Below are 115,343 nucleotides of genomic sequence, written 5' to 3' on the forward strand. Positions count from 1 at the left end.
GCGGCCGACTCGTTGTGGGCGCTGATGTTGGCGACGTGCTTGGTCACGTTGGTGGTGCGGCCGAAGCTGAACTTCAGGCGTCCGAGGGCCTCGCGGCCGGGGAGCAGCTCGGCGGACTCGGACTGCAGCTCGTTCATGTCCATGCTCATGGGATGTCCTTTCGGGACGTGGTTCGTTGATGTGGTCGTGGTGGTGACGCATAGGCGGACGCGGGCGTGGCGTCCGGTGTCGCGAAGGTGCGGAGGGACGCGGGCGAGCGTCCCGTTCCGGACTACTGCGAGACGTTGATGGCCTGGGCGGCGCTGGACGACGCGTCCGACCAGCTGGAGTGGTCGTTGAGCGCGGCCGACTCGTTGTGGGCGCTGATGTTGGCGACGTGCTTGGTCACGTTGGTGGTGCGGCCGAAGCTGAACTTCAGGCGTCCGAGGGCCTCGCGACCGGGCAGCAGCTCGGCGGACTCGGTGTCGAGTTCACGGTTGTCCATCATGATCGGTTCCCCCTCAGGGATAGACATTTCCGATCGAACGAAGGCAGGTTCCCCCCAAACTTCGTCCAATCTTGTCGGACGTGCTGTCCAACGAGATTGGACAGTAGTAGCCCCGGAGCTCGCCGCGCAAGCGGTTCGGGAAAAGACTTCTGGGGCCTGAGCGAAGCCCCACGTAGAATCGATCCCGCTTGGAAGAGTTCCGCCCGGCGGCGAGCAGGAAGTGACCATCGGTGGCCAACGCACTGCAGCAGATCATCAGAGATCGCCTCGACCGTGAGGGCTGGTCCTACGGAGAGGTGGCACGTCGGGGCGGCATTCCGCGCTCCACGGTCCATCACCTGGCGACGGCCGAGCGCGTGGTGCGTATGCCACAGCCCAGCACGCTGGAAGGGCTGTCCAAGGGACTTGGACTGTCGTTGGACACGGTGCGCCGTGCCGCGGCGGAGGCCTGCGGCATTCACGTGTACGCGGCTGATCCGGCGGCGGCGGTGGTGGACGCCAGTGCCTCGGCCGACCCCGAGGTCGACCTGCTCATCGCGAGCGTCCAGCAGCTCTCCGTCGACGACCGGCGCCATGTCGCGGCGCTCGTGGAATCACTCCTGGGGCGCGACGCCCACCGGGGCTGACCATCGGCCTGACGCCTGACGCCTGACGCCTGACGCCTGACGCCTGACGCCTGACGCCTGACGCCTGACGCCTGACGCCCGGGTCGGGGGCCGGCATCTCGCGTCGGGTGGGTCGGGGCCGTCGGGACCGGTGCGGTCCGGGCGCGGTGGGTGTCAGGCTGTCGGGCCGGTCGAGGGCGTACGGCGTAGACGCGCGAGCGCCCGCTCCGGTTCCTCTTCCCGGGGATCCCGGTAAAAGAATCCAGAACCGCCGAAACCGGCAAGATCCACAGCTAGTCTCTCATTCTGCTCGGGGCACGTGAGCCGCACGACCCCTGTGTCACCCAGGGGGACATGTGCTGTTCGTGCACGGAGGACCCACCACCGCCGTGGTCCGGGGCAGTACTGGCGAGTCCGTCGTCCTGCTCTCCGGCGAACTGCCCGACATACTGACCGAGAGCGCGCTCGCCGAACTGCTCGACCTCGCCGCCGCCGTCCTCAGTGAGCAGGAGCTGAAGCTCTTCCGCCGCTGCCTGGACGCCCTGGTGCGCGGGGAGGGCGGGACGCCGCGCCGCATCGAGCTGGACGGCGTCGTCCTGACCGTCTACGAGGACTGATCCGAGCCGCGTCCGCGCATCACGCCGAACCCCGAAGTGGCCCCCTCGCGCAGTTCTCCGCGGCCTCCGTGAAACCCTGACCGCCGGACGGTCGCGAAACGTGCGGCGGGTCCGGTTCGGGCCGCTATGTCCACGCATGGCGTCCTGGCCCGGCGCCGCGTCGCCGCGTAGCGTGGCCCGACATGGAGACTGCCGCTGACCTGTGCGAAGAGGGTGTGTCGTGAAGATCCTCATCAGCGCCGACATGGAGGGCGCCACCGGGGTGACCTGGCCGGCCGACGTGCTCCCGGGGACACCCCAGTGGGAGCGGTGCCGCTCGATGTTCACCTCGGACGTGAACGCCGCCGTGCTCGGTTTCCTCGACGGCGGCGCGGACGAGGTGCTGATCAACGAGGCGCACTGGTCCATGCGGAATCTGCTGCTCGAACGGCTCGACGAGAGAGCCGAGATGCTCACCGGCCGGCACAAGTCGCTGTCCATGGTGGAGGGCGTGCAGCACGGCGACGTGGACGGCATCGCGTTCGTCGGGTACCACACGGGCGCCGGCATGGAGGGCGTCCTCGCGCACACCTACCTGGCGAACTCGATCACCGGGGTGTGGGTGAACGGCGTACGGGCCAGCGAGGGGCTGCTCAACTCGCGTGTCGTCGCCGAGTACGGCGTCCCCGTCGTCCTCGTCACGGGGGACGACCTGGCCTGCGAGGACGCGCTCGGATACGCGCCGGGGGCGCTCAAGGTCGCCGTCAAGGACCATGTGTCGCGGTACGCCGCGGTGTGCCGTACGCCGTCCCGGACCGCCGCCGACATCCGGGCCGCCGCCAAGGAAGCGGCGGCGCTGGCCGTGCGGCACGAACCGGTGGTGGGCGGCCCGTTCACGGTGGCGCTGGAGTTCGACGCGGAGCACCTGTCCATGGCGGCCACCGTCGTGCCGGGTGTGGAACGCACCGGAGAGCGCAGAGTTGCCTACACCAGCGACACCATGTACGAGGGAATCCGTACCTTCAAGGCGGTCACCACGATCGTCTCGGCCGCGGTGGAGGAGCAGTATGGCTGACGGACAGGCACTGGACGAGGTCGTACGTTTCACCTCCGACCTCATCCGTATCGACACCACGAACCGGGGCGGCGGCGACTGCCAGGAACGGCCGGCCGCCGAGTACGCCGCCGCGCTGCTGGCCGAAACGGGCCTGGAACCCGTCCTCGTGGAGCGCACCAAAGGCCGTACGAACGTCGTCGCGCGGCTGGAGGGCACCGATCCCTCCGCCGACGCGCTGCTCGTCCACGGTCATCTCGACGTGGTGCCCGCGCAGGCCGAGGACTGGAGCGTGCACCCGTTCTCCGGGGAGATCCGCGACGGTGTCGTCTGGGGGCGCGGCGCGGTCGACATGAAGAACATGGACGCGATGATCCTCGCGGTCGTACGCGGCTGGGCACGCCTCGGTGTACGGCCCCGGCGCGACCTCGTGATCGCGTTCACCGCCGACGAGGAGGCGAGCGCGGAGGACGGGTCCGGATTCCTCGCCGACCGGCATCCGGAGCTGTTCGAGGGCTGTACCGAGGGCATCAGCGAGTCCGGGGCGTTCACCTTCCACGACGGCAGTGGCCGGGAGCTCTACCCGATCGCGGCGGGGGAGCGCGGCACCGGGTGGCTCAAGCTCACGGCGCGCGGGCGGGCAGGACACGGCTCCAAGGTGAACCGGAACAACGCCGTGACACACCTCGCGGCCGCGATCGCCAGGATCGGCGCGCACGAGTGGCCCATCAGACTCACGCCGACCGTCCGCGCGGCCCTCACCGAACTCGCCGCGCTGTACGGGATCGACGCGGACCTCGACGACCTCGACGGCGTGGACGAACTGCTGCGCAAGCTCGGCCCGGCCGCCGCGCTCGTCGACGCCACCGTGCGCAACAGCGCCAACCCGACCATGCTCAGCGCCGGTTACAAGGTCAACGTGATTCCCGGGGAAGCGGTCGCGTTCGTGGACGGCCGCCATCTCCCGGGCACCGAGGACGAGTTCCGCGCCACCCTCGACCACCTGACGGGACCGGACGTGGAGTGGGAGTTCCACCACCGCGAGGTCGCCCTGCAGGCGCCGCTCGATTCGGTGACGTACCACCGGATGCGTGCGGCGGTCGAGGAGTTCGCGCCCGAGGGGCACGTGGTGCCGTACTGCATGTCGGGCGGCACGGACGCCAAGCAGTTCTCGCGCCTCGGTATCACCGGTTACGGATTCGCGCCGCTGAAACTGCCCGAGGGTTTCGACTACCAGGCGCTCTTCCACGGTGTCGACGAACGCGTCCCCGTCGAGGCACTGCACTTCGGCGTCCACGTTCTCGACCGCTTTCTGCGCACGGCCTGAGGGGGACGGAATGCGGACACTGCCATACGGATCATGGCCTTCGCCCATCGACGCGGCGCTCGCCGCGGCACACGACGGGCATCCCGAATTCGCCGGTTTCGTCGGCGACGAGGCGTGGTGGACCGAACCCAGGCCCACCGAGGGCGGCCGGCGTACCCTCGTGCGGCGACGCGCCGACGGCACGCAGGAGTCGGTGCTGCCCGCCCCGTGGAACGTCCGCAGCCGCGTCATCGAGTACGGCGGACAGCCCTGGGCGGGGGAGATGCGCCCCGAGGGGCCGTTCGTGGTGTTCGTGAACTTCGCCGACCAGCGGCTGTACGCGTACGAGCCCGGCGCCGAGCCCCGCCCCCTCACGCCCGTGTCCCGCGTCGGTGGCGGACTGCGCTGGGTGGACCCGCAGTTGCGCCCCGAACGGGGTGAAGTGTGGTGTGTGATGGAGGAGTTCACCGGCGACGGACCGACCGACGTACGACGGGTGGCCGTGGCGGTGCCGCTCGACGGGTCGGCGGCACAGGACCGGGGCGCCGTGCGTGAACTCATCGACGCACGCCACCGGTTCGTCACCGGACCGCGGCTGTCCCCTGACGGCGGGCAGGCGGCCTGGCTCGCCTGGGACCACCCGCGGATGCCCTGGGACGGCACGGAACTCATCCTCGCGGACGTCACCGAGGACGGCACCCTGCACGCCCCGCGGGTGGTCGCGGGCGGCCCCGAGGAGTCGATCGCCCAGGCGGACTGGGCCGCCGACGGCACTCTGCTGTACGCGGGGGACCGCACCGGCTGGTGGAACCTGTACCGGCTCGGACGGGAGACGCCCGTCTGCACCCGGGAGGAGGAGTTCGGCGGCCCGCTGTGGAAGATCGGGTACCGCTGGTTCGCGCCCCTGCCGGGCGGGCTCGTCGCCGTCGTGCACGGACGGGGCGCCACCGCGCTCGGGATACTGGACCCGGAGACCGGCGAGGTCGTCGACGCGGCGGGCCCCTGGACCGAGTTCACCCCGACGCTCGCCGTGCACGGCAGCCGTGTCCTGGGCGTCGGCGCCAGTCCGCGCAGCGCGTACGAGGTGGTCGAGCTGGACTTCCGTACCGGACGCGCCCGGGTGGTCGGCGCCGCCCACGACGACCCGGTGGATCCCGCGCACTACCCGGAGCCGCAGATCCGCACCTTCACCGGCCCCGCCGGCCGGGAGATCCACGCCCACGTCTATCCGCCGCACCACCCCGATCACGTCGCCCCCGGCGACGAACTGCCGCCCTACGTCGTCTGGGCGCACGGTGGCCCCACCGGCCGGGCCCCCCTCGTCCTCGACCTGGAGATCGCCTACTTCACCTCGCGCGGCATCGGTGTCGCCGAGGTCAACTACGGCGGATCGGCGGGACACGGCAGGGAGTACCGCAACCGGCTGCGCGAACAGTGGGGCGTCGTCGACGTCGAGGACTGCGCGGCCGTCGCCGTCGCCCTCGCGGAGGAGGGCACCGCCGACCGGCGGCGGCTCGCCATCCGCGGCGGCAGCGCGGGCGGCTGGACCAGCGCCGCGTCCCTCACGGCCACCGACGTGTACGCCTGCGGCACGATCCTGTACCCGATCCTCGACCTCACCAGCTGGGGTTCGGGGGAGACCCACGACTTCGAGTCCCAGTACCTGGAGTCGCTGATCGGTCCGCTCGCCGAGGTGCCCGGCCGCTATGTGGAGCGTTCACCCGCCGAGCACGCCGACCGGATCACCGCGCCCTTCCTGCTCCTCCAAGGGCTCGACGACCCCATCTGTCCGCCCACGCAGTGCGAACGGTTCCTGTCCAGGATGGCGGGGCGAAACGTCCCGCACGCCTACATCGCCTTCGAGGGCGAGGGGCACGGATTCCGCCGGGCCGAGACCATGGTGCGCGCCCTGGAGTCCGAACTCTCCCTGTACGCACAGGTATTCGGTCTGAACCCGTCCGGCATTCCCACTCTGGAGCTCCTCAAGTGAAGTCCCTGACCCGTCCCGCCCGGCTCGCACCAGGGGCCCGCGTCGCCGTCGTCTCGCCGAGCGGTCCCGTGCCCGAGGAGCGGCTGGAGGCGGGCCTCGACCTGCTGCGCGGCTGGGATCTCGATCCCGTGGTGGCGCCCCATGTCCTGGACCGGCACGCCGAGTTCAACTACCTCGCGGGCGCCGACGCCGACCGGGCCGCCGACTTCCAGGCAGCCTGGTGCGACCCGGAGGTGTCCGCGGTGTTCTGCGCCCGCGGCGGCTACGGCGCGCAGCGCATGGTCGACCTCCTCGACTGGGACGCGATCCGCTCCGCGGGCCCCAAGGTGTTCCTCGGCTTCAGCGACATCACCGCACTGCACGAGGCGTTCGCGACCCGCGTCGGGCTGGTCACCCTGCACGGACCGATGATCGCGGCCGTCGACTTCCTGAAGAACGCGCGGACGCAGGAACACCTGCGGGCGACGCTCTTCGAGCCGGAGACCGTACGAACCCTCACGTCCGACACGGCAGGCGCGCTGGTTCCCGGGCGGGCCCGGGGCGTCACCCTCGGCGGCTGCGTCAGCCTGCTGGCCTGCGACCTCGGAACACCGCACGCCCGTGCGTCCGCCCGGGGCGGGCTGCTGCTGATCGAGGACATCGGCGAGGAGGCCTACCGGCTGGACCGGATCCTCACCCAGCTCCTGCGGGCCGGGTGGCTCGACCCGGTCGCCGGGATCGCGCTCGGTTCCTGGGTGGACTGCGGTCCGTACGAGGGCCTGCGGGCCGTCTTCGCCGACCGGCTGGGCGGCCTCGGCGTGCCGGTCGTCGAGCACTTCGGGTTCGGCCACTGCGAGGGGGCCCTCACGATTCCGTTCGGCGTCGGGGCGGAACTGGACGCGGACGAGGGAACGCTGACGCTGGACGAGCCCGCACTCGCGTAGGTCCAGCCGTGGCCGGCGCGTAGGCCCAACCGTGGCCGGTGGCCGGTGGCCGGTGGCCGGTGGCCCGTGGCCCGTGGCTCGTGCCCCGGGGCCCGTCCCGTCGCCGGCGGGGCGCCGTGGTGTCACGGGCGGGGTCGGGGCGCCGCCTTTCAGGACGAGCCGGGGTCCGGGTGCGCGCCGGTGACCTGCCGGGGCGGCCGGGGAGGTGAGGACGAGGGTCCCGCCGGTCACCCGGAGGAACCTCCCACCGCGCGGGTCGCCGACCCGCGACCCATGCTGGGCGCATGAGTCCGAAGTCCCCCGACGCATCCGGCACGAGCGGCGCGAAGAGCCGCGCCGGGCTGATGACACCGGGCAGGACCACCGTCGTGGCGCTGGTTCTCCTCGCCCTGGTCTTCGTCTTCGAGAACACCCGGAGCACGAAGATCCGGCTGCTGATCCCGGAAGTGACCACGCCCCTGTGGATGGCGCTGCTGGGCACCGGCGCGATCGGCGCGCTGTGCGGGGCGTACTCCTCGAGGCGACGGCCGTGAGAACGTGTAGACCACGGGGCCGCAGAGCCGTGGCGGCGTACTGTGGCCGGATGCCTGAGAACGACTCCCCCTATCTCGCCCAGGGCCCCCGCGCGGGCATACGGCACTTCACGTACGAGGACGCGGCCGAGTTCACCGCGCGGGTCCGCGAGAGCAAGGCCCTGCATCAGCCCTGGCTCTTCCCGCCGGGAAGCCCCGACGCCTACGCGGCGTACGCGGGACGGCTCATCAAGGACCCCACGAAGGCCGGTTTCCTCGTCTGCGCGCGGGACGGCGGGGCCATCGCCGGCTTCATCAACATCAACAACATCGTCGAGGGCGGCTTTCTGAGCGGGGCGCTCGGATACGGCGCCTTCGCGCACGCCGCGGGGCGGGGACTCATGTCCGAGGGGCTCGGGCTCGTGGTCCGGTACGCCTTCACGACGATGGGGCTGCACCGGCTGGAGATCAACGTCCAGCCCGGGAACGCCGCCTCCATCGCGCTCGCCCGGCGCTGCGGATTCCGGCTGGAGGGGTTCTCGCCGGACTTCATCCACATCGACGGCGCCTGGCGCGACCACGAACGCTGGGCGATCACGTCGGAGATGACCTCTTCCCCGTGACCCGCCCGCGCCCGGCACGGTCCCCGGCCGTCGCGGGCCCGCCGGCGTCCCGGGGCCGGGCCGCACCGCCGCCTTTGCGTAATCCTGACCGTATCCTGACGAGCGGAACCCCTGGTCAGGTCGGCGATGTCGCTGTTCCATGGTCGTCGTGACGACGATCCGACGTGACGTAATGACGCTGCCGTCAGCGGAGCTGGGCCCCAGCAACCCCCTGCCGCCCCTGCGGCCGCTCGACGAGGCGCATCGCATCGACGACCGGGACCGCGAAGGACTGCCCCGGGACATGGCCCGGCAGATCGGCTACGAACCCCTCCGCGACGTCCTGCCGGAGCGCCTCCGGGACGGCTACGACAGACACCGCGCGCCCCGCGCGACCGACACGATCGTGATCGAGAACGACCGGCTGCGGGTCACCGTGCTGCCGTCCCGCGGGGGTCGTGTCGCCTCCCTCTTCCACAAGCCCTCCGGGCGCGAACTCCTGTACCGCAACCCGGTGTTCCAGCCCGCCTGCTTCGCCCTCAACGGCGCCTGGTTCTCCGGCGGCATCGAGTGGAACATCGGCGCGACCGGCCACACGACCCTGTCCTGCGCACCCGTCCACGCGGCCCGGGTGGTGGCCCCCGACGGCGGCGAGATGCTCCGCCTGTGGGAGTGGGAACGGCTGCGCGACCTGCCCTTCCAGGTCGACCTGTGGCTGCCGGACGGCTCCGACTTCCTGCACGTCGGCGTCCGTGTGCGCAACCCGCACGAGAAGCCCGCCCCCGTGTACTGGTGGTCCAACATCGCCGTCCCCGAGGGGCGCAGGGTGCTGGTCCCGGCGGACGAGGCATGGCACTTCGGCTACGAGCGGCGGCTGCGCCGGGTGCCGGTACCCGAGCACGAGGGCGTCGACCGCACCCGTCCGTCGCGCGCCGACTTCCCCGCCGACTACTTCTACGAGGTGCCCGACGGGCAGCGCCGCTGGATCGCCGCGCTCGACGACGCGGGTGAAGGGCTCGTGCAGACGTCCACCGACGTGCTGCGAGGACGCAAGCTGTTCGTCTGGGGTTCCGGCGCGGGCGGCCGGCGCTGGCAGGAGTGGCTCACCGAGCCCGGCACCGGCGGCTACTGCGAGATCCAGGCCGGGCTCGCCCGCACCCAGTTGGAGCACGTGCGGCTGGACGCGGAGGGCGAGGTGACCTGGCTGGAGTCGTACGGGCCGCTGGCGGGGGACGACGCCGCCGCGCGGACGGTCCACGGAACCGACTGGGCCGCGGCGCGGGCGGAGGTGGAGGGCCGTCTGGAGCGCGCTCTGCCGCGGGCCGACGTCGAGGCGGCGTACGCGGCCTGGCTCCCGCACGCCGACACCGAACCCGGCGAGGTGCTGCACGTCGGGTCCGGCTGGGGAGCCCTCGAAGTGCTCCGCGCCACCTACAAGTTGGCGGGGACGCCGTTCGACGGGTCGACGCTGGGGGCGGCCCAGGCGCCGTGGGTGGAACTGCTCAGGACCGGTGCCTTTCCCGAGCAGCGGCGGGTCGGGCCGCCGGGCGAGACGCTGGTCGCCCCGCACTGGCGGGACATGCTGGAGACGGCGCCCGCCAAGCCGCTCGCCGAATACCACCTCGGCGTCGCCCAGTGGCACGCGGGGGATGTGGCGCAGGCGGTGCGCAGTTGGGAGCGGGCACTCGAACTCGCCCCGTCCCTCTGGCCGTTGCTGCGCTGTCTGGCCGTCGCGGACCAGCAGGCGGGGAACCGGGAGCGGGCCGCTGACCGGTACGCCGAGGCGTTCGACGACCTGTGCCAGGAGCGTCGTGACGACGGTGCGGCGTGGACCGCGGCCACGGCCGCGCTCGGGCGGGAGGCGCTGGCGGCGCTGCTCGCGGCGCGGCGTACGGCGGACGCGCGGAGGGTCTGGGAGAGGCTGCGGCCCGCGACCCGGGAGAGGGGTCGATTCCGGCTGATCGAGGCGGAGTTGCTGCTCGCGGAGGGGGACCGGGAGGGCGCGCGGGCCGTGTTCGACGCGGGGTTCGAGGTCGCCGATCTGCGGGAGGGCGCCGAGGCGATCGGCGCGCTGTGGGCTCGGCTGACCGACGAGGCGCTGCCCGACCGGTACGACTTCCGGATGCGGCCGCCGGCGACCGAATGGCGCGTCGATCCGGCCTGAAGGGGACCCGCCCTCGCATGCCGGGAGCCGGGGCGGACCGGCCCGCCCCGGCCCACGAGGGCGGAAAGGGAGCCGGACCGGCTACTGGGCCGTCCCGCGGTCCACGTACTCGTAGACGACCCCGTCCGGATGCATGGCGATCAGGTTGCGGCCCGCGGGTGTCCCCACGGGCCCCGCCAGAATGTGCGCACCCAGCTCACCGAGCACCCGGTGGGCCTCGTCGACGTCCTTGACGGCGATGGTCGCGGCGACCTTGCGCAGGACGTCCAGCTCGGCCTCCGGTCCACTCATCAGCAGGAAGCAGCCGACCGCCGCGACCGACACTCCGCCGCGCTCGAAGCGCAGGGCGCGCACGCCCGCGAGTCTTTCGTAGAAGGGGACCGAAGCCTCCAGGTCGTCGACGCAGATACGCAGCGTGGTTCCCAGAATCTCCATGCGGAGGAGCCTAGTTGGGGCAGCCTCGGGAGGAGATCGTTTCGGACGCATCCCCAGGGGGACGGTCCACCCGTCGAGGAGCGGCCGCTTCACTCCCGCCCGGCCGAGCGCTTCACCCGTCCTCGGCCGGGCGGGTCACACGTCCTTCCGGCAGAGGATCTCCCCGTGCAGCACGGAGAACCAGCCGTCCTCCCGGCGCCCCCACTCGCGCCACGCCTCCGACACGGCCCGCAGGTCCCCGGCGGTCGCGTGGCCGCCCTCGGTGGCCCGGTCCGCGTACGCCGACGCCAGGGTGCGATCGGCCCACAGCCCGCTCCACCACCCCCGCTCGGCCTCGGTGGCGAAGGTCCAGGTGCTCGACGTCGCGGTGATGTCCGTGAGCCCGGCGGCCAGTGCCCACGACCTGAGACGGCGGCCCGCGGCCGGCTCGCCCCCGTTGGCGCGGGCGACGCGCAGATAGAGGTCCAGCCAGTCGGTCATGCCCGGTACCTCTGGATACCAGCTCATGGCCGGGTAGTCCGCGTCACGGACGGCGATGAAGCCGCCGGGCCTGGTGACCCGGTGCATCTCGCGCAGCGCCCGCACCGGGTCACCCACGTGCTGCAGCACCTGGTGGGCGTGGACGACACAGAAGGTGTCGTCCGGGAAGTCCAGGGCGTGCACGTCCGCGACCCCGAACTCGACGTTGCGCAGCCCGCGGTCGGCCGCCGTGGCGCGGGCCTGGTCCAGGATTCCGGGGGCGTGGTCGACGCCCGTGACGTGCCCGTCGGGAACCAGTTCCGCCAGGTCCGCGGTGATGGTGCCCGGTCCGCAGCCGATGTCCAGGATCTTCATGTGGGGCTTGAGCGAGTCGAGCAGGTAGGCCGCGGAGTTGGCGGCGGTGCGCCAGGTGTGCGAGCGCAGTACGGACTCGTGGTGGCCGTGCGTGTAGACGGCGGTCTCCTGCGGCTTGGGCATGACCGTTCCCCTTCGTCTTCTTCTCGTCGGTCATGGATCACCGTACGCCCGCGTGTCGGATGGTGAGACCTGCGTCTTGACATGTGGACCGCCGCTCTCAGTGGCGCGGGCCGTGCTCCGGGAGCATGCCGCGTACGGCGTACGCGGCGGCGGCGCCCAGGGCCGCGCCCGCGAGGACGTCGCTCGGGAAGTGGGCGCCGGTGTAGACACGTGACAGGGCCACCGCGGTGGCGAGCGGTGCCACGGCGGCGCCCCAGCCGCGCGACTCCAGTGCCACCCCTGTCGCGAAGGCGGCGGCCGACGCGGAGTGACCCGAGGGGAACGAGGTCGTGATCGGCTGGCGCTTGAGCCGGCGCGCCCGGGGGACCGGGGCGAGGGACGGGCGGGGGCGGCGCACCGTGCGTTTGCCGACGGTGTTGATCGTCGCGGAGGCGAGGCTGAGTGAGGCGAGACCCCTGGCCGCGGCCCGGCGCGCGTGGGGGGTGCGGGTGGCGGCGAGGGCCGCGGCCGTGGCGAACCACAGCAGGCCGTGGTTCGCGCTGCGGCTCAGTTTCGGCAGGACGCGGTCACCGCCCGGCCAGTGGCGGGACGCGACGGCCTCGAAGAGGCGGGAGTCCGCCGTCAGGAAGCGGCTGCGGAGGGGGTGAGGGCCCGGGGGACCGGTGGTGAGGTCGATGTCAGGCGTGATGGTCATGGGGTGCGACTACCCGCGCCGGGGCGTTTTCCGCCCCCGGGGCCCGCACGGGCCTCCGTCCGCGGGGTCCGCACGGGCCTCCGTTTCCGGGGTCCGCACGGGCCTCTGTCCCCGGGGTCCGCACGGGCCTCTGTCCCCGGGGTCCGCACGGGCCTCCGCCCCCGGGGCCCGCACCGGCCTCCGACGCCCCCGGCCGGGCCGCGGACCCCGGAATCGCGGGTGCGCCGCGTGCGGGGCCGGGGCGTGGTTCCGGGCCCGGCCGGGCGCGCGGGGATGTGGAGTGGCCCACCCCGTCGGATATGGGTTTGCCGGGCGGCCCCGCCTCCACGGAGAATGCCTCACCATGGGACACCTCGAAGCCGCACACCTTGAGTACTACCTTCCCGACGGGAGGGCGCTGCTCGGCGACGTGTCGTTTCGGGTGGGGGAAGGGGCCGTCGTCGCCCTGGTCGGTCCCAACGGAGCCGGCAAGACCACGCTGCTCCGGCTGATCTCGGGGGAGCTGAAGCCGCACGGGGGGACCGTCACCGTCGGTGGCGGCCTCGGTGTGATGCGTCAGTTCGTCGGCTCGGTACGGGACGAGACGACCGTACGGGACCTGCTCGTGTCCGTGGCACCGCCCCGCATCCGGCAGGCCGCGAAGGCCGTGGACGCCGCCGAGCACGATCTCATGACCGTCGACGACGAGGCTTCCCAGCTCCGCTACGCGCAGGCCCTGTCCGACTGGGCCGAGGTGCGCGGATACGAGTCCGAGACGCTCTGGGACATGTGCACCATGGCCGCGCTCGGCGTCCCGTACGAGAAGGCGCAGTGGCGTCAGGTGCGGACACTGTCCGGCGGTGAGCAGAAGCGGCTGGTGCTCGAAGCCCTGCTGCGCGGCACCGACGAGGTCCTGCTCCTCGACGAGCCGGACAACTATCTCGACGTACCCGGTAAGCGCTGGCTGGAGGAGCGGCTCAAGGAGACCCGCAAGACCGTTCTGTTCGTCTCCCACGACCGGGAGCTGCTGGCGCGCGCCGCCGAGAAGATCGTCAGCGTCGAGCCCAGCCCGGCCGGTGCCGACGCCTGGGTGCACGGCGGCGGCTTCGCGACGTACCACGAGGCCCGCCAGGAGCGCTTCGCCCGCTTCGAGGAACTGCGCAGGCGCTGGGACGAGAAGCACGCCCAGTTGAAGAAGCTGGTGCTGAACCTGCGTCAGGCCGCCTCCATCAGCCATGAGTTGGCGTCCCGCTACCAGGCCGCGCAGACCCGGCTGAGGAAGTTCGAGGAGGCCGGCCCGCCGCCTGAGCCGCCGCGCGAGCAGGACATCAGGATGCGGCTGCACGGCGGACGGACCGGTGTGCGGGCCATCACCTGCCAGGGGCTCGAGCTCACCGGTCTGATGAACCCCTTCGACCTGGAGGTCTTCTACGGCGAGCGCGTCGCGGTGCTCGGTTCCAACGGCTCCGGGAAGTCGCACTTCCTGCGTCTGCTCGCCGGGGACACCGTCGCGCACACCGGCGCGTGGAAACTCGGCGCGAGGGTCGTCGCGGGACACTTCGCGCAGACGCACGCCCATCCCGAGCTGCAGGGGCGCACGCTCCTGGACATCCTGTGGAGCGAGCACTCCCAGGACCGTGGCGCCGCGATGTCCCGGTTGCGCCGCTACGAACTGACCGCCCAGGCCGAGCAGCGGTTCGAGAAGCTGTCCGGCGGCCAGCAGGCCCGCTTCCAGATCCTGCTGCTGGAGCTCGAGGGCTCCACCGCCCTGCTGCTGGACGAGCCGACCGACAACCTCGACCTCGAGTCGGCGGAGGCACTCCAGGAGGGCCTGGAGGCGTACGAGGGGACGGTCCTCGCGGTCACCCACGACCGCTGGTTCGCCCGCTCCTTCGACCGCTACCTGGTCTTCGGTTCCGACGGACGGATCCGGGAGACGGCGGAGCCGGTCTGGGACGAGCGGCGCGTGGAGCGCGCCCGCTAGACAGGGCCCGGGACGCCCGTGGAATGCCCGCTTCCCCGGATGTTCGTAGAGTGGAGGGAGGGCGGCGAGATCCATGGTTCCCTCCCGGACGCCGCCCGGGTGCCGCTCGCGGGAGTGGGTGCCCGGCGGGCACCCGGACCGCGCCGCAGGACACGACGAGCGGGGTACCACCATGACCGGAGTCGACCCGGACCGGCTGGACGACCAGCAGCTGATGAGAGAGCTGGAGACGATCCACCGGACGCGCCACGACACGCTGCTCCACGGTTCGAACGACGCGCTGCGGACGCACAACGTGCGCATGGCCCAGTTGGAGGGCGAGTACCTGCGTCGCCACCCGCGCCGCCCGGTGGCCCCGGGCCGGACCCGTGACGGCGCCCGCGACCGGGTCTTCGGCGGAGCCGTCTGAACGCTCCGGACGGCGTCCCCGGCGGGGGCCCGGTCGCTCCCCTCGCACCCGCGACCGGACCCGCGCCGCTCCGGCGCCGGCACTGACACCGTCGCCGAGTCCGGCCCCCCCGTGTGCGGCCCGGCACGGCTGATGCCGGTGAGCGCCGAGCCGGGGAACTCGGACACCGCGACGTCCCCGACGGGGGCCGCCACGGCGACGTCCGCCACGGGGACGTCTCGACTCGGACCGCCACGGGGACGTCCCGACACGGACCGCCACGGTGACGTCCCGACACGAGCCGACACGGTGACGTCCCGACACGGGCTGACTCCGCGAGGTCCTCGCGACGGCCGGCTCCGCGGGCTGACCGCACCTCCCGCACGCATCGGACAGGGCCGTGGACCCTCGCCGGGTTCTCGGCCCCCGGGGATGCGGGTGCCTCAGCAGTACCCCCGGGACCGCGGCCCATGCCCGGCAGACAGGTATCAACCCGCTTGGTGCGTCAGGGGTTTGTCCCGACTGCGCAGGGGCAGGCGGAATTTCAGTGCTTCGGACAGGAGGCACGTCCGTGGGAGCCGTCAGGTTCTCGCCACGGGTGTGCCTGTCCGGCGCGCCCCGCGCTCCCACGGTGACCGTCCAACCCAAGGCACTTTCAAGGGAGTTGCGACGCACCATGGGAAACCGAGTGAGCGCGAAACGCCACCCGCACGACGACGCCCCCGACACCACGGAGGCGTTCCGCAGGCTTGCCGCACTCCCCGCGGGGAGTGCGCGCGACGCACTCCGCGAGGAAATCGTCGAGGCCTGGCTGCCCATGGCGGACCGGCTCGCGGGCCGCTTCCGCAATCGTGGTGAGAACCTGGAGGATCTGCGGCAGGTGGCGGCGCTCGGCCTGGTCAAGGCCGTCGACCGGTACGACCCCGAACTCGGGAACGCCTTCGAGAGCTACGCCGTGCCGACCGTGACCGGCGAGATCAAGCGCCACTTCCGCGACCACATGTGGACCGTCCATGTGCCGCGCCGGGTCCAGGACCTGCGCAACCGTGTGCGGTTCGCCCAGCAGGAACTGTCGGGGACCGTCTCGGGTCACGGGCCCACCGTCGCCGAGATCGCCGCGCACGCCCGGATGAGCGAGGAGGACGTCCGGGCCGGCCTGGAGGCGCTGGAGAGCTTCAGCGCGCTCTCCCTCGACGCCGAACTCCGGGGCAGCGACGACGGGTACTCGCTGAGCGACGGCATCGGCTCGGCCGACCCGGCCCTCGACGTCGTGATCGACCGCGAGGCCGTCAAGCCCCGGCTGCGGGCCCTGCCCGAGCGCGAACGCACCATCCTCTACATGCGGTTCTTCGGCGACATGACCCAGAGCAGCATCGCCGAGCAGCTCGGCATCTCGCAGATGCACGTCTCCCGGCTGATCAGCCGTTGCTGCGCGCGGCTGCGGAACCAGGTCCTGCGCGACGCGGCGTGACCGGTCCACCGGTCGCGGTCCGGCCGGACACGGCGGTGGGCAGGTGCGGGTGAAGCGGTCCGGCACGCGGATCCACACGCGTGCGGTGGACCCGCACGTGTCCGGTGGACCCGCACGTGTCCGGTGGACCCGCACGTGTCCGGTGGACCCGCACGCGTCCGGCGGACGCGTCGCCCCGGTGTGTCACACGCGGTGCATGGCCAGGGCGATGTGACGGGACATCATGTCCATCGCCTGGGCCTCCGCCATCGAGAAGGCGAGGCGGCCGCCACCGCGGAACAGCGTCAGAACTCCGCTCGCGGGGCCGGCCCCGCGGACCAGGGGGACGCACAGCAGCGAGGTCACGTTCGCGCGGACGAGGACGGGGGCGCCCGAGGTGTCACGGCCGAAGGCGTCCGGGTCGGCCGCACGCACCTGGAGCGCCGTCGATCCGCCGCGCGTGGCCTCGACGACGAGAGGACACGCGGCGGGATCCTGCCCGGCCACGGCACTCGCTCCCTCGGTGTCCTCGGCGGGGCGAGCACCGTCGTACGCGACAGCCGCCCGGGACCCGTGTCGGCCACCACCCAGTCCGCGAACCTCCCGTGCAGCACAGCGGCCGCCCGTGCCAGTACCGCGGACGGAGCCACGGCCGGTCCGCCGAGCAGCGCCGTGGTCATGGCGTCCACCAGGTCCATCAGCGCCGCGTGCCGGGTCGTCCCGGTGAGGTCCGGCACCGGGTCCGGCACCCGTTCGTCCGACGGCGCCCGGGACCCCGCGGGCTGCAGCACGACGAGGACGGCGGTGCGCGGCTCGCCGTTGGGGCGCAGGGCGGTCAGCGTCACCCGTACCGGCACCGAGGGGTGCTGCTGGAGGTGCACGGTGAGACTGCGGTCGCCCTCCCCGCGCGCCACCGCCGCGGCCTGCGAGCGGAACGCGGCGCGGTCGCCGTGCGCGAGGAACCCGGACAGCGGCCGGCCGGTGGCGTAGCCGGCCCGGACACCGGTGAAGTCGGCCGCCGCGAAGTTCATCCTGCGGACCACCGTCTCGCGGTCCACCAGTGCGACGGGCACCGGCACCCGCTGGAAGAGGGCCTTGAGGAGCTGCTGTTCCTGGCGGTCGACCGGGGCCACCGCGGCCGGGCCGCCGGAGGACAGCCGCTCGTACCGGGGCCACAACCGGCCCGCCACATGGTCGAGTTCGAAGATCGCCGCGTCGAGCACCGTCGGCAGGGCGTCGGCCGGTACGGAACGCGCCGCCTTGAGTTCCGAGACGCGGCGCACGAAATCCGCGAGTTCTTCACCGAATTCGTCCGTGTGCGCCATGCGATGAACGTAACCCGAAGGACAGGTTCCGGGTGTGGGCGGGGTGTGTCCGGCCGAGTCGTTTTCCGTGCGGGGGAGCGGGAAGGCGCGGAGAGAGGAGGCGCGAACATGGCGGACACCGGTCAACTCGGCCAACTGGGAACGGAATCGGCGGAGTCGACACTTCCGGGCAGGCGGCTGTCGGAACTGGCGGACCGGGCGGTCCGGTGCGCCACCGACTGCTGCGGCGCCAGTTGCGTGGTCTCCGAGGGCGCCGCCGACCGGTCCGCCGCCGTCACCCACCCCGACCTCGCCGGACTCGTGTCCGTCCAGCTGCGCTCCGGCGACGGCCCGATCCCCACCGCGCTGGAACGCGGGGAGCCCGTCGACTCGGCGGACCTGCTGCACGAGGAGCGCTGGCCCGCCTACCGCGCCCTGGCCCTCGACTCGGGGGTGCGCTCCACCGTCACGATCCCCTTCCGGCGCTCCGGGCTGACCGTCACCCTCAGCCTGTACAGCTTCCGGCCGGGCGCCCTGGAGGACGCCCCGCACGGCCCCGCCCGCGCACTCGGCGAGCTCGCCGTGACCTGCCTCGTCCGTGACCGCTCCTACCGTGCCGCGCTGGCCGAGCTCGACCAGCTCGGTGCCGCGCTGCGCACCCGGCCGCTGGTCGACCAGGCGTGCGGCATCGTCATGCACGTACTGGGCTGCGACGCGGACGCGGCCTTCGGCGTGCTGCGCCGCATCTCGCAGGGGAGCCAGCGCAAACTGGCCGACGTGGCCTCGGCCGTCGTGGCCAGGCGTGGCCGCGGTCTGGAACGGGAGATGCGCGTCATCTCGGACCGCTCCCTCCCCGACCGACTGACGAGCGCCTCGCCGTTGTCACCCGCTCGGGTGCCGCCGTCCCGCGAATGGTGTCCGGCCGCGCGCGCCCCGGGGCCGGGCGGGCTGTGATGGGCTCGGGGAGCACGACGGCCGTGCCCCTTCAGACGGAGCCGTTCCGAAGGAGCCCAGCCGATGCGCCGTACCGCCCGTGTGCTGTCCGCCACCGCCCTGGCCTGTACCGCGCTGGGCGCGGCCGCCTCGGCCGCGTCCGCGGATCCGGGCGCCCAGGTCGTGCCGCGCTCCGTGAGACCCGGTGAACTCGTCACCGTCTCCGTCTCCTGTGACGCGACGGGCGGCGCGGCCCCCGAGTTCGTCGACGCCCGCTCCTCCCGCTCCGCCGACTTCGCGGGGTGGGAGGTCCGGTTGCGCCGGGTGAGCGACGGCGCGGACAAGAAGACCGTCACCTACCGCGGCACGGCTCGCGTGCCGTCCCGTGCTCCGGCCCGCGTTCCGGCCCGCGTTCCGTCCCGTGCTCCGGCCCCCGTTCCGTCCCGTGCTCCTGAGCGCGGGGGTTCGGGCGGCCGCATCGGCGACGCGAGCCGTGCGGCGGGTCCCGACGCCTCGGGCGGAGTCGGTGAGCGGGCTGCCGAGGGCGTGTGTCCCGGTGCGCAGGGCGGCCGTGCGAGACCGTGGAAGGCCCCGTACAGCGTGACTCGCGACGCCCCAGGCGCCGCGCACGGTACGTCTCACGAGGTTCCCGGTGAGGCCGCCGGCGTTCGCGGGGAGACCCCGCGCGAGACGTCGGCCGTTCCTCGGGAGATCGTGGGTGCGGCCCCGGCCGTCCCTCGGGAATCCGGCCCGGGTGTGGTCTCGGTCGTTCCTGGGGAGGTCGTTCCCGGGGAGGTCGCGAGTGTGGCCTCGGCCGTCCCTGGGGAATCCGGGCCGGGTGTGGTCTCGGTCGTTCCTCGGGGGGTTTCGAGTGCGGCCCCGGCGGCCCGTCGGGAAGGCGCTCCGGGTGTGGTCTCGGTCGTTCCCGGCGAATCCGGGCCGGGTGTGGTCTCGGTCGTTCCTCGGGGGGTTTCGAGTGCGGCCCCGGCGGCCCGTCGGGAAGGCGCTCCGGGCGCGGTCTCGGTCGTTCCTCGCGAAGTCGGCCCGAGTGCGGCCCCCGTCGCCCCTCGGGAAGCTCCACGCGACGTCCCGGTCACCCCCGGGGGCACTACCGGCGAGGGTGCCTCCAAGGGGGTCGCTCCGGGGACGGGCCGGGACGGCGTTCCGGTCATTCCAGGGGCGGCGGGCGCGCCGGCCGCTCCCGGGCAGGCTCCGGGCGACGTCCCGGTCGTTCCCGGGAGCACCGCGGGTGAGGGCGTCCAGGACCCGCTCGCGGGTGTCGTTCCCGACAGCGCCCCGGCCGTTCCCGGGACCCCGGCCCGTGAGGGCGTCGGGGATGTTCCTCCCGCAACGGCACGTGACAGCGCCCCGGTCGCCCCGGAGAACGCGGTCGGCGAGGCTGCCCAGGACGTACCCCCGGTTACCGTCCCGGAAAGTGGTCAGGGCGTACCTCCCGGTACCGCTCGGGAGGGCGGTCAGGACGTTCCCCCGGGTCCCGCTCGTGAAGGCGGTCAGGACCGTCCAGGTGGCGGGGGCCGCGACCACGCGTCCGGCGCCGCCCAGTCCGCGCCTCACGACAACGCCGCGGACCATCCGCAAGGCGCAGGACGCGGCGACACCCCTCAGGGCACCGGTCACGACGGCGCGGACGACACGGACCGCCCCTCGGGCGCCCAGCACGGGGTGGAGGCGGGTGAGGGCGGTGCCTACACCGAATCCGTCCCGGCCCTGATCGTCGGAGCACTTCTCATCGCGGGCGCCCTCAGCGCGGCCGCCCACCGTCTGTGCCGCGAGCGGCTGTCCGCCGGCCGCTGACGATGTGACGGGCGCGACCCGGCGGCCGCCCATGGCGGCACCGAAGCGTGGGTACGGAGTCACCGAAGCGGATCACGCACGGCGACGCGGCGGAGCGTACGGCAGGGGCGGCGGAGACAGGGCACGGCATCACGGACTGCGCGGAGGCACGGATGCGGCGGACGGTTCCGGAAGGGCACGGTCCGGTCCGTTACGGCCCGCCGCTCCCCGATCAGGGCCTGCCGGTGCTGCCGGAACTGCGCGCCGTCCTCGCCGCCGCCGCGGACCACACCGAGGCGGAGCCCCCCGGAGGCGGCCCCGGCCTCCTAGACGCCGCCCGCGGCTACTGGAACCGGCGTGGTCTGGCCGCCGAACGCGACCGGATGGCCGCCGCCCCCGGCGCCCCCGCGCTGCTCCTCGCACTGACCGGCGCGCTCGGCGGTGACGTCCTGGTGCCGAGGCCGTGCGCCGCCTGGTGGGCGCCGCAGGTGCGGTTGCTGGGCCGGTCCGTGTTCCATGTGGCGACGCCCGCGGAGTGCGGCGGCCTGCCGGACCCGTACGCGCTGCTGGAGACGGTGCGCAGGGTCCGCGCCGAGGGCGGCGATCCACGGCTGCTCGTCCTCTCCGTCGCCGACGACCCGACGGCCACCGTCGCGCCGCCCGAAGTGGTCCACGAGACCGTCGAGGCCGCCGTGGCCGAGGGGCTGCACGTGGTCAGCGACGAGACCTGGCGCGACACCCTGCACCGGCCGCACGACACCGTGCTGCTCAGCCCCGCCGAGATGCTCCCCGAAGAGGTCACCGTCATCGCGGACCTCTCCGGGGCCTTCCTGCCGCAGGGCTGGCCCGCCGCCGTGGCCCGCTTCCCGGTCACCGACGCGGGTGTCCTGCTGCGCGCCCGCGTCCTCGACGTGCTCACCGTGCTGGGGGCCCGCGTCGCGCGACCGGTCGCCGTCGCGGCCTCGTACGCGCTCGGCGAGCCGGACGCGGTCACCGGAAGGCTCACGGCGGCCGTACGCCTGCACGCGCGCGCGGCCGACGCCGTGCACCGCGCGGTGACCGGCGCGGGTGCCCTCGCGCGGCCACCCCGGGCCGGCCGTCATCTGTACGTGGATCTCGGCCCGTTGCGCACCGCGCTCACCGCGCACGGCGTCGGCGACGCGCAGGAACTGGAGGACTTCCTCACCGCCCGGCTCGGCATGCCCGCGCCGGGCGGCCACCGCTTCGGGGACGACCTCGGAGCGCTGCGGGTGCGGCTCGGGACGGGACCGCTGTTCGGCGCGAGCGACGAGGAGCGGGCGGAATGCCTCAGTTCACCCTCGCCGTTGGAACTGCCACACGTGCAACGTGCGTTGACCCTCTTGGGGTCGACCTTCGGCGATCTCCGCGACGACGCTCAGCGATGGGAGCCTCTTCGATGACGCAGCAGTCCCGGTCGACCACGAGCACCGACACCAGCGCACCGGACACCGACGAGCCGACGCCCTCCCCGGCTCCGGCGGCGCGTTCCTCGCCCGCCACCCCACCCGTCGTACCGCTCCTTCCCGCCGTTCCGCTCGCCGAGCCCCGACCGCTCGGCGAGCGGCGTGTCTGGCCGAGATCGTTCGTCGACCGGCTGACCGCGCCGCTGCCGGGGCTGCGGGCCTTCGCCCGGTTCGCCCGCGAGGGCGCGCTGCGGCCCCGGCCCGAGGGGCTCGCCGACGTCCCCTCCCTGCCGTTCGAACCGGGACCGCTGCCCCGGGTGGGCGCGCGTGCCGTCGCCGTCTCCTGGGCGGGCCACGCGAGTTGGGTGGTCCACATAGGCGGGCTCACCGTCCTCACCGACCCGGTCTGGTCCCGCCGGATCCTCGGCACCCCGGCCCGGATCACCCCCGTCGGTGTGCCCTGGAGCGCGCTGCCGCACATCGACGCGGTCGTCATCAGCCACAACCACTACGACCATCTGGACGCCCCGACCCTGAGCCGTCTCCCGCGCCACACCCCGGTGTTCGTGCCGGCCGGGCTCGGACACTGGTTCCGGCGCCGCCGTTTCACCCGTGTCACCGAGCTGGACTGGTGGGAGGCGGCCGAACTCGACGGTGTGCGCTTCGACTTCGTGCCCGCCCACCACTGGTCCAAGCGCGGTCTCACCGACACCTGCCGGACCCTGTGGGGTGGTTGGGTCCTGACGGAGCCCGGCGGACAACGGGTGTACTTTGCGGGGGACACGGGGTACGGCCACTGGTTCGAGCGCATCGGCCGGCGGTATCCGGGCATCGACCTCGCCCTGCTGCCCATCGGCGCGTACGACCCCCGGTGGTGGCTCAGTGACGTCCACTGCGATCCGGAGGAGGCCGTCCGGGCCGCCGTCGACCTCGGCGCCCGCCGGATGGCGCCCATGCACTGGGGGACGTTCGTGCTGTCGGCGGAGCCGGTGCTGGAGCCCTTGACCAGAGTGCGGGCGGCCTGGGAGCGGGCGGGTCTCGAGCGGGCGGACCTGTGGGATCTGCCGGTGGGGGGTTCCCGGGTGCTGGGGTGAGGACACACCGGCGGGACTGAGGGGGTGGGGGCGGGGTGATGGTGCGGGGGCGGCGGCGCGGGCGAGCCGGGGACGAGGTCGGCGAGAGTACGGGGCGTCAGCGGTTGCCCGGGTCGCCCGCGGGGTTCTCCGTCCCCCTGCCGGGACGCCCGCGCGGCTCGGCGCCCCGCAACCGGCGCCACAGGCCCGGCGCCAGGCTGAGGGCCACCGTCAGGACGACCGCCGCCACCACTCCCTGCCAGGGTTCGTCGAAGAGGGATCCGCCCAGGATGCCGATGACCTGGTAGGTGGCCGCCCAGGCCAGGCACGCGGGTATGTCGCCGCGAGCGAAGGCGCGCAGCGGCATCTTCGCCAGCAGACAGGCCAACATGACCGGTATGCGGCCCGCCGGGACCAGCCGGGACAGCACAAGCACGGTGGCGCCGTGGTCGCTCAGCTTCTCCTGGGCCTGGGCGAGACGGTCCTCGGGAGCACGGACCCGGATCGCCTCCAGCCAGCGCGAGCCGTTCCGGGATCGCATCCCCCGCCGGCCGAGCCAGTACAGCGCCACGTCACCGAGGAACGCGGCGAGGGAGGCCACCGCGAACACCAGCAGCAGCGCGAACGGCGCCGTCTGGTGGAAGGCCCCCACGGCCGCCGAACTCACCAGAGCGCCCGTCGGCACCACCGGCACCAGCGCGCCGATCAGCACCAGCAGGAACAGCGACGGATAACCGATCGCCTGCTGCGTGGTCTCCGGTGTGACGGCCGCGCCCGTGGCGGCCAGGAACATCGTCGCGGCGCTGTTCCTCGCGGACAGGAAGAGCGCCGGGGTGGTGCCGGCGGCGGACAGCGGTATCACCGCGCGACCTCCGGCCGCACACTATGGCCGTGGTCGAGCCGGTGGACCGCCACCTCGGGCGCGGACTCGGCGGCCAGGCGCACGAACTCATCACCCGGCGCATGGAATTCATGGGGGCGCACACCGTCCATGCCGATCGGCCAGTACGTGCCGTAGTGCACCGGCACAGCGCTGCGCGGCATCAGACGGGCCAGCGCCTGCGCCGCCCGCCCCGCGTCCAGATGCCCCTCCCCGAGGAAGGGCCCCCAGCCGCCGACCGGCAACAGCGCCACGTCGACCGGTCCGACCTCCTCGGCCATCGAGTCGAACAGCCCGGTGTCTCCGGCGAAATACGTCCGCGCGTCGCCCTCGACCACGAACCCCAGCGCGGGCGAGCGGTGCGGTCCGACCGGCAGCCGTCGCCCGTCGTGCCGCGCCGACACGACACGTACCACCAGGTCACCGACCTCGATCCGGTCCCCGGGCGCCACTTCGGTGAGCCGCAGACGGTCCAGCCTGCGCAGTGCGGGCACCGCGCGCCCCGCCCCCTCGGGGACCAGCACCAGCGTGCCCGGCGCGAGCCGCCGCAGCGAGGGCACGTGCAGGTGGTCGGCGTGCAGATGCGAGACCAGCGCCACGTCCGCGGCCGCCGCCTCGGGCGGGGGCGGCGCCCCGCGCCTGCGCCGCAGGTGCGCGAGCCGGCGCGCGAAGAGCGGATCCGTGACGACGCGTGTACCGGAGTCCTCCAGCGTGCAGGTGGCGTGCCCCCACCAGGTGATCTCCACCGGCACCTCTTTGCCTCCTTCGTGCGACTCCCCCCGAGCCTACGGGCAGGAGTAGGGTCGGCGGCGAAACCCGGAGGTGAGGGGGACGCCATGGGAAACGCGCGCAGTGCCTCCGCCGTGCCGGCCACGGTGCGCGTCACGGCCATCGCGAGCCTGACGCCCCTGGAGGAGCTCGAGGCGGACCCCTTCCTCGTCGACTCCCGCAGCCAGCACGCGATGTGCGCCCGCTGGGCCGCCGAGCGCGGCTACGTCGTCACCCGGGAGCTTCTCGTCCGGGGGCTGCGGCCCGACCACCGCACTTTGTGGACCGACGTAGAGGCGGGCCTCGTCGACCTGTTCGTCGCGCCGAGCCACCGTGTCCTGGAGCGCGCCCTCGCCTCCGTCGACGAGTTCACCGCCGAGTGCGCCCGCCGGGGCGTCCGGATCGAGACGGTGGGCAGCGCGGAACCCGCCTACGACGCCCAGATGAAGGCCCGGGTCCACCGCCGGCTGTCGATGCCGACCGCGGGGTACGACGGCCGCTGACCGGCGACCCCGACCGCACCGCCGTCGTGGGGACGGGCACATCCGGCCGTCCCGGCCCGTTGTGACAGGGTGGGAGGAGGCCTCGCGGACCGGGCGGGCCCGGGACGTGAGGTGGACAGGACGTGGGTGGAGGACGGTGGCGACGGGTCCTCAGCGGGGTCGGACGGAGCATCGCGGTGTGGGCCGTGTCCACGGTCACGATGCTGGTACTGGCCGGCGCGCTGCCCGACTTCCAGCTGCAGTCCGACAACGGGGACAGCGCCACCCGCATCGCCGTCACGGCGGCGGCCGGCGCGGGCGTCTTCGGTCTGCTGTCGTCGCTGGTGTGGCCGCTGCTCGTACGGGCCCTGCTGCTCGTGCCCGCGCTGATACTCGGCCTGCTCGTCTTCTTCCTGAACGGGTCGCTGCTGCTGCTCGCCCTGCGCATCAACCCCTCCGGGCAGAGTGAGGCCGCGCCGGAGACCGCCGTGGTCGTCGCCGCCGTGATGTCCGCGGTCGCCTCCGCCACGGGGGCCGCTCTCGCCGTCCGGGACGACGACGCCTACCGGCGCAGGCTCTACCGGCTCGCGGCCCGCCGCCGCGACCGGTCCGACGGCCACGCCGGTCCCTCGACCCCCGGCGTCGTCTTCGTCCAGCTCGACGGCGTGGGACACGACGTGCTCGAGGAGGCGACGGGCAAGGGCCTCATGCCGACCGTCGCGCGGTGGCTCGGCATCACCCACCGGCTCACCCCCTGGCGCACCGACTGGTCGAGCCAGACCGGCGCCAGCCAGCTCGGCATCCTGCACGGCAGCAACCACGACATACCGGCCTTCAGGTGGTACGAGAAGGAGAGCCACGAGGTCATGGTCTGCAACCGGCCCAGCAGCGCGGCCGAACTCCAGCGCCGGGCCATCGCGTACACCGGCGACGGGGGACTGCTCACCGTCGCCGGAGCCAGCCGCGGCAATCTCTTCAGCGGCGGCGCGGACGAGCTGGCCCTCGTGCTCTCCATGGCCGCGCGCAGAGGCCGGGAGAACCGTTCCCGCTCGGGTTACTTCGCGTACTTCTCCGACCCCGCCAACGCCGTCCGCACGGCGATGTCCTTCGTCGCCGAGGTGTTCCGCGAGACCGGCCAGTCCACCCGCGCCCGGTTGCAGAAGCGCCGCCCGCGGGTCGGGCGCGGCGGGCTGTACCCCTTGGTCCGCGCCTTCGCGACCGTCGTCGAGCGGGACGTCGTCGTCGCCGCGGTGATCGGCGACATGCTCGCCGGGCGCGACGCGGTCTACGCGGACCTGGTGGCGTACGACGAGGTGGCGCACCACTCCGGGCCGCGCGGCCGGGACACGGAGAAGGTCCTGGAGCGGCTCGACCGCTCGCTCGCGCTGATCGAGAAGGTCGCCGAACACGCCCCCCGGCCCTACCGGATCGTCGTGCTGTCGGACCACGGGCAGAGCCCCGGCGAGACCTTCCTGACCCGCTACGGCCTCAGTCTCGGCAACCTGGTCCGGGCCGGCTGCGGGCTGCCGGTGCCGCGCCGGGCGCGGGGCACGCACAGCGGAGCCGAGGCGCGGGCGGCGGTCCGGGCCGCGCTGCGCCGGCCCGTCGAGGAGAGCGGCGGGCGCCACCGCCCCTCGCGCCACTCCGAACCCGTCGTACTGGCCTCCGGCAACCTCGGCCTCGTCTCCTTCCCGGACGTACCGCACCGGATGAGCCGCGAGGAGATCGACCGCCGCCACCCCGCGCTGCTGTCGACACTCGCCAACCACCCCGGCGTCGGCTTCCTGCTGGTGCGCAGCGAGGAGCACGGCGGCCTGGTGATCGGCGCGCACGGCGCGGAGGCGCCCGTCGACACGCTCGACGACGCGCGCCCGGGACCGCTCGCCGACTTCGGCCCCGGCGCCGCCGACGCCGTACGGCGCACGCACACGTTCCCGCACACCGCCGACATCATGGTCAACTCCTGGTACGACCCCGGGGAGGGCGAGGTACTCGCCTTCGAGGAGCAGATCGGCTCGCACGGCGGACTCGGCGGCGCCCAGGGACATCCGTTCCTGATGTCGCCGCTCGACCTGTCCGACCCGGTCGACGACGACGGCGACCTGGTGGGCGCCGAGCGGGTGCACCGCGTCCTGCGCGGCTGGCTGCGCGAGTGCGACGGACCCCAGGTGCCGCTGCCCGCGGGCGAGAGCGGGCGCGCCGCCTGAAAATGGGCTGCGGCGGACGGACTCACGCGCACACACTGGTCGTTCCGGACACCGCGCGACCGCGCGCTCCACCCGAACACCTCCCAGGAGTCCGTGCGTGCACGCAGCCGTCACCGTCACCCCCGCCCGCCTCCCGGAGCTGCTGCTCGGTCTCGCGACCGTGCGGCCCGTCTTCATCTGGGGCGCTCCCGGCATCGGAAAGTCCTCCCTGGTGCGGGAATTCGCCGAATCGCTGGGACTGGAGTGCGTGAGCCTGCTCGGCACCCAGCTCGCGCCCGAGGACCTCATCGGTGTCCCGCAGATCCGCGACGGACGGTCCGTCTTCTGCCCGCCGGAGGCGATCGCCCGTGACGAGCCCTACTGCCTGTTCCTGGACGAGCTGAACGCGGCGACCCCCGACGTCCAGAAGGCCTTCTACTCGCTGATCCTGGACCGCCGCATCGGCAACTACGAGCTGCCCGCCGGATCCATCGTCATCGGAGCGGGCAACCGCGCGACCGACAACGCGCTGGCCCGCCCGATCGCCTCCGCGCTCGTCAACCGCCTCGCCCATGTGCACCTGGAGGCCTCGCCGAAGGACTGGCTGGTCTGGGCCGCGGGCAACGGCATCCACCCCTGGGTCCTGGACCACCTCACCGACCGCCCCGACCACCTGTGGTCCAAGCCGCCCAAGACGGAGGAGCCCTTCTCCACGCCCCGTTCCTGGCACATGCTCTCCGACGCGCTCCACTCCTTCGGTCCCGCCCTCGACGAGGCCACCCTGGGCGTGATCGCGCACGGCACGCTGACGCCCGCGCACGCGGTCGCCTTCCGCGGCTACGTCAAGATCGTGCGCAGCCGGTTCGGTATCGAGGCCGTCCTCAAGGGCGACGCCCGCTGGCCGCACCGCCCCGAGGACCGCGATCTGCTCTACTACCTCGCCGAGTCCTTCCGCGGACGTCTGGTCAAGGAGCTGCCCGTGAGCAAGGACCACCTCTCGGCGGCAGGACAGCAGACCGCGTTCCGCGCCAAGTCGCTGCTCGTGCAGCTCGCCGAGATCTCGGTGGAGGTTGCGCAGAGCGTCATCTCCCCGGACGCCGACGGCAATCCCGTACTGCCCGCGTGGTTCCTGGTCGAGGCCGCCATGGACATGCCCCGGCTGGTGGAGGCCCGCCGGTGAGCCGCGCGCGCCGCCGGGACCAGCCCAAGAAGGACCTGGCCGGGGAGGCGTTCGCGGAGGGCATGCGACTGGTCCGGGCCAACCGCGCGCTCGCCGCCATCGGGTTCAGCACCTGCCGCCGGGAGGACTGCGACGCGTCGCCCCGCGAGGGCCTCGTCCGGGTCGACTCCGGCGGCGTACTGCACGTCCACCCCACCCGCCGGGCCGAACCCGCCGAGTGGGCCTGGGCGGTCGCGCACGGCGTCATCCACCTCGGCTTCGGCCACGTCCCCGCGGCGACCGGCCCGCGCGAGCAGCCCGACCGGCACGATCTCGCCGCCCGCTGCGCCGTGGTCAACCGCTTCCTGCTCGGCTTCCCGGTCGGCAGCACCCCCGAGGACCTGCCGCCGTCCTATCCCGGCGGCGACGAGGAGCAGCTCGCCGCCCGCTGGCGCCGCGACGGGATCCCGGCCGCGTACGACCGCTGCGGTACGGCCGGCGCGGACCCGGACCAGCTGCTGGTGCCCTGGAACACCTGGAAGGGCGGCACCGCGCCGGACTGGCAGCTCGCCTTCGCGCACGCCCTGACGCGCACCGTGGCCACGGCGCTGGACGTGGCGGGCGGCCGCCGCTCCTCGATGCGCGGCGGACCCACCCGGCTGCAGCCCTGGGAGCGGGCGTTGAGCTGGTTCGTCTCCTCCTACCCGCTGCTCGGTGGCATCGCGGCCGGCATCACCCTGGTCGCCGACGCCGAACTCGCGCGCGCCCACGACATCTCCGTCGCGGCGGTCGACGCGGAGGCGGGCGAGATCTACGTCAACCCGCTGCGCGAACTCGACGACGAGGAATGGCGGTTCGTCCTCGCCCACGAGATGCTGCACGCCGCCCTGCGCCACGGCGACCGGTGCGGCACCCGCGACCCGTACCTCTTCAACGTCGCCTGCGACTACGTCGTCAACGGCTGGCTGTGCGCGATGCAGGTCGGCACGATGCCCGACGGACTGCTGTACGACCCGGGGTTGACGGATCTGTCGGCGGAGGAGGTCTACGACCGGATCGCGACGGACCTGCGCCGGATGCGCCGCCTGTCCACCCTGCGCGGCAAGGGCGCAGGTGACATCCTCGGCGGTCCGATCGGCTCGCCGCGCGACTACGTCGACCTCGACGAGCTGTACCGCCGCGGGCTGGCCAGGGGCCTCGACCTGCACCAGTACCAGGAGCGCGGCTTCCTGCCGGGGGGTCTGGTGGAGGAGATCCGCGCGCTCGGCCACCCGCCGCTGCCCTGGGACGCCCGGCTGGCCCGCTGGTTCGACGAGTTCGTACCGCGCCCCGAGCCGGTGCGGACGTACGCGCGTCCGGCACGGCGGCAGGCATCCACCCCCGACATCCCGCGCGCCGGACGGTACTTCCCGCCCGAGGAGATCGCCCGCTGCACCTTCGGCGTCGTCCTCGACACCTCCGGCTCCATGGACCGCACGCTGCTCGGCAAGGCGCTGGGCGCGATCGCCTCGTACGCCGAGGCCCGTGACGTACCCGCCGCGCGCGTCGTCTTCTGCGACACCGCGCCGCACGACGCGGGCTATCTGCCGGTCACCGAGATCGCGGGCCGCGTCCGGGTGCACGGCCGCGGCGGTACGGTGCTGCAGCCCGGCGTCGACCTGCTGCACCGGGCGGACGACTTCCCGCCCGGCGCACCGGTGCTGGTCATCACGGACGGCTGGTGCGACGTGCTGCGGGTGCGGCGCGAGCACGCGTATCTGATCCCGGACGGCGCGCGGCTCCCGTTCACGGCGCGGGGGCCGGTCTTCCGCGTGCGGTGAGCCGTCATTCTGGGTGAGCGGCGCGCGGGTGTGATCGGATGGTGCGTACGGTCCCGGAACACGGGACCCACCGCCCCATCGAAGGGAATCATCGTGGCAACCACGCGCACCGCGCACACCGTGTGGGAAGGCAACCTGCTCGAGGGCAGCGGCGTCGTCACCTTCGACTCCTCCGGCATCGGCGAGCAGCCGGTGACGTGGGCGTCGCGGGCGCAGGACGCCAACGGAAAGACCAGCCCCGAGGAGCTGATCGCCGCCGCCCACTCCAGTTGCTTCTCCATGGCGCTGTCGCACGCCCTCGCGGGCGCGGGCACCCCGCCCACCAAGCTGATCACCAACGCCGACGTCACGTTCCAGCCCGGTGAGGGCATCACCGGCATCCACCTCACCGTCGAGGGCACGGTACCGGGCCTCGACAACGACGGCTTCGTGGCCGCGGCCGAGGACGCCAAGAAGAACTGCCCGGTCAGCGCCGCCCTGACGGGGACGACGATCACCCTGACCGCCAAGCTCGCCTGACACCCCGTACGCCACGGTGCCGCGGTCCCACGGGGCCGCGGCACCGTTGTGTCCGGACCCGCCGGAGAAGCACGCCCCATTGACAAGACGGCACTCAAGTTTTGTGCTGGAGGCCGGGCAGCACCCCGGCGGAAGGGGACGGACATGGCACGTGCGGTCGGGATCGACCTCGGTACGACGAACTCGGTGGTGGCCGTCCTCGAAGGAGGCGACCCCACCGTCGTCACCAACGCGGAGGGCGCGCGCACCACACCCTCGGTGGTGGCCTTCGCGAAGAACGGCGAAGTGCTCGTCGGGGAGGTCGCCAAGCGGCAGGCCGTGACGAACGTGGAGCGCACCGCCCGCTCGGTCAAGCGGTACATGGGTGACGCGGACTGGCGCTTCCCGGAGCAGGGCTCCGTCGACGGCACCCGCTACCGAGCCCAGGAACTGTCGGCGCGCGTGCTGCAGAAGCTGAAGCGGGACGCGGAGGCGTATCTCGGCGAGGACGTCACGGACGCCGTGATCACCGTGCCCGCCCACTTCGACGACGCTCAGCGCCAGGCCACCAAGGAGGCCGGCGAGATCGCGGGTCTGAGGGTCCTGCGGATCATCAACGAGCCGACGGCCGCCGCCCTCGCGTACGGGCTCGACCGAGGCGAGGAACAGACCGTTCTCGTCTTCGACCTGGGCGGCGGCACGTTCGACGTCTCGCTCCTGGAGATCGGCGACGGCGTCATCGAGGTCAAGGCCACCAACGGCGACACCCGGCTCGGCGGGGACGACTGGGACCAGCGGATCGTCGAACACCTCGCCCAGCGCTTCAAGGGCTCGCACGGCATCGATCTGGGCCGCGACAAGATGGCCCTGCAACGTCTGCGCGAGGGCGCCGAGAAGGCCAAGATCGAGCTCTCCAGCTCCTCCGAGACCACCGTCAACCTGCCCTACATCACCGCATCCGCCGAGGGTCCGCTGCACCTGGAGGAGAAACTGACGCGTGCTCAGTTCCAGGAGCTGACCGCCGATCTGCTCGACCGCTGCAAGACACCCTTCCACCGGGCGGTCAAGGACGCGGGTGTGCGGCTCGCCGCGATCGACCACGTCATCCTGGTCGGCGGCTCGACCCGGATGCCCGCGGTGACGGACCTGGTCCGCGAACTCACCGGCAAGGACCCGCACAAGGGCGTCAACCCGGACGAGGTGGTGGCGCTCGGAGCGGCTCTCCAGGCGGGCGTGATCCGGGGGGACGTGAAGGACGTCCTCCTCCTCGACGTCACCCCGCTCTCGCTCGGCATCGAGACCAAGGGCGGCATCATGACCAGGCTGATCGAGCGCAACACCACGATCCCGACCCGCCGTTCGGAGATCTTCACGACGGCGGCCGACAACCAGCCGTCGGTCGGCATCCAGGTCTACCAGGGCGAGCGGGAGATCGCCACGTACAACAAGAAGCTCGGTGTCTTCGACCTGACCGGGCTGCCGCCGTCGCCGCGCGGGGTCCCGCAGATCGAGGTCGCCTTCGACATCGACGCCAACGGGATCATGCACGTCTCCGCGAAGGACCTGGCCACCGGACGCGAGCAGAAGATGACGGTCACCGGCGGCTCCGCACTGCCCAAGGACGCCATCGACCGGATGATGCGCGAGGCCGAGCAGTACGCCGACGAGGACCGTACGCGCCGCGAGGCCGCCGAGACCCGCAACCGGGCCGAGCAACTCGTCTACCAGACCGAGAAGTTCCTCCGCGAGAACGACGAGCGCATACCGCCCGGCACCAGGCCGGAGGTCGAGTCCGCGATCGCCGACCTCAAACGACTCCTGCTGGACTCCGCCGACGACACGACCGCCCTGCGGGCCGGCGTCGAGAACCTGGCCTCCGTGAGCCAGCGGATGGGCCAGGCGATGTACGCGCAGGCCGCGCAGACCCCCCGGGACGAGACGGCCGACGAGCACGCCCCGGCCGCCGAGGAGGACGGCGTGGTGGACGCCGAGATCGTGGACGACGACAGGGAGGCGAGGGGCGGCGCGGCCTAGGCGTATGGCAGGGGGAGCCGCTGGAAACGCTGGAAACGCTGGTGCCGGGGAGCCGGGGAGCCGGGGAGCCGGGGAGCCGGGGAGCGGGGGTGCCGGGGAGCCGGGGAGTGGGGGAGCCGGGGTGCCGGGGAGCCAGGGTGCTGGGCCGCAGGGCCGTGTGCTCCTCCTCGCCGGGACCCCGTCCGGGCACACCTCCCGTCCGGGCCGGGGCTCCGTCAGTAGAAGTCCCGCAGTTCCCGCAGGATCTCCTTCGTGCGGGGGACGGAGGCGGCCTGGGCCGACATGTGGTCCAGGACCTCCAGGTGCGTGGCCACCTCGCGCCGCGAGTCGAGATAGACGGCGCCGGTCAGGTACTCGCTGTAGACCATGTCCGGCAGCTCCGGCTCCGCGAAGCGGAACAGCGCGAAGGACGTGTACGTCCCCGGATGCGGCCCGCTCGCGTACTCGGCGACCTGGAGGGTGATGTCGTCGCTCTCCAACTCCCGCAGCAGCCGGTCGATCTGGTTGCGCATCACCTCACCGCGGATGCTCACGGGCCGCCGCAGCGCGGTCTCGTCCATGATCACCCAGAGGCGGGGCCGGTTCTCCCGCCCCAGCAGCAGCTGTTGCCGCGTCATGCGCAGCGTGACATGCCGCTCGATGGCCTCCGGACCAGTCTGCCCGACCGTCCCGGCCTCCAGCACGGCCCGCGCGTACTCCTCGGTCTGCAGCAGTCCGGGCACGAAGTGCGGCTCGTACGAGCGGATCATCCGGGCGGCGCCCTCGAGGCTGACGTGCATGCTGAACCAGTCCGGCAGCACGTCGTGGAACCGCTGCCACCACCCCGGCCGGTTCGCCTCCTCGGCCAGCGCGACGAAAGCGGTGACCTCCGCGTCGGCCACCCCGTACGTGGTCAGCAGCACCTGGAGGTAGGGGATCTTGAGGGCGACCTCGGCCATCTCCATGCGGCGCACGGTCGCCGGAGCCACCCGCAGTACGCGCGCGGCCTCTTCGCGCCGCAGACCGGTGGCCTCCCGCAACTCCTGCAGCCGCCGCCCGAGGACCACTTGCCCCACGGTGGGCGCAGCCCGCCGCTCACTCACGCCACACCCTCCCCACGCGCCGAAACCCCCCGAGCAGTGTGTCATGCGACCCCGCGACGTTCATGGGGTCGGACAGGACGCGACCGACTCAAACCGATAGTTGATTATTCGTCAAGACGCATGGGACTGGAGGTACTTGAACGTAGCGGGGTCGGCGGGCAGGAACGTCTCGATGGCCAGCTCGGCGACCGTCACGTCCATCGGGGTGTTGAACGTGGAGATGGACGACATGAACGACAGGATCCGCCCGTCGTGCTCGATCCGCATCGGCAGCGCGAAGTACGGGACAGGCTCGGCGGCCTCCGTGTCGGCCGGCTCCGGATCCACGGACGGAACCGGGTACGCGGCCACCTCCTCGTACAGCGCGCGCAGAGGCTCGGAGCGGCGCAGGGCGATCCGACGCTCCATCTGTGCGAGCAGGCGATCACGCCATTCCCGCAGGTTGCGGATGCGCGGGGCCAGGCCCTGGGGGTGCAGGGTGAGCCGCATCGCGTTCAGTGGCGGCGTGAGCAGCGACTCGGGGACACCGTCGAGGAACATGGCGACGCCCCGGTTCGCGGCGAGCACGGTGTACGTGGCGTCGACCACCAGCGCCGGGTAGGGCTCGTAACCCTGGATCAGCCGCTCCATGCCCTGACGCACCGCCTCCATCGCCGGGGCGTCGAGGGGGGTCTCCGGGTAGTGCGGGGCATAACCGGCGGCCAGGAGCAACGCGTTGCGTTCGCGCACCGGCACGTCGAGGTGTTCGGCCAGCCGCAGCACCATCTCCTCGCTCGGACGGGAGCGTCCCGTCTCGATGAAGCTGATGTGCCGGGCGGAGGAGTCGGCCCGCAGTGCCAGCTCCAGTTGGCTGACCCGACGCTGCTCCCGCCAGCCGCGCAGCAGCGGGCCGACTCCCGCGCCGGCCGGGGGGATCGGTGGCGTACTGGATCCGGAGGTGACCATGGGCATACGCCGACCGTAGTCGAGGAGTGGGCGTGCGCGACATCTTGCACCGGGGTCCGCCCCGGGGGAGCGAAGCCGTTTCCTCGTCCGCGCCCTCGCTGCCCGACCCGTCCGTGCGTGGGGGCCGCAAGCCGGCCCCCGGGACACGCGCTTCGGCCCGAACCGCCCGTCCCCGAACGCCGGACGGGCCGAGCGGACGCAACCGCCTCGTCGCCTCGCCGGCTCCGGCGGCGGGGCGACGGCACGGGGGTTCAGGGAAGGAGGACGACCTCGCCCTTGGTGCGGCGGCCCTCTATGTCCCGGTGGGCGGTGGCGGCCTGGTCGAGCGGCTACGTACGCCACACGGGGACGTCCGGTTCGCCGGCCGCGGCCGGCTGAAACAGCTGCTGCGCCGGATCGGCCTGCATCCGGGCCAGGAGCTGGTGATGATGCACCTGTGGGACCTCGGCCCCCAGAGGCAGGCCGACCTGGTGCGGCTGATGGACTCCGACGCCGCCACGATGACCCGCACCGTCCGGCGCCTGGAGAAGGCCGGCTTCGTCCGCCGCAGCCCCTCGCCCACCGACAGGCGCGCCTCGCTCATCGGACCCACGGCGGCCAGACATGCCCTGCGCCGCGAGGTCGAGCGGGTCTGGATCCACCTGGAGGACCTCTCCACGGCGGGCCTCTCCGCCGACGAGCGAACCGCTGCCCTGCACACCCTCGAACGCCTGGAACACAACCTCGTCCGGGCCGCCGCCGATCCTGACGGGGCGTGCGGGGGAGTGAGCACGTGCACGACCGCGTGGGGCCGGAAGGGGCGACTGTGTGAAGCCGCCCATGTGCGCCGGAAGCCCGGCTCCCCTCGTCAGGCCCCTCGGAATCGATCATCTAGGCTGGCGCGGTGGCTGATGAGCAGGAGCGGGCGCGGCCGTCGGGAGTGTGGGCCACGGCGGTCGGGGTGGCCAGGGTGCGGGCGCTGGAGACCGAGCGGGAGAACGCGCTGTTCCGCGACCCGCTGGCACAGGCATTCGCCACCGCCGGCGGCCTGTGGCCCGCCTCACCGTCGCTGCCCGATGACGAGGCCGCGCGAAGCCGCCGACTGGCCGTGGCGTTCTCCATCGTCGTCAGGACGAAGTTCCTCGACGACCTGTTGCGGCAGGCCGCCGCGTCCGGGATCCGGCAGGTCGTGCTGCTCGGCGCCGGCATGGACAGCCGGGCCTTCCGGATGGACTGGCCCGAGGGCACCCGGCTGTTCGAGGTCGACACCGCCGCGCCACTGGACTTCAAGGCTTCGGTGCTGCGCCAGGAGCGGGCCGTCGCACGCTGCGAGCGGATCACCGTCGCGGTGGATCTGCGTGAGGACTGGCCGGGCGCGCTGGCCGCCGCAGGGCACGACCCGGCCGAGCCGACCGTGTGGATCGCCGAAGGACTGCTGATCTATCTGCCCGAGGACGCGGTGGAGCTGCTGCTTGCCCGGATCGGCGCGCGGTCGGCGGCAGGCAGTCGGATGGGGCTGACGTTGGGCTCGCGCGGCGTGATCGAACGCTTCGGCGTGGACGCCGCGCCGGGATCGGCGGCGTCCCTGTGGATCTCGGAGATGCCCGACGACCCGGTGGGCTGGCTGGCCGGGCACGGCTGGGATGCCGACAGCCACACCCTGCGCGAGCGCGCTGCCGCCTACGGCCGCCCGATCAACACCCCGCCGCGGCGCGAGGAGCGGCCCGGCGGTCTGATCTCGGCGGTCCGCCGGTAGAGCGCCTCCCGGTTCCCCGGACGATCGATTCCCAGGGGGCCAGATGAAGGGAGCCAGGTTCGTGCGCGGCCGGACGGCCGTGCTCCGCGAGTCTTGATCGCCGCCGAGCCCGCTGATTGGTTGATGGGCGTGACTGAACTCGGAACCGCCGCCTGGCCACCCGCCCCGATCAGGACCGAGCGGCTCGTGCTCCGCGAACCCGAGGCCCGGGACCGTGCGGTGTTCATCGAGCTGCTCGCGTCGCCAGAGGTGCACACCTACCTCGGCGGCCCCCGGCCGCGTGACGAGCTCGAGCGCGAGATGCCCGGGACGCCCGAGCGGTGGCCCGGGAGCTTCGTCGTCGATCTCGACGGGTCGATGATCGGCCAGATCCTGCTCAGGAGAGCGCCGGGGCACAGTCGCCCGGCTGCCGAGGGGAAGGTCGATCTCGGCTACCTGTTCCTGCCACGGGCGTGGGGATCCGGGTACGCCGCCGAGGCGTGCGCGGCGGCACTCGGCTGGCTCACCGGCGCGCTTCCCGGCGAGCCGGTGGTGCTCCACACCCAGACCGCCAACGTCGGCTCGATGCGTCTCGCGGCGAAACTGGGGTTCACCGAGGTGGAGCGGTTCGAGGCATGGGGCGCCGAGCAGTGGCTCGGCATGTGGTCCCCGGTCACGCCGTCGCCGTCCGATTGAGGTCGTGCTTCGGCCCGACACCGCTGTCGAGTTGTGGAAGCGCTGTCGGGCACGACACCTCACAGTGTCACCAGGACTCGGCCTGCAGGAAGAGCGTGATCACCTCCACAAAGAACCAGATGGAGAACACCAGACACGCGAGCCAAAGCCCCCACAGGACCCAACGAGCCCCTCGTCGTACGCGCATGAGCGGATCATCCCCCATCGCGGTCCTGGCCCTGTCACCGGACCGGGTCCTCCATCCCACAACTCCTCCCGGATCCGACCCCGTTCGTCGTCGACCCGCACATCGTGGAGGGGCGCGGTGCCCGGCGTCCAGGTGGAGCGCACCACCGCACGAACCTCGACGAGACGGGAGATCTCGACGGGAACACCGCCGGGAGTCTCTGCGCCTTCGGACCGTGATCGGCCGGGGCCTTCGCCCTGGGAGAAAGCGCGCTCGCGACCCGTCTGCTTGGATACCGGAGGTGACGACGAGTTCTTCTGTTCCGCCTGCGGACGACGCCGATTCCGACCGCCTCAGGGCCCTGCTGGAACGCGCTGCCACGGGCCGGGACAGTCAGGCATGGAGCGATCTCTGGACGGAGCTCCACCACAACGGCTCCCTGGATGTCGCCCATCCGCTGGTGCTGCCCACACTGGCCGACCTGGCGGAGACCGGCGAGGCCGACGAGGCGGCTTCGGCCCTCCACCTGTCCGGCGCCCTTCTCGTCCAGGCCGACCAGCGGTACGAAACCCGGAACCTGCGGCACCAGTACGCCCCGGAAGTCGCACGCCTCCTGGGCGCCGCGAACCGACGGCGGCAGGTCACCGCCGCCCGGAACGACTACTGCTATCTGGTCGAGGCGGTTTTGAACCTGGAGGGTGACATCCATTGGGCGGAGGGCCTGGTCTGGGGCGTCGTCGGTGAGGAATACGAGCTCGAGTGCCCCGACCCCGACGGCTGCGCGTCGCTGTGGGTGATGTTCGGAGAGCGAGGCTCCTTCAGCACGGCGGACGGCGACGCCCTCTCCGACGACGTCGAGACCTTTCCTCTCCATCCGGCCGATCCTCGCGTCCTGGAAGGTCTCGGCCGCCGTCTCCACGACCTTGCCCTGGCCGACGGACACGAGGAAGTCGCGCGCGCCCTGACCTATGCCTTCGGCGAGGCGACCTGCCCGGAGTGTCAGCGACGCTTCTCCGTCATCGGGCAGATCATCGCGGCTTCCAGCTGAGAACCGCGTCGAAACGGCAGGATGCGAACCCACGATCCCTTCGTCCCGAAGCGACTCGGGCGGGCGCCGCTGTTCGTTGACGTGGTCACACGGCCGGACACCCACCGTCCTACGGAATCGGGTCATGTTCCAGCCGGCACCGATCGTCTCGCAGATGCGGACGTGCGAGATCCGGCAAGCGGCGACGGGAGAGGGGTGCTGCGTCCGTGGAGAAGCTGTCACCCGGTCGGTCGCGTGCGGAAGCCGCCCGGCAAGGCACGGGCCGGACAGGGGAGGTGGGGTGGGGAACCCGGTAGCAGGGACCGGACCCGAGGACTGTGGCACGCTGGGAAGCAGCCCGCCCGCGTGCTGTACCGAAGGAGCAAGTCATGCCCGTCGAGCCCTTGGCGCAGAAGGAGATCGAGACGCGCCTGTCGGACCTGCCCGGCTGGTCGCTCGACGGCGACCGCCTCACCCGCTCCTACCGCCTGGCATCCCACTCCGCCGCCACCGCGATGGTCGTGCACATCGCCCAGGTGCAGGAGGAACTCGACCACCACTCCGACCTGACACTCGGCTACGACACGGTCACCCTCACCGTGAACACGCACAGCGTCGGCGGCGCCGTCACCGACCTCGACTTCACGCTCGCCCGCAGAGTGGAGAACCTCGCCCCGGGACACGGCGCCACCTGACCCGCGTGCTGGACCACGAGAAGGAAGCAGCCGCCTACGACGCCGGCCGCGGCGGTGAACCCGGCGCCGAGGCGGCCGCGAACGCGGTGCTCGGCCGCGTCCCCGAGGACGCGCACGACCCGCTCGACACGGCCTGCGGTACGGAACGGTCACCCGCCGCCTCGCCGTCGCACGCCCACGGCTGCGGGTGACGGGCGCGGACGCCGCGCACAGCATGACGCGGATGGCCGCGGCCAGGCTCCCGGGCTCCGTGATACGGGCCGACGGTCGCCGACTGCCCTTCGCCGACGGCTCGTTCGACGCCGTCACCAGCGTATGGCCGCTGCACCTCGCCGACAGCGGCGCGGACGTCCGGGACATCGTCGCCGAGTGCGCACGGGCACTGCGTCCAGGCGGGGTGTACGTCACCACCGTCGACAAGGCCGCCGCGCACGACGTGGGCAGCGACATCGACGCCGTACTCGCCCCGCGACCGCGACGGGCCGCCCGGGACGCGGCGGACCAGGTGACGGCGTACGCCGGCGAGTACGGCCTCGTCCCGGCCGGCCGGAGCCGGTTTTGGGGTCATGGACAGGGCCGCACCCCGCGCGGCACCGTGGCCGACCTGCGACGCGGCTGGTTCACCCGGCCGGCGCCCGGCGAACCGCTGACGGAGCATTTCGTCACGCTGCTCGAAGCGCTGCCCGATCAGGACGTCCCCCGCCCCGAACCGCGGTTCGCGCCGCGCGCGTTCAGGAAGCCCCCGGCCGGATGAACTCCACGAGCCGGTTCGTCACGTCGACGTTCCGGTCACCGTGCGGGAAGTCGAAGTCGTTCGGGCCCGCTCATGAACGGCCTCCCGTCGTGCCCCCGGAAAGCGAGTCGGCGAGGTAGGCGGCGAGGTCGGGGACTGTGGGTGACAGCAAGTGCCGCACCCAGGCGTCGCGTTCGTGCAGGATCGGCGGCAACTCCCAGACGCAGCCGATCCAGGGCATCGCGAGTGGCCCGAAGTGGCTGGGGTCCCGGTCCGGGCAGCCCAGTACGGGCTGGCCCGCCGCCGCGCCCCGGAAGTGCAGGACGTTGTCCCACACCCAGCTGTACGCGTTCAGGTAGGCGCCGTCGTCCCCGCCCCGGTGCAGGACGACGAACGACGCCGGCGGGGTGCCGTCCGGCTCCGGCAGCAGGGCCGGCAGCAGCGCGTACGCCGCTTCCTCGACCTCGGGCGCGATGCCCGCCGGGTCGGCGGTGACGTGATACCGCTTGATCCACCGCCCCGCCACCTCGATGGGCGGCGGCACCGTCAACAGCTTCTCCCTGAAGCCCGTTGAGGCAGCGGCGGTCGCGGTGGTCGGAGGGTTCGTCCGTGACCCGGGACGTGCCGTACTCGTCGAGGTCTCTGGATCCGCGGGGGTCGTCGAGGTCATGGCAGGACGGTAGAGCCGCTCCACTGACATCCTGTGTCAGTGAAGTCCAGCCGCCTGGTGTCCATTCTTCTGCTGCTGCAGACCCGCGCCCGGATGACGGCCGCCGAACTCGCCGAGGAGCTCGAGGTGTCGGTACGGACCGTGTACCGGGACGTGGAGTCCCTGCACGCGGCCGGTGTACCGCTCTACGGCGACGCGGGCCATGCGGGCGGCTACCGGCTCCTGGACGGCTACCGCACCCGGCTCACCGGACTCACGACCGGCGAGGCCGAGGCACTGTTCCTCGCGGGCGTGCCCGGCCCCGCCGCCGAGCTCGGACTCGGCCGGGTCCTCGCCGCGGCCCGGCTGAAGGTCCGTGCGGCACTTCCGCGTGAGCTGCGTGCCCACGCCGACCGGATCAGCGACCGCTTCCACCTCGACGCGCCGGGCTGGTACGCGGACGCCGACGACATCCCGTACCTCCCCGCCGTCGCCGACGCCGTCTGGAACGGCCGCGTCCTGAGCGTCGTGTACCGGCGGTGGCGTGAGCCCACCGATGTACGGCGCCGCCTCGAGCCGTACGGTCTGGTGCTGAAGGCGGGCCGCTGGTACGTGGTGGCGGGACCGGGACCCCGTACCTTCCGCGTCGATCAGATCCTCCGACTCGACGTCTTTGAAGAGGAGTTCACGCTCCCCGAGGACTTCGACCTGGCCGCGTACTGGACGGCGTACCAACGGGACTTCCACGACCGGCTGCACCGGGGCGAGGCGGTGATCCGGGTGGCGCCGGGAACCCGGATCACCGGCGCGGCGGGCGACGCGCTGGCGGCGGGCGGCGTGAGGGAGCCGGACGGCTGGACCCGGGCCACCGTCCCGATCGAGTCCGTGGACCGTGCCCACGACGAGTTCCTCGCCCGCGGAGCCGCCATCGAGGTGCTGGAGCCCCTCGAACTGCGGGACCGGATCGCGCGGACGGCGGCGGCGCTGGCCCGGCTGTACGCGTAGAGCCCGGTCACCGCCGGGTTCCTGGCCCCATGGCCGGGGAGCGACCCCGCGCCGACGCCGCTCCGGCTCGACGGGACGGTGCGCGACGCCGACACGGATCCGTCGCCGCGGTCGACGGAGCCGCGGTCGACGGAGCCGGCGTCGACGGAGCCGGCGTTGACGGAGCCGCTGTCGACGGAGCCGCGGTCGACGGAGCCGCGGTCGACGGAGCCGCGGTCGACGGAGCCGGCGTTGACGGAGCCGCCGTCGACCGGCACGGCGCCCGAACCGCACGTCCTCGGTGATCCGCCGGGGGTCAGGCCTGCCAGGTCAGCCCCCGGCGGATCGCGGACTCCACCGCCGAGTAGCCGCCGTCCGCCCGCTCCAACTCGTGGGGCACCGCCGGGTACAGGGGCGGCTGCGCCATGAGACGCGGGCGCGTGCCGTGGTGCGGCTGCGCCGCGTGCACCAGGAACGGGTGACAGAGGTACACGTCGCCGGGCCGTCCGGTGGCCAGGGCGAGCGGGCGGTGGGCGGACGCCTCGGCCACCTTCGGACCGAGTTCGAGGAACGAGGCGCCCGCCTCGCCGTAGGGCTCCAGGACCGGCGGCACGTCGAGGTGCGAGCCCACCCTGATACGGGTCGGGGCGTCGTCCTCGGTCACCTCGCTGAACAGGAAGAGCATCAGCAGAGCCCGGCCCCGTGAGGAGAGGTTGGAGTGGTACAGCGACTGGCCGTCCGGGAGATAGCTTCCCTCGATGTGCCACCCCGCGTCGTCCGGCTCGTCCGGGTGCGGGAACCGCAGCGGGAAGCTGCCCAGCGCGTACCGCGGCTGCCAGCGCCGCTCACCGACCAGCAGGTCGAAGGCACGGTGCAACGCGGGGGAGTTGGCCGCGGCCGCGAACGGACCCTGCGCCATGCTGCTCACCCAGCGCACGGGGTCCTCCCAGGTGCCGGGGTCGTCCGGGTCGTACCCCGTCTCCTTCCACAGCAGCCCCGCGCCGTCCTCCGCGACGCGTGGTGGGAAGGCGCCCTCGATCCGCACGAACCCGTCCTCGAGGAACCGCTCCACCATGTCGTCGTCCATGGGGCCATGCTCGGGGACGGGCCACTCCGGGCGCATCGGATTTTTCCTGCCGCCGGATTCGCTGTTCGAGCAATGCCGTTGGCCGTTTCCGGGAGCCGTGGAGCACGCTGTGCTCCCACCCGGACGAGAGGCCGGCCACCATGGCGCACGACCACGAGAACATCCAGCGGCACCGGCACGGGAGCGCTCCCCGGCACGCCCACGACCACATGGACTTCGCCGACATGGTTCCCCTGCTGGAGCAGGAGGCGGAGCTGTTCAGCCCGCTGTACACCGAGGCGGCGGCCTGGCTGAGGGAGCAGCGGCCCGAGCCGGGCTGATAGTGGACGCGGGCAGTGGCCCCGGCGTCATCTCGTGTCTGCTCGCGGACGCCTTCCCCGAGGCGCGGGTCGTCGCCGTGGACGGCGTGGAATCCCTGCTGGAGCGCGCCCGCGCCCGCACCGGCCGGCGCGGCGTCGGCGACCGCTTCAGCACGGTGCGGACCGACCTCGCCGACGGACTGGGGGACGTGGAGTACCAACGTGGAGTACCCGGCCGACCTGCTGTGGGCCGGCAGGTCCCTGCACCACGTGGGGGACCAGGGCGCCGCACTCGCAGGGTTCGCGCGCGCACTCGTGCCCGGCGGCACCCTCGCTCTCCTGGAGGGCGGTCTGCCCCCGCGCTACCTTCCGCGTGACTTCGGTATGAGCCGCCCCGGTCTGCAGTCCAGGATCGACGTCGTCCACGACGAGTTCTTCGACCGGGTGCGGGCGGGCTGCCCGTAGCGGTGGCGGAGACCGAGGACTGGCCCGCCCTCCCGAGGGCGGCCGGTCTGGGTCACACGGCGACCCGGACCTTCCTCGTCGAACTTCCCGCCCCGCTGTCCGACGAGGGCCGTGCCTTCGTAGTCACGGCCCCCACCCGCCTGCGCGATTCCCTCGGCGAAGGGCTCGACCCGGACGACCTCGCCACCCTCGACCGACTTCTCGACCCGCGGGACAAGGCGGGCGGGCACCACCGCCAGGACGTGTTCCTGCTGACGGCGCACACGGCGCACATCGCGGTGAAGCCGGAGCGACCCGGGCCGGCGGCCTCGCGCCCGGCCGCGCGGGGCACCTGGGACGACTACGGGAGCCTTCCGCCCGGTGATCTCCTGACGGGCGATCAGGCGGCGGGGTCGATCGTCCGGGCGATCGGCCGGCCCGCCGGCGCCGACGCGGACACCGTGGTGGTACGGCCGATCGGTCGGTGCGTCCGACGGGCGCGGGGAGCCCGCTTCGGGGCGCGGGCCGGTGATCCGTGCGTGGACGACGGGTGGGCGCCGCACCGGCCCACGACACCCGCGCCCACCCGTCGAGCCCGCGCGGCCCTCAGTTGTTCTGCAGGAACTGCTTCGCCAGGGAGTCTCCGAGCGACACGGCCGCGGTGTGACTCTCGATCGGTGACACCTGCGAGTTCTTGAACAGGATGTACGTCACGCCGGAGTCCGCGCCGCCGGTCTCCGGGTCGGGGTCGATACCGAGGGCCTTGGCCGTGGCGTACGAGGCCTCACCGATGATCTGTGTCGGCCCGGTGTCGCCCACGACGGCGTACTCGACCTTGTTGTTGTAGATCACCGCGACGACCCCGCCGCCCTTGATCCCGTAGCTCGTGTACTTCCAGATGCTGCTGGTGCTCGGCACCACGACGTACGGCAGCGACTCGGCCCGCAGCGGCTTGCCGTCGGACTGGTGGAAGGCGGTGTCGTCCTGGAACCAGGGGTCGGCGTCGCCGTTGCACTGGGTGGTGACCTGGCCGTCGCAGTCGATGTCCATGTCGGCCTTCCAGAACACGGCGCCGTTCTTGCCGCATACGGGGATGGTGGCCGAGGTCTCGTCGTCGGTCTTGTACTTCCCGCTCGATATCTGCGAACAGGACGTCACCTTGGCGAGCAGCGACGCCGCGCTGACCGAGCCCTCCTGGGCGGAGGCGGGAGACGCGGCGCCGGACGGGGCGGCGGTCGCCGGGAGTGCGGCGGTGGCGAGGAGCGCGGCACCGGCGACGGCCGCGAGGGTCAGTGTTCGAGAGCGCATGTGGGGGACCCCTCTGTTAGGAAACTTTCCTTACCGGGTTGCGGTACAAGGAAGCCCTGTTTGCATGACCCCGTCAAGACCTTCGGCGGAGTCGGCCCGGTCCAGGAATCGGACGGAGGGGTGTTCCGGGGGCTGACGCCGATTCAGGGGGTCGGAATGCCGCAGGCCCGGACGCGCGGGGCGGGTCCGGGCCTGCGGAGGAGTCGGGGCTGGTCAGCCCACGTCGAAGGCGGCCGGGTCGGGACCGATGCGACGGTCCTCGTTCAGCGCGCTGATCGCCGCGATGTCCTCGGCGTCGAGGGAGAAGTCGAACACGTCGATGTTCTCCGCGATCCGGGCCGGGGTCACGGACTTGGGGATCACGACGTTGCCCAGCTGGATGTGCCAGCGGAGCACGATCTGCGCCGGGGTGCGGCCGTGCTTCTGGGCGATGGCGACGATCGCCGGGACCTCCAGCAGGCCCTTGCCCTGGCCGAGCGGGGACCATGCCTCGGTGGCGATGCCCTGCTCCGCGTGGAACTCGCGGGCCACGCGCTGCTGGAGGTGCGGGTGCAGCTCGATCTGGTTGACGGCCGGGATGACGGACGTCGCCTCGATCAGCCTCTCCAGGTGTTCCGGAAGGAAGTTGGAGGTGCCGATGGCCTTGGCGCGGCCGTCGGCGTGGATCTTCTCGAAGGCCCTGTACGTGTCGACGTATCGATCCCGGGACGGCAGCGGCCAGTGGATCAGGTACAGGTCCACGTATTCCAGGCCGAGCTTCTCCAGGGAGGTGTCGAACGCGCGGAGTGTCGCGTCGTACCCCTGGTCGCTGTTCCAGAGCTTGGTGGTGACGAAGAGGTCCTCGCGCGCGATGCCGGAGGAGGTGATCGCCTTGCCGGTACCCTCCTCGTTGCCGTAGATCGCCGCCGTGTCGATGCTGCGGTATCCGCTCTCCAGCGCCGTGGCGACGGCTCGCTCCGCCTCGTCGTCCGGGACCTGCCAGACGCCGAAGCCCAGCTGCGGCATCTCGACACCGTTGTTCAGGATGATCGGGGGGACCTTGCTCACGAGCTCTCGATCCTTCAGTCGTCGGGTGGTACTCCCATGGTCAACGATCACCGGCCCCGATGCATTCCTGACCGGCTGATTCGCGGTGGATTGACGGCGTGGCCCGGAGATTGGCCGGAAATGGGCCCGGCGGTGGGGCGCGGTCGTCGACGGGGCGAGGGAGGCGGGTCGCTTCCGGGCGGAGCGGCGGATGGCTCGGGCCGGGAGCGGGAAGGGCGGGCGGGGAGTCCCTATGCCTGGTACAGCGCCTCGACCTCCGTCGAGTACGCGTTCTCGATCGCCTTCCGCTTCAGCTTCAGCGAAGGCGTCAGCAATCCGTGTTCCTCGGTGAACTGGTGGGCCAGTATCCGGAAGGTGCGGATCGACTCGGCCTGCGAGACGAGGGTGTTGGCCGCGACCACCGCGCGCCGCACCTCGGTCTCCAGGTCCGGGTCGTGTACCAGGTCGGCGGTGGACAGCGGGGGCTTGCCCCGCATCTGGAGCCAGTGTTCGACGGCCTCTCCGTCGAGTGTGACGAGCGCCGCGATGTACGGCCGGTCGTTCCCGACGACGATGCACTGCGCGACCAGCGGATGATCGCGCACCCGCTCCTCCAGGATGCCCGGTGAGACGCTCTTGCCGCCGGAGGTCACCAGGATCTCCTTCTTGCGCCCGGTGATGGTGAGGTAGCCGTCCTCGTCGAGGGAGCCCAGGTCGCCGGTGGCGAGCCAGCCGTCGTGCAGGGTGGCGTCGGTGGCCTTGGGGTCGTTGAGATAGCCCTGGAAGACGTTTCCGCCGTTCAGCCAGACCTCCCCGTCGTCCGCGATGTGCACGGTGGTGCCGGGGATCGCCTGGCCGACGGTGCCGAAGCGGGTGCGCTCGGGCGGGTTGGCGGTGGCGGCCGCGGTGGACTCGGTGAGCCCGTACCCCTCGTACACGGTGACCCCCGTGCCCGCGAAGAACAGCCCGAGCCGCCGGTCCATCGCCGAACCGCCCGACATCGCGTGTCTGACCCGGCCGCCCATCGCGGCCCGCACCTTGGAGTAGACGACCTTGTCGAAGAACTGGTGCTGCACCCGCAGGGCCGCCGAGGGGCCAGGTCCGATGCCCCAGGCCTTCTCCTCGATCGCGTCCGCGTAGCGCACGGCGACCTCGACGGCCTTCTCGAACGGTCCTGATCTGCCCTCTTTCTCGGCCTTGCGGCGGGCGGCGTTGAAGACCTTCTCGAAGATGTACGGCACCGCGAGGAAGAACGTCGGGCGGAACGCGGCCAGGTCCGGCAGCAGGGCCGCCGCGTTGAGCTGCGGCTGGTGGCCGAACTTGACCTTCCCGCGGAACGCCGCGACCTGCACCATTCTCCCGAAGACATGCGCGAGCGGCAGGAACAGCAGAGTGGACGCCTGGTCACCGCGCCGTGAGTGGAAGACCGGCTCCCAGCGCTCGATGACGGTGTCCGCCTCGAACATGAAGTTCGCGTGCGAGAGGACACAGCCCTTGGGGCGCCCGGTGGTGCCCGAGGTGTAGATGATCGTCGCGATGGACTCGGGCGTGACCGCGCGCCGGTGCCGGTGCACCACCTCGTCGTCGAGGTGCGCGCCCGCTTCGTACAGCTCCTGCACCGCGCCGGCGTCCAGCTGCCACAGCTTGTGCAGCTGCGGCAGCCGGTCGACGACGGTGGCGACCGTCATCGCGTGGTCCTCGTGCTCCACCATGACCGCCGACACCTGGGCGTCGTGCAGCATCCAGAAGACCTGCTCGGCGGAGGAGGTCGGGTAGACGGGCACGACCTGAGCGCCGATCGTCCACAACGCGAAGTCGAAGAGCGTCCACTCGTAGCGCGTGGGGCACATGATCGCGATCCGGTCCCCGAACCGGATGCCGTGGGCGAGCAGGCCCTTGGCCAGGGCGAGGACCTCGTCACGGAACTCGGCCGACGTCACGTCGCGCCACTGTCCCTGCTCGTCCTTGCGGCCGAGCGCGATGTGCAGCGGATCCTCCTTGGCATGGTCGAACACGACGTCGGCCAGGCCGCCCACCGGCGGCGCCGACGCCAACGGAGAGTTGGTGAACTCGCGCAATCCCGCTCCTAGTGGCGCTCCGCACAGCGCCGTGAAAGCTACCCCACGGGGCCGCCGGACGGGAGGGGCGCCGGAGTGGGGGAGCACGCGGCGTCCGCACAGGTCAGTCGCGGAAATGCCCGCACATGGGGAAGGGTCGGACAGAATTCCTTACGGCACCGTAGGTTTCGATCCCGTAATCTCCACGGAATCTGTACGACCGACGGCGCCCTGGCGACAGGATCCCGGATGCCGGATTTGCCGTCCTCGTGCGGCGGCGGGAACGCGTGCGACGGCCCCGCCGGACAGGGGCGCGTGCGAGGGGTTCCCGCCGCGTCGGCGGCGCGCGGCGGCCCCGTCGGGCGAGCGCGGCGCAGGGCCGGGCAAGGGCGGGGCGAGGGCCAGGGACGGGGCAAGGGTCGGGGACGGGGCAAGGGTCGGGGCGGTCTACCCCTCGAACTCCGTCAGGTCGATCCCGAACACCCGCAGGTCGTTCCCGTGCACGGGATCCTGCGCGGTGCCCTCCGGTCGCATGTCGAGCTTGCCCAGCACGTTCGTGGAAGCGGTGTCCCCGGTCCGGCACACGGCGACGACCCGGTCCAGGCCGCGGTCCTGCAGGGCGAACTCCAGCGCGCCGTGGGCCGCCTCCGAGGCGTAACCCTGCCCCCAGAACGCCCGCCCGAGCCGCCAGCCGATCGCCACCTCGCCCGCGATCGCCGACGGGGCGTCGGCCAGGTACAGTCCCACCGCTCCGGCCAGCTCCCCGGAGCCCAGGAGCTCGACGGCGAAGATCCCGAAGCCCTCCTCGTCCCACTCCTCCTCCCATGCCTCGATGTCCTCGGCCGTCTCCTCCAGGGAACGCGTGGCGCCGTCGCCGATCCACCGCATCACCTCGGGGTCGGCGTGGATCTCGGACAGGGGGACAAGGTCGTCGTCCAGCCAGCGGCGCAGGAGAAGACGGGGGGTGTGGATCTCGCTCATGGCCCCATCCTGCCGATACGGGGGCGTGAGGGCGAATGACGGAGGGATCGGCCCGGTGGCGACGGGATCATCCAGGTGGCGGCAGCGGGCGGCCGCGCGGTCCCGGCTGTCCCCGGTGCAGCCGGTCACCGCCGCCCAGGATCGCCGCCGCCAGCGCGTTCGCCGCGCCCTGCGCGGACGCCTGGCGCTGTCCGTGCACCAGGACGAAGTCGACCTCGCCGAGCTCCGGCAGTCCCGCCCGCTCCGGAACCGTGACCAGGCCGGGCGGTACGAGCCCCCGGGAGTGGGCCATCACACCGAGGCCCGCGCGGGCCGCCGCGACCAGGGCGTTCAGGCTGCCGCTGGTGCAGGCGATGCGCCAGGACCGGCCCTGGCGCTCCAGCGCCTCCAGGGCCAGGGCGCGGGTGATGCCCGGGGGCGGGTAGACGATCAGCGGGACCGGACGGTCGGGGTCGAGGCGCAGCCGTTCCGCCCCGATCCAGACCAGGCGGTCGTGCCGGACCAGCTCGCCGCGCGGGTCCTCGGGCCGCCGCTTGGCCAGCACCAGGTCGAGTCTGCCCGCCGCGAGCTGCTCGTGCAGCGTGCCGGACAACTCGACCGTCAGCTCCAGATCCACTTCGGGATGGTCGTACCGGAAACCCTCCAGGATCTCCGGCAGCCGGGTCAGCACGAAGTCCTCCGAGGCGCCGAAGCGCAGGCGGCCGCGCAGCCGGGTGCCCGTGAAGAACGCCGTCGCCTGTTCGTGCACCTCCAGGATGCGGCGCGCGAAGCCCAGCATCGCCTCGCCGTCCACCGTGAGCTCCACGGAGTGCGTGTCGCGCGAGAACAGCTGCCGTCCGGCGGCGTCCTCCAGCCGGCGCACGTGCTGGCTGACCGTCGACTGGCGCAGCCCCAGCCGTCGGGCCGCCTGGGTGAAGCTGAGGGTTTGGGCCACCGCGAGAAAGGTACGCAGCTGGGACGGGTCGTACACGGTCTCAGGTTATCGCGGATCGTGATGTCAGTCAGAACGGTATGACGGATTCCCGATCACGGAAGCGAGGAGGACGATGGAGAGGGCACGACCCGCCTCGGCGGACGATCTACGACAAGCGAGCAGTGGAGCACCGTGAAACGCCTGCAGTGGCCGAGTTGGATGCCGATCGACCCCTACATCCTGCTGTTGCTCGGGACGGTGGGCCTCGCGGCCCTGCTTCCGGCGCGCGGCGCGGGCGCCGATGTCGCCTCGGGCGCGTCCACGGCGGCGATCGCCTTCCTCTTCTTCCTGTACGGCGCCCGGCTCTCCACCCGGGAGGCGATGGAAGGGCTCAAGCACTGGCGGCTCCACGTCACGGTGCTGGCCTGCACCTTCGTGGTCTTCCCGCTGCTCGGTCTCGCCGCGCGCGGACTGGAACCGGTGTTCCTGACGCACAACCTCTACTCCGGTCTGCTCTTCCTGACGCTCGTCCCCTCGACGATCCAGTCGTCGATCGCGTTCACCTCCATCGCCCGCGGCAACGTGCCCGCCGCGATCTGCGCCGGCTCCTTCTCCTCGCTTGCGGGCATCGTCGTCACCCCGTTGCTCGCGGCGGTCCTGCTCGGCAGCAGCGGCGGCGGGTTCTCCCCGGACTCGCTGGTCAAGATCGTGCTGCAACTGCTGGTGCCGTTCCTCGCCGGGCAACTGCTGCGGCGCTGGATCGGCGGATTCATCACCCGGAACAAGAGGGTCCTCGGGTATGTCGACCGCGGGTCGATCCTGCTGGTCGTCTACACCGCGTTCAGCGAGGGCATGGTGCAGGGCATCTGGCACCAGGTCAGCGCGGTCCGGCTGGCCGGACTGCTGCTCGTGGAGGCCCTGCTCCTCGCGGTGATGCTGGCGCTGACCTGGTACGGCGGGAAGGCGCTGGGCTTCGGCCGGGGCGACCGGATCGCGATCCAGTTCGCCGGGTCGAAGAAGTCCCTCGCGTCCGGGCTTCCCATGGCGGGCGTCCTGTTCGGCGCGCACGCCTCGCTCGCCGTGCTGCCGCTGATGCTCTTCCATCAGATGCAGCTCATGGTGTGCGCGGTGATCGCGAAGCGCCGTGCCCGCGATCCCGAGGCGATCGGGGCCGCCGGGGACGCCGGGGACGCACGGGCGGTCCGCCCGGCCGCGGATCGGAACCCGGGCGCGGGCTCACGAGCCGCGGTCGGTACGGCGCGGCGTTCCGACTGAGATCCGCCCGCGCCGCCGGGGCGGCCGCGCACGGCCCGGCGCGCGTCGCCGCCCTCCTCGTCGTCGTGGGGGAGGGCGGCGAGCGGCACACCGAAGCCGGTCCCGGACCGCCGTCGTACGGGTGCGCCGTCGGGCACGGACGGGACGTCAGTGGCCACCGCCCACGTGGTCCAGGGGCAGATACAGGACGGTGTCCGGGGTCACCCTCCGGTCCGGGGCGGCGGACAGCTCCGAGTCGCTCAACGCCCGGTCGTAGACCCGGACCTCGTCGATCGTGCCGGTGAAGTAGGCCCGGCTGTCCATCCGTTGTCCCACGTGCACGCCGAACGGCGAGTTGCGGCTGACCGATCCGGGCACGTCCGGTGTGCTCAGCGACGTACCGTCGACGAAGAGCGTGAGCAGCCCGGCGCCGTGGTCCCGGCGCAGCACGAGATGGTGCCACTGACCGTCGTTGCGGGCGCCCGGGACGCGTACCGACGCGGTGGCCGGGGCCGTCGCGCCGTCACGGGTGGTGATCAGCGCGGTGATCCGGCCGGACGCGGGCTCGGCGCGCATCCACACCTGCGGCTGGGTCGTGCCGATTCCGCCCATCCACATCAGCGGCTGCTCCCCGGTGGCGGCCGTGTAGCGGAACCACAGGGACGCCGTGAAGTCCTTGGTGCCGAGCGTGAGGCGGTCCTGGTACGGCAGCCGTACGGCGTCGTCGGCGCCGTCGAACTCCAGGGCGCCGCCCAGCACGCCCGCCGCCTCGTGGGCGCCGCCGAGCACAGCGGCCCGTGCGGTGTGCGGGGCGAGGTCGGCCGTCGTCGGGTCCGGTCCGCGGCGCGGCGTGAGCCAGTCCTCGGTGAAGCGGGCGAAGCGGATCTCGTCGCGCGCGTCGACCGCGCCGCCCTCGTACAGCAGGCCCACGGTGTCGCCGTCGATCCGGGTCAGGTCCGAGTAGCCGGACCAGTCCGTGGTGACGACCGTGCCGCGGTCGACGCTGTCCCAGGTGCGGCCGCCGTCGTAGGAGGAGCGGATCATCATGGTCCTGCGCCGGTCGGGATCGCCGGGGCAGGCCAGCAGGATCCGGTCGTCCAGGCGCAGGACGGAGCCCTGGACCTGGGGTGCGTAGAGGTCCGGGAGGTCGCGGAAGGGGGCGGTGAAGCTGTCGCCGCCGTCACGGCTGACGCTCTGGGTCCGGTGGCCGAGATCGGTGCCGTCCTGCTCGCGCCCGCTGACCAGGACGGCACCGTCGGCGCGCTGGGTGAGCGTCAGTTCCGACGGCTTCTGGCGGAAGGTACCGTCGGCCGCGATCGGCCAGGAGTCGGTCGCGCCGATCCTCCAGTGGTCGCCGCCGTCGTCGCTGGTGATGAGGGCGGCGTTGTTGGCGGTGACCCGGCTGCCGTCCCAGGTCTCGGTGTTGACGCCGAAGACGAGGCGTCCGGAGTGCCGGCCGCGGGTCAGCTGGATGCCGTGCACGGGGCCGGTGGCGTACCAGGAGTTCCAGTTCGGCGGGAGGATCTCGTCGCTCAGGTCCCGCGGCCGGGACCAGCTGAGACCGTCGTCGTCGCTGTACTGCAGATGCGGGGTGCGGTCGCAGGGGACGTCGCAACCGCGGCCGTCCGTGCGGCCCGTGTTGTACGTCTGCGCCAGCACCACGCGGCCGGTCTCCCGGTCGACGACGGGCGCGGGGTTGCCGTGCGTGTCGCCCGCGCCCTCGTTCACGACCTGGAGCGGGCCCCAGCTGCGGCCGCCGTCCGTCGACCGTTTGACGACGATGTCGATGTCGCCCGCGTCGCCGCAGTCGTGGACGCGGCCCTCGGCGAACGCCAGCAGGGTGCCCCGCGTGGTCCGTACGACGGCCGGGATGCGGAAACACGCGTAGCCGGAATCCTGCGCGGCCTTGAAGAGCACCTGCTGCTCGAACTCGCCCGGTGCGGCGGACTGTTGGGCCCCGGCCGGACCGGGCAGCGCGATCAACGCGGCGGCGGTGAGGGCGGCCGTGAGAACGGCTGCCGCGGTGGATCTCAGACGTGCGCGGAGGCTTGACGGCATGGTGCGACCTGCCCTTCATGCGTCTGGGCGACCTGGGTGTGCCGGACATCGGACATCGGACATCCGACGTCCGATGTGCGGGCCACAGAGGCTACTTGGGCCCTCAAGCACCCCACAAGGAGCAGGTACCGGTCGTGTTCACGCCAGATTTCCGCCGTGCGGGGTCCGTGCCGAGCGGTTCGCCCACTGCGCGCCGGACGGGACGCTCCCGGCGTCCGGTGCGCGGACGACGAACCGGCCGCGCGCGGCGAACGGCGGGCCGCGACCCCCGCGCCTGACGGCCGAACGGGATCAGTTCACGGGTTTGTTGATCCGGATTTCCGGTACGGACGGCTAAGGACGGCTAACGTTCCGTCATGACCGCACCCCGAACCGCACCCCGCCTCGCCCTCGATCCCGCGCGCACCGCCCTGGTGCTCGTGGATCTGATGGACCGTATCGTCGGGCTGCCCGTGGAGCCCCGCGGCGGCACCGCAGTCCTCTCCGCCGCCGAGGAGCTGGCGACCGCCTTCCGCAAGGCGGGCGCGCTCGTCGTCCTCGTCCGGGTCGAGCGGCCCGGGGCGGTCGAACAGCCGCCCGGCAGCGGCCTGGTCGCCGGACTCTTCGCGCACGGCGACCTGGAGATCGTCAAGCGGTCCATCGGCGGGTTCCAGGGCACCGGTCTCGACGACCGTTTGCGGGAACGCGGCATCTCCACACTGGTGTTCGGCGGGATCGCCACCAACCTCGGGGTCGAGTCCACCGCCCGCGCCGCCGGAGACCTCGGCTACGACCTGGTCTTCGCCGAGGACGCGATGGCCGCCCTCACCGCCGCCGAGCACGACGCCTCCGTCCGCCTCGACTTCCCCCGGCTGGGCACGGTCGTCACCGTCGGGCAGGTGCGCCTCAGCGCCGGGTGAGCGAGCCGAAGGGATCCTGACGCCCCGCGCACCGGCCGGCACCCGCCGGCGCGGACCGGGCCCGGACAGGCCCGGACAGGCCCGGACAGGACAGGACAGGACAGGACAGGACAGGACAGGACAGGACACAGCGGGACCCCTTCGGCGCAGGGGGCGCTCCCCGCCGGTCGGGGCCCCGCCGCCGTGTCGCGGGGAGCCGGTCAGCCCTGGGCGGCCGCGGCCCGCAGGGCGATGCGGTGCTCGCCCGCGTACACGTTCATGGAGGCGCCGCGCAGGAAGCCGACCAGGGTCAGGCCCGACTCCGCGGCGAGGTCCACGGCCAGGGACGAGGGGGCCGAGACCGCCGCGAGGACCGGGACACCCGCCATGACGGCCTTCTGCGCCAGCTCGAAGGAGGCCCGCCCCGACACCAGCAGGACGGTCCGGGAGAGCGGGAGCCTGCCGTCCTGAAGGGCGCGCCCGACCAGCTTGTCGACCGCGTTGTGGCGGCCCACGTCCTCGCGTACGTCGATGAGCTCGCCGTCCTCGGTGAACAGCGCCGCGGCGTGCAGACCCCCGGTCCGGTCGAAGACCCGCTGCGCCGCACGCAGCCGGTCGGGGAGGACGGCGAGGAGTGCGGGCTCCAGCCGGACCGGGGGAGCGTCGTCACCGTCGTCGATGGTCCAGCGCGCCGTCGTGCGGACCGCGTCCAGGCTCGCCTTTCCGCACAGACCGCAGGACGACGTCGTGTAGACGTTGCGTTCGAGGGTGATGTCGGGCATGACGACGCCGGGCGCCGTCCGTACGTCCACGACGTTGTACGTGTTCGAGCCGTCCGCCGTCGCTCCCGCGCAGTAGACGATGCTCTGCAGCTCGTCCGCCCTGCCGAGGACCCCTTCGCTGACCAGGAAGCCCGCCGCGAGCGCGAAGTCGTCTCCCGGGGTGCGCATGGTGATGGCGATCGCCTTGCCGTTGAGGCGGATCTCCAGGGGTTCCTCGGCGACCAGCGTGTCCGGACGGGTGCTCTCGGCCCCGTCCCGGATGCGGATCACCTTGCGTCGTTCCGTGACTCGTCCCATGTCCTGATCAGTCCCGGTTCTGTACGTGCTGGTAGCCGAAACGGCCCTTGATGCAGAGATTGCCGTGGGTCACCGGGTTGTCGTGCGGAGAGGTGACCTTGACGATCTCATTGTCCTGCACGTGCAGCGTGAGGTTGCAGCCCACACCGCAGTAGGCGCACACCGTGGTCGTCGCGGTCTGCGCCGACTCGTCCCACGTACCCGCCTCCCGCATGTCGAACTCCGACCGGAAGGACAGCGCGCCGGTCGGGCACACCTCGATGCAGTTCCCGCAGTACACGCACGCCGAGTCGGTCAGCGGGGCGTCGTGCTCCACGGCGATCCTGGCGTCGAAGCCGCGTCCGGAGACCGAGATCGCGAAGGTGTTCTGCCACTGGTCGCCACAGGCGTCCACGCACTTGTAGCAGAGGACGCACTTGCCGTAGTCGCGTACGTACAGGGTGTTGTCGATCCGGGGTTCCTCCTCGACACGGGCGGCGTCGGGGCCGAACCGGTCCGGCTCGGCCCCGTACTCATCGATCCACCCCGCCACCTCGGGAGTGGTCGAGAGGTCGACCGAGGAGGCGAGCAGTTCGAGGACGATCCGGCGGCTGTGGCGGACGCGCTCCGTGTCCGTCCGCACCCGCATGCCCGGCTCCGCCTCGCGCGAGCAGGCCGGGGCGAGGGTGCGGGCGCCCTCGACCTCGACGACACAGACCCGGCAGGCGTTCTTCGGGGTCAGCGTGTCGCCGTGGCACAGGGTGGGGACGTCCTTCCCGGCGGAACGGCAGGCGTCGAGGATCGTCGAGCCCTCCGGCGCGCGCACCGGTTCACCGTCAAGGGTGAATTCGAGCAGCCGACGGGGAGTCCCGAGCGGTATCGCGGTCATTCGTACGCCCCCAGACGGTCGATCGCGGATTCCACCGCGTTCCACGCGGTCTGCCCCAGACCGCAGATGGAGGCGTCCCGCATCGCGCGGCCGACCTCTCTCAGCAGGGCGATGTCGTCTCCCGCGGCCGCGCCGGTGCGCTCGGCGATCCGGTGCAGCGCCTCCTCCTGGCGCACGGTCCCGACCCGGCAGGGCACACACTGCCCGCACGACTCGTCACGGAAGAACGCGGCGATCCGCAGCAGCAGGCGCGGGAGGGGGACCGAGTCGTCGAAGGCCATGACCACGCCCGAGCCGAGGGTCGTGCCCGCCTCCCGGGTGCCCTCGAAGGTGAGCGGGACGTCCAGTTCGTCGGGCCGTACGAAGCCCCCCGCCGCGCCGCCGAGCAGCACCGCCCGCAGGCCGTCCCGCACGCCCGCCAGCTCCAGCAACTCTCCCAGCGTCGCCCCGAAGGGCAGTTCGTAGACGCCGGGGCGCTCCACGCTCCCCGACACGCAGTACAGCTTCGGGCCGGTGGAGCCCGGGGTGCCGATCGCCGCGTACGCCTCGGCGCCCATGGTCAGGACCGGCAGGACGTTCACGAGCGTCTCGACGTTGTTCTCGGCGGTGGGCCTGCCGAACAGGCCCCTCTCCACGGGGAAGGGCGGCTTGGAGCGCGGCTCGCCCCGGTGGCCCTCGATCGAGTTGAACAGGGCGGTCTCCTCGCCGCAGATGTACGCGCCCGCGCCACGCCGGATCTCGATGTCGAAGGCGTACCCCTGCCCGAGGACGTCGTCACCGAGCAGACCCCGCGCGCGTGCCTGGCCGATGGCGTGCTCCATGCGGCGCAGGGCGCGCGGGTACTCGCCCCGCAGATACAGATAGCCCCGGTGCGCGCCGACCGCGTAGGCCGCGACCGTCATCGCCTCGACGAGGGCGTACGGGTCGCCCTCCATGACCACCCGGTCCTTGAAGGTGCCCGGCTCGGACTCGTCGGCGTTGCACACGAGATAGTGGGGTGTGTCGGGCGCGGACGCCGTGGCCCCCCATTTGCGGCCGGTGGGGAAGGCGGCCCCGCCCCGCCCGACCAGACCCGCGTCGGTGATTTCGCGGACGACACCGGCGGGGCCGAGCGCGAAGGCCCGCCGCAGCGCGGTGTACCCGCCGTGCGCCCGGTAGTCGTCCAGGTCGGCGGGGTCGGCCACGCCGATGCGGCCCAGCAGGACGAGGGAGGGGTCGCCGGCCTGCGGGAGGGCCCGCTCCGCGGGTGGTTCCTCGGCCGCCGAGCCGGGCGCGCTCGCCGTCCGCACGGCCCTTTCGACGGTGGCGGGCGCCGCCACGGCCGTCCGCACGGGATCGCCCGCCCTGACCGCGAGCGCGGCCGGAGCCCGCTCGCACAGACCGAGGCAGGGGCCGCGCTCCACGCTCACCCCGCTGCCGGGGCCCAGCCGGGACTCGACCCCCTCGCACAGCTCCTGGGCCCCCGCCGTCATGCAGGCCAGATCCGTGCAGACGTGGAGCACGGTCGCCGGGCGCGGCTTCAGCGAGAACATCGCGTAGAAGGTCGCGACACCGTACGCCTCCGCCGGCGGTACCGTCAGCCGGCGGCACAGATAGCCGAGCGCGCCCTCGCTGATCCAGCCGACCCGGTCGTTGACGGCGTGCAGTCCCGGCAGCAGCAGGTCCCGGCGCGCACGGGCCTCGCGGCCACCGCGCGCCCACCTGAGGTCGGCGTCGGACCGGTCGGCGCCCTCCCACGAGGACTCCGGAGGACCGAGCAGCGCGTCGACGGCCGCCCGTTCCTCGTCCGTCGGCTTGCTGTCACCGAAGTGCAGATCCATGTCCCGCCTCAGCTCCTCACGGTCGCGGCCGGCAGCTTGTCGATCCGGATCGCCGACGCCTTGAACTCCGCCGTCCCCGCGATCGGACAGTTCGCCTCGATCGTCAGCCGGTTGGTGTCCACGTCGTCCGGGAAGTGCATCGTCATGAACGCGAGTCCGGGGCGCAGCGCGGTGTCGACCCACACCGGCGCCCGTACGGAGCCGCGGCGCGAGGAGACCTGGACCTCCTCGCCCACCACGACCCCGTAGCGCTCCGCGTCCTCCGGGCACAGCTCGACGTACTCGCCGCGCCGCAGCGGGGAGGCGAAACCGCCGCTCTGCACACCGGTGTTGTAGGAGTCGAGGCGCCGTCCGGTGGTGAGGCGGATCGGGTACGTCTCGTCCGTCAGGTCCACCGGAGGGTCGTGCCGGACGAGCCCGAACGGCGCGCGACGGCCGCGTTCGGCGGGATCGTCGGCCCACAACCGCCCGTGCAGATAGGTCGGTTCGAGACGGGTGGGGTCCGGGCAGGGCCACTGGATGCCCTGTTCCTCCTCCAGGCGCGCGTACGTCATCCCATAGTGGTCCGGGGAGAGCGAGCGCAGTTCGTTCCAGACGGCCTCGGAGTCGGCGTACTTCCACTCGTGGCCGAGGCGTGCGGCGAGGTCGCGGAGGATGTCGATGTCCTCCCGGGCCTCGCCGGGCGGGGTCACCGCCGCGCGCACCCGCTGGACGCGGCGTTCGCTGTTGGTGGTGGTGCCCTCCGTCTCCGCCCACCCGGCGGTCGCGGGCAGCACCACGTCGGCGAGTTCGGCCGTTCTGGTGAGGAAGATGTCCTGGACGACGAGGAAGTCGAGGGCGCGAAGCCGCCGGACCGCCTGCTCGCTGTCGGCCTCCGACTGCGCCGGGTTCTCCCCGATGCAGTAGACCGCCTTGAGCGTGCCTTCCTCCATCGCCTCGAACATCTCCGTCAGGTTCAGCCCGTAGTGCGGCTCGATGACGGTGTCCCACGCGGACTCGAACTTCAGCCGCGTGTCCGGGTCGAGGATGTCCTGGAAGCCGGGGAGCCGGTTGGGGATGGCGCCCATGTCGCCACCGCCCTGGACGTTGTTCTGGCCGCGCAGCGGTTGGAGCCCGGAGCCGTGGCGGCCCACGTGGCCGGTCAGCAGGGACAGGTTGATCAGCGCGCGGACGTTGTCGGTGCCGTTGTGGTGTTCGGTGATGCCGAGTGTCCAGCACAGCTGGGCGCGTTCGGCGCGGGCGTAGGCGTGGGCCAACTCCCTGATCGCGGAGGCCGGTACGCCCGTCACCTTCTCCGCGAGGGACAGCGTCCAGGGTTCGACGAGCCGCGCGTACTGCTCGAACCCGCTGGTCGCCCGCCGGACGAAGGCGTGATTGGCGAGGCCCGCGCGGATGATCTCGCGGCCGATCGCGTGGGCCATCGGGATGTCGGTGCCGACGTTCAGACCGAGCCAGCCCTCCGCCCACTCGGCCGTCGAGGTGCGGCGCGGGTCGACCGCGTACATCCGGGCGCCGTTCCTGATCCCCTTCAGTACGTGCTGGAAGAAGATGGGGTGCGCGAAGCGGGCGTTGGAGCCCCACATCACCACGAGGTCGGTCTCCTCGACCTCCGCGTACGAGGAGGTCCCGCCGCCCGAGCCGAAGGCCGCCGAGAGACCGGCGACGCTCGGGGCGTGGCAGGTGCGGTTGCAGGAGTCGACGTTGTTGGTGCCCATGACGACCCGCGCGAACTTCTGGGCGACGTAGTTCATCTCGTTGGTCGCGCGGGCGCACGAGAACAGGCCGAACGCCCCGCGCGCGGCACGCAGCCCCGCGGCCGCGCGGCTCAGGGCCTCGTCCCAGCCGGCCCGCCGGAAGGGTTCGTCGCGGCTGTCCCGTACCAGCGGATGCGTGAGCCGCGTGTAGATCCTCGGGTCGCGTTTCCTCATGCGGCGGTCCTCGATGCGAGCAGATCCGATAGGGCGTGCACGGTACGGAGGGTGGGGACCGGGACGGCGGTGATCTCCGCCAGCTCGACGACGGCCGCGAGCAGGACGTCGAGTTCGAGCGGCTTGCCGCGTTCCAGGTCCTGCAGGGTGGAGGTGCGGTGGTCGCCGACGCGTTCGGCGCCGGCCAGCCGGCGTTCGATGGAGACGCCGACCTCGCAGCCGAGGGCCTCGGCGACGGCGAGGGTCTCCGCCATCATGATCTCGATGACCTCGCGGGTCCCGCCGTGCAGGCACATCTGCCGCATGGTCGCCCGGGAGAGCGCGCTGATGGGGTTGAAGGAGATGTTGCCGAGCAGCTTGAGCCAGATGTCGTTGCGCAGGTCCGTCTCGACGGGGCACTTGAGCCCGCCCGCCCGCATGGCCTCGCTGAACGTCCGGCAGCGGGTGGAGAGCGAGCGGTCGGGCTCGCCGATGGAGAACCGGGTGCCCTCCAGGTGGCGGACGACTCCTGGTCCTTCCAGTTCCGTCGCCGCGTACACCACGCATCCGACGGCCCGTTCGGGCGCGAGCACCGCGCTGACCGCGCCGCCCGGATCCACGCTGTCCACACGGTGGCCGTCGTGCGGGCCGCCGTGCCGGTGGAAGTACCACCAGGGGATGCCGTTCTGCGCGGCGACCACCGCCGTGTCCCGGTGCAGCAGGGGCTCGATCAGCGGCCCGCACGCCGCGTACGAGTTGGCCTTGAGACCGAGGAAGACGTAGTCGACGGGCCCGACCTCGGCCGGGTCGTCGGTGGCGTGGGCGCGCGCGGTGAAGTCGCCGCGCGGGCTGTGTACCTGGACTCCGTGCCGCCTCATGGCCGCCAGATGCGGTCCACGGGCGATGAGATGCACATCGGCGCCTGCGCGGTGCAGCGCGGCCCCGACATAGGCGCCGATCGCACCGGCGCCGAGAACGGCGACTTTCACTGTGGCTCGCTCCGTTCGGTCGAGGGTACCGAGGAACTGCCGAACTCTGTCGACGAAATATTGTCTACAGTATGGAAGTTGGGGCGGCAAGGCTTCGCACAGCACCCGGGGCGGCCGTGACCTCGTGGACAGCGGCCCCGCTCCGATGCGCCGCTGGTGGGAGCCTCGGACGGCGCGCTAGAATCCCGGCCGTCACGTAAGCCTTCTCGGCGCGGTCCGCGATCCGCCGGAAGGCTTTTTTCATGCCCGGATCCAGCCTGCTCCGGCGGCAGGTGCCGCCACGGGCGGACCCGCCGCGAAGGCGGTGGCAGCCCCGCCGACCACCGGGCCGAACGCCCTGCGCCGACCCCGGCGGTTCCGCGTGTCCATCCCCGCAAGAGGAGTTCCATGTCATGAGCGAACGGACCAACGCCCCATCAACGACCCGAACTTGGCGACTCGGTGACCTCACCGTCAACCGCGTCGGGTTCGGCGCGATGCGGCTGACCGGGACCGCGCCCTTCGACGGCGGCGTGCCGCGCGACCGCGAGCGGTCGATCGGCGTGCTCCGGCGGGCGGTCGAGCTCGGTGTGAACCACATCGACACCGCCGCGTTCTACTTCTCGGCGACGCGCTCCGCCAACGAGCTGATCAACCGGGCGCTGGCGCCGTACCCGGAGGACCTGGTCATCGTCACCAAGGTCTGGCCGGCCCGCGACCCCTCGGGCGGCTGGTGGTGGGCCAACCCGGCGCAGCTGCGCGGCCAGGTCGAGGAGAACCTGCGCCAACTCGGCCGCGACCACCTGGACGTGGTGAACCTGCGCGTTCCGCCGAGCCGGCGCAACGGCTCGATCGGCGAGCACTTCGGCGCGCTGGCCGAACTGCGCGAGGCCGGTCTGATCCGCCACCTCGGCGTCTCCCACGTCACGTCCCGGCAACTGGCCGAGGTACGGACCATCGCTCCGGTCGTGTGTGTGCAGAACCCCTACGGGATCGGTTCGCCGGGCGAGGACAGGTCCCTCCTGCGGCTCTGCGGTGAACTCGGCGTCGCCTTCGTCCCGTTCTTCGCGATCGCCGGTTCCGGACGCGAGGGGGGACCGGCCGCCCGTGACAGCGAGACGGTGTACGCCGTCGCCCGCGCGCACGAGGTGTCCGTCGCGCAGGTCCGGCTGGCCTGGACCCTGCGGCAGGGGCCGCACGTGCTGGCGATCCCGGGCACCGGCGACCCGGACCACCTCGCGCAGAACATGGCTGCGGGCACCCTGCGCCTCTCGGACGACGAGTCGGCACGCCTCGGCTCGCTGGGCCGGTGACGCGCCGCGACACCACAGGTCGTGCCGGGTCATGCGGGGCGGGTGCGACTTCGGTACGTCGGCCGGCCGACCGGCACGATCCGTGCGGCCGGGGCCCTGACGGGCTTGCGCGAGCACAGCGCCGCCCGAACCCAGGTCGCCCTGACGGTCCGGTTCCGGCCGCCGCGCGCTCCCGAACGACCGTTCGTCGCACCATGGATACCGTTCACCGCATACGGTCGACGAGTTGGCGCCGTACGGCTTCCCAACCGGACAACCGCTTCCTATCGTCCGGGATCATGAGTCCCCCTGTCGCGCCACCCGGCTGGAGCCGCTGGCTCGTCCCGCCCGCCGCCCTGTCGATCCACCTCTCCATCGGCCAGGCGTACGCCTGGAGCGTCTTCAAGCCGCCGCTCGAATCCGCGCTCGGCCTCAGCGGCACCCAGAGCGCGCTGCCCTTCCAGCTCGCCATCGTCATGCTCGGGCTGTCCGCCGCGTTCGGCGGCACTCTGGTGGAGCGCAACGGACCGCGCTGGGCGATGACCGTCGCCCTGGTCTGCTTCTCCACCGGTTTCCTGATCGCCTCGCTCGGCGCCGCCACCGAGCAGTACTGGCTGATCGTGTTCGGCTACGGCTTCGTCGGCGGGATCGGCCTGGGCATCGGCTACATCTCACCCGTCTCGACCCTGATCAAGTGGTTCCCGGAACGGCCGGGCATGGCCACCGGGATCGCGATCATGGGCTTCGGCGGCGGTGCGCTGATCGCCTCGCCCTGGTCCGCGCAGATGCTGAAGTCCTTCGGCTCCGACTCCTCCGGCATCGCCCTCGCCTTCCTCGTGCACGGGCTGTCGTACGCCGTCTTCATGACACTCGGCGTGCTGCTGGTGAGGGTGCCGCGCAGCGAGAAGCCCGTCGAGGCCCGCCCCGGTCCCCTCGACGGGGTGCAGGTCTCGGCGAAGAACGCCGTGCGCACCCCGCAGTTCTGGTGCCTGTGGCTCGTGCTGTGCATGAACGTGACCGCGGGCATCGGCATCCTGGAGAAGGCCGCCCCGATGATCACCGACTTCTTCGCGGACACCTCCACCCCGGTGTCGGTGTCGGCCGCCGCGGGCTTCGTGGCGCTGCTCTCCGCCGCGAACATGGCGGGCCGGATCGGCTGGTCATCCACGTCCGACCTGATCGGCCGCAAGAACATCTACCGCGTCTACCTCGGCGTGGGCGCGCTGATGTACCTGCTCATCTCGCAGTTCGGGGACTCCTCCAAGCCCCTCTTCATCATCTGCGCGCTGGTGATCCTCTCCTTCTACGGGGGTGGCTTCGCGACCGTCCCCGCGTACCTCAAGGACCTCTTCGGCACCTATCAGGTCGGAGCGATCCACGGGCGGCTGCTCACCGCCTGGTCCACGGCCGGTGTCCTCGGCCCGCTGATCGTCAACTGGATAGCGGACCGGCAGAAGGACGCGGGCAAGCACGGCGCCGCGCTCTACGACACCTCGTTCCTGATCATGATCGGGCTGCTGGTCGTCGGCTTCGTCGCCAACGAGCTGATCCGCCCGGTCCACGTCCGCCACCACATCCCCGCACCGAGGGAGGCAGCCGATGACGACTCCGTCCAGTCCCAGCAGTCCGCCTGACCGGCGTCCGCTGATCGCCCTCTCCTGGCTCTGGGTGGGCGCACCGCTCTGTTACGGCCTGTACGAGCTCGTTCTCAAGGTCAAACAGCTGTTCACGGGGTGAGACCCGGGCGTCCGCGCGGACCGTGCTCGTGCGTCCGAGGGTCTGACAGAAGCCGACAAGCCTGACGTCGCTTTCCTGTGGCATCACCTGACGTCGTACCCATGGGTCACTGATCAGACTGGAGGATCTCGCTACCCAAGGCAACGAGGGAGACCCCCCATGAACGGCTCACGCATCGCGGCCGTCGGCCACTACCAGCCCGCCAAGGTCCTCACCAACGAGGACCTGGCGGGCCTGGTCGACACCAGTGACGAGTGGATCAAGAGCCGGGTGGGCATCCGTACGCGCCACATCGCCGGACCCGACGAACCCGTCGACGAGCTGGCCGGGCACGCCGCCGCCAAGGCCCTTGCCGCCGCCGGACTGGCCCCCGCCGACATCGACCTCGTGCTGGTCGCCACCTCGACGGCCGTCGACCGCTCCCCGAACATGGCCGCCCGGGTCGCGCACCGCCTGGGCATCCCGTCCCCCGCGGCGATGGACGTCAACGTGGTCTGCGCGGGCTTCACCCACGCGCTCGCCACGGCCGACCACGCCGTGCGCGCGGGGGCGGCGACCCGGGCCCTGGTCATCGGCGCGGACAAGATGTCGGATGTGACGGACTGGACCGACCGCACGACCTGCGTCCTGGTCGGGGACGGCGCGGGAGCGGCCGTGGTCGAGGCCGCGGCGCCGGGCGACGAGCCGGGGATCGGGCCGGTGCTGTGGGGCTCGGTGCCCGAGATGGGGCACGCCGTACGCATCGAGGGCACCCCGGCGCGCTTCGCGCAGGAGGGCCAGAGCGTCTACCGCTGGGCGACGACCCGGCTCCCGGCGATCGCCCGGCAGGCCTGCGAGCGGGCCGGCCTCACACCCGAGGAACTCGCCGGAGTCGTCCTGCACCAGGCGAACCTGCGCATCATCGAACCCCTCGCGCAGAAGATCGGCGCCGTGAACGCGGTGGTCGCGCGCGATGTCGTGGACTCCGGGAACACCTCCGCCGCCAGCATCCCGCTCGCCCTCTCGAAGCTCGTCGAACGCGGTGAGATCGGCACCGGCGACCCCGTGCTCCTCTTCGGCTTCGGCGGCAACCTGTCCTACGCGGGCCAGGTCGTCCGCTGCCCCTGAACCCCGTGACCTGCGACGCAGGACCGATGTGACGCGCTCGACCGCACCGCCCCCTGGCTTTTGTGCGCCGTAGACTGTAGACGAAAGACAATTGATACTGGCTTTCCGAAGAGACCGGCTCACCGGTGACCGCGGCGTCCTGCGACGGAGACGTGCCGGCCACCGCGCCACCGCTGCCCAGGAGGGGGACCGCGATGTTGTCGACAGGACTGCCGCAGGGGGCGGTGCCCAGGCTGGAGCGGCCCGGCCCGCTGCGTGACCGTGTCTACGAGGCGCTGCTCGAACTCATCACGACACGCGCCCTCCAGCCGGGCCAGCACCTGGTCGAGAGCGAACTCGCCGGACACCTCGGAGTCTCCCGGCAGCCCGTACGCGAGGCGCTGCAGCGGCTGAACACGGAGGGATGGGTCGATCTGCGGCCCGCCCAGGGCGCGTTCGTGCACGAGCCGACGGAGGAGGAGGCCGACCAGCTCCTCACGGTCCGTACGCTCCTGGAGGCCGAGGCCGCGCGGCTCGCCGCCGCCAACACGGGCTCCGCCGGCATCACCGCCCTGGAGGAGCTGTGCGCCGAGGGGGAGCGCGCGGTCGCCGCCGACGACGTGGACGGCGCGGTCGCGATCAACGCCCGCTTCCACGCGAAGGTCATGGAGCTGGCCGGGAACGCGGTCCTCGCCGAACTGGCCGCTCAGGTCGACCGCCGGGTGCGCTGGTACTACACGCCGGTCGCCCGGCAGCGCGGCGGACAGTCCTGGATCGAGCACCGCGACCTCATCGCCGCCATCGCCGACCGCGACGAACCCCGCGCCACCCAGGTCATGCGCGAACACACCGAGCACACGCGCAAGACGTACCACGAGCGCGAGAAGTAGCCGGACCCCGCACACCGGTTCGGAACGTCGACGCCCACCGGGACCAGCCCCGAGTCCAGCGCGCCCCGCTCTTTGTCCTCTCAGTGGCGAAAGTTGGCGGCAATCTCTGCGCTACTTCTTCCCACACCCGGCGGCCACTGCTACGTTCCCCTCGAAAGCAAGCCACGGCGATGTGGCCAAATCCCGTTGGACACAGGCCGATTGAGGCGGGGAGGGGCTCGTGAGACGTATGACGGCTCGACCCGCGAACGCGCACCAGGCGCGGCTGCTGCGCCTGTTGCGAGACGGCGGTCCCAACTCCCGTGCCCAACTCGGTGACCAGGTCGACCTCTCCCGGTCGAAGCTGGCCGTCGAGGTGGAACGGCTCCTGGAGACCGGGCTCGTCGTCGCCGACGGACTCGCCGCATCCCGCGGCGGCCGCCGCTCCCACAACGTCCGGCTCGCCCCGGCGCTGCGCTTCCTCGGCGTCGACATCGGGGCGACCTCGATCGACGTCGCGGTCACCAACGCCGAACTGGAAGTGCTCGGGCACCTCAATCAGCCCATGGACGTCCGTGAGGGCCCGGTCGCGGTGTTCGAACAGGTGCTTGCCATGGCGGCCAAGCTGAGGTCCTCCGGGCTCGCGGAGGGATTCGACGGCGCCGGGATCGGCGTCCCGGGTCCGGTCCGCTTCCCCGAGGGCGTCCCGGTCGCACCGCCGATCATGCCGGGCTGGGACGGCTTCCCGGTCCGCGAGGCGCTCAGCCAGGATCTCGGCTGCCCCGTCATGGTCGACAACGACGTGAACCTGATGGCGATGGGGGAGCAGCACGCGGGCGTCGCACGCTCCGTGGGCGACTTCCTCTGCGTCAAGATCGGTACCGGTATCGGCTGCGGCATCGTCGTCGGCGGAGAGGTCTACCGCGGGACGACGGGCAGCGCCGGCGACATCGGGCACATCCAGGCGGTGCCCGACGGCCGCCCGTGCGCCTGCGGGAACCGCGGCTGCCTGGAGGCCCACTTCAGCGGTGCCGCACTCGCCCGGGACGCCACGGACGCCGCCCAGCAGGGACTCTCGGCGGAACTCGCCGCCCGGCTGGACGCGGCGGGCGCTCTCACCGCCGTCGACGTGGCCGCCGCGGCCGCGGCCGGCGACGCCACCGCCCTCGGCCTGATCCGTGAGGGCGGCAACCGCACCGGCCAGGTCCTCGCCGCTCTCGTCAGCTTCTTCAATCCGGGCCTGGTGGTGATCGGCGGTGGGGTGACGGGCCTCGGCCACACCCTGCTCGCCGCGATCCGCACCCAGGTCTACCGTCAGTCGCTACCGCTCGCGACAGGCAACCTGCCCATCGTCCTGGGGGAGTTGGGCCCTGCCGCCGGAGTCATCGGCGCGGCGCGGCTCATCAGCGATCACCTCTTCTCGCCCGCGTAACCGCAGCCGTAACCGCACCTGTATCCGCATCCGTGCCACGTGTTCCGCCGTCGCCGCTCCGCTCCGTTCCGCTCTCCTCAGCCCAGCCCCGCTCTCCGCGCTGCTCAGCCCTGCCCTGAAACCGGCCCGCACGCCCGCCAAGGGGAACCGTCATGGCACCAGAACCACCGCTGCTCACCATGTCCGGCATCACCAAGTCGTTCCCCGGCGTCCGCGCCCTCGACGGCGTCGACCTGGACGTACAGGCCGGCGAGGTCCACTGTCTGCTCGGCCAGAACGGGGCCGGGAAGTCCACCCTCATCAAGGTCCTGGCCGGCGCGCACCAGCCCGACGACGGGACGATCGGCTGGCGCGGCGCACCCGTCGCACTCCGCTCCCCGATCGCGGCCATGCGCCTCGGCATCGCCACCATCTACCAGGAACTCGACCTGGTGGAGGGCCTGTCGGTGGCCGAGAACGTCCACCTCGGACACGAACCCACCTCGGCCGGCTTCGTCGTACGGGGCAGGGCGGCGCGCGCGTCGACGGCCGCGCTCCTCGAACGGCTCGGACACCCCGAGATCGATCCGGCCAGGCTCGTCGGTGAACTCTCCGCCGCCCAGCGGCAGATCGTCTCCATGGCACGGGCACTGTCCCACGAGGTACGCCTCATCGTCATGGACGAGCCGTCCGCGGCCCTCGACCCCGACGAGGTCGACAACCTCTTCCGCATCGTCACCGGCCTCACCGCGGACGACGTCGCCGTCGTCTACATCTCGCACCGGCTGGAGGAGATCCGCCGCATCGGCGACCGCGTGACCGTCCTCAAGGACGGGCGGGCGGTGGCGGGCGGACTCCCCGCGAAGTCCACCCCGACCCGCGAGATCGTCGCGCTGATGACCGGGCGCAACGTGGAGTACGTGTTCCCCGACCGACCCACCCGGGAGTCCACCGCCGAGCCCGTCCTGCGGGTCCGTGGACTGGCCCGCGCGGGGGAGTTCGCACCGCTGGACCTCGATCTGCGCCCCGGCGAGATCGTCGGCCTGGCCGGGCTCGTCGGCTCCGGACGCTCCGAGATCCTGGAGACGATCTACGGTGCGCGCAGGCCGACCGCCGGCCAGGTCCGCATGGACGGACGGCCGTTGCGGCCCGGCAGCGTCCGCGCCGCCGTCCGCGCCGGACTCGGGCTCGCCCCCGAGGAGCGCAAGGCACAGGCGCTGCTGATGCTGGAGTCCGTCACGCGCAACGTCTCCGTGTCCTCCATGTCCCGCTTCGCCCGCGGGGGCTGGATCGACCGGGGCGCGGAACGGGGAGCGGCGCGGGCGGCGACCCGTGAACTGTCGCTGCGCCCGGACAACCCGTCGGTTCCGGTCCGCACCCTGTCCGGCGGCAACCAGCAGAAGGTGGTCCTGGCGCGCTGGCTGCTGCGCGGCTGCCGGGTACTGCTGTTGGACGAGCCGACCCGAGGTGTCGACGTCGGCGCCCGCGCCGAGCTGTACGCGGTCATCCGCCGCCTCGCCGAGGAGGGCCTGGCCGTCCTGCTGGTGTCGAGCGAAGTACCCGAGGTGCTGGGACTCGCCGACCGTGTGCTGGTGCTGCGCGAGGGCCGGGTCGTGCACACCGCCCCCGCCCGGGAGCTCGACGAACACCGTGTACTCGACCTCGTCATGGAAGGAAGTCCGGCATCATGACGCAGCCCGTGTCCCCGCCCCGGGACAGCACCGGCAAGGTGCCACCGATGGGCGAACTCCCCGCCTGGCGAACGTTCGGTGCCCGTGCCGACGTGCGCACCCTCTCGCTCCTCGGGGTGCTCGTCGCCCTGATCGTCATCGGCGGCATCACCAAGCCCGACGAGTTCCTCGACACCCGCAACCTCCAACTTGTCCTCACCCAGGCGTCGGTGATCGGCGTGGTCACCGTCGGCATGACCTTCGTGATCACCTCCGGCGGCATCGACCTGTCGGTCGGCGCCATCGTCGCGCTCTCCTCGGTGTGGGCGACCACCGTGGCCACCCAGGAGTACGGCTTCGCGGGCATCCTCCTCACCGCGGTGCTGGTCGGTGTCGGCTGCGGCCTGGTCAACGGCCTGCTCATCGCGTACGGCGGCATGGTGCCGTTCATCGCGACGCTCGCCATGCTCGCCTCGGCCCGCGGTCTCGCGCTCCAGATCACCGACGGCAGGACCCAGATCGTCAGCGTGGACGGCATCCTGAAGCTCGGCGAACGCGACTCGTACGTGCTGGGCGTTCCCCCGCTGGTACTGGTCTTCGCCGTCGTCACGGTCATCGGCTGGCTGATCCTCAACCGCACCACCTTCGGCCGCCGCACGGTCGCCGTCGGCGGCAACGCGGAGGCGGCCCGGCTCGCCGGCATCGACGTACGACGACAGCGGTTGTATCTCTACCTGCTCTCGGGACTGTGCTGCGGCATCGCCGCCTTCCTGCTGGTCATCCTGTCCGGCTCGGGCCAGAACACCAACGGCAACCTGTACGAACTCGACGCCATCGCGGCCGCGATCATCGGCGGCACGCTGCTCAGCGGGGGCCGAGGCACCATCACCGGCTCCGTGCTCGGCGTACTGATCTTCACCACGATCACCAACATCTTCGCGCTGAACAACCTGCAGAGCGACGTCCAGCAGATCGCCAAGGGCGCGATCATCGTCGCCGCGGTCCTGGTCCAGCGGCGCACCGCAAGCACGACCTGACACGGGAAGGGTTCACCGCCATGCCAGCACCCACGCACGTCACCAGCCGCCGAGGACTGCTCCTCGGGACCGCCGCCGTCTCGGCCGGCGCCCTCCTGACCGGCTGTACCTCCAACGACACCAAGGACGAGAAGCCTGCCTCGAACGACCGGCCGGCCGCCGACGACAAGCCCGGCAAGCACGTCACCATCGGCTTCGCGGGCCCGCAGGCCGACCACGGCTGGCTCAACGCGATCAACGACAACGCCAAGAGCCGCGCGAAGAAGTACTCGGACGTGACGCTGGAGATCACCGAGGGCTCCAACGACACCGCCGCGCAGATCGGCCAGATCGAGACACTGATCAACAAGAAGGTCGACGTTCTGGTGGTACTGCCCGCCGACGGCAAGGCGCTCACGCAGGTCGGACTGAAGGCGATGCGCGCCGGAATCCCCGTCGTCAACCTCGACCGGATCTTCAACTCACCGCAGGCGTACCGCTGCTGGATCGGCGGCGACAACTACGGCATGGGCCTCAGTGCCGGTCGCTACATCGGCGAGCAGCTCAAGGACAAGCAGGGCGCCCGGGTCATCGAACTGGCCGGCCTCGACAACCTGGAGCTGACCAAACAGCGCACCGAGGGCTTCGACGCGGCCCTGAAGAACTACCCGAACATCAAGAAGGTGGCCCGCCAGGCCGCCGAGTTCACCGTCGAGTCCGGTCAGGCCAAGATGTCCCAGCTCCTCCAGGCCCAGCCGAAGTTCGATGCCCTGTGGAACCACGACGACGACCAGGGCGTGGGCGCGCTGCGCGCGATCGAGCAGGCCGGCCGTGACGACTTCCTGATGGTGGGCGGCGCGGGCGCGCTCTCCGCCTTCCAGGCCATCGAGGCCGGCAACAGTGTCCTGAAGGCCACCGTCCTGTACCCGCCGACCATGGCGGCGTCCGCGATCGACCTGGCCCGCGCCCTCGGCCAGGGCAAGGGGGTGGGCGGTCTCGCCGAGTTCGAGATCCCGGCCTCGATCACGCTCTACTCCGCCGTCGTCGACAAGGACAACGTCGGCCAGTACATGTCCACCGGCTTCAAGTGATCCGCCACGTCCACAGCCCCCACAGCGTCACGACGACGCACGACGACGAGGAGGACATCCGTATGGGAGAGCCGCACCAGGGCGAACCGGCCGGGGCGGAGGCGGCCCGTGTGGATCAGGCCGGGGCGGCGGCACCCGCGACGGACGCCGCCGTGCGGGAGGCGGCACCGGGGGAGATCCCGGTGGGGGGGACGCCGGCGGGGAGCACCCCGGTACGGGGGTCCGGGGTGCGGGAGGCGGACAAGCCGGTGCTCGGCGTGGGCATGGTCGGGTACGCGTTCATGGGCGCCGCCCACTCCCAGGGCTGGCGCACCGTGGGCCGCGTCTTCGACCTGCCGCGCCGCCCGGTCCTCGCCGCGGTCTGCGGCCGTGACGCGGAAGCCGTCCGCGCCATGGCCGACCGGCACGGCTGGGCGGCGGCCGAGACGGACTGGCGTGCGCTGATCGCCCGGGACGACGTCGACCTCGTCGACATCTGCACGCCCGGCGACAGCCACGCCGAGATCGCGCTCGCCGCCCTGGCCGCGGGCAAGCACGTGCTGTGTGAGAAGCCGCTCGCCAACACGGTCGCGGAGGCGGAGGCGATGGCGGAGGCCGCCGAAGCCGCCGCCGCCCGCGGCCAGGTGGCCATGGTGGGCTTCAACTACCGTCGGCTGCCCGCGACCTCGCTGGCCCGGACCATGGTCGCCGAAGGACGCCTGGGCACCCTGCGGCACGTACGGGTGACCTACCTTCAGGACTGGCTGGTGGACCCGGAGTTCCCGCTCACCTGGCGGCTGCGCAGGGAACGCGCGGGATCGGGCGCGCTCGGCGACCTCGGGGCGCACATCGTCGACCTCGCCCAGTACCTGGCGGGCGAACCGGTCGTCGGGGTCTCCGCGCTCACCGAGACCTTCGTGCGGCAGCGGCCGCTCCCCGCCGCCGCGTCGAGCGGTCTGTCCGCCGTGCCGGACGCGGCCGGCCTCGGCACCGTGACCGTCGACGACGCGGCCCTCTTCACCGGCCGCTTCGCCTCCGGGGCCCTCGCCTCCTTCGAGGCGTCCCGGTTCGCCACCGGGCGCAAGAACGCCCTGCGCATCGAACTCAACGGGGAACGCGGCTCGTTGGCCTTCGACCTGGAGCGTCTCAACGAACTCTCCTTCCACGACCACACCGAGCCCGGCACCCACGCGGGCTTCCGCCGCATCCTCGTCACCGAACCCGACCACCCCTACCTGGAGGCATGGTGGCCTCCGGGCCACGGCCTCGGCTACGAACACACCTTCACCCACCAGGCCCACGACCTGGTGCGGGCCGTGGCGGCGGGACGGCGGCCCGTGCCGTCCTTCGCCGACGGCCTGCAGGTACAGCGAGTACTCGCGGCGGTCGAGGAGAGCGCCGAGAAGAACTCCGTCTACACCCCCGTGGCCGTCACACCCGTGACAGCCACCTCCCCAGCGGTTCGAGGAGACCTCTAGCCATGCCGCGCACCTTCACACTCTTCACCGGCCAGTGGGCCGACCTGCCGCTCGAGGAGGTCTGCCGGCTCGCCCGCGACTTCGGCTACGACGGGCTCGAACTCGCCTGCTGGGGCGACCACTTCGAGGTCGACAAGGCGCTCGCCGACCCCGCGTACGTCGAGTCCCGGCACGCGCTCCTCGACAAGTACGGCCTCAAGTGCTGGGCGATCTCCAACCACCTGGTCGGTCAGGCCGTCTGCGACGCCATCATCGACGAACGCCACCGGGCCATCCTGCCCGCCCGCATCTGGGGCGACGGCGAACCCGAGGGCGTACGGCAGCGGGCCGCCGCCGAGATCGCCGACACCGCGCGCGCCGCCGCGGCCCTCGGGGTCGACACCGTCATCGGCTTCACCGGCTCGGCCATCTGGCACCTGGTCGCCATGTTCCCGCCCGCGCCCGAGTCGATGATCGCCCGCGGCTACGAGGACTTCGCGACACGCTGGAACCCGATCCTCGACGTCTTCGACGCGCAGGGCGTGCGGTTCGCGCACGAGGTCCACCCCAGCGAGATCGCCTACGACTACTGGACCACCCACGAGGCCCTGAAGGCGGTCGGCCACCGGCCGGCGTTCGGGCTGAACTTCGACCCCTCGCACTTCGTGTGGCAGGACCTCGACCCGGTCGGTTTCCTCTACGACTTCCGCGACCGCATCTACCACGTCGACTGCAAGGAAGCCCGCAAACGGCTCGACGGGCGCAACGGCCGCCTCGGATCGCACCTGCCCTGGGGTGACCCGCGGCGCGGCTGGGACTTCGTCTCCGCGGGCCATGGCGACGTGCCCTGGGAGGACGTCTTCCGGATGCTGCGCTCCATCGACTACACGGGCCCCGTCTCGGTCGAGTGGGAGGACGCCGGAATGGACCGGCTCCAGGGCGCACCCGAGGCCCTGACCCGCCTCAAGACGTACGACTTCGAGCCGCCGTCGGCCTCCTTCGACGCGGCGTTCGGCGGCAACGACTAGTGCCACGGGCGGCGTTCGCCCCCACGGGAGGACGCCGGCCGCCGCGGCACCAGGCCGCGGCACACCGTTCACATGCTTCCGGGGTGACGGCGCACCCCGGCGTACCGCACCCGCCCGTACGACCAGCCCCTTCATGGAGGCATTTCGTGCACCCGAACGACCGGAACAAGAGCCGCACAAGCCACTTAAGACGTCCTGGGCTCCGCGGGGCCCTCGCCCTGCTGAGCGGCGCGCTGCTGGCAGCCGCGTCCCTCACCCTCACCGCCCCCGGGGCCGGCGCAGCCGTCGCCGGTCCGGGCGAGGCGGCCGCCGAGGACTTCCAGCAGGTCACCCTCGCCAAGGGCGAACCGGAGGTCGGTGAGCCGATGTCGCTCGCCGTCCTCCCCGACCGCTCGGTCCTGCACACCTCGCGCGACGGCGAACTCCGCCTCACCGACGCCGCGGGCAACACCAGACTCGCCGGCAAGCTCGACGTCTACACCCACGACGAGGAAGGGCTCCAGGGCGTCGGCGTCGACCCCGGCTTCGCGTCCAACCGCTTCGTCTACCTCTACTACGCGCCACCGCTGAACACCCCGGCGGGCGACGCCCCCGAGACCGGGACGGCCGCCGACTTCACCCCGTTCGACGGGGTCAACCGGCTCTCCCGCTTCGTCCTGAAGACCGACGGCACGCTCGACAACGCCAGCGAGAAGCAGATCCTCGACGTCAAGACCTCCCGGGGCATCTGCTGCCACGTCGGCGGCGACATCGACTTCGACGCGGCGGGGAACCTCTACCTCTCCACCGGCGACGACTCCAACCCCTTCCAGTCCGACGGCTTCACCCCCATCGACGAGCGCGCCGACCGCAACCCGGCGTTCGACGCCCAGCGTTCGGCCGGCAACACCAACGACCTGCGCGGCAAGATCCTGCGCATCAACGTGAACGCCGACGGCACGTACTCCATCCCCGACGGCAACCTCTTCGCACCCGGTACGGACAAGGCCCGCCCCGAGATCTACGCCATGGGCTTCCGCAACCCGTTCCGCTTCAGCGTCGACAAGAAGACCGGCATCGTCTACGTCGGTGACTACGGCCCGGACGCGGGCGCGGCCGACCCGGCGCGCGGCCCCGGCGGCCAGGTCGAGTTCGCCCGTGTCACCGCCGCGGGAAACTTCGGCTGGCCGTACTGCACCGGCAAGAACGACGCCTACGTGGACTACGACTTCGCGACCAGAGCCTCCGGCGCGGCCTTCGACTGCGCCGCCCCGAAGAACACCTCCCCCCACAACACCGGCCTCACCGACCTGCCCCCGGCCCAGCCCGCCTGGATCCCGTACGACGGCGCGTCCGTACCGGAGTTCGGCGACGGCTCCGAGTCCCCGATGGGCGGCCCGGTCTACCACTACGACGCCTTGCTCGACTCGCCGGTGAAGTTCCCGCAGGCCTACGACGGCAACTTCTTCGCCGGGGAGTTCGGCCGCCGCTGGATCAAGCGGATCGACGCCGACACCGACGGGACCGTGCGGTCCATCAGCTCCGTGCCATGGACGGGCACCCAGGTGATGGACATGGCCTTCGGCCCGGACGGCGCGCTCTACGTCCTCGACTACGGCACCGCCTGGTTCGGCGGCGACGAGAACTCCGGCCTCTACCGCATCGAGAACGCCACCGACGGCCACTCGCCCGTCGCCCAGGCCGCGGCGGACCGCACCTCGGGGCAGGCGCCGCTCAAGGTCCGCTTCTCCTCGGCAGGTTCGAGCGACGCGGACGGCGACGCCCTCACCTACAGCTGGGACTTCGGTGACGGCGGCACCTCGACGGCCGCCGACCCGTCGCACAAGTACAAGAGGAACGGGACCTACACCGCGACGGTGACCGCCAAGGACAGCACCGGGCGCACCGGCGGCGCCAGCGTGCGGATCGTGGTCGGCAACACCGCGCCGAAGGTGACCGTCGAACTGCCGGGTGACGGGCAGCTGTTCAGCTTCGGCGACCCCGTACCGTTCAAGGTGAGGGTCACCGACCCGGAGGACGGCCGCGCGATCGACTGCGCCAAGGTGAAGGTCACCTTCGTCCTCGGCCACGACAGCCACGGCCACCCGCTCACCTCGGCGAACGGCTGCTCCGGCACCCTGCAGACCAGTGCCGACGGCGGCCACGACGAGGACGCCAACATCTTCGGGGTCCTCGACGCCGAGTACACCGACGGGGGAGGCGGCGGCCAGACAGCGCTGACCACCCACGACCGCAACGTGCTCCAGCCCAGGCACCGGCAGGCCGAGCACCACGGCGACGCCTCCGGCATCACCGTCCAGTCGAAGGCCACCGCACATGGCGGGAAGACCGTCGGCGACATCGACAACGGCGACTGGATCTCCTTCACCCCGTACGTCCTGGCCGACGCCGAGAAGATCACGGCGCGCGTCTCGTCGGCCGGCGCGGGCGGCACCCTCGAGGTCCGCGCGGGCTCCCCGACCGGCCGCGTGCTGGGCAGGGCGGCGGTGCCGGTGACCGGCGGCTGGGACACCTTCCAGGACGTCAGCGCGGACATCTCACGCGCTCCGCGCGGCACCACGACGCTCTACCTCGTCTTCAAGGGCGGCGCCGGCGCGCTGTACGACGTGGACGACTTCACCTTCACCACGGGCTGACGGGAGGAGTGACGGTCATGCGCACAACGGCACGAATACTGACCACGGGTGCCGCCGCCGCCCTGCTCCTCGGATGTGTGGCGGGACCGGCCGCGTCGAAGGGCGCGGCCGGTCCCGGCGGGAGCCGGGTGCTGGTCTTCTCGAAGACGGCGGGTTTCCGGCACGACGCGATTCCGGAAGGGATCGCGGCCGTGCGGGAGTTGGGGATCGAGGGCGGCTTCACGGTCGACGCCACCGAGGACGCGGGCGCCTTCACCGCACGCAACCTCGCGCGGTACGACGCCGTGGTGTTCCTCTCGACCACCGGTGACGTCCTCGACGACACCCAACAGGGCGCTTTCGAGCGGTACATCGAGCGGGGCGGTGGCTACGCGGGCGTCCACGCGGCCGCCGACACCGAGTACGACTGGGACTTCTACGGCGGTCTCGTGGGCGCCTACTTCCAGTCGCATCCCGCGATCCAGCCCGCGACGGTCGACATCGAGGACACCGGGCACCCGGCGACCTCGGGACTTCCGGGAACCTGGGAGCGTACGGACGAGTGGTACAACTACCGCTCCGACCCCCGGGAACGGGTGCACGTCCTGGCCTCCCTCGACGAGTCCACGTACTCCGGCGGCACGATGGGCGGTGACCATCCGATCGCCTGGTGCCAGGAGTACCGGGGCGGCCGCGCCTTCTACACCGGGGGCGGTCACACCAAGGAGTCCTACGCGGACCCGGCTTTCCGGCAGCATCTGCTGGGCGGCATCCGGTACGCGACGGGGGCCGCCCGAGCCGACTGCCGCCCCGAGAACGGCTACCGGCCCCTCTTCGACGGTACCGCCGCCTCGCTGACCGACTGGCGGCAGGCGGGACCGGGCGCGTTCTCACTGTCACCGGACGGCACACTCACGTCGTCCGGCGGCCTGGGAATGCTCTGGTACGCCGGGGCCGCGTTCGGCTCCTACTCGCTGAAGCTGGACTGGAAGGTGGCCGGGGACGACAACTCCGGTGTGTTCGTGGGCTTCCCCGCCTCCGACGACCCGTGGTCGGCCGTCGACCACGGCCATGAGGTCCAGATCGACGCGACCGACACCCCCGACCGCACCACGGGGGCCGTGTACGGATTCCGTTCCGCCGACCTCAGGAAGCGCGACCGCGCGCTGAATCCGCCGGGGGAGTGGAACACGTACGAGATCCGGGTGGAGGGCGAACACCTCCGCGTCCGGCTCAACGGTGTGCGGATCAACGATTTCACCAACACCGATCCGGCACGGAGCCTGCGCGAGGGGCACATCGGCATCCAGAACCACGGAGCCGACGACCAGGTGTCGTTCCGCAACGTCCGGATCAAGGAACTGCCCGCGAAGCCCGTGGCTCACACGGCGTCGCCGGGCGACTGAGCGGCGGCGGGCGGGGGACGCCGGACCCCCGCCCGCCGTCTCGTCCGCACCTCAGCCGCCCCCGGCGCCCCTTCACCTCCCTCGTCCAGCTTCACCCTGACGTCCCTGACGTCCCTGAGGTCCCTGAGATCCCTGACGTCCCCCTGACCTCTTTCCTCTCTTCCCCCACTTCCGTCCGACCCCTGTGGCGGACGTACGACCAGGAGGCTGCCCGTGTCCGCGTCCTCTTCCGAACCCCGAGTGGGTGTGTGGCTGATCGGAGCGCGCGGTTCCGTCGCCACCACCGTCGTCGCGGGCTGCGCGGCCGTCACCGCGGGCCTGCACCCTCCGACCGGCATGGTCACCGAGACACCCCTCTTCGCCGGGTGCGGCCTGCCTCCGCTGTCCTCCCTCGTCTTCGGCGGACACGACACCGTGGACTGCCCGCTGCCCAAACGCGCGGAGGCGCTCGCGGCGGGGGGCGTCCTTCCGCACGGCCTGCCCGCGGCGGTCGCGGCCGAACTGGAGGCCGCCGACCGGGAGATCCGGCCCGGCGGCCCGGTCGCCGGCGGCACCCGCGACGCCGCGGAGCTGGTCGACGGCTTCGCCGCCGACCTGAGGGACTTCTTACGGCGACGGGGCCTGACCCGGGCGGTCGTGGTGAACGTGGCCTCCACCGAGCCCGTTCCCACCGAGCCCGTTCCCACCGACCCCACTCCCACCGGTACCGCGCTGCCCCCGAGCTCCCTGTACGCGGCGGCGGCCCTCCAGGCCGGCTGCCCGTACGTGAACTTCACCCCGTCGACCGGCCTCCACCACCCCGCGCTGGCGCCGGCGGCACGGACCGGCGGTCTGCCGTACGCCGGCCGGGACGGCAAGACGGGCCAGACCCTGCTGCGGTCGGTGCTCGGCCCGATGTTCGCGCAGCGCGCGCTGGAGGTCCGCGCCTGGTCGGGCACCAACCTGCTCGGCGGCGGTGACGGGGCCTCCCTGGCCGACCCGGCCGCCGCGGCCGCCAAGAACGCCGGCAAGGAACGGGTGCTCGCGGACACACTGGGCGCGGCCCCGCAGGGCGAGGTGCACATCGACGACGTGCCGGCACTCGGCGACTGGAAGACCGCCTGGGACCACATCGCCTTCGACGGCTTCCTCGGTACCCGGATGATCCTCCAGACCACGTGGCAGGGCTGCGACTCCGCCCTGGCGGCGCCCCTCGTCCTCGACCTCGCACGCCTGGTGTCCCGCGCCCACGAGGCGGGCCTGTCGGGGCCGCTCGACGGCCTGGGCTTCTACTTCAAGGACCCGCTGGGCGAGGGGCCCGCGGCGCTCGGCGAACAGTACGCCGAGCTCGCGCGGTTCGCGGCCCGACTGCGGACACCACGCCCGGAACGCCCGCGGCCGCGCCCCGAGCGCCGCGCCCAGCAGCCGGGACGACGGAACCCGCAGCCCGGACGGTCGTCGCACGGGCCCCGGGAGGAGCGGTGACGCATCCTCGCCCGGACGCGGGAGCGGCCGGTCCTGTGCCGCTCGGTGCCGGTCCGCGGCTGCTCGCCTGGGCCGAACTGCTGCGGCTGCCGGCCCTGTTCACCGTCCCCGGCGACGCCCTCGCCGGAGCCGCTGCCGCCGGTCGCCGCCCCGGATCGCGCACGCTGCTCGCCGTCGGCTGCTCGCTGTGCCTGTACGAGGCGGGCATGGCCCTCAACGACTGGGCCGACCGGGCCGAGGACGCCGCCGAGCGCCCGCACCGCCCGCTGCCGTCCGGCCGGGTGCCGCCGACCGCGGCCCTCGCGGCGGCGGGCGCCCTGACGGCGGTCGGCATGGCCCTCGCCGTGCGCGCGGGCCATGGCGCCCTCGCCCTCGCGGTGCCCCTCGCGGCCACCGTGTGGGCGTACGACCTCGTGCTCAAACGAACTCCCGCGGGGCCGGTGGCGATGGCCGCCGCCCGGGGCCTCGACCTGCTTCTCGGCGCGGCGGCGACGGGCGGCGGCGTCCGGCCCGCCCTGCCCTCCGCCGCCGTGCTGGCCGCCCACACCCTCGCGGTGACCGCGGTCTCCCGAGGCGAGACCCGGGGCGGATCACCGGTCGTACCGCTGGCCGCGCTCGTCGCGACGGGCTCGCTGTCCTGGGCGTTGACGCGCGGGCCCACCTCCGCCCGCGCTCCTCGGAGCGCCGCGCACGTCCTGCGCGGGGCCCTCACGGCCGCCTACGCCGCGACCTGTGCCCGCCCCCTCCTGCACGCCGCTCTCAACCCCTCGCCCCCGCTCACCCAACGAGCCGTCGGCGGCGGCATCCGCGCCATGATCCCGCTCCAGGCCGCCCTCGCGGCCCGCTCGGGCGCCCTCACCTCCGCGCTCCTCACCGCCGCACTGGCCCCCGCGGCCCGCAGGTTCGCGAAGAAGGTGAGCGTCACATGAGCCCCGCGCCGCGCTCCGCGGACCCCGCGCCGCACCCCACGACCCCCAGCACCCTGCGCTTCGGCTACGGCACCAACGGGCTGGCCGACCTCCGCCTCGACGACGCCCTCGCCCTGCTCGCGGACCTCGGCTACGACGGTGTCGGTCTGACGCTCGATCACATGCACCTCGACCCGATGGCCCCGGATCTCGCCGCCCGGACCAGGCGGGTGGCCCGCAGGCTGGACGCTCTCGGTCTCGGCGTCACCGTGGAGACCGGTGCCCGCTACGTCCTCGATCCGCGCCGCAAGCACGGACCGTCGCTCCTCGACCCGGACCCGGCGGACCGGGCGCGCCGCGCCGGCCTGCTGCACCGCGCCGTGCGGACCGCCGCCGACCTCGGCGCGTACGCCGTGCACTGCTTCAGCGGCGTACCCCCGGCCGGCACCGACGAGGACACCGCCTGGAAGCGGCTCGCCGAGACACTGGCCCCGGTGCTGGACGCGGCCACCCGCGCCGGTGTCCCGCTCGCCGTCGAACCCGAACCAGGCCATCTGCTCGCCACCCTCGACGACTTCCACCGCCTGCGCCACATCCTCGGCGACCCGCCCGCCCTCGGCCTCACCCTCGACATCGGTCACTGCCAGTGCCTGGAACCCCTTTCCCCGGCCGACTGCGTACGTGCCGCCGCGCCCTGGCTGCGGCACGTCCAGATCGAGGACATGCGCCGCGGCGTCCACGAACACCTCCCTCTCGGGGACGGGGAGATCGACTTCCCGCCCGTCCTCGAAGCCCTGGCCGCCACCGGCTACCAGGCCCTGACCGTCGTCGAACTGCCCCGCCACTCCCACGCGGGCCCCCACTTCGCCGAGGAGTCCCTCCCGTTCCTCCACCGCGCGGGCCGGGCGATCCCCGACAGCGCCGAAGGGAGCACCCCGTGAACCGCCACCCACGCGCACCCCACGGCGGCCCCCCGCCCACCGCCGCTCCACCTCCTGCCGTCGCTCCACCCGCGACCGCCACCACCACTGCCGCACCCGCCCTCGCGTCCCTGCGGGCCCGGCTCGACTCCCGCCTCGACGCCCCCGCCCGAGCCTGGCTCGACCGAGCTCTCACCGAAGCCGCCGACCATCCCGGGACCCACGGGCCGATCTCCGTCTGGGAGCTGCGGATCGCGGAGGCAGGCCGGCGCTGCGGCCACGAGAACGCCGACAACGCCCGCGTCCTCCTCCTGCACGCCGCCCGCGCCGACCCCCGGGCGCTCGCCCGCGTCTACCGCCAGGGCACCGCCGCCGAACGCCGTGCCGTCCTGCACGCCCTGCCCCACCTCGTGCCGGGCGCCGACGCGCTGCCCCTCGTCGAGGACGCACTGCGCACCAACGACACCCGGCTCGTCGCCGCCGCCCTCGGCCCGTACGCGGCCCGCCACCTGGACGCCCACAACTGGCGGCACGCCGTCCTCAAGTGCCTGTTCACCGGTGTCCCCGTCGACGCCGTGGCCGGACTCGCCGAGCGCGCCCGCGCGGACGCCGAACTCGCCCGGATGCTCGGCGACCACGCCGAGGAACGCACCGCCGCGGGCCGTCCCGTCCCCGAGGACCTCCGGCGCGTACTGGCGCTGACCGAGCCCGCCGACACCCCCACCGGCACCCACGGCCGATCCGGCAAGGAGTCCTGATGCGCATCTTCGACCCCCACATCCACATGACGTCACGGACCACCGACGACTACGAGGCCATGCGCGCCGCGGGCGTCCGCGCCCTCGTCGAGCCCGCCTTCTGGCTCGGCCAGCCCCGCACCTCGGCCGCCTCCTTCCTCGACTACTTCGACTCGCTGCTCGGCTGGGAGCCCTTCCGCGCCGCCCAGTACGGCATCGCCCACCACTGCGCACTCGCCCTCAACCCCAAGGAGGCCAACGACCCCCGCTGCGTCCCCGTCCTGGACGAACTGCCCCGGTACCTCGTCAAGGACCAGGTCGTGGCCGTGGGAGAGATCGGCTACGACTCCATGACCCCCGCCGAGGACACCGCCCTGACCACCCAGCTCCAGCTCGCCGCCGACCACGGGCTGCCCGCGTTGGTGCACACGCCCCACCGCGACAAGCTCACCGGCCTGCGCCGCACCCTCGACGCCGTCCGGGAGTCCGCACTGCCCCCGGACCGTGTCCTGGTCGACCACCTCAACGAGACGACCGTCAAGGAGGCCAAGGACAGCGGCTGCTGGCTGGGCTTCTCCGTCTATCCCGACACCAAGATGGACGAGGACCGCATGGTCGCGATCCTGCGCGCCCACGGCCCGGAGAGGGTTCTCGTCAACTCGGCCGCGGACTGGGGGAGGAGCGACCCCCTCAAGACCCGTCGCGTGGGCGACGCCCTGCTGGCCGCCGGGTTCACCGACGACGACGTCGACCGGGTGCTGTGGCGCAACCCCGTCGCCTTCTACGGACTCAGCGGACGCCTCTGCCTCGACCTCCCCGGCACCGGCGCGACCCACGAGGGCAACTCCGTCCTGCGCGGCGGGGAGTGAGCGATGCGCTTCCGCCACCCCGACGGCTCCACCGTCCACCTCGCCTACTGCACCAACGTCCACCCCGCCGAAACCCTCGACGGCGTCCTCGCCCAGCTCCGCGACCACTGCGAACCCGTCCGCCGGCGCCTCGGCCGCGACCGCCTCGGCATCGGCCTGTGGCTCGCCAAGGACGCCGCCCACGCCCTGGTCACCGACCCCTCCGCGCTGCGGGCCCTGCGCACCGAACTCGACCGCCGCGGCCTCGAGGTCGTCACCCTCAACGGCTTCCCCTACGAGGGCTTCGGCGCCGAAGAGGTCAAGTACCGCGTGTACCGGCCCGACTGGGCCGACCCGGAACGCCTCGCCCACACCACCGCCCTCGCCCGCGTCCTCGCCCAGCTCCTCCCCGACGACATCACCGAAGGCAGCGTCTCCACCCTGCCGCTGGCCTGGCGCACCGCCTACGACGACCACCGCGCGGCGAGGGCCCGAGCCGCGCTGACCACCCTCGCGGAACGCCTCGACGCCCTCCACGAACTCACCGGACGCTCGCTGCGCGTCGGCCTGGAACCCGAACCGGGCTGCACCGTCGAGACCACCGCCGACGCGCTCGCGCCGCTCACCGCCATCGGCCACGACCGCATCGGCATCTGCGTGGACACGTGCCACCTCGCCACCTCCTTCGAGGACCCGCACACCGCCCTGGACGCCCTCACCGAGGCCGGCGTCCCCATCGTCAAGTCCCAGCTCTCCGCGGCCCTGCACGCCGAACACCCCCGTCTCCCCGAAGTCCGCGCGGCCCTCGCCGCCTTCGACGAACCCCGCTTCCTGCACCAGACCCGCGCCACCACCGCCACGGGCCTGCGCGGCACCGACGACCTGGGCGAGGCCCTGACCGGCGACGCGCTGCCCGACACCACCCCGTGGCGCGCCCACTTCCACGTCCCGCTGCACGCGCCCCCCGCCGCACCCCTCACCTCGACCCTCCCCGTCCTCAAGGCCGCGCTGACCCGTCTCGTCGGCGGCCCGCACCCGCTCACCCGGCACCTGGAGGTCGAGACCTACACCTGGCAGGCCCTGCCGCCCGAGCTGCGCCCCCGGACCCGGGCCCAGCTCATCGACGGCATCGCCGCCGAACTCACCCTCGCCCGCGATCTGCTGACGGACCTGGGCCTCAAGGAGCTGCCGTGACCCACCCGACGCCGGAGCGTTCCGGGCCCACCCCGCTGCTCGTCCTCGACGTCGTCGGCCTCACCCCCCGCCTGCTCGACCACATGCCCCGCCTCAAAGCGCTCGGCCGGTCCGGTTTCAGCGCCCCGCTCGGCACCGTCCTGCCCGCCGTCACCTGCGCCGCCCAGTCCACCTTCCTCACCGGCACCCACCCCGGCGAGCACGGCATCGTCGGCAACGGCTGGTACTTCCGCGAACTCGGCGACGTACTCCTGTGGCGGCAGCACAACGGCCTGGTGTCCGGCGACAAACTGTGGGACGCCGCGCGCCGCGCGCACCCCGGCTACACGGTCGCCAACATCTGCTGGTGGTACGCCATGGGCGCCGACACCGACATCACCGTCACCCCCCGTCCCGTCTACTACGCCGACGGCCGCAAGGAACCCGACTGCTACACCCGGCCCCCGGCCCTGCACGACGAACTCACCGCGGAGTTCGGTACGTTCCCCCTCTTCCACTTCTGGGGACCCGGCGCCGACCTCGCCTCAAGCCGCTGGATCATCGACGCGACCCGGCACGTCAACCGCACCCGCCGGCCGGACCTGACCCTCTGCTACCTCCCCCACCTCGACTACGACCTGCAGCGCTTCGGCCCCGACGACCCGCGCTCCCACCGGGCGGCCGCCGACCTCGACGCCGCCGTCACGCCCCTTCTCGACGAAGCCGAGGCCGAAGGCCGCACCGTCGTCGCGCTCTCCGAGTACGGCATCACCCGCGTGGACCGTCCCGTCGACATCAACCGCGCCCTGCGCCGCGCCGGTCTCCTCGAGGTGCACACCCAGGACGGCATGGAGTACCTCGACCCGATGGCCTCCCGCGCCTTCGGGGTCGCCGACCACCAGATCGCCCACGTCTACGTACGACGCCCCGAGGACCTGGAGGCCACCAGGGCGGCGCTCACCGGTCTGCCCGGCATCGAGCGGCTCCTCGACGACGAGGGCAAGAAGGCCCACCACCTCGACCATCCGCGCTCCGGCGAACTCGTGGCCGTCGCCGAACCGGACGCCTGGTTCACGTACTACTACTGGCTCGACGACGCCCGCGCGCCCGACTTCGCGCGCCTCGTAGAGATCCACCGCAAACCCGGATACGACCCGGCCGAACTGTTCATGGACCCCCTCGACCCCTACGTCAAGGTGAAGGCCGCCACGGCGCTGGCCCGCAAGAAGCTCGGGCTGCGCTACCGCATGGCCGTCGTCCCCCTCGACCCCTCGGCTCTTCGCGGCAGCCACGGCCGCCTTCCCGCGAGCGACGACGAAGGTCCGCTCCTCATCTGCTCCACCCCCCGCACAGGCACCGGCCGCATCGCGGCCACCGAAGTGAAATCCCTGCTGCTCGGCCTCGCCGGTCTCGAGTGACGAGGCCGGACGAGCGACTACGGAAAGTGAAACACGCGCCACTGACAACGCCTCGGCCGCGCGTCCCGCACCTGCCCGGCGGGCCACCGGCCCGGACGGCAGCGCACCCTCCGGCACCCGGCACCGCTGAACACCGACCCGAAAGAGAGACACCGTGACCGCGTTCAACGACGGACCCGCGTTCAACGACGAACCCGCAGTCGGCGACGCCCTGCGCCGCACACTCGGAGTCAACCGCCGCCGCTTCCTCAGCACCTGCACCGCCGCCGCGACCGCGGCGATCGCGGCACCCGTCCTCGGCGCCTCTCCCGCCGTCGCCCACGACCGGGGCAGAGGCCACGACCACGACCACGGTCACGGTCACGGCGGTGACATCCTCGTGCCCGCGAACCGGCGCGGCATCATCCTCTACACCGTCCGTGACGCGACGGGCCGCGACCCGCTCGCCACCGACCTGCCCTCCGGCTTCCGCGAGGTCTTCAAGCAGCTCTCGCGCTTCGGCTACCGCCAGGTGGAGTTCGCCGGGTACGGCCAGCACGCCAACGCCCCCGGCGGAGCGAACCTGGAGTCCGTGGAGGGCGCCAGGCTGCTGCGCTCCTGGCTCGACGACCACGGGCTGCGGGCCCAGGGCAACCACGGCTTCATACCGTCGTCCTGGCCCCTCACCACACCCGACCTGGACACCTTCAAGAAGCACCTGGAGATCGCCAACATCCTCGGCATGGCGCACGTGGGCACCGGCGGAGATCCCACCGGCAGCGCCTACCGCTCGGACTGGGACGTCGCCGCCGACAAGTGGAACGCGCTCGGCGGGATCGCCCGCCGCGCCGGCCTCAAGCTGTACACCCACAACCACGACGCGGCGTACGGCTTCCTGCTCGACGGGGGCCCGCTGGACGACCAGGGCCGGCCGACCCGCAGTTCGGGCATCCGCAAACTGGAGTACTTCCTGAAGGTCACCGACCCGAAGGCGGTCTGGCTGGAGATGGACATCTTCTGGGCGCACGTGGCCCAGTACAAGTTCCGCACCTACACCGCCCACGACGGCTCCACCCGGGAGAAGATCTTCGATCCCGCCGGGCTCGTCGTCCGCAACGACAAGCGCTACCCGCTCTTCCACGCCAAGGACGGCACCGTCAACACCACCAACGGAATGGGCTACGACATGGTGCCCTTCGGCACCGGCGTCATCGACTACACCACGTTCTTCTCCCGTGTCGGCGACCGGAGTCACCACAACCCGATGGTCGAGCAGGACAACGCCCCGAGTGCCGCCGACCCGGGGCAGTCGCTGAAGCACGCGAAGATCGGTTACGACCACCTCGCCGCCCTCCGCGAGAAGCGTCACTAGACACGGCCTCCAACCGGCGCGCCACGTCAGGCGGCCCTCCCCACACGTGTCTCGTGGGAAGGGCCGCCTGATGTCCGTACGTCCGCGCACGTTCCGTTCCGTTGCCCGCCGTCCCCCTCTCGTCCCGTCAGCCGGCGGGCCGCGGCTGCGTACGCCCGCTCAACTCGGCTTCGCGCCCCGGCTGTTTCAGCAGCAGCGCGATCGCCGCCGCCGCCATCGAGATGCCGCCGGCCAGCGCGTACGCGCCGTCGTAACCCCAGGCGGCGACCACCATCGAGCCGAGACCGCCGCCGAACAGACCGCTGACCAGTTTCCCGCTGTACACCAGGCCGTAGTTGGTGGCGTTGTAGTTCTCGCCGAAGTAGTCCGGGGTCAGGGCCGCGAACATCGGGTAGAAGGCACCGCCGCCGAACCCGGAGAGGAAGGCGAAGAACAGGAAGAGCCACTCGCTCCTGACGTTCCCGGCCCAGATCACGCCGAACTGCGCGAGCCCCAGGACGACGATGACGAACACCAGGGTCAGCTTGCGTCCCCAGGTGTCGGACAGCCAGCCCACCACCGCGCGGCCGATGCCGTTGATGACGGCCATGATGCCCATCGAGGACGCCGCCACCAGGGGACCGAAGCCCACCTCCTTGGCGAAGTCGACCTGGAAGGAGATCCCGAAGATCGACACGCCCGCGGTCATCACGAGGGTGATCCACATCAGGGGGAGGACGCCCGTCCTGACGGCCTCCTTCGGGGTGTACTGCTTCACCGCGGGCGGGTTCTTGGCGAGGGTCGCCGCGGTCCTGGTGTCGCCGCCGTGGGTCAGCGGGTCGATGTCCGCCGGCCACCAGTTCTTCGGCGGGTCCTTGAAGAAGAACGCGGTGGACAGGACGACGATCATCACGTAGCACCCGATGAGGTCCAGGACGCGATGGTAGTTCCCGGTGTCGAACGCGTAGTTGAAGATGAAGATGAAGGGCAGGGAGCCGTAGGCGAATCCGCCGTTGACGAAGCCGGTCCTGGCGCCCCGCCGTTCGGGGAACCACTTGCCGACCATGTTGATGCAGGTCGCGTAGACCAGGCCCGAGCCGATGCCCCCGATGACACCGAAGCCCAGGATGGCCAGCAGCACGTTGCTCAGGTGCGACAGGGCGAGGAAGCCGAGTACGCACATGACCGCGCCGAGGTACATGGCCCTGCGGGCGGTGAGGACGCCCTTCTCCCGCATCCAGCCCGCCGGGAAGGCTATGCCGGCCTGGAAGAAGACCCAGACGCTCAGGATCCAGAAGGTGTTGCTCTGCGTCCAGCCGTGCGCGTGGGACAGAGTGTCCTCCGCGGAGCCGTACGCGTACTCGAAGACGCTGATGGCCATCATGGCGATCCACGGCAGGTACACCATGAACTTGCGTGAGTGGCCCAGGATGTCCCGGTCCGTCTCGCCGATCCGGTAGACACGGCCCCGGACGTCGGTGACTTCGCGGTACGAGCGGTTCGGGGCGCCGGCTTCGGCCGACGCGCCCTCGGTGGCGATGGGGTCCGCCGTCATGTCACGCCATCTCCTCGCCGAGCGGTTGCGGGTTGGGGACGATGCTCCGGGCCTTGGGGGTGCCCGGTGATTTCAGGAACAGTGCCAGGACGGCGGAGGCCAGGCCGATGGACCCCGCGAGCACGAAGGCCCCGTGGTAGTCCCACGCGCCGACGACGACCGCGCCCATGCCGGAGCCCACCAGGCCCGAGATCAGCTTCGAGCTGTAGACCATCCCGTAGTTGGAGGCGTTGTTGTTCTCGCCGAAGTAGTCCGCCGTCATGGCCGCGAAGAGCGGGAAGATCGCCCCGCCGCCGAAACCGGAGACCATGGAGCAGAACAGGAAGAACGGCATGCTGCCCATCTGGCCCGAGACCAGCACGCCGAACTGGGCGGAGCCCAGCACCAGACAGACGATGATCAGTGTGTTGCGGCGCCCGAAGCGGTCGGAGATCCAGCCGATCACGCCGCGCCCGGTCCCGTTGACGATCGCCTTCAGGGACATCGCGGTGGCCACGATCCCGCCCGCGAACCCCATGTCCTTGCCGAACGGCACCTGGAAGGCGATACCGAAGATGTTGATGCCCGCCGTGCACAGCAGACAGAACCACATCATCCACAGGACGGGTGTGCGGGCGGCCTCCCTGGGGGTGTACTGCTTCACCGCCGGCGGGTTCTTCTCCAGCGCCCGCCGGATCCTGGGGTCGGACGACACCTTCAGCGGGTCCACGTGCGGAGGCCACCAGCCCTTGGGCGGGTCCTTGAAGAACCAGCCCGCGAACGCCACCACCAGGCAGCAGACCAGGCCCACCGTCACCAGAACGGTCCGGTAGTTGCCCAGGTCCATGTACGAGGTGAACAGGAAGACGAAGGGCACCGAGCCATAGGCGAAACCGCCGTTGACCAGGCCGGTCTTCCCACCCTTGCGCTCCGGGTACCACTTGCCGACCATGTTCACGCAGGTCGCGTAGACGAGGCCGGCGCCGATGCCGCTGAACATCCCGAAGCCGAGATACGCGACGCTCACATGCGGCGCGAACGCCAGCGAGACATAGCCCAGTACAGTGCCCAGCGCGCCGAGCATCATGGCGTACCGCGCGGGCAGCCGTCCGCTCTCCCGCAGTTGCCCGGCCGGGAATGCCACGGCCGCCTGGAAGAAGATCCAGACACCCATCAGCCAGAAGATGTGCCCACTGCTCCACAGGTGGGCGTCGTGCAGGGTGTCCTCGGCGGAGGTGAACGCGTACTCCGAGGAACTGATGCCCAGCATCCCCATCCAGGGGAAGAGCACCATGGTCCAGCGTGGTCGCCCCATGATGTCCCGGTCGGTCTCACCGATCCGGTACAGGCGGCCGTTGCGATCCGTCACCTCCCTGTAGGGGACGGATGTCGATAGGTCGGTGGTCGTCATGTCGGTTCAGCACCCCTTGCGTCGAAAGATCTGGCCAGCGCCCCCTGTCCAAATGCCTTTCGTGTGCGCACGGGTCCTGGGGGCGGCCGACGCGCACCGTCGGCCGCTCCCGCCCTGGTTCACCTCATGAACCGCCCCCCAACAGTCCGGCCGCGCGCGCCCAGCGGTACTTGGCGCCCAGGACCGCCACCGGCGTCTCGGTCGTGTACGGGTAGGCCACGACACCCCGCTCGTACAGGTACTGGCAGGCCTCCTCGACCTCGACGTCGCCCGCGAGCGACGCCACCACCGGCTTCTCGACGCCTCGCGCCCGGAACTCGGCCACCACGCGCGCGGTGAGCTCGGCGAAGACCATGGGAGGGGTGACGATGGTGTGCCAGTAACCGAGGACGAGGGCGTGGACGCGCGGATCCTCCAGGCCCAGCCGGATCGTCGCCTCGTACGTCGACGGCGGCTCGCCGCCCGTGATGTCGACCGGGTTGCCCGCGGCTCCGAAGGGCGGGATGAACGCCCTGAAGGACGCGTCCAGGTCCGGCGGTATCTCCATCAGGGTCAGACCGTTGTCCATCACGGCGTCGGAGAGAAGGACGCCGCTGCCGCCCGCGCCCGTGATGATCACGACGTTGTCTCCCCGGGGAGCCGGCAGCACCGGCAGTGCGCGCGCGTACTCCAGCATGTCGCGCAGCCCCGGAGCCCTGATGACGCCGGCCTGTTTCAGGATGTCCTCGTACACGGCGTCGTCGCCCGCGAGCGCGCCCGTGTGCGAACCGGCGGCCTTCGCCCCGGCGGCGGTGCGGCCCGCCTTCAGGACCACGACCGGCTTCTTGGGGACCGTCGCGCGAGCGGCCTCCACGAAGGCGCGGCCGTCCTTGAGGTCCTCCAGGTGCATCGCGATGCACTCGGTGTGCGGGTCCTCGCCGAACCAGGTCAGCAGGTCGTCCTCGTCCAGGTCCGACTTGTTGCCGAGCCCGACGATCGCGGAGACGCCCGTCCTCGTGGTGCGCGCGAAGCCCAGGACGGCCATGCCGATGCCGCCGGACTGCGAGGTCAGCGCGACACCGCCCTTGACGTCGTACGGCGTGCAGAACGTGGCGCAGAGGTCCTGCCAGGTCGAGTAGTAGCCGTAGATGTTCGGCCCGAGGAGCCGGATGCCGTGCCGCTCGGCGATCGCCACGATCTCGTCCTGGAGTGCCTGTTCACCGGTCTCCGCGAATCCGGAGGGGATCAGCACGGCGTTGGGGACGCCCTTGCGTCCCACCTCCTCCAGGGCCGCGGCCACGAACTTGGCGGGGATCGCGAAGACCGCCACGTCCACCTCACCTGGAACGTCCGTGACACTCTTGTACGCCTTGCGGCCCAGGATGTCATCGGCCTTGGGGTTCACCGGGTGGATCTCGCCGGCGAAGCCGCCGTCGACGAGGTTGCGCATCACCGAGTTCCCGATCTTGCCCTGCTCGTTGGAGGCGCCGATCACGGCCACCGAGGAGGGCTGCATCAGCCGCCGCATCGAGGTGAGGATCTCCTCGCGGCCGTACTTGCGCCGCTCCTTGGGGAGCGACTCGGCGAGGATCACCCGGATGTCCGCGGCGAGGGCGCCCTCCGGCGTGGCGATCACCGGGTTGAGGTCGACCTCGGCTATCTCCGGGAAGTCCGCGACGAGTTCGGAGACCCGGCGGATCTGCTCGGCGATCGCCCACCGGTCCACCGGCGGCGCGCCCCGCACCCCGCGCAGGATCTCGGCCGCCCGGATCGAGTCCAGCATCGACAGGGCCTCGTCGGCGCTCACGGGGGCGAGCCGGAAGGTGACGTCCTTGAGGACCTCGACCAGGACACCGCCGAGCCCGAACGCCACCACTTTCCCGAAGGTCGGGTCCGTCACGGCGCCGACGATGACCTCCTGCCCCCGGGGGAGCAGTTCCTGCACCTGGACGCCTTCGACACGGGCCCGCGGGTCGTACGCCTTCGCGTTCTCGACGATCCGGTGGAAGGCCGCGCGCACGTCCGCCGCGCCCTCCACGCCGACGACGACACCGCCGGCATCCGTCTTGTGCAGGATGTCCGGGGAGACGATCTTCATCACGACGGGCCCGCCGAAGCGTGCCGCGTACGCCACCGCCTCGTCGACGTCCCTCGCCAGTTCCTCGCCCGGTACGGCGATCGCGTACGCGTCGGCGATCACCTTGCCCTCGGGCGCGGTGAGCGCGGTTCGTCCCTCGGCCCGTACGGCGTCGAGGAGCGCGCGCACCCTCAGCACCCGGTCTTCGGCCATCACTCAGATCACTCCGTTCGACTTGAGCAGGCGCAGTTCCTCGTCGCCGAGGCCGAGCTCGCCGATGTAGACCTCTTCGTTGTGCTGGCCGAGCAGCGGTGAACTGGTCACGTCCACGGGGGAGTCGGAGAGCTTCAGCGGACTGCCGACCGTCACGAACTCGCCCCGCTCGGGGTGCGGCACGGTCACGACCATCTCGTTGGCGACCAGCGACTCGTCCTCGACGATCTCCTTGGTGGACAGGATCGGGCCGCAGGGGATGTTGTGGGCGTTGAGCCTCTCCAGCACCTCCCACTTGGGGAGGGTCGCCGACCACTCCTCGATGAGCTGGAACATCTTGGTGAGCTGGGGCAGCCGGGCCTCCGGGGTGGCCCATTCGGGGTCGTCAGCCAGCTCCGGCCGCCCGATCAGTTCGGTGAGCGGCTTCCAGCCGACCGGCTGCACGATGACGTACACGTAGTCGTTGGGGCCGCCCGGCGCGCACTTGACCGCCCAGCCGGGCTGACCGCCGCCGGACGCGTTGCCGGACCGGGGCACCTCGTCGCCGAAGTCCTCGTTGGGGTATTCGGCCAACGGCCCGTGCGCCAGGCGCTGCTGGTCCCGGAGCTTGACCCGGCACAGGTTGAGCACCGCGTGCTGCATCGCCACGTTCACGCGCTGCCCGCGTCCCGTGCTCTCCCGCTGGAACAGGGCGGCGAGGATGCCCGCGACCGCGTGGACACCCGTGCCCGAGTCGCCGATCTGAGCACCCGTCGCCAGCGGTGGCCCGTCCTCGAAGCCGGTGGTCGCCATCGACCCGCCCATGGCCTGCGCCACGACCTCGTACGCCTTGAAGTCGGTGTAGGGGCCGTCCCCGAAGCCCTTGATGGAGGCGTAGACGATCCTGGGGTTGATCTCCTGGACGCGGTCCCAGGTGAAGCCCATGCGGTCGACGGCGCCCGGCCCGAAGTTCTCGACCATGACGTCGGAACGCCGGATCAGCTCGGTGAGGATCTCCTTGCCGCGCTCGGTCTTGGTGTTGAGCGTGATGCTGCGCTTGTTGCAGTTGAGCATCGTGAAGTAGAGGGAGTCGACGTCTGGGAGGTCCCGCAGCTGCTTGCGGGTGATGTCGCCGGTCGGCGCCTCCAGCTTGACGACGTCCGCGCCGAGCCAGGCGAGCAGCTGGGTGGCGGAGGGGCCGGACTGGACGTGCGTCATGTCGAGGACGCGGATTCCTTCGAGAGCCTTGCCCGACGTTCCCGGGATCGCGGTCGTCGGTGTGGTCGGTGTCGTCGGTGTCATCGGGGGCACCTCACTTGTACATCGTCTGGTTCATGGTTCCGGGGGCGTACGCGTCCGGGTCGACCCAGACGTTGATGAGCGACGGCTTGCCCGACTCGCGGGCGCGGCGCAGCGCCGGGGCGATGTCGGCGGGGTCGCGGACCTCCTCGCCGTGACCCCCGAGCATCTGCGCGAACTTGTCGTAGTGGACGTCGCCGAGGGTGTTGCCGACCCGCTCGCGCTCCAGCCCGTACTTCTGGGCCTGGCCGTAACGGATCTGGTTCATCGAGGAGTTGTTGCCCACGATGCCGACGAACGGCAGGTCGTAACGGACGAGGGTCTCGAAGTCCCAGCCGGTGAGGGAGAAGGCGCCGTCGCCGAAGAGGGCCACGACCTCCTTGTCGGGGCGCGCCTTCTTCGCCGCGAGGACGAAGGGGATGCCGACGCCGAGGGTGCCGAGCGGGCCCGGGTCCATCCAGTGGCCCGGTGACTTGGGCTGTACGACCTGCCCGGAGAAGGTGACGATGTCGCCGCCGTCCCCGATGTAGATGGAGTCCTCGGTGAGGAAGTCGTTGATCTCGCTCACCAGTCGGTACGGGTGGATGGGGGAGGCGTCCGACCTCAGGCTGGGCAGCCGCTTGTCGAGTGCCGTCTGTTCGGCGGCCCGCAGTTCGTCGAGCCACTCCTTGCGCCGCGACGCACCCCCGTTGACGCGTCCGGAGGCGGCGTCGGTCACCGACTTCAGGACCAGCCCCGCGTCCCCGACGATCCCCAGGTCGATGTCCCGGTTCTTGCCGACGGTCCGGTAGTCGAGGTCGATCTGCACGACCGTCGCGTCGGGGGAGAGCCGTTTGCCGTAGCCCATACGGAAGTCGAAGGGCGTGCCCACGATCACGATCACGTCGGCGTGGGAGAACGCGTACCGGCGGGAGAGCTGGAAGTGGTGCGGGTCCCCGGGCGGCAGCGTGCCGCGTCCCGCGCCGTTCATGTACGCGGGGATGTTGAGGGTGCGTACGAGATCGATGGCCGCCTCGGTGCCCCGGGTCGTCCACACCTGGCTGCCCAGCAGGATCGCGGGCTTCTCGGCGTGCACGAGCAGATCGGCGAGCCGCTCGATCGCCTCGGGGTCGCCGGCCGAGCGGGTCGAGGCGCGGTACCGGCCGGCGGCGGGGATCCGGGCCTTGTCGACCGGCACCTTGGCGTCCAGGACGTCGCGCGGGATCTCCAGGAAGGACGGACCGGGTGCGCCGTGGTAGCACTCCCGGAACGCCATCGACACCATGTCGGCGGCGCGCGCCGTGTCCGGGACGGTCGCGGCGAACTTGGTGATCGGCGTCATCATGTCGACGTGCGGCAGGTCCTGGAGAGAGCCCATCTTGTGCTGGGTGTGCGCCCCCTGACCGCCGATCAGCAGCATCGGGGACTCGGCGCGGAAGGCGTTCGCGACGCCCGTCACGGCATCGGTGGTACCCGGCCCGGCCGTGACGACCGCGCATCCGGGTTTGCCGGTGATCCGCGCGTAGCCGTCGGCCGCGTGGGCGGCGACCTGCTCGTGACGTACGTCGACGACCTCTATGCCCTCGTCGACACAGCCGTCGTAGATGTCGATGATGTGGCCGCCGCACAAGGTGTAGACGACCTCCACGCCTTCCGCTCTGAGTGCCTTTGCGACCAGGTGCCCACCTGAGATGAGGGTCGAGTTGGTGTCGCTGCTGCCGTCGGGCATGGCGAAGTCCTGTCCCTTCGTAGGGGGTTGGAACGCTCTCGCGGTACATTGCATACAGTCGACGAATACTGTATGAAACTTGTTATCCCGCATCCGGTGGGTGGTGTCCAGGGGGCGTGCGGCACTTTCAGGCAGGAGCCGAGGTATGGACCTGTACGAGCACCAGGCAAGGGAACTCTTCGAGGAACACGGCATCTCGGTACCGAGGGCCGAGGTCACCGACTCGCCCAAGGAGGCCCGCGGGATCGCCCGCCGGCTCGGCGGCCGGGTGGTCGTCAAGGCACAGGTGAAGACGGGCGGCCGCGGCAAGGCCGGCGGCGTGAAAGTCGCCGCGGATCCGGCCGCGGCGGAACTGACGGCGCGCCAGATCCTCGGCATGGACATCAAGGGCCACACCGTCCGCGAGGTGATGCTGGCCCAACCCGTCGACATCGAGAGCGAGTTCTACGTCAGCTACGTCCTCGACCGGGCGGCCGGGCGCTTCCTCGCCATCGCCTCGGCACAGGGCGGCATGGACATCGAGGAGGTGGCCGCGACCCGGCCCGACGCCGTCGCGCGCATCCCCGTCGACCCCGCCGAAGGCGTCACCTCGGCCAAGGCGGCCGAGATCGCCGAAGCCGCCGGCCTTCCCCCGCGGACCGTCGACGTCCTGGTACGCCTGTGGGGGGTGCTGACCCGAGAGGACGCCCTGCTCGTCGAGGTGAACCCCCTCGTGCGCACCGTCCAGGGGCAGATCCTCGCCCTGGACGGCAAGGTCACCCTCGACGACAACGCCCGCTTCCGGCAGGAACGCTGGGGAGAGAAGGACGCACCGCACGACGACCCCCTGGAGGCGGCCGCCGCGGCCAGAGGGCTGAACTACGTCAAGCTGGACGGCGAGGTCGGCATCATCGGCAACGGCGCGGGCCTGGTCATGTCGACCCTCGACGTGGTCGCCGGATGCGGCGCCCGCCCCGCCAACTTCCTCGACATCGGCGGCGGCGCCTCCGCCCGGATCATGGCCGACGGCCTGTCCGTGGTCCTCTCCGACCCGGCGGTGAAATCGGTCCTCGTGAACGTCTTCGGCGGCATCACGGCCTGCGACACCGTCGCCATGGGCATCGTGCAAGCCCTGGAGAGCGTCCGGTTGACCAAACCGCTCGTGGTCCGCCTCGACGGCAACAACGCCGTACGCGGCCGGGCCGTCCTCGACGACCGCGCGCACCCCCTGGTCGAGCAGGCCACCACCATGGACGGCGCCGCGCGCCGCGCCGCCCGACTCGCCACCGCCGACTGAAGGAGTGGGACATGGCCGTCTTCCTCAGCAAGGAGAGCAAGATCCTCGTCCAGGGCATGACCGGCGGCGAGGGCATGAAACACACCCTGCGGATGCTCGCCGCCGGCACGGACGTGGTGGGCGGCGTCAATCCGCGCAAGGCGGGCCGCAGCGTCGACTTCGACGTCCCCCGAAGCCTCGACGGCCGGGGCGGCACTCCGGTGACCGTGCCGGTCTTCGGTTCGGTGCGCGAGGGGACGGAGGCCACCGGCGCCGACGTCACCGTCGTCTTCGTGCCGCCCGCGTTCGCCAAGGCCGCCGTGCTGGAGGCCGCCGACGCGGGGATCGCACTCGCCGTCGTCATCACCGAGGGCATCCCCGTCCACGACGCCGTCGCCTTCCACGCGTACGCCGCCGCGAAGGGCACCCGTGTCATCGGCCCCAACTGCCCCGGCCTGATCAGCCCCGGCCAGTCGAACGCGGGCATCATCCCCGCCGACATCACCAAGCCCGGACGCATCGGCCTGGTCTCCAAGTCGGGCACACTGACCTACCAACTCATGTACGAGCTGCGCGACATCGGCTTCTCGACGTGTGTGGGCATCGGCGGCGACCCCGTCGTCGGCACCACGCACATCGACTGCCTGGCCGCCTTCCAGGACGACCCCGACACCGACCTCGTCGTCCTCATCGGCGAGATCGGCGGCGACGCGGAGGAGCGGGCCGCCGCCTACATCCGCGACCACGTCACCAAGCCGGTCGTCGGCTACATCGCCGGGTTCACCGCGCCCGAGGGCAAGACGATGGGGCACGCCGGCGCGATCGTCTCCGGTTCGTCCGGCACCGCCCAGGCCAAGAAGGCGGCCCTGGAAGCGGCCGGGGTGCCGGTGGGCGGCACCCCGACCGAGACGGCCCGGCTGGTGCTGGCGCGGCTGGAGGCGGAGCGTGTCGCCACCGGCGGGTGAGGTGAGACGTCACTCATAGTCGATGTGCGGTGACTGTCACAAGCGGACCCGCGTCAGTACCTTCCTGGTACGGAACCTTCCTCGTGCGGACGCGGCCACCCTCCCGCGTACGCACCCCCGTCCACCTTCCTCCGTACGGACCCGACCACCGTCGTCCTCCGTACGGACGCGACCACCCCTCGTGCGAGCCGATGGACCATGCAGGTCCGGCACGAGCCAGGCACCTCCCGCCCCCGACTGTGCACCGAGAGCGGAGACATCCGAATGGCATCCACCCCCAACACCTCGCTGGTCCTGAAGTCCGGGACGTCCTGGGCCGACGCCTGGCAGCGCTGCCTCGCCGTCGTGCCCGAGGCGTTCCAGGAGGACCGGGTCCTCAACCTCTGGGGCACCTCCTGGCGGGCCGACGGCCGGGCGCTGCCCGCCACCAGCCCCGTCGACGGAAGCCCCGTCGCGGGCCCGCCCCGCCTGGACGGCGCCACCGCCCAACAGGCCGTACGCGCCTCACTCGACCAGCACCGGGCCTGGCGCCACGTCCCCCTGCCCGAACGCCGAGCCCGCGTCGCCGCCACCCTCGACGCGCTCACCGAGCACCGTGAACTGCTCGCCCTTCTCCTGGTCTGGGAGATCGGCAAGCCCTGGCGGCTCGCGCAGGCGGACGTGGACCGGGCGATCGACGGCGTCCGCTGGTACGTCGACGGCATCGAACCCATGGTCGAGGGCCGGATCCCGCTGGACGGCCCGGTGTCCAACATCGCCAGCTGGAACTACCCGATGAGCGTCCTCGTCCACGCCATGCTGGTCCAGGCCCTGGCGGGCAACGCGGTCATCGCCAAGGCCCCCACCGACGGCGGCGTCGCCTGCCTCACCCTGGCCTGCGCGCTCGCCGCACGCGAAGGGGTCCCCGTCACCCTCGTCAGCGGCAGCGGCGGCGAGCTGTCCGAGGCGCTCGTGCGCGCACCCGAGATCGGCTGCGTCTCCTTCGTCGGCGGCCGCGACACCGGCGCCGCCGTGGCCACCGCCGTCGCCCACCTGGGCAAGCGGCACATCCTCGAACAGGAGGGCCTCAACACCTGGGGCGTCTGGAACTACACGGACTGGGACGCGCTGACGGCCGTCGTCCCGAAGCTCTTCGACTACGGCAAGCAGCGCTGCACCGCCTACCCGCGCTTCGTCGTCCAGCGCAGCCTGTTCGACGAGTTCCTCGCCGCCTACCTCCCGGCCGTCCGCACCCTGCGCATCGGCCACCCACTCGCGATCGAGAACCCCGACGACCCCTTTCCCGCACTGGACTTCGGACCCGTCATCAACGCGGCCAAGGCGAAGGAGCTGGACGACCAGGTCACCGAGGCCATCAGCCGCGGCGCCGTCCCCCTGCACCGCGGCAAGCTGTCCGACACACGGTTCCTGCCCGGCCAGGACACCTCGGCGTACGTCCAGCCCGTCACGCTGCTCAACCCGCCGCCGTCCTCGCCACTGCACCACGCGGAGCCGTTCGGCCCCGTCGACACCATCGTCCTGGTCGACACCGAGGCGGAACTGCTCGCCGCGATGAACGCGTCGAACGGAGCGCTGGTGGCGACCCTTTCCACGGACGACGAGGCGACGTACACCCGACTGGCGCCACAGATCCGCGCGTTCAAACTCGGCCGCGGCAAGCCCCGTTCGCGAGGCGACCGCGACGAACTGTTCGGCGGACTCGGCGCGTCCTGGCGCGGGGCCTTCGTGGGCGGCGAACTGCTCGTCCGCGCCGTCACGCGGGGTCCGGCGGAGGAACGGCTGCCGGGCAACTTCCCCGAGTACCAGCTCGTTCCGTGACAATCGGGCAGCGGCTGTCCCGGTGACGGGGGAGTGGGCGGGTTCGTGTCCGGGTGCGCCCGGTCAGGGGCGCCGCCCACTCTCCGGTACCACTGCCGGCACCCGTGTGATGATCTCGTCCACCACCCACCGCGCGACCCCCGGCGGGTAGGGCTGGGGCAGGCCGAGCACGACGTGGTCCGTGCCCACGCCGATGAGGGCGGTGACCGCGGCCCGGGTGGCGGCGGGGTCGTCGTAGGAGACGACCACCTGCACCGACCGGGTGATCTCGCGCGGGTCGCGCCCGATCTCCGCGCAGTGCGCGTCCAGGACCCGGCCGCGCTCGGCGATGAACTCCACGCCGTTGTGGGGTGGTCCGGGGACGTTCCAGATGTCGGCCCGCTCGGCGACCAGCCGCAGCAGCCGCGTCCCCCAGCCCCCGATCAGGAGCGGGGGCCCCGGCCGCTGCACGGGCTTGGGCTCGTTGTACGTACCCCGGAGCCGGTAGTGGCGTCCCTCGAAGTCGAAGACCTCCTCGGTCCACATGCGCTTCAGGATCTCGACGGTCTCCGCGAGCCGGGCGACGCCCTCGCCGGGCGGGACGAGTGTCAGCCCGTACGCCGCGTGCTCCGCGACCGCCGGATTCTCGCCGGCGATCCCGCCCGCGCCGGGAGGCTGCCGGGTGCCGCCGACGCCGATGCCCATCACGAGCCGCCCGCCGGAGATCACGTCCACGGTCGAGGCGATCTTCCCGAGGACGGCGGGCGGCCGGACACGGTTACTGGTGACGAGCAGTCCGAGCCGCAGCCGCTCGGTCTGGGCGGCGAGAGCGGCGAGCAGCGTCCAGCTCTCGTGTGTCTGGCCGTTCCGGGGCCCGCGCAGCGGAAGCAGATGGTCCCATAGCCAGGCGTCCTCGATCTCGGGGAGGGCGTCGGCCTCACGCCAGACCCGGCGGATGTCCTCGTAGGAGACGTGCATAGGGGTGGTCTTGATGCCGAAGCGCACGCGCTGTTCGCTCATGTCGATCAGCGTAGCCAATCATCAGGAGAACTGACAATCAGTACTGGGTACAGTGCGGGCATGACCGGCGATCAGCTCCCTGGGTCCCCCGCGCCCCTGGTTCCTCCCACGCCTCCTGCGGCCTCCGTGCACCTCGAGGCCAGGCTCGGCTATCTCCTCAAGCACGCGCAGCAACGGCTGACGCGGGCATCCGCCGAGGCGCTGGCCCCCTTCGGGGTGGACGGGCACGAGCTGGCGGTCCTGGCGGTGCTCGCCGCCGAGTACCCGCTGTCGCAGGTCGAGGTCGCGGGACGGCTCGGCGTCGACCGCACCACGATGGTGGCGCTCGTTGACGGACTGGAGGACCACGGGCTCGTCGAGCGCCGCCGCAGCCCCCAGGACCGCCGCAAGAACATCGTGGAGCTGACCGCGGCGGGCCACGACTGCCTGCGGCGGGCCGAACTGGCCCGACGGGAGACGGAACAGCGCTTCCTCGCTCCGCTGGGCGAGGAGGCGGGGGCCGAGTTCGTGCGGGCGCTGCGGCTTCTGGTGGTGGGGGTGCGCGAGGGGGAGGGGTGACGGTGCGAGGGGTGATGGTGCGAGCGGTGACGGTGTGAGGGGTGACGGTGTGAGGGGTGACGGTGTGAGGAGGGCACCGGTCGGGTGCGTCCCGCCCGGATTTAGCGGCCGCGTGAACCCTTGGCGACCATCGCGTCACACAGGGTGGCCGACGCGATCTACCCGCCTCCGGTCCCGCACAGCCACTCCCAGGGCCTGGATATGCAGGTGAAAGGCACCCTGAAACCTTGGTATTGTTGTGCGTGTCGCCACGGGGAACACCCCCGGCCAGGCGACAGACACCTGGTCCGGGTGGCGGAATGGCAGACGCGCTAGCTTGAGGTGCTAGTGCCCTTTATCGGGCGTGGGGGTTCAAGTCCCCCCTCGGACACCAGTACCCAGTACAAGACATCGGTTGAGACCCCACTTCGTGTGGGGTCTTCTGCGTTCCGGGGCTGGGACTGCGGTCTCACCGGGCGCTGGACGCGGCGCAGAGCAGGCGTTGCTCCTGGAGTTCGGTGGTGTCGGCGTCCGGCAGAGTCAGTGCCCGGTCGAAGTCCTCGAGGGCCAGGTCGGGGCGGTCGGCGGCCAGGTGGGCGATGCCGCGGTTGAGCAGGATGTCGGGGTCGTCCCCGACGGCTTCGAGCGCGGCGCTAAGGTCCGCGACCGCCATCTCCGGGCGCGACTGCTGGAAGTGCACCACGGCCCGGTTGATCAGCGCGGCCGGGTAGCGCGGGTCCTTCGCGAGCGCTCCGTCGAAAGCGGCCAGAGCGCGGTCGAGTTGATCGCGTTGCAGGAGGACCGTGCCCTGCAGGCAGAGGAGTTGGAGTTCTCCCGGGTGGAGCCTCAGTCCGGTGGCCGTGTCGGTCTCGGCCGCGTCGAGATCGCCGGCTTCCAGCAGCAGTTCCGCTCGGGCTATCCGGGTGTCGAGGTCGCGCGGTTCCATCTCGAGTACGAGGCTGAAGTCCCCGAGAGCCCCCGCGTGGTCGCCGACCTGCGCGCGGGCGGTGCCGCGGTTGTAGTACAGCTCGGGGAACGGAGGCGCGAGCCGCACCGCACGGTCGTAGTCGGCCAGGGCGGCGTCGAAGTCGCCGCGGTCCCGCGAGATCCTGGCCCGCTCCGAGAGGTAGTCGGTGTAGTACGGGTCGATGTCGACGAGGCGGGTGTAGTCGGCGTGCGCTTCGTCCGGCCGGCCGAGTGCCACCAGCAGCCGGGCCCGGTTGTAGAGCAGTTGGGAGCGGTGCAGTGCCCACTGGTCGTCGTCGAGCCGCTCGTCGAGCCGGGTGATGCACGATTCCACGAGCGCGAGGGCGTGGTGCAGGTTGCCGCGGTGCATTTCGACGAGTGCCAGGCCGTTGTCGTGGAAGACGCTGTACGTCAGTCGTTCGGCCGGGTCCGGGAGGATTCCCGCGATGGCGACGGCGTTGTGCTGCCACTGGACGGCCAGTTCGTGGTCGCGGGGTTTCAGGAACCGGGTGTGCAGCATCGCGATGGCGTAACTGGTCATCATGTGGATCTTGGGATCGGTGAAGCGGCGCAGCAGGCTCTGGTACAGCTCCATGGACTGTTCCAGACGTCCGACCGGGATGCAGGCCGCGGCCGCCTCGCGGGTGAACTCCCAGTAGTCGTGTTCGTGCGAGCGCGGGTCGGTCAGGCCGCGGCCGCGCAGGCCGAGGTCGACCACGGCGGCGGAGAATCCGGTGGCCACGGCGTGGCGCTGGGCCGCGAGCAGGGCGGCCCGTCCCGCCCCGGCGGGGTCGCTGCCGTGTTCGCGGTGGTGCGCGACGGCTCCCATGCGGATGCCCCATGTGGCCGCCTGCTCAAGGGAGTCGGCACGCCGGTCGTGGAGGCGGGCGCGGGTGCGCGGGTCGGTCCGCCGGTATCCGTCGAGGGCGCGCGGGTCGTCGTCGGTGCAGTCGCCTTCGACATGGACCGCGGCCCATTCGTCGGGGGTCCGGTCCTCGACCGGCTGCTCGGCGGTGCGCGCCACGGGCAGGACGGCCACGTCGGCCAGAGCGTCCTGCAACTCGTCGGAGAGTGTGCCGCGGGTCGCCGAGACCACCACGCGCAGCCGGCGTGGGTCCGCGCGGCGCAGCAGCAGGGCGATCAGTTCCTGCGTGGTGGCCTCGGCGGCGTGCGCCTCTTCGAAGGCGATCTCGAAGGCGGCATCACTGTGGATGCGCCGGGAGTATTCGAGCAGGAAGCCGACGATGCCCTGGCTCATGCAACGGACCCAGCCGGCGCCGAAGAAGCGGGTGCGTTCCTCGTAGGGGGCGTCGTCGGCCAGGGTGCGCGGTGGCGGTCCGATGAGGTGGGCCAGCTCGGGCATCCCGTACAGGAGGGCCACGCGATGGTCCTCGACCAGGTCCGGCCAGCGCCGGTAGGCCTCGGGCAGAACGGCTCGTAGCACCGTGTCCACGCCGGTGTAGGGGCCGCGCAGCCGCTGGTGGCAGCGGACCACGAGGGCCTTTCCGGTGTGGGCTGCGATGGCGCGCAGGCGGTCGTCGCGCCTGTCTCCGACGATCCGCAGATGGCCCGTCATGCGAGTTCTACCTCCGGTGAAGAGGACGTGAGGGAGTGGGCTGACTTCTTGTTCCGGCGTTTTCTCCGCGACAGCACGACGAGTGCGACGATCTGGGCCACGTTCATGCACAGGGACAGCACAGCGTCCCAAAAGGACGCGTCCACGCCGCCGGAGCCGAGGGCGCGCCCGGCAATGCTGACGTAGTTGACCGTCACGGGGACGCTGACGAAGACGGTGATCGCGGCGAACGCGCCGTATCCCAGGACGATGAAAGGACCGTAGAACGCGCCGACTCTGCGGTCCCGGGGCGTCCATTTCTCCTCGTCCACGACACGGTCCGGGCGATTCATGAAACGCCATACACGATTCTTCATCAGGGTCATGCCCGCGTCGTGAAGGTCGTAGCAGTTCCAAGCGGTGGCCGCCACATAGTAGAGATCGGTTCGCAAGTAGAGCTGGAGCTGCCACAGCACGCGAACCGCGACCGTGAATGCCAGTCCGAGACAGAGCCGACCGGTCGACGAGAACGAACCGCCCGGATTCCGGGTCAGATCGGCGACGAGCCCGAGCGCGGCGAATACGACGCCGTCGCAGACCATCCCGGCGAAGAACGGGAGATAGCGCTTCGCCCTGGGAACGCTGAGCAGCCCGTTGATCTGGGTTTCGGCGACGATGTACGTGAGACGGTTGCTCACACTCAATCGTGTGGGCAGACCGAGGCGTCGGCCGGCAAGAATGTGGAAGCCCTCGTGCAGCAGCAGAAGCGGCACCTGACCGAGGGTGATGACCAGTTGGACCACGAGGAGGGAGTGGGTGAAGAAGATCTGCCCGGGATGCGGTGCCAGGTCCGGCCGCGCGATCGCCGCCCACGTCCAGCCGCCGACCATGGCGCCGTACAGCACCCAGGCCGGCGCGGAGAAGGCGGCTCGGCCCAGGCCGCGCAGTCGTACCCGCGGGGCAGGTGGGGCCGGCCGCCCCCGGTCCTCGTCGTCGACGAAGCCGAGCTCGCGCAGAGTGGTCACGAAATCCTGGAGATCGGCGTCCTCTCCGAAAGTGGTCTCGTACCAGTCGGCGGCGGCGCCGAGTGCCATTCCCCGCATGAGCTGCCGCAGCAACTCAGCGCCGTCGGCCGGGAAAACCGCGTAGGAACCGGTGTCCAGGCGGCCGACCACCACCTCGTCGCCTTCGGGAACGAAACTCAGTTCGTGGAAAACGAGGCCGTCACCGGCCACAGGCCCTCCTCCAGCGGAATTCCGGATAAGAGACCCGGGTGCGCCGACAGGCGGCGCACCCGAGCGTGGTAATGCGAAGCGATCAGGCCTGGACGGAGTACGGGCACTGACAGGCCGCCGACGTCAGGCGCACGTCGCCGGTGCGGCGCACCGCAATCTTCTTGGAGCCGGCCTTCTTACGCATGGCGACAGTCGACTTCATGACGGTCCTTTCTCGACGGTTGGCGCACCGACCGGCGGTCGGCGGCAATCAAAGATCTTCCAGCCGGACCGCCTGAGCAAGGTTCGATCGCGCCAATCAGATCACCCGGGACGCGCGTCTCGGGGTCAGGGTGCGCGGGAAAGCGTTTTCGCTCCCCGTATCGTCGTCGATGCCGCTGTTCACCGCTGATTCCGTCGCACGTACCCCACCGACATCGTTGCCAGGAGACAACAGAAGTCTGTTTTCCCACCTGAGGCCGGGTGAAGTCCACGTACGGAATCGGAAACCCGCCGACGGTGCCACAGAAAACGGAGCGCGTTCCGCCGGATTCCGTTTTTTCCGGCCCGGCTTTCCTCGGCCTAAGGGAGTGCAATGAGATCGTCAAAATATCGCCCGGTGATCCCCTGGGCGCCGTCCCCCCGGCCTTCTGTACCTGAAGAAGGACGGTCGCTTCCGGATATCGGACGGGTCGGCCGGGCGGCGGCGGGCGCCGTCGGCCTCCCCGCCCTCTCCTCCGCTTCGGCCGTGGACGTTCGCGCCGGCACCACCGCTCCGCTCGGGCCTCACCGGCCCCGCGCCACGTGTGGGCATGTCCCCGTCAGTCGACCGCTTTCGGGATCTTGCCGTCGTGGGGCGACGCGCGGGCGGAACCGGGCTTGTGGCGCGCCCCGCGACCCGCGTCCGTCCAGGAGCGGGCGGGACGGTCCCACTGAGGGGGCCGGAGATCCCGGGACACCCAGCCCACACACCCGGGCGGCCGGGTGTGGCCGGCCGTCGGCCTCGTCCTCGGGCGCTCCCGGCACCGTGAGCGCCGCAGCGGTTCCGCAGCGGTCGGCGACGGATCCCGGTCGAACCGCGGTGGCCGATACGGGTCGCCGGAGCCGGCCGTCAGGAAAGTCGTTGTGGTGGTTCCGGTCGAGGTCCAGGGGTGTGCCGGGCGCCCTGGGGGCCCGAACCGGGCTCCTCCTCCAGTACGGTCACCAATCCGGCCCCCTCAAGGGGCTCGCCGCACTGGGAGCAGACGATCCGCGTCCGCACATCGGCACCGCACGTGTGCAGGAACCGTGGCGCGGGCGGCGGGTCCTGCAGGTGCCGAAGGCCCCACTCCCGGAGCCCGATCAGCACCGGCTCCAGGGCCTGCCCCGCGGCCGTCAGGTGGTAGTCGAAGCGGGGAGGGCGGTCCTGGTACTGGCGGCGCTCCAGGATCCCCGCGGCCTCCAGGGATCTCAGCCGCTTGGTGAGGACGTCCCGCGGCGCTCCGGTGTTGGCGCGGATGTCGGCGTAGCGCCGGATTCCCAGGAACACCTCGCGCAACACCAGGAGCGACCAGCGCTCTCCTACGAGATCGAGGGTCCCGGCTATGGGGCAGGCGCGTGGCCGGATGTCGGACATGCCGCGATCCTAGTTGGTTTGTTTCGCGAACTCACTGCGCATAGCATCGACCGTAACCCCATGTCAGGTCCGGAGGCATTCGATGAACCACAAGCGTGCCGGAACCGACTCGCTCCTTGTGACGATTTTCGTCTTTCCCGGCGTCCGGCTGCTGGATGTGACCGGTCCCATCGAGGTGTTCACCTCGGCGAACGACTTCGGCGCGCACTACCGGTTGAACATGGTCTCGGTCGACGGGAACGAGGTGACGACGTCGGCGGGAACCCGTCTCGGCGTCGACATGGCCGTGGCGGACGCGCAGGAGGTCAGTGACGTCCTGGTGATTCCCGGCGGCCCGGCCTGGGATCGGATGATCAAGGACGACGCGCTGCTGGACACCGTGCGGGGGCTCGACGCGAACTCGCGCTGCACGGCTTCGGTCTGTACCGGCGCCTTCCTGCTGGCCGCCGCCGGTCTTCTGGACGGCCGCAGCGCAGCCACCCACTGGCGCCACTCGCGGCAGTTGGCCCTGCGCTTCCCCGCCGTCGAGGTCAAGCCGGACGCGATCTTCGTGCGGGACGGCAAGGTGATGACCTCGGCGGGAGTCACCGCGGGCATCGACCTGTCGCTGGCCCTCGTGGAGGAGCACTACGGAGCCGAAGTGGCCCGCGCGGTGGCCAAGGACCTGGTGGTCTTCATGCAACGGCCCGGTGGGCAGTCTCAGTTCAGCGTGCGCGCCCGCGCCGCCCACACCCGCCAGGACATGCTCCGCCGGGTGCTGGACGCCGTGGCGGAGGACCCCGCCGCCAACCACACGTTGTCCGCCATGGCGCGCCGGGCCGGTGTCAGCTCCCGCCATGTGGCCCGGCTCTTCTGCGAGGAGCTGGGCATGACCCCGGCCCGCTACGTGGAGCAGGTCCGGCTGGAGGCGGCGCAGGCGATGCTGGAGTGCGGTGACGATCCCATGGCGGTGATCGCCCGCCGTACGGGGTTCGGTTCGCCCGAGTCGCTGCGCAGGTCGTTCGTACGGAATCTCAAGGTGACTCCGGGTGTGTTCCGCGCCCGGTTCCACACCACCGGGGTGGCGGACGCGGGTGCGCCCGCGGGACCGAGGTCCGACGGTTGAGCCGGTGTCCGCAACGGGATACGGCCGGCGCCGTGAGCGGTCCGGTCGTCGTGGCGTCGTGAGCGGTCCGGTCGTCGTGGCACCCTGAGCGGTCCTCGTGGCCTCCGGGGCCACACGGAACCGTTGCCCCGCGTCGCCGGTGGATCCGCGACAGGGCGCCGTGGCAGGCCGCCTCTTGAAATCTTCCCGCCGGGGTCTCTCGCCCCGGCGCCCCTCGGGCGGCCCCCCGCGGCTCCCGCCCGGCCCCCCTGGCTCCCGCCCGGCGCGACTCCGCGCGCCGGGCCGAGTGGTCCCGGCCGGGCCCTCGTCCCGGCCGGACCCTCGCGAGCGTCAGGCGAACGCCCGCCCGACGAGGTCCCGTTGTTCGGCGGCGTGGCGGCGGGCGGAGCCGCCCGCCGGAGCGGAGGCCGCCGGGCGGCTCACGCACCCCACGGGGGTGGTGACCAGGGAGGCCACACGCGGCGCGGCGAAGGTCCACGCACCCTGGTTGGCCGGCTCCTCCTGAACCCAGCGCACGTCGACGCCGGACGGATACCGGGACAGTTCCGCCCGCAGCTCGTCGGCCGGGAAGGGGTACAGCCGCTCCAGCCGCACGATGGCGGTCCCGTCCTCTCCCGACTCACGCCGGTGCGCGTCCAGGTCGTAGAAGACCTTGCCGGAACACAGCAGCACCCGTCGGGTCCGGGCGGGATCCTGTTCGGTGTCCGGGACGACCGGGAGGAAGGAACCCTCGGTGAACTCCTCCAGCCCGGAGGTCGCGGCCTTCGACCGCAGCATGGACTTGGGAGTGAAGACCACCAGCGGTCTGCGTGCCGCGTCGAGGCCCTGTTCCCTGAGCAGGTGGAAGTAGTTGGCCGGCAGCGAGGGGTTGGCGACGGTCAGGTTGTCGTCGGCGCACAGCTGCAGGAATCGTTCGATGCGGGCGGAGGAGTGGTCCGGTCCCTGTCCCTCCAGGCCGTGCGGCAGCAGCAGCGTGACGCCCGACCGCTGCCCCCACTTCTGCTCCGAGGAGGAGATGTACTCGTCGACGACCGTCTGGGCGCCGTTGGCGAAGTCACCGAACTGCGCCTCCCACAGCACCAGGGCATCCGGCCGGGCCAGCGAGTAGCCGTATTCGAAGGCGAGCACGGCGAGTTCGGACAGGAGGGAGTCGTACGGCGTGAAACGCGCCGCCTCCGCACCGAGCGAGTCCAAGGGAGTGTGCTGCCGCCCCGTACGACGGTCCGTGAGGACGGCGTGCCGCTGGCCGAAGGTGCCCCGCCGGGAGTCCTGCCCGGACAGCCGAACCGGCACTCCGTCCAGGAGCAGGGATCCGACCGCGAGTGCCTCCGCGGTGGCCCAGTCGATGTTCCCGCTGTCGGACATGGCGGCCCGCCGCTCCAGTTGGGGCAGCACGCGCGGGTGCGGGGTGAACTCCCGCGGCAGGTCGATCTGGGTGCCCAGGATGTGCCGCAACGTCATCTCGGCGACGGCCGTCACCGTCCGGCGGGCAGGGAGATCCGCGACGTCACGGGCCGGGAGGGGCTCCCGGTCGGGTGAGGACGCCCCCGCTGTCTCGGTGAAGGCCCGCTGGAGCTGGTCGCGATAGCCCTGCCGGGCGCTCTCGGCTTCCTGCTCACTGATCACACCAGTGCTGTGCAGCGCCTCCGCGTACAGCTTCCGCACGGACGGCCTGGCGGCGATGCGGTCGTACATGGCCGGCTGCGTGATGGAGGGATCGTCGACCTCGCTGTGCCCGTGGCGCCGGTAGCAGACCAGATCGACGACCACGTCCTTGTGGAACGCCTGACGGTAGTCGAAGGCCAACTGCGCCACCCGGGCGACCGCTTCGGGATCGTCCCCGTTGACATGGAAGACGGGGGCCTCGACGGTCCGCGCGACATCGGTGGCGTACGTGCTCGACCGGCCGACGGCGGGTGCGGTGGTGAACCCCAGCTGGTTGTTGATGACCAGGTGGATGGTGCCGCCGGTGGCGTAGCCCGGCAGCTGTGACATGTTCAGCGTCTCCGCGACCACTCCCTGTCCCGCGAGGGCGGCATCACCGTGGACCACCACGGGCAGGACGGAGAACCGTCCGTCCCCGTCCTCCGTGAGATCCTGCCGCCCCCGTACGACCCCCTGCGTCACGGGCCCCACGATCTCCAGGTGAGACGGGTTCGCCACCACGGAGACCGCGATCGCGTGACCGTCCGGGGTGTGGAAGGTACCGGCGGCCCCGAGGTGGTACTTCACATCGCCGGAGCCCTGCGCGGACCGGACGTCGACCGCGTCCTCGAACTCGTCGAAGATCTGCGCGTACGGCTTGCCCACGATGTTGGCGAGCACGTTCAGCCGGCCGCGGTGCGCCATCCCGATGACCACCTCGCCCATGCCCAGCCGCGCGGCGCGCTCGAGCACCGTGTCCAGCAGGACGATCGCGGACTCCCCGCCCTCCAGCGAGTACCGCTTCTGCCCGACGTACTTGGTGTGCAGGAACGTCTCGAACGCCTCGGCGGATCCCAGACGGTACAGAATCCGCAGCTGCTCGGCGCGTCCCGGGCGGGACGGCGGAACCTCCACGCGCCGCTGGAGCCACAGCCGCTCCTGCCGGTTCTGGATGTGCATGTACTCGATGCCCGTAGGGCCGCAGTACGCGTCACGAAGTGTGTCGATGACCTCGCGGAGCGTCATCCGCTGGTTCCCCGCGAAGCCGTCGACGGGGAATTCGCGGGCGGTGTCCGCGGCGTCGAGGCCGTGCTCCGACGGCTCCAGGCCCGAAGGGCCGGTGGACGCGGTGGAGGGCCCGGCGGACGGCCCGGCGGAGAGGGGGTTGGTGGCGGCCGCGAGGTGTCCGCGGACGCGGTACGAGTGGATCAGCGCGGCGACGCGGACCGCCTTGACCACGAGGTCGGCTTCGCTGTCCCGCTCCTGCACCGCCGGCGCGTGCGCGGTCGCTCGGGCGGGCGCGGGTACAACGTCCGGCGCGGACGCCCGGAAGTAGTCCTGCCAGACCCGGTCGACGGAGTCGGGATCACGGAGATACCGCTCACGGAATTCGTCGACGAGCCATTCGTTGATTCCGAATTCCACCTGGTGCGGGATCGAGAGAGCACTGCCTGATGCTGATGCCACGGCGTAGAACGCCTTCTTTCCACATACGGAGACCGTCGCGGGCGGCGTGGCCAGCCGACCACGCCGCCGTTGGGGCCGAGGTGGTCCGCGGCGATGAGGACCGTCGACCTCGTGCGCTGTTCCCGAGACTACGAGGGCTCCGTGCCACGACGGGACACACGAGCGTGCCAGGACTGCGGCAGATCAGGACGTGTCCCCACGCGCGTCCACGGCATGTCCGGATGTGAGGGCCCGCTGTCTCCCGGTACGGCCATGGCCTTCGCCCCGAGCGGCGTTTCCCCGAGGAACTCCGTCTTCACCCTGACCCGGGAGGGACCAGTATGACTCCGAACGAATACATCGGCGGCGTGGCCCCGGAGCTGATCGTCATCCCCTGCGGAGCGCGGAAACTGGACCACCGCGCGCGGGCGGCGGACATGTACATCGGCTCGTACCACCGCGCGTGCCGGAGGGCCGCCGAGGCACTCCGGCCGGACCGGCTCGTCATCCTCTCCGCCCGCTACGGTCTGCTCGGCCTCGACGACGAGATCGAGCCCTACGACACGGCGCACGGTGCCGCCGACGCGGTGACCGCCCGACTGCTGCAGGAGCAGGCGGACGAGCGCGGCATCACGGACCTCGACCCCGTCGTGGTGCTCGGCGGTGCCCGTCACGTCACTCTCGCCAAGGCCGTGTGGCCGCACGCCCTGACCCCGCTGAGCGGCACGCGCGGCATGGGCGAGCAGGTGGCGCGACTCGCGGCGATGGCGCGCTCGGCGGGCTGACGCAATACGCGGGACGGACGCGGCGGCACTGTGACGGCACGGGTGTCGCGGCTCGGCACTGTGGCGGGCACGGATACCGCGACACGGGTACCGGGGCACGGGTACCGGGGCACGGATACCGCGGGACGGATACCGCGACACGGGTACCGCGTCGCAGGCGCCATCGTGGCCCGGGTCCGGACGGCGGGCGTCGCCAGGTCCTGATGTGAGGGTGTTGTGGCACTCGGTGTTGTGCGGCGGGAACGGGAGGCGGCCATAGCCTCGTGAGGCCAACGGGCCGACGGACTTGGCCGCGACCCGCGTTCTGTTGGGCTGGGGCCCCGGACGGCCGGTTCACGACGGTGATTCCCCCGACGAGGAAAGAGGCGTTCCACGCCGTGACACCCCATCCCAGCAGTGCCCGAGCCGTCCCGATCGAGGGCGATGCGGCTCCGGGAGTTCCGCTTCCAGCCCGTCCACGGCTGCCGACGGCGAAGGCGACGGGCCGTCCGCCGTTCGGCCCCAGCTGGTTCGCGGCGGTCATGGGTACCGGCATCGTCGCGAACGCGGTGGTCACCCTGCCGCGGAGCCTGCCCGGTCTGCGGACCGCCGCCACGGTGGTCTGGTCGGGAGCCGGGCTGCTGCTCGTCGTACTTGCGGTCGGCTATGTGCGTCAGCGGGCGCTGCGGCTGCACGCCGCCGATCCGACGCAGTCCCAGTTCTTCGGCGCGCCGGCCGTTGCCCTCCTGACGGTCGGCGCCGGGGCGCTGCAGCTCGGCGGGCCGGTGATCGGGGAACGGGCGGCGCTGGACACGGACTTGACGCTGTGGTCGCTCGGAACCGTACTCGGTCTCGCCACGGCCGCCACGGTGCCGTATCTGATGGTCACCCGGCACCGGTTCGCGCCGGACGCGGCGTTCGGCGGCTGGCTGATGCCGGTGGTACCGCCGTTGGTCTCCGCCACGACGGGCGCGCTGCTCGTCCCGCACATGCCCGCCGGGCAGCTGCGGCTGGCCCTGGTGCTGGGCTGCTACGCGATGTTCGGGCTCGGTCTGGTGGCCGCGCTGCTGGTACTGGCCATGGTCTACAGCCGGCTGGTGCACCATGACGCGCCCACCGGCGCGATGGTGCCCACGGTGTGGATCGGACTGGGCGCGCTGGGGCAGATCGTGACGGGGCTGGGTGCGCTGGCGACGGCCTCGCCGGGCGCGCTGCCCGCACCGTACGTGCACGGCACGGCGGTTCTCGCCCTGCTGGGCGGAGTCGGGGTGTGGGGCTTCGCCATGCTGTGGCTGGCACTCGCCACGGCGCTGACCGTACGGGAGTTCAGGGCGGGGCTGCCCTTCGCGCCCACCTGGTGGTCTTTCATCTTCCCCCTCGGCGCCTGCGTCACCGGCACCTCGGCCCTCGCGTCCCGCACCGGCTCCCAGGTGTTCGTCTGGGCCGCCGTCGTCCTCTACGCGCTGCTCGTCGCCGCCTGGGCCGCGGTGTCCTACCGCTCACTGCGACACGTCGGCGGGCACACGGGTGGGTTGCGGGGGCGGCGGTAGTCGAGGGCCTGTGCGGGGTCGTCGACATCGTCCAGGAGGGCCGGCAGCCACGTCCACATCGGGTGGGCCTCGAAGCGGCAGCCCGACTCGTGGTCGGCTTACCCGATCCGGCCGTCGACGTCGTCGCGCGTGCGGTGAGCGGGCGTTCGTCAGTCGCTCAGGATCCTGCGCTTCTGGTCCGCGAACTCGGCCTCGCTGAGCACGCCCTGGGCCTTGAGTTCGCCGAGTCGCTTCAGCTGGTCGATCTTGTCGTTCATGTCGTCGGTCAGGGGGGCCGACGGGGGGAGCGGGGGAGTGGCGACCAGGGACGGGGCGGTGGGTCGCGCAGGGGCCTGCTGGGCCCACCGGCCCTGCTGGCGGCGCGAGACGCGGTTCGACACGGCCGTCGCCGTGCCCGCCACCACGGCTGTGCGGGCGACCCCGCGGAGGAGACGTGGCATGGCGATTTCCTTTCTCACGGGAGCCGTGGGGAATGAACAGCTCCGCCTGTCGGCGCGCATCCCGGCGCGGGACGCATCCGTGGGACGCGTCCAAAAGACATGTCCATTGGACCACCGCGGGAATTCCCGCGCACTTCCGTACCCCGGTTTCTTCCACGCTCCCCTCCCGTGTGCGGGGCGTGAATGGCGACGTTCTGCCGGTCGGTGATTCTCGTGGCAAGCTGATATGTGGCCACCGGCCGGTGACAGGTCGGTGGCGAGGCCTATGCGGGAGGAGCTCGAAATGGCCACGCCCGGAATGCACCAGCACGACACCGGAAGCCGTAGCGAAAGCCACGGTGGAGGAATCTGGGTGTCCAGCTGGACCGCCTTCGCCGCAGTCATGATGATCTTCGGCGGAGCGATGGCGATATTCCAGGGGATCGCCGCCATCGTCAAGACCGACGTCTTCGTCGTCACCCGCAACTACGCCTACACCTTCGACATGACGGGCTGGGGCTGGATCCACCTCGTCCTCGGTGTCCTGGTCGTCCTCGCCGGTGTCGCCCTCTTCCGCGGGGCGATGTGGGCGCGCATCACCGGAATCGTGCTGGCAGGCCTGTCGATGGTCGCCAACTTCCTCTGGCTGCCGTACTACCCGGTCTGGGCCATCGTGCTGATCGCCGTGGACGCCTTCGTCATCTGGGCACTGTGCATCGGCGCCCGGGACACCCGGGACGCCCGCACCCAGTAGCCGACCGCGCCCCTCCTGGACGGCCCGACGACCCGGCGGACGGGCGTCGGGCCGTCCGGCTCGGACCGGGCGCTCCGGTCGGCTGACGGCACCCCCCCCAAGGAGAGACGAGTGGAAAGCAGCGGCAGTGACGGTCGCGCGCCCATCGCCCACCAGCTCCTCAAAGGGCAGAAAGCACTGGTGACGGGCGCCAACTCCGGTATCGGAAAAGCCACGGCGATCGGCCTCGGGCGGGTGGGCGCCGACGTGGTGGTGAACTACGTGGCAGGGCGGGACGCCGCGGAGGAGGTGGTGCGCGAGATCGAGTCCTTCGGTGTCCGCGCCTACGCGCACGAGGCGGACGTGTCCCAGGAGGACCAGGTCGTCGACATGGTGTCGCACATGGTCGGGGAGTTCGGGACCATCGACGTCATGGTCGCGAACGCGGGACTCCAGCGCGACGCCGCCGTCACCGACATGACCAGGGAGCAGTGGCAGAAGGTGCTGGACGTCAATCTGACCGGACAGTTCCTCTGTGCCCGCGAGGCGGCCAAGGAGTTCAGGCGCCGGGGCGTCGTCCCGGAGGTGTCCCGCTCGGCCGGGAAGATCGTCTGCATGAGCTCGGTCCACCAGATCATTCCGTGGTCGGGCCACGTGAACTACGCGTCCTCGAAGGGCGGGGTCCAGATGCTCATGTCGACCCTCGCGCAGGAGCTCGCCCCGTACCGGATCCGGGTGAACGCCGTTGCCCCGGGAGCGATCCGCACCCCCATCAACCGCAGCGCCTGGGACACCCCCGAGGCCGAGGCCGACCTGCTCCGGCTCATCCCCTACGGCCGCGTCGGCGACCCGGAGGACATCGCGAACGTGGTGGCCGTGCTGGCCTCCGACCTCTTCGACTACGTCGTGGGTTCCACGATCTACGTGGACGGCGGGATGACCCTGTTCCCCGGGTTCGCCACGGGCGGCTGACCCCGCGCCGCCCGACACCAGTCAGCAGTCAGCAGTCACCGGAGGGCCACGTGAGCACCCGGCTGAGAGAGCGGGGGCTGTGACCGGGCCCGGAGCCCGGAGGCGGCCGCCGATCGTCGTGGTGCTGGGGGTGTCGGGTTCCGGGAAATCCACCGTCGGCAAGGCGGTCGCGAAGGAGTTGCGCGTGCCGTTCGTCGAGGGGGACGACGTCCATCCCGCCGCGAACACCGCCAAGATGGCCGCCGGCCACCCGCTGGACGACGCCGACCGCGCGCCCTGGCTGCGGAGCCTCGCCGCGCGCGTCCGCCGGTCGGCCGAGGCCGGGGAGGGGCTGGTCGTCGCGTGTTCGGCGCTCAGGCGCGCGTACCGCGACGAACTCCGGGCGGCCGCCGGCTCCGGGCTGTGGTGTCTCCACCTCGCCCTGGACCGGGACACCGCAGGGGACCGTGTGGCACGGCGGACCGGTCACTTCATGCCCGCCCGGTTGGTCGACTCCCAGTTCGAGACGCTGGAGCCGCTGGAAGCGGACGAGCCGGGCCTGACCGTCGACGCCACCGCGGCCCTGCCGGCGACCGTCTCCCTGGTGTCGGCCGCCGTCGGGCACTTCGCGGACCGGACGGCCGACTGACGTGGCGGCCCGGCCGGCCGAAAGGGGCAGGCGGGCCGACCGCCGGATCAGCAAGGCCGACCGGGGAGGCACGCCGGTCTACTGACGGATCAGCGGGGAGGCGGGCCGGTCTACTTACGGATCAGCAAGGCCGGGAGAAGAGGCAGCCCGGTCGGCCACGAAGCAGCCCGGTCGGCCGCTGGGCAGCCCGGTCGGGCCGGGAGACGGCCGTTCAAGGCCACGGTGATGTCACATCGGCCCCACATCGGCCCAGGGCAAGCCCGGCACCGTGGGCCACGGGCCACGGACCACGGACCGCTAAGCCCTCGCCGGCCGAGCGCTGTCGGTCGCGTCCAGCGCGGCCAGGACGTCCGGCATCGGGATCCGTCCGGAGGCCACCATCTGCGCGCCGCCGCGGCGCAGGGCGGTGGCGAAGGGCGCGGCCCACAGGTTCTCGTAGACCAGGATTCCGGCGGAGTTGCCCGGTTCCAGGGCGTGGCCCGCCTCCTCGATGTCGTCCTCGTCCAGCAGCCCGGAGGACACGCCTTCGAAGACGGCGAGGTCCAGAGCCCCGTCACCGGTGAGATCGGCGATCTCCAAGCCGGTCACCGATCCGTCGTCCTCCTTTCTGACGAACATCAGATCGAGGATTCGGATGAGGCCGCGGTCCACCAGATCGACGAGCAGCGGAAATCCCTCGCCGGTCATGCGGCTGCCGGGGAACTCGACGACGACGTAGTCGATCGGCCCCATTTCGATGAATTCCTCGCGCACGGATTCGCTCACGGCTTCACTCACCCCTGGATGGTCATGGAGTCCCCGGAAATCCCCGCGTTCCCGCAAGCCATTGCAACATCGGACGGAACCGGTCGCACCTCGGTGGGGCGTTCACCCGCCGGACCCGTCCGGGTCGCCGGATCGGGGCGGCGGGGCTCTCGTGGACCCATGACCAGCAGCGCACCTCCGCCCGATCCGGACCGGCATCCCGCGGCTCAGCCCGGCGACGGGCCACGGCTCGCGGCGGGGGAACGCGCCGAGCTGGACGCACTGCGGCACCGGGTCAGCGCTCTCGAGGGCGCCGGGCCCGCGCGGACCGAGCGGCACCACTGGCTGCGGTCGACGGGTTCGGTCCTGCTGATCCTCCTCGCCTCGCTGCTGTCGCTACTGGCCGTCGTCGCGGTCTGGGCGGACAGCATCGTGCGGGACACGGACCGTTACGTGGCCACGGTCGGCCCGCTGGCCCGCGATCCTGCCGTGCGGAAGGCGGTCACCGACCGGGTCACGACCGCGGTCCTGGCCCAGATCGACGTGGAGAAGCTGGTCAAGGACCTGGAACGGGCGGCTTCGGAGAAGGGCGCCCCGACGGGGGCGGCCAAACTGCTCGGCGGCCTGACCGGCCCGATCA

General features: G+C 71.9%; 93 protein-coding genes, 1 tRNA gene and 5 pseudogenes (1 of these 99 only partly in view). 64 read left to right on the top strand and 35 right to left on the bottom strand.

Translation table 11 applies throughout. The features are described from left to right. Positions 1–271: 271 nt before the first annotated feature. A complete protein-coding gene (locus ACFVTC_RS17065) occupies positions 272–487 on the bottom strand; it encodes a hypothetical protein (protein WP_228120476.1) in 216 nt (71 codons plus the stop codon). A gap of 230 nt (positions 488–717) precedes the next feature. Here ACFVTC_RS17065 and ACFVTC_RS17070 point away from each other — a divergent pair, with 230 nt between their 5' ends. The 9 genes from ACFVTC_RS17070 to ACFVTC_RS17110 all read left to right on the top strand — a co-directional run bounded on the left by ACFVTC_RS17070 (position 718) and on the right by ACFVTC_RS17110 (position 10,239). Beyond that, the gene (locus ACFVTC_RS17070; RefSeq protein WP_390127628.1) at positions 718–1,113 is read left to right on the top strand and encodes a helix-turn-helix domain-containing protein; all 396 of its coding nucleotides are present in this window, start codon (positions 718–720) and stop codon (positions 1,111–1,113) included. 335 nt (positions 1,114–1,448) lie between these two features. Beyond that, a complete protein-coding gene (locus tag ACFVTC_RS17075) occupies positions 1,449–1,709 on the top strand; it encodes a hypothetical protein (protein ID WP_385092154.1) in 261 nt (86 codons plus the stop codon). Positions 1,710–1,929: 220 nt separating this feature from the next. Further along, a complete protein-coding gene (locus tag ACFVTC_RS17080) occupies positions 1,930–2,763 on the top strand; it encodes a M55 family metallopeptidase (protein WP_390127630.1) in 834 nt (277 codons plus the stop codon). Beyond that, positions 2,756–4,069, top strand: a complete 1,314-nt coding sequence (locus ACFVTC_RS17085; RefSeq protein ID WP_390127632.1) for a M20/M25/M40 family metallo-hydrolase — start codon at positions 2,756–2,758, stop codon at positions 4,067–4,069. Before ACFVTC_RS17080 ends, ACFVTC_RS17085 begins: the two co-directional genes overlap by 8 nt. Positions 4,070–4,079: 10 nt before the next feature. After that, entirely contained in the window at positions 4,080–6,038 is a 1,959-nt protein-coding gene (locus ACFVTC_RS17090; RefSeq protein ID WP_390127634.1) for a prolyl oligopeptidase family serine peptidase, read from the top strand. Beyond that, a complete protein-coding gene (locus ACFVTC_RS17095) occupies positions 6,035–6,961 on the top strand; it encodes an LD-carboxypeptidase (RefSeq protein WP_390127636.1) in 927 nt (308 codons plus the stop codon). The genes ACFVTC_RS17090 and ACFVTC_RS17095 overlap by 4 nt, the downstream gene beginning before the upstream one ends. A 284-nt stretch (positions 6,962–7,245) precedes the next feature. Then, positions 7,246–7,494: a LapA family protein gene (locus ACFVTC_RS17100; protein WP_329527813.1), complete on the top strand. Its 249-nt coding sequence runs from the start codon at positions 7,246–7,248 to the stop codon at positions 7,492–7,494. Positions 7,495–7,544: 50 nt separating this feature from the next. Then, positions 7,545–8,096: a GNAT family N-acetyltransferase gene (locus tag ACFVTC_RS17105; protein WP_381235142.1), complete on the top strand. Its 552-nt coding sequence runs from the start codon at positions 7,545–7,547 to the stop codon at positions 8,094–8,096. A gap of 139 nt (positions 8,097–8,235) precedes the next feature. Further along, entirely contained in the window at positions 8,236–10,239 is a 2,004-nt protein-coding gene (locus ACFVTC_RS17110) for a DUF5107 domain-containing protein (protein WP_390127639.1), read from the top strand. 81 nt (positions 10,240–10,320) lie between these two features. Here the strand turns inward: ACFVTC_RS17110 and ACFVTC_RS17115 are convergent, their stop codons facing one another. The 3 genes and pseudogenes from ACFVTC_RS17115 to ACFVTC_RS17125 form a co-directional block, all read right to left on the bottom strand. Next, a complete protein-coding gene (locus ACFVTC_RS17115; RefSeq protein ID WP_390127641.1) occupies positions 10,321–10,674 on the bottom strand; it encodes a VOC family protein in 354 nt (117 codons plus the stop codon). A 135-nt stretch (positions 10,675–10,809) separates the two neighbouring features. Beyond that, a complete protein-coding gene (locus ACFVTC_RS17120; protein WP_390127643.1) occupies positions 10,810–11,631 on the bottom strand; it encodes a class I SAM-dependent methyltransferase in 822 nt (273 codons plus the stop codon). A gap of 118 nt (positions 11,632–11,749) precedes the next feature. Further along, positions 11,750–12,319 (bottom strand): annotated as a pseudogene (locus ACFVTC_RS17125) (phosphatase PAP2 family protein); the annotation flags it as partial. 349 nt (positions 12,320–12,668) lie between these two features. Between ACFVTC_RS17125 and ACFVTC_RS17130 the strand changes: the two are divergent. From ACFVTC_RS17130 to ACFVTC_RS17140, 3 genes are all read left to right on the top strand, one after another. Beyond that, positions 12,669–14,288: an ATP-binding cassette domain-containing protein gene (locus ACFVTC_RS17130; protein WP_390127644.1), complete on the top strand. Its 1,620-nt coding sequence runs from the start codon at positions 12,669–12,671 to the stop codon at positions 14,286–14,288. Positions 14,289–14,460: 172 nt separating this feature from the next. Next, the gene (locus tag ACFVTC_RS17135) at positions 14,461–14,697 is read left to right on the top strand and encodes a DUF6158 family protein (protein ID WP_168530938.1); all 237 of its coding nucleotides are present in this window, start codon (positions 14,461–14,463) and stop codon (positions 14,695–14,697) included. Between the two features lie 655 nt (positions 14,698–15,352). After that, complete coding sequence (locus tag ACFVTC_RS17140) at positions 15,353–16,147, top strand: RNA polymerase sigma factor SigF (protein WP_390127647.1); 795 nt, start codon at positions 15,353–15,355, stop codon at positions 16,145–16,147. A gap of 183 nt (positions 16,148–16,330) precedes the next feature. Here the strand turns inward: ACFVTC_RS17140 and ACFVTC_RS17145 are convergent, their stop codons facing one another. Both ACFVTC_RS17145 and ACFVTC_RS17150 read right to left on the bottom strand, forming a co-directional pair. After that, positions 16,331–16,492, bottom strand: coding sequence for a hypothetical protein (locus ACFVTC_RS17145; protein ID WP_390127649.1), 162 nt, complete (start codon positions 16,490–16,492; stop codon positions 16,331–16,333). Beyond that, on the bottom strand, positions 16,489–17,451 hold the full coding sequence (locus ACFVTC_RS17150) for a PAS domain-containing protein (protein ID WP_390127651.1): 963 nt from the start codon (positions 17,449–17,451) through the stop codon (positions 16,489–16,491). Before ACFVTC_RS17150 ends, ACFVTC_RS17145 begins: the two co-directional genes overlap by 4 nt. A 108-nt stretch (positions 17,452–17,559) precedes the next feature. Here ACFVTC_RS17150 and ACFVTC_RS17155 point away from each other — a divergent pair, with 108 nt between their 5' ends. The 3 genes from ACFVTC_RS17155 (at position 17,560) to ACFVTC_RS17165 (ending at position 22,675) form a co-directional block, all read left to right on the top strand. After that, positions 17,560–18,384: an ANTAR domain-containing response regulator gene (locus ACFVTC_RS17155; RefSeq protein ID WP_390127653.1), complete on the top strand. Its 825-nt coding sequence runs from the start codon at positions 17,560–17,562 to the stop codon at positions 18,382–18,384. A gap of 1,946 nt (positions 18,385–20,330) precedes the next feature. After that, the gene (locus ACFVTC_RS17160) at positions 20,331–21,578 is read left to right on the top strand and encodes an aminotransferase class I/II-fold pyridoxal phosphate-dependent enzyme (RefSeq protein WP_390127883.1); all 1,248 of its coding nucleotides are present in this window, start codon (positions 20,331–20,333) and stop codon (positions 21,576–21,578) included. Further along, a complete protein-coding gene (locus tag ACFVTC_RS17165) occupies positions 21,575–22,675 on the top strand; it encodes an MBL fold metallo-hydrolase (RefSeq protein ID WP_390127655.1) in 1,101 nt (366 codons plus the stop codon). The genes ACFVTC_RS17160 and ACFVTC_RS17165 overlap by 4 nt, the downstream gene beginning before the upstream one ends. 97 nt (positions 22,676–22,772) lie before the next feature. On the opposite strand, the gene ACFVTC_RS17170 is transcribed toward ACFVTC_RS17165, so the two are convergent. Both ACFVTC_RS17170 and ACFVTC_RS17175 read right to left on the bottom strand, forming a co-directional pair. Next, the gene (locus ACFVTC_RS17170; RefSeq protein ID WP_390127885.1) at positions 22,773–23,447 is read right to left on the bottom strand and encodes a DedA family protein; all 675 of its coding nucleotides are present in this window, start codon (positions 23,445–23,447) and stop codon (positions 22,773–22,775) included. A 65-nt stretch (positions 23,448–23,512) separates the two neighbouring features. Next, complete coding sequence (locus ACFVTC_RS17175) at positions 23,513–24,286, bottom strand: MBL fold metallo-hydrolase (RefSeq protein WP_390127656.1); 774 nt, start codon at positions 24,284–24,286, stop codon at positions 23,513–23,515. 84 nt (positions 24,287–24,370) lie between these two features. Here ACFVTC_RS17175 and ACFVTC_RS17180 point away from each other — a divergent pair, with 84 nt between their 5' ends. From ACFVTC_RS17180 to dnaK, 6 genes are all read left to right on the top strand, one after another. Further along, complete coding sequence (locus tag ACFVTC_RS17180) at positions 24,371–24,805, top strand: hypothetical protein (protein WP_168530944.1); 435 nt, start codon at positions 24,371–24,373, stop codon at positions 24,803–24,805. A 122-nt stretch (positions 24,806–24,927) separates the two neighbouring features. Then, on the top strand, positions 24,928–26,991 hold the full coding sequence (locus ACFVTC_RS17185) for a phage holin family protein (RefSeq protein ID WP_390127658.1): 2,064 nt from the start codon (positions 24,928–24,930) through the stop codon (positions 26,989–26,991). Between the two features lie 97 nt (positions 26,992–27,088). After that, on the top strand, positions 27,089–28,150 hold the full coding sequence (locus tag ACFVTC_RS17190) for an ATP-binding protein (RefSeq protein WP_390127660.1): 1,062 nt from the start codon (positions 27,089–27,091) through the stop codon (positions 28,148–28,150). A gap of 62 nt (positions 28,151–28,212) precedes the next feature. After that, positions 28,213–29,949 (top strand): hypothetical protein, encoded by a 1,737-nt coding sequence (locus ACFVTC_RS17195; RefSeq protein ID WP_390127887.1) that lies wholly within the window; start codon positions 28,213–28,215, stop codon positions 29,947–29,949. A gap of 93 nt (positions 29,950–30,042) precedes the next feature. After that, a complete protein-coding gene (locus ACFVTC_RS17200; protein ID WP_329320403.1) occupies positions 30,043–30,468 on the top strand; it encodes an OsmC family protein in 426 nt (141 codons plus the stop codon). A gap of 144 nt (positions 30,469–30,612) precedes the next feature. Further along, entirely contained in the window at positions 30,613–32,481 is a 1,869-nt protein-coding gene (dnaK, locus tag ACFVTC_RS17205; RefSeq protein ID WP_390127662.1) for a molecular chaperone DnaK, read from the top strand. Between the two features lie 215 nt (positions 32,482–32,696). Here dnaK and ACFVTC_RS17210 read toward each other — a convergent pair whose 3' ends face one another. Both ACFVTC_RS17210 and ACFVTC_RS17215 read right to left on the bottom strand, forming a co-directional pair. Then, on the bottom strand, positions 32,697–33,563 hold the full coding sequence (locus ACFVTC_RS17210) for a helix-turn-helix domain-containing protein (RefSeq protein WP_390127664.1): 867 nt from the start codon (positions 33,561–33,563) through the stop codon (positions 32,697–32,699). A gap of 111 nt (positions 33,564–33,674) precedes the next feature. Then, positions 33,675–34,514 carry a helix-turn-helix domain-containing protein gene (locus ACFVTC_RS17215; protein ID WP_390127666.1) on the bottom strand — a complete coding sequence of 280 codons (840 nt, stop codon included), beginning with the start codon at positions 34,512–34,514 and terminating at the stop codon, positions 33,675–33,677. Between the two features lie 311 nt (positions 34,515–34,825). On the opposite strand from ACFVTC_RS17215, the pseudogene ACFVTC_RS17220 reads away from it, so the two are divergent. From ACFVTC_RS17220 to ACFVTC_RS17245, 6 genes and pseudogenes are all read left to right on the top strand, one after another. After that, positions 34,826–35,263 (top strand): annotated as a pseudogene (locus ACFVTC_RS17220) (MarR family winged helix-turn-helix transcriptional regulator); the annotation flags it as partial. Between the two features lie 164 nt (positions 35,264–35,427). Beyond that, positions 35,428–36,243, top strand: coding sequence for a class I SAM-dependent methyltransferase (locus ACFVTC_RS17225; RefSeq protein WP_390127889.1), 816 nt, complete (start codon positions 35,428–35,430; stop codon positions 36,241–36,243). A 129-nt stretch (positions 36,244–36,372) separates the two neighbouring features. Beyond that, a complete protein-coding gene (locus ACFVTC_RS17230) occupies positions 36,373–36,918 on the top strand; it encodes a GNAT family N-acetyltransferase (protein WP_390127668.1) in 546 nt (181 codons plus the stop codon). Positions 36,919–37,385: 467 nt separating this feature from the next. Continuing rightward, positions 37,386–38,132 (top strand): hypothetical protein, encoded by a 747-nt coding sequence (locus tag ACFVTC_RS17235; RefSeq protein WP_390127669.1) that lies wholly within the window; start codon positions 37,386–37,388, stop codon positions 38,130–38,132. Between the two features lie 368 nt (positions 38,133–38,500). Next, the gene (locus ACFVTC_RS17240) at positions 38,501–38,806 is read left to right on the top strand and encodes a 4a-hydroxytetrahydrobiopterin dehydratase (protein ID WP_390127671.1); all 306 of its coding nucleotides are present in this window, start codon (positions 38,501–38,503) and stop codon (positions 38,804–38,806) included. Between the two features lie 5 nt (positions 38,807–38,811). Continuing rightward, positions 38,812–39,560, top strand: a pseudogene (locus ACFVTC_RS17245) (class I SAM-dependent methyltransferase). 70 nt (positions 39,561–39,630) lie between these two features. Here ACFVTC_RS17245 and ACFVTC_RS17250 read toward each other — a convergent pair. Beyond that, positions 39,631–40,209 carry a hypothetical protein gene (locus ACFVTC_RS17250; protein ID WP_390127673.1) on the bottom strand — a complete coding sequence of 193 codons (579 nt, stop codon included), beginning with the start codon at positions 40,207–40,209 and terminating at the stop codon, positions 39,631–39,633. A gap of 39 nt (positions 40,210–40,248) precedes the next feature. Between ACFVTC_RS17250 and ACFVTC_RS17255 the strand changes: the two genes are divergently transcribed. Next, positions 40,249–41,193 (top strand): helix-turn-helix transcriptional regulator, encoded by a 945-nt coding sequence (locus tag ACFVTC_RS17255; protein WP_390127674.1) that lies wholly within the window; start codon positions 40,249–40,251, stop codon positions 41,191–41,193. 295 nt (positions 41,194–41,488) lie between these two features. On the opposite strand, the gene ACFVTC_RS17260 is transcribed toward ACFVTC_RS17255, so the two are convergent. Further along, positions 41,489–42,259 (bottom strand): phytanoyl-CoA dioxygenase family protein, encoded by a 771-nt coding sequence (locus ACFVTC_RS17260; RefSeq protein ID WP_390127676.1) that lies wholly within the window; start codon positions 42,257–42,259, stop codon positions 41,489–41,491. 140 nt (positions 42,260–42,399) lie between these two features. Here ACFVTC_RS17260 and ACFVTC_RS17265 point away from each other — a divergent pair. Further along, a pseudogene (locus tag ACFVTC_RS17265) lies at positions 42,400–43,307 on the top strand (class I SAM-dependent methyltransferase); the annotation flags it as partial. A 301-nt stretch (positions 43,308–43,608) separates the two neighbouring features. Here ACFVTC_RS17265 and ACFVTC_RS17270 read toward each other — a convergent pair. From ACFVTC_RS17270 to ACFVTC_RS17290, 5 genes are all read right to left on the bottom strand, one after another. After that, the gene (locus tag ACFVTC_RS17270) at positions 43,609–44,310 is read right to left on the bottom strand and encodes a glycoside hydrolase family 75 protein (RefSeq protein ID WP_390127678.1); all 702 of its coding nucleotides are present in this window, start codon (positions 44,308–44,310) and stop codon (positions 43,609–43,611) included. 213 nt (positions 44,311–44,523) lie between these two features. After that, entirely contained in the window at positions 44,524–45,315 is a 792-nt protein-coding gene (locus ACFVTC_RS17275) for an aldo/keto reductase (protein ID WP_390127891.1), read from the bottom strand. Between the two features lie 272 nt (positions 45,316–45,587). Next, positions 45,588–47,414 carry an AMP-dependent synthetase/ligase gene (locus ACFVTC_RS17280; RefSeq protein ID WP_390127679.1) on the bottom strand — a complete coding sequence of 609 codons (1,827 nt, stop codon included), beginning with the start codon at positions 47,412–47,414 and terminating at the stop codon, positions 45,588–45,590. 426 nt (positions 47,415–47,840) lie between these two features. Beyond that, positions 47,841–48,374, bottom strand: coding sequence for a GNAT family N-acetyltransferase (locus tag ACFVTC_RS17285; RefSeq protein ID WP_390127681.1), 534 nt, complete (start codon positions 48,372–48,374; stop codon positions 47,841–47,843). Positions 48,375–48,441: 67 nt separating this feature from the next. After that, a complete protein-coding gene (locus ACFVTC_RS17290) occupies positions 48,442–49,344 on the bottom strand; it encodes a LysR substrate-binding domain-containing protein (RefSeq protein ID WP_390127683.1) in 903 nt (300 codons plus the stop codon). A 135-nt stretch (positions 49,345–49,479) separates the two neighbouring features. Here ACFVTC_RS17290 and ACFVTC_RS17295 point away from each other — a divergent pair, with 135 nt between their 5' ends. Next, positions 49,480–50,562 (top strand): bile acid:sodium symporter family protein, encoded by a 1,083-nt coding sequence (locus ACFVTC_RS17295; RefSeq protein ID WP_390127685.1) that lies wholly within the window; start codon positions 49,480–49,482, stop codon positions 50,560–50,562. Between the two features lie 147 nt (positions 50,563–50,709). On the opposite strand, the gene ACFVTC_RS17300 is transcribed toward ACFVTC_RS17295, so the two are convergent. After that, positions 50,710–52,599 (bottom strand): exo-alpha-sialidase, encoded by a 1,890-nt coding sequence (locus ACFVTC_RS17300; protein ID WP_390127687.1) that lies wholly within the window; start codon positions 52,597–52,599, stop codon positions 50,710–50,712. 356 nt (positions 52,600–52,955) lie between these two features. On the opposite strand from ACFVTC_RS17300, the gene ACFVTC_RS17305 reads away from it, so the two are divergent. Further along, complete coding sequence (locus tag ACFVTC_RS17305; RefSeq protein WP_390127689.1) at positions 52,956–53,498, top strand: isochorismatase family protein; 543 nt, start codon at positions 52,956–52,958, stop codon at positions 53,496–53,498. Positions 53,499–53,698: 200 nt separating this feature from the next. On the opposite strand, the gene fdhD is transcribed toward ACFVTC_RS17305, so the two are convergent. From fdhD to ACFVTC_RS17330, 5 genes are read right to left on the bottom strand one after another with little or no spacing between them, the layout of a single operon-like run. Continuing rightward, complete coding sequence (gene fdhD / locus ACFVTC_RS17310; RefSeq protein WP_390127691.1) at positions 53,699–54,556, bottom strand: formate dehydrogenase accessory sulfurtransferase FdhD; 858 nt, start codon at positions 54,554–54,556, stop codon at positions 53,699–53,701. A 7-nt stretch (positions 54,557–54,563) separates the two neighbouring features. Then, on the bottom strand, positions 54,564–55,424 hold the full coding sequence (locus ACFVTC_RS17315; protein WP_390127693.1) for a 2Fe-2S iron-sulfur cluster-binding protein: 861 nt from the start codon (positions 55,422–55,424) through the stop codon (positions 54,564–54,566). Continuing rightward, positions 55,421–57,244, bottom strand: coding sequence for an NAD(P)H-dependent oxidoreductase subunit E (locus ACFVTC_RS17320; RefSeq protein ID WP_390127695.1), 1,824 nt, complete (start codon positions 57,242–57,244; stop codon positions 55,421–55,423). Before ACFVTC_RS17320 ends, ACFVTC_RS17315 begins: the two co-directional genes overlap by 4 nt. Before the next feature lie 8 nt (positions 57,245–57,252). Continuing rightward, positions 57,253–59,172, bottom strand: coding sequence for a molybdopterin oxidoreductase family protein (locus ACFVTC_RS17325; RefSeq protein ID WP_390127697.1), 1,920 nt, complete (start codon positions 59,170–59,172; stop codon positions 57,253–57,255). Next, positions 59,169–60,140 carry a 2-dehydropantoate 2-reductase gene (locus tag ACFVTC_RS17330; protein ID WP_390127699.1) on the bottom strand — a complete coding sequence of 324 codons (972 nt, stop codon included), beginning with the start codon at positions 60,138–60,140 and terminating at the stop codon, positions 59,169–59,171. The genes ACFVTC_RS17325 and ACFVTC_RS17330 overlap by 4 nt, the downstream gene beginning before the upstream one ends. Positions 60,141–60,532: 392 nt before the next feature. On the opposite strand from ACFVTC_RS17330, the gene ACFVTC_RS17335 reads away from it, so the two are divergent. From ACFVTC_RS17335 to ACFVTC_RS17435, 21 genes are all read left to right on the top strand, one after another. After that, positions 60,533–61,432: an aldo/keto reductase gene (locus ACFVTC_RS17335; RefSeq protein WP_390127701.1), complete on the top strand. Its 900-nt coding sequence runs from the start codon at positions 60,533–60,535 to the stop codon at positions 61,430–61,432. Between the two features lie 278 nt (positions 61,433–61,710). After that, positions 61,711–63,045, top strand: coding sequence for an OFA family MFS transporter (locus ACFVTC_RS17340; RefSeq protein ID WP_390127703.1), 1,335 nt, complete (start codon positions 61,711–61,713; stop codon positions 63,043–63,045). After that, positions 63,011–63,148: a hypothetical protein gene (locus ACFVTC_RS17345; protein ID WP_390127705.1), complete on the top strand. Its 138-nt coding sequence runs from the start codon at positions 63,011–63,013 to the stop codon at positions 63,146–63,148. The genes ACFVTC_RS17340 and ACFVTC_RS17345 overlap by 35 nt, the downstream gene beginning before the upstream one ends. A 159-nt stretch (positions 63,149–63,307) precedes the next feature. Continuing rightward, positions 63,308–64,255: a beta-ketoacyl-ACP synthase III gene (locus ACFVTC_RS17350; protein ID WP_390127707.1), complete on the top strand. Its 948-nt coding sequence runs from the start codon at positions 63,308–63,310 to the stop codon at positions 64,253–64,255. A gap of 194 nt (positions 64,256–64,449) precedes the next feature. After that, positions 64,450–65,124 (top strand): GntR family transcriptional regulator, encoded by a 675-nt coding sequence (locus ACFVTC_RS17355; RefSeq protein ID WP_168530982.1) that lies wholly within the window; start codon positions 64,450–64,452, stop codon positions 65,122–65,124. 229 nt (positions 65,125–65,353) lie between these two features. Then, positions 65,354–66,535 (top strand): ROK family protein, encoded by a 1,182-nt coding sequence (locus ACFVTC_RS17360; protein WP_390127709.1) that lies wholly within the window; start codon positions 65,354–65,356, stop codon positions 66,533–66,535. Positions 66,536–66,687: 152 nt separating this feature from the next. Continuing rightward, positions 66,688–68,205 (top strand): sugar ABC transporter ATP-binding protein, encoded by a 1,518-nt coding sequence (locus ACFVTC_RS17365; protein ID WP_390127711.1) that lies wholly within the window; start codon positions 66,688–66,690, stop codon positions 68,203–68,205. Continuing rightward, entirely contained in the window at positions 68,202–69,221 is a 1,020-nt protein-coding gene (locus tag ACFVTC_RS17370) for an ABC transporter permease (protein ID WP_390127713.1), read from the top strand. The genes ACFVTC_RS17365 and ACFVTC_RS17370 overlap by 4 nt, the downstream gene beginning before the upstream one ends. Positions 69,222–69,241: 20 nt before the next feature. Then, entirely contained in the window at positions 69,242–70,291 is a 1,050-nt protein-coding gene (locus ACFVTC_RS17375; RefSeq protein WP_390127715.1) for a substrate-binding domain-containing protein, read from the top strand. A gap of 62 nt (positions 70,292–70,353) precedes the next feature. Continuing rightward, positions 70,354–71,748, top strand: coding sequence for a Gfo/Idh/MocA family protein (locus ACFVTC_RS17380; RefSeq protein WP_390127893.1), 1,395 nt, complete (start codon positions 70,354–70,356; stop codon positions 71,746–71,748). Positions 71,749–71,750: 2 nt separating this feature from the next. Further along, positions 71,751–72,755 (top strand): sugar phosphate isomerase/epimerase family protein, encoded by a 1,005-nt coding sequence (locus ACFVTC_RS17385; protein ID WP_390127717.1) that lies wholly within the window; start codon positions 71,751–71,753, stop codon positions 72,753–72,755. Between the two features lie 146 nt (positions 72,756–72,901). Further along, entirely contained in the window at positions 72,902–75,391 is a 2,490-nt protein-coding gene (locus tag ACFVTC_RS17390; protein WP_390127719.1) for a PQQ-dependent sugar dehydrogenase, read from the top strand. Positions 75,392–75,408: 17 nt separating this feature from the next. Next, entirely contained in the window at positions 75,409–76,776 is a 1,368-nt protein-coding gene (locus ACFVTC_RS17395) for a ThuA domain-containing protein (RefSeq protein WP_390127720.1), read from the top strand. Between the two features lie 213 nt (positions 76,777–76,989). Then, positions 76,990–78,240 carry an inositol-3-phosphate synthase gene (locus ACFVTC_RS17400; protein WP_390127722.1) on the top strand — a complete coding sequence of 417 codons (1,251 nt, stop codon included), beginning with the start codon at positions 76,990–76,992 and terminating at the stop codon, positions 78,238–78,240. Further along, positions 78,237–79,169: an SCO3242 family prenyltransferase gene (locus tag ACFVTC_RS17405; RefSeq protein ID WP_390127724.1), complete on the top strand. Its 933-nt coding sequence runs from the start codon at positions 78,237–78,239 to the stop codon at positions 79,167–79,169. Before ACFVTC_RS17400 ends, ACFVTC_RS17405 begins: the two co-directional genes overlap by 4 nt. Continuing rightward, a complete protein-coding gene (locus tag ACFVTC_RS17410; protein ID WP_390127726.1) occupies positions 79,166–80,089 on the top strand; it encodes a sugar phosphate isomerase/epimerase family protein in 924 nt (307 codons plus the stop codon). The genes ACFVTC_RS17405 and ACFVTC_RS17410 overlap by 4 nt, the downstream gene beginning before the upstream one ends. Further along, positions 80,086–80,826, top strand: a complete 741-nt coding sequence (locus ACFVTC_RS17415; protein ID WP_390127728.1) for an EboA domain-containing protein — start codon at positions 80,086–80,088, stop codon at positions 80,824–80,826. Before ACFVTC_RS17410 ends, ACFVTC_RS17415 begins: the two co-directional genes overlap by 4 nt. After that, positions 80,826–81,674: a TatD family hydrolase gene (locus tag ACFVTC_RS17420; protein WP_390127730.1), complete on the top strand. Its 849-nt coding sequence runs from the start codon at positions 80,826–80,828 to the stop codon at positions 81,672–81,674. The genes ACFVTC_RS17415 and ACFVTC_RS17420 overlap by 1 nt, the downstream gene beginning before the upstream one ends. Before the next feature lie 3 nt (positions 81,675–81,677). Continuing rightward, positions 81,678–82,847 carry a metabolite traffic protein EboE gene (gene eboE, locus ACFVTC_RS17425; RefSeq protein WP_390127732.1) on the top strand — a complete coding sequence of 390 codons (1,170 nt, stop codon included), beginning with the start codon at positions 81,678–81,680 and terminating at the stop codon, positions 82,845–82,847. After that, positions 82,844–84,244, top strand: coding sequence for an alkaline phosphatase family protein (locus tag ACFVTC_RS17430; protein ID WP_390127733.1), 1,401 nt, complete (start codon positions 82,844–82,846; stop codon positions 84,242–84,244). Before eboE ends, ACFVTC_RS17430 begins: the two co-directional genes overlap by 4 nt. A gap of 154 nt (positions 84,245–84,398) precedes the next feature. Beyond that, on the top strand, positions 84,399–85,595 hold the full coding sequence (locus ACFVTC_RS17435; RefSeq protein WP_390127735.1) for a sugar phosphate isomerase/epimerase family protein: 1,197 nt from the start codon (positions 84,399–84,401) through the stop codon (positions 85,593–85,595). Between the two features lie 127 nt (positions 85,596–85,722). On the opposite strand, the gene ACFVTC_RS17440 is transcribed toward ACFVTC_RS17435, so the two are convergent. From ACFVTC_RS17440 to ACFVTC_RS17460, 5 genes are all read right to left on the bottom strand, one after another. Continuing rightward, complete coding sequence (locus ACFVTC_RS17440) at positions 85,723–87,129, bottom strand: OFA family MFS transporter (protein ID WP_390127737.1); 1,407 nt, start codon at positions 87,127–87,129, stop codon at positions 85,723–85,725. 1 nt (position 87,130) lies between these two features. Further along, positions 87,131–88,519 (bottom strand): OFA family MFS transporter, encoded by a 1,389-nt coding sequence (locus ACFVTC_RS17445; RefSeq protein ID WP_390127739.1) that lies wholly within the window; start codon positions 88,517–88,519, stop codon positions 87,131–87,133. 124 nt (positions 88,520–88,643) lie between these two features. Next, complete coding sequence (locus ACFVTC_RS17450; RefSeq protein ID WP_390127741.1) at positions 88,644–90,788, bottom strand: acetate--CoA ligase family protein; 2,145 nt, start codon at positions 90,786–90,788, stop codon at positions 88,644–88,646. 3 nt (positions 90,789–90,791) lie between these two features. After that, positions 90,792–92,069: a formyl-CoA transferase gene (gene frc / locus ACFVTC_RS17455; protein WP_390127744.1), complete on the bottom strand. Its 1,278-nt coding sequence runs from the start codon at positions 92,067–92,069 to the stop codon at positions 90,792–90,794. A 10-nt stretch (positions 92,070–92,079) separates the two neighbouring features. After that, positions 92,080–93,774 (bottom strand): thiamine pyrophosphate-binding protein, encoded by a 1,695-nt coding sequence (locus ACFVTC_RS17460; RefSeq protein ID WP_390127745.1) that lies wholly within the window; start codon positions 93,772–93,774, stop codon positions 92,080–92,082. 145 nt (positions 93,775–93,919) lie between these two features. On the opposite strand from ACFVTC_RS17460, the gene sucC reads away from it, so the two are divergent. The 3 genes from sucC (at position 93,920) to ACFVTC_RS17475 (ending at position 97,812) form a co-directional block, all read left to right on the top strand. Further along, entirely contained in the window at positions 93,920–95,050 is a 1,131-nt protein-coding gene (gene sucC, locus ACFVTC_RS17465; RefSeq protein WP_390127747.1) for an ADP-forming succinate--CoA ligase subunit beta, read from the top strand. 11 nt (positions 95,051–95,061) lie between these two features. Next, positions 95,062–95,994, top strand: a complete 933-nt coding sequence (sucD, locus tag ACFVTC_RS17470) for a succinate--CoA ligase subunit alpha (protein ID WP_390127749.1) — start codon at positions 95,062–95,064, stop codon at positions 95,992–95,994. Positions 95,995–96,258: 264 nt separating this feature from the next. Next, positions 96,259–97,812, top strand: coding sequence for an aldehyde dehydrogenase family protein (locus ACFVTC_RS17475; protein WP_390127751.1), 1,554 nt, complete (start codon positions 96,259–96,261; stop codon positions 97,810–97,812). A gap of 63 nt (positions 97,813–97,875) precedes the next feature. Here ACFVTC_RS17475 and ACFVTC_RS17480 read toward each other — a convergent pair whose 3' ends face one another. Continuing rightward, the gene (locus ACFVTC_RS17480; RefSeq protein WP_390127753.1) at positions 97,876–98,811 is read right to left on the bottom strand and encodes an LLM class flavin-dependent oxidoreductase; all 936 of its coding nucleotides are present in this window, start codon (positions 98,809–98,811) and stop codon (positions 97,876–97,878) included. A 60-nt stretch (positions 98,812–98,871) separates the two neighbouring features. On the opposite strand from ACFVTC_RS17480, the gene ACFVTC_RS17485 reads away from it, so the two are divergent. Together ACFVTC_RS17485 and ACFVTC_RS17490 are read left to right on the top strand one after the other, a co-directional pair. Beyond that, positions 98,872–99,369, top strand: coding sequence for a MarR family winged helix-turn-helix transcriptional regulator (locus ACFVTC_RS17485; RefSeq protein WP_390127755.1), 498 nt, complete (start codon positions 98,872–98,874; stop codon positions 99,367–99,369). Positions 99,370–99,654: 285 nt separating this feature from the next. Next, a tRNA-Leu gene (locus ACFVTC_RS17490) sits at positions 99,655–99,742 on the top strand. Between the two features lie 75 nt (positions 99,743–99,817). On the opposite strand, the gene ACFVTC_RS17495 is transcribed toward ACFVTC_RS17490, so the two are convergent. The 3 genes from ACFVTC_RS17495 to ACFVTC_RS17505 form a co-directional block, all read right to left on the bottom strand. After that, a complete protein-coding gene (locus tag ACFVTC_RS17495; protein ID WP_390127757.1) occupies positions 99,818–101,890 on the bottom strand; it encodes a tetratricopeptide repeat protein in 2,073 nt (690 codons plus the stop codon). Continuing rightward, positions 101,887–103,104 carry a hypothetical protein gene (locus ACFVTC_RS17500; protein WP_390127759.1) on the bottom strand — a complete coding sequence of 406 codons (1,218 nt, stop codon included), beginning with the start codon at positions 103,102–103,104 and terminating at the stop codon, positions 101,887–101,889. Before ACFVTC_RS17500 ends, ACFVTC_RS17495 begins: the two co-directional genes overlap by 4 nt. A 1,090-nt stretch (positions 103,105–104,194) precedes the next feature. Continuing rightward, positions 104,195–104,698: a winged helix-turn-helix transcriptional regulator gene (locus ACFVTC_RS17505; RefSeq protein WP_390127761.1), complete on the bottom strand. Its 504-nt coding sequence runs from the start codon at positions 104,696–104,698 to the stop codon at positions 104,195–104,197. An 82-nt stretch (positions 104,699–104,780) separates the two neighbouring features. Between ACFVTC_RS17505 and ACFVTC_RS17510 the strand changes: the two genes are divergently transcribed. Beyond that, positions 104,781–105,803: a GlxA family transcriptional regulator gene (locus tag ACFVTC_RS17510; RefSeq protein ID WP_390127763.1), complete on the top strand. Its 1,023-nt coding sequence runs from the start codon at positions 104,781–104,783 to the stop codon at positions 105,801–105,803. A 330-nt stretch (positions 105,804–106,133) separates the two neighbouring features. Here ACFVTC_RS17510 and ACFVTC_RS17515 read toward each other — a convergent pair. Then, positions 106,134–108,908: pseudogene (locus ACFVTC_RS17515) on the bottom strand (multifunctional oxoglutarate decarboxylase/oxoglutarate dehydrogenase thiamine pyrophosphate-binding subunit/dihydrolipoyllysine-residue succinyltransferase subunit); the annotation flags it as partial. Positions 108,909–109,234: 326 nt separating this feature from the next. Here ACFVTC_RS17515 and ACFVTC_RS17520 point away from each other — a divergent pair. Together ACFVTC_RS17520 and ACFVTC_RS17525 are read left to right on the top strand one after the other, a co-directional pair. Further along, on the top strand, positions 109,235–109,678 hold the full coding sequence (locus ACFVTC_RS17520) for a DUF6884 domain-containing protein (RefSeq protein ID WP_390127765.1): 444 nt from the start codon (positions 109,235–109,237) through the stop codon (positions 109,676–109,678). A 377-nt stretch (positions 109,679–110,055) separates the two neighbouring features. Then, complete coding sequence (locus tag ACFVTC_RS17525; RefSeq protein WP_390127767.1) at positions 110,056–111,207, top strand: TDT family transporter; 1,152 nt, start codon at positions 110,056–110,058, stop codon at positions 111,205–111,207. 149 nt (positions 111,208–111,356) lie between these two features. On the opposite strand, the gene ACFVTC_RS17530 is transcribed toward ACFVTC_RS17525, so the two are convergent. Beyond that, positions 111,357–111,647 carry an SHOCT domain-containing protein gene (locus tag ACFVTC_RS17530; RefSeq protein WP_390127769.1) on the bottom strand — a complete coding sequence of 97 codons (291 nt, stop codon included), beginning with the start codon at positions 111,645–111,647 and terminating at the stop codon, positions 111,357–111,359. A gap of 298 nt (positions 111,648–111,945) precedes the next feature. On the opposite strand from ACFVTC_RS17530, the gene ACFVTC_RS17535 reads away from it, so the two are divergent. The 3 genes from ACFVTC_RS17535 to ACFVTC_RS17545 all read left to right on the top strand — a co-directional run bounded on the left by ACFVTC_RS17535 (position 111,946) and on the right by ACFVTC_RS17545 (position 113,959). Then, positions 111,946–112,380 (top strand): hypothetical protein, encoded by a 435-nt coding sequence (locus ACFVTC_RS17535; RefSeq protein WP_390127895.1) that lies wholly within the window; start codon positions 111,946–111,948, stop codon positions 112,378–112,380. A 111-nt stretch (positions 112,381–112,491) separates the two neighbouring features. Beyond that, complete coding sequence (locus tag ACFVTC_RS17540; protein WP_390127771.1) at positions 112,492–113,331, top strand: SDR family oxidoreductase; 840 nt, start codon at positions 112,492–112,494, stop codon at positions 113,329–113,331. A gap of 79 nt (positions 113,332–113,410) precedes the next feature. Continuing rightward, positions 113,411–113,959 (top strand): gluconokinase, encoded by a 549-nt coding sequence (locus tag ACFVTC_RS17545; RefSeq protein ID WP_390127772.1) that lies wholly within the window; start codon positions 113,411–113,413, stop codon positions 113,957–113,959. A 297-nt stretch (positions 113,960–114,256) separates the two neighbouring features. Here the strand turns inward: ACFVTC_RS17545 and ACFVTC_RS17550 are convergent, their stop codons facing one another. Next, the gene (locus ACFVTC_RS17550; protein WP_168534227.1) at positions 114,257–114,691 is read right to left on the bottom strand and encodes a DUF6325 family protein; all 435 of its coding nucleotides are present in this window, start codon (positions 114,689–114,691) and stop codon (positions 114,257–114,259) included. A 192-nt stretch (positions 114,692–114,883) separates the two neighbouring features. On the opposite strand from ACFVTC_RS17550, the gene ACFVTC_RS17555 reads away from it, so the two are divergent. Continuing rightward, on the top strand, positions 114,884–115,343 hold the 5' end (the start) of the coding sequence (locus ACFVTC_RS17555; RefSeq protein WP_390127773.1) for a hypothetical protein. Its footprint extends 917 nt past the window's final position; only the first 460 of its 1,377 coding nucleotides appear in the window; the start codon lies at positions 114,884–114,886; the stop codon falls past the right edge of the window.

Origin of the sequence: Streptomyces sp. NPDC057950 (genome assembly GCF_042887295.1) — a bacterium.
Lineage (GTDB): Bacteria > Actinomycetota > Actinomycetes > Streptomycetales > Streptomycetaceae > Streptomyces > Streptomyces kaempferi.

Excerpts from the sequence above, each read along its gene's own strand:
- ACFVTC_RS17480 (WP_390127753.1), bottom strand. The coding sequence starts at position 98,811 with ATGAGCGAACAGCGCGTGCGCTTCGGCATCAAGACCACCCCTATGCAC.
- ACFVTC_RS17285 (WP_390127681.1), bottom strand. The coding sequence starts at position 48,374 with ATGAGCGAGATCCACACCCCCCGTCTTCTCCTGCGCCGCTGGCTGGAC.
- ACFVTC_RS17355 (WP_168530982.1), top strand. The coding sequence starts at position 64,450 with ATGTTGTCGACAGGACTGCCGCAGGGGGCGGTGCCCAGGCTGGAGCGG.
- ACFVTC_RS17510 (WP_390127763.1), top strand. The coding sequence starts at position 104,781 with ATGAACCACAAGCGTGCCGGAACCGACTCGCTCCTTGTGACGATTTTC.
- ACFVTC_RS17250 (WP_390127673.1), bottom strand. The coding sequence starts at position 40,209 with ATGACCTCGACGACCCCCGCGGATCCAGAGACCTCGACGAGTACGGCA.
- ACFVTC_RS17325 (WP_390127697.1), bottom strand. The coding sequence starts at position 59,172 with ATGAGGAAACGCGACCCGAGGATCTACACGCGGCTCACGCATCCGCTG.
- ACFVTC_RS17105 (WP_381235142.1), top strand. The coding sequence starts at position 7,545 with ATGCCTGAGAACGACTCCCCCTATCTCGCCCAGGGCCCCCGCGCGGGC.
- ACFVTC_RS17375 (WP_390127715.1), top strand. The coding sequence starts at position 69,242 with ATGCCAGCACCCACGCACGTCACCAGCCGCCGAGGACTGCTCCTCGGG.
- ACFVTC_RS17485 (WP_390127755.1), top strand. The coding sequence starts at position 98,872 with ATGACCGGCGATCAGCTCCCTGGGTCCCCCGCGCCCCTGGTTCCTCCC.
- ACFVTC_RS17100 (WP_329527813.1), top strand. The coding sequence starts at position 7,246 with ATGAGTCCGAAGTCCCCCGACGCATCCGGCACGAGCGGCGCGAAGAGC.
- ACFVTC_RS17450 (WP_390127741.1), bottom strand. The coding sequence starts at position 90,788 with ATGGCCGAAGACCGGGTGCTGAGGGTGCGCGCGCTCCTCGACGCCGTA.
- ACFVTC_RS17150 (WP_390127651.1), bottom strand. The coding sequence starts at position 17,451 with ATGGCGCACACGGACGAATTCGGTGAAGAACTCGCGGATTTCGTGCGC.
- ACFVTC_RS17275 (WP_390127891.1), bottom strand. The coding sequence starts at position 45,315 with ATGCCGCAGCTGGGCTTCGGCGTCTGGCAGGTCCCGGACGACGAGGCG.
- ACFVTC_RS17340 (WP_390127703.1), top strand. The coding sequence starts at position 61,711 with ATGAGTCCCCCTGTCGCGCCACCCGGCTGGAGCCGCTGGCTCGTCCCG.
- ACFVTC_RS17420 (WP_390127730.1), top strand. The coding sequence starts at position 80,826 with ATGCGCATCTTCGACCCCCACATCCACATGACGTCACGGACCACCGAC.
- ACFVTC_RS17520 (WP_390127765.1), top strand. The coding sequence starts at position 109,235 with ATGACTCCGAACGAATACATCGGCGGCGTGGCCCCGGAGCTGATCGTC.
- ACFVTC_RS17350 (WP_390127707.1), top strand. The coding sequence starts at position 63,308 with ATGAACGGCTCACGCATCGCGGCCGTCGGCCACTACCAGCCCGCCAAG.
- ACFVTC_RS17445 (WP_390127739.1), bottom strand. The coding sequence starts at position 88,519 with ATGACGACCACCGACCTATCGACATCCGTCCCCTACAGGGAGGTGACG.
- ACFVTC_RS17380 (WP_390127893.1), top strand. The coding sequence starts at position 70,354 with ATGGGAGAGCCGCACCAGGGCGAACCGGCCGGGGCGGAGGCGGCCCGT.
- frc (WP_390127744.1), bottom strand. The coding sequence starts at position 92,069 with ATGACACCGACGACACCGACCACACCGACGACCGCGATCCCGGGAACG.
- ACFVTC_RS17155 (WP_390127653.1), top strand. The coding sequence starts at position 17,560 with ATGGCGGACACCGGTCAACTCGGCCAACTGGGAACGGAATCGGCGGAG.
- ACFVTC_RS17495 (WP_390127757.1), bottom strand. The coding sequence starts at position 101,890 with ATGACGGGCCATCTGCGGATCGTCGGAGACAGGCGCGACGACCGCCTG.
- ACFVTC_RS17505 (WP_390127761.1), bottom strand. The coding sequence starts at position 104,698 with ATGTCCGACATCCGGCCACGCGCCTGCCCCATAGCCGGGACCCTCGAT.
- ACFVTC_RS17440 (WP_390127737.1), bottom strand. The coding sequence starts at position 87,129 with ATGACGGCGGACCCCATCGCCACCGAGGGCGCGTCGGCCGAAGCCGGC.
- ACFVTC_RS17160 (WP_390127883.1), top strand. The coding sequence starts at position 20,331 with ATGCGGCGGACGGTTCCGGAAGGGCACGGTCCGGTCCGTTACGGCCCG.
- ACFVTC_RS17115 (WP_390127641.1), bottom strand. The coding sequence starts at position 10,674 with ATGGAGATTCTGGGAACCACGCTGCGTATCTGCGTCGACGACCTGGAG.
- eboE (WP_390127732.1), top strand. The coding sequence starts at position 81,678 with ATGCGCTTCCGCCACCCCGACGGCTCCACCGTCCACCTCGCCTACTGC.
- ACFVTC_RS17475 (WP_390127751.1), top strand. The coding sequence starts at position 96,259 with ATGGCATCCACCCCCAACACCTCGCTGGTCCTGAAGTCCGGGACGTCC.
- ACFVTC_RS17090 (WP_390127634.1), top strand. The coding sequence starts at position 4,080 with ATGCGGACACTGCCATACGGATCATGGCCTTCGCCCATCGACGCGGCG.
- ACFVTC_RS17195 (WP_390127887.1), top strand. The coding sequence starts at position 28,213 with ATGCGACTGGTCCGGGCCAACCGCGCGCTCGCCGCCATCGGGTTCAGC.
- ACFVTC_RS17110 (WP_390127639.1), top strand. The coding sequence starts at position 8,236 with ATGGTCGTCGTGACGACGATCCGACGTGACGTAATGACGCTGCCGTCA.
- ACFVTC_RS17270 (WP_390127678.1), bottom strand. The coding sequence starts at position 44,310 with ATGCGCTCTCGAACACTGACCCTCGCGGCCGTCGCCGGTGCCGCGCTC.
- ACFVTC_RS17065 (WP_228120476.1), bottom strand. The coding sequence starts at position 487 with ATGATGGACAACCGTGAACTCGACACCGAGTCCGCCGAGCTGCTGCCC.
- ACFVTC_RS17410 (WP_390127726.1), top strand. The coding sequence starts at position 79,166 with ATGAGCCCCGCGCCGCGCTCCGCGGACCCCGCGCCGCACCCCACGACC.
- ACFVTC_RS17550 (WP_168534227.1), bottom strand. The coding sequence starts at position 114,691 with ATGGGGCCGATCGACTACGTCGTCGTCGAGTTCCCCGGCAGCCGCATG.
- dnaK (WP_390127662.1), top strand. The coding sequence starts at position 30,613 with ATGGCACGTGCGGTCGGGATCGACCTCGGTACGACGAACTCGGTGGTG.
- ACFVTC_RS17315 (WP_390127693.1), bottom strand. The coding sequence starts at position 55,424 with ATGACCGCGATACCGCTCGGGACTCCCCGTCGGCTGCTCGAATTCACC.
- ACFVTC_RS17215 (WP_390127666.1), bottom strand. The coding sequence starts at position 34,514 with ATGCCCATGGTCACCTCCGGATCCAGTACGCCACCGATCCCCCCGGCC.
- ACFVTC_RS17345 (WP_390127705.1), top strand. The coding sequence starts at position 63,011 with ATGACGACTCCGTCCAGTCCCAGCAGTCCGCCTGACCGGCGTCCGCTG.
- ACFVTC_RS17365 (WP_390127711.1), top strand. The coding sequence starts at position 66,688 with ATGGCACCAGAACCACCGCTGCTCACCATGTCCGGCATCACCAAGTCG.
- ACFVTC_RS17335 (WP_390127701.1), top strand. The coding sequence starts at position 60,533 with ATGAGCGAACGGACCAACGCCCCATCAACGACCCGAACTTGGCGACTC.
- ACFVTC_RS17360 (WP_390127709.1), top strand. The coding sequence starts at position 65,354 with ATGACGGCTCGACCCGCGAACGCGCACCAGGCGCGGCTGCTGCGCCTG.
- ACFVTC_RS17395 (WP_390127720.1), top strand. The coding sequence starts at position 75,409 with ATGCGCACAACGGCACGAATACTGACCACGGGTGCCGCCGCCGCCCTG.
- sucD (WP_390127749.1), top strand. The coding sequence starts at position 95,062 with ATGGCCGTCTTCCTCAGCAAGGAGAGCAAGATCCTCGTCCAGGGCATG.
- fdhD (WP_390127691.1), bottom strand. The coding sequence starts at position 54,556 with ATGGGACGAGTCACGGAACGACGCAAGGTGATCCGCATCCGGGACGGG.
- ACFVTC_RS17305 (WP_390127689.1), top strand. The coding sequence starts at position 52,956 with ATGACCGCACCCCGAACCGCACCCCGCCTCGCCCTCGATCCCGCGCGC.
- ACFVTC_RS17170 (WP_390127885.1), bottom strand. The coding sequence starts at position 23,447 with ATGTTCCTGGCCGCCACGGGCGCGGCCGTCACACCGGAGACCACGCAG.
- ACFVTC_RS17535 (WP_390127895.1), top strand. The coding sequence starts at position 111,946 with ATGCACCAGCACGACACCGGAAGCCGTAGCGAAAGCCACGGTGGAGGA.
- ACFVTC_RS17370 (WP_390127713.1), top strand. The coding sequence starts at position 68,202 with ATGACGCAGCCCGTGTCCCCGCCCCGGGACAGCACCGGCAAGGTGCCA.
- ACFVTC_RS17260 (WP_390127676.1), bottom strand. The coding sequence starts at position 42,259 with ATGGACGACGACATGGTGGAGCGGTTCCTCGAGGACGGGTTCGTGCGG.
- ACFVTC_RS17130 (WP_390127644.1), top strand. The coding sequence starts at position 12,669 with ATGGGACACCTCGAAGCCGCACACCTTGAGTACTACCTTCCCGACGGG.
- ACFVTC_RS17385 (WP_390127717.1), top strand. The coding sequence starts at position 71,751 with ATGCCGCGCACCTTCACACTCTTCACCGGCCAGTGGGCCGACCTGCCG.
- ACFVTC_RS17180 (WP_168530944.1), top strand. The coding sequence starts at position 24,371 with ATGGGAAACGCGCGCAGTGCCTCCGCCGTGCCGGCCACGGTGCGCGTC.
- sucC (WP_390127747.1), top strand. The coding sequence starts at position 93,920 with ATGGACCTGTACGAGCACCAGGCAAGGGAACTCTTCGAGGAACACGGC.
- ACFVTC_RS17460 (WP_390127745.1), bottom strand. The coding sequence starts at position 93,774 with ATGCCCGACGGCAGCAGCGACACCAACTCGACCCTCATCTCAGGTGGG.
- ACFVTC_RS17140 (WP_390127647.1), top strand. The coding sequence starts at position 15,353 with ATGGGAAACCGAGTGAGCGCGAAACGCCACCCGCACGACGACGCCCCC.
- ACFVTC_RS17120 (WP_390127643.1), bottom strand. The coding sequence starts at position 11,631 with ATGCCCAAGCCGCAGGAGACCGCCGTCTACACGCACGGCCACCACGAG.
- ACFVTC_RS17320 (WP_390127695.1), bottom strand. The coding sequence starts at position 57,244 with ATGGATCTGCACTTCGGTGACAGCAAGCCGACGGACGAGGAACGGGCG.
- ACFVTC_RS17530 (WP_390127769.1), bottom strand. The coding sequence starts at position 111,647 with ATGCCACGTCTCCTCCGCGGGGTCGCCCGCACAGCCGTGGTGGCGGGC.
- ACFVTC_RS17135 (WP_168530938.1), top strand. The coding sequence starts at position 14,461 with ATGACCGGAGTCGACCCGGACCGGCTGGACGACCAGCAGCTGATGAGA.
- ACFVTC_RS17165 (WP_390127655.1), top strand. The coding sequence starts at position 21,575 with ATGACGCAGCAGTCCCGGTCGACCACGAGCACCGACACCAGCGCACCG.
- ACFVTC_RS17085 (WP_390127632.1), top strand. The coding sequence starts at position 2,756 with ATGGCTGACGGACAGGCACTGGACGAGGTCGTACGTTTCACCTCCGAC.
- ACFVTC_RS17240 (WP_390127671.1), top strand. The coding sequence starts at position 38,501 with ATGCCCGTCGAGCCCTTGGCGCAGAAGGAGATCGAGACGCGCCTGTCG.
- ACFVTC_RS17300 (WP_390127687.1), bottom strand. The coding sequence starts at position 52,599 with ATGCCGTCAAGCCTCCGCGCACGTCTGAGATCCACCGCGGCAGCCGTT.